Below are 113956 nucleotides of genomic sequence, written 5' to 3' on the forward strand. Positions count from 1 at the left end.
GCGGTCATGGCGGCTTCTTTACCGAAGTTGCGGGCCAGGTTGACCAAGGTAACGCGGGGGTCGCGAGCGATGGCCTGTTCGACCACCTCGCGGGTACGATCGCGGCTGCCATCGTTGACGAACACGATTTCAAGCTGGTCTTTGAGCGGGGCCAGTTCGTCATCTATCGCGCTAATGAAGGCGTCTATGCTCTCTTCCTCGTTATAAACGGGCACGACCAGAGAGAGTCGAAAATCGGCATGCGACATGGGAACTTCCTTATTAGAAAATCACGTTTAACGGCTGATTTTTAGATTTTTGTCTTCACTGTGCCACGGTCAGGCGCACGGACTGCACGTTGAGTGGCGTCGGGGCAGACAGAGCCAGGAAATTGGGGCGCTTGGGATCGGCGGTCAGGGAATCCCCCGGCAGGCTGAGCCGGATCTCGTTGATGCCCGCCTTGGCCAGTTTGACAGTGGTGGTGAAATCGTGGCCCAGGGCCACCTTGAGCAAGGCCCCCGCTTCCGGGCTGTTGATCCGCGCCTGGATGGTGAGTTGTTCTGGTTGCGCCTGCTGCTTGGGGAGGACGAAATAGAGGCCGCCCTGACCACTGAGTTCGGTCCCTTCGGCGCTCGGTTTCTTGGCCCAGCCTTCGCTTGAGAGGAAGCGGCTCGGCTTGGTCAGGTTGAGTTCGTTGCCCGGCTGGTAGGTCATGCTGGAATTGTGTTCCCAGAAGCGGGTCTTGCCTTCCAGGTAATAGAGCTTGTAAGCCAGGCTCACATTGGGGTGAGCGGCCAGATAGAGGGTATAAAGATAAAAGCCACTCAGTGCCATGATGGCTGCCAGAAAACCGAACTTTTTGTAGGTCATATTACTCACTCGACGCCTGACGGATGGGTAGGCAGATTTCGCGCATATGCTAATCCAATTGCAAAAAAAGCATAGTGGATCACAAAAATATATTTGCTCACATATTAACCCCGATAACCCTGCTCGCCAAATGCCATTAGGGAAACGGATGGCACCTCTCTCTTCACCTTCTGCTCATGTCATGCCGGAGGCTTACATGGCTGAGAGATTATCAGTCAACTGACTGATTTTGCTCATTGCTGTGGCAGGAACTGTCGTCATTTGACCGCCGCAGCGCTAAGATAGCGCGCTTCGTCGTCAAGGATGACTCATGAGACTGCCCCTCCTTTGTCTGCTCTGTTGTCTGCCGGTTTCATCCCCGTGGGCGCAATCCCTCTGTTCCTCCCCCCTGCGGGTCGGTTTCGATGACTGGCCCCCTTACCACTATTATCACCAGCAGGGTGGCAAGCGGCAGTTGCGCGGCTTTGCGGTGGACTATCTCAATGCCATCGCCACTAGGCTGGGCTGTCGCCTGACCTATGTGGAGCGTCCCTGGAAGCGGGTGTTGCAGGACCTGGAACAGGGCAGGCTGGACATCGCCATGGAGGCTTACTTCTATGAGGACAGGGCCCGCTATGCCTGGTTCTCCAAGGCTTACAACCCTGGGCGTACCCGGCTCTGGGTTCGCAGTGCCGACATGGATGACACGCCGGATCTGAGGCGCTGGCTGGCCAAGGGGCATCAGCTCGGGGTCACCAAGGAGTTCTACTACGGGAGCGGGGTGACCGCCCTGCTGCAGGATTACCGGCATCAGGTGAGCGCCGTTAATGATGCGCAAAACTATCGCAAGCTGCAGCTTCGGCGGATTGATGGGTTTCTCGGGGATAGCCTGGCGACCCCCTGGGGTCTGAAGAGAGAGGGGCTGGAGAAGGGCATCAGTCCTCACGGGATGTCGGTTTATGAGATGCCGACCTATTTCATGCTGAGCAAGCAGACTCTGTCGGCTGATTTTGTGGCGAGATTTGATCAGGCGCTTGGCGACGTCAGCCGGAGTGCGGAGCATGGGCAGATATGGCGCCGCTACGCCCTGGCCCGTTAGCATCAGGTTGTCGCCCGCTGGCAAAGTCATTGCCATTCACGCATCATGGGTGCCTGACCGCGGCGCCTGACAGGCCAAATTGAACCGATTTGAGGTAAGCATGGGGAAGAAGCATTGGCTGGCATTGGCAAATCTTATCTGGCTCGGCTGCTGGCCGGCGGGGATGGCCCATGCCAACACGGAACAGGTCGTGGTGGCCAGCCCCGGTATTCAGCACGACTGGTATCAGGATAGCGAGGCCGAGCAGGCACGTCAGGAGCTGGAGAGCCAGCTGCAGGAAGCGGTGCTTGCCCAGTTGCATCCGGATTTCTACCGGCTCTGGCAGCAGTTGCAGAAGACCCCGAGCGACAAGCGCGGTGCCCTCTACGATGAGATCTTTGCCAAGCTGGCTCGCTTCCAGCAGGCCTGGCGTGCCATGGATCTGGTCGCCCGTGAGCAGATGCAGACCCAGAAGCTCAATTTGAACAAGCCCCTGACCGACGTGCCTGAAGGTGACAATCTGCTGGACCGGGTCAAACAGCTCAGACCCCAGGTGGCCGAGTACGACGCGGTGCGCGAAGAGGTGCGCAAGTTGCTGGCCATGCCCATGGCCAGACAGTGGCCCAGCCTCGACATACCGACCCTGCGTGCGGGGGAGAGCTCGACCGAGCTTGGCCAGATCCGCGCCATCCTCAATGCGTTGGGGGATGGTGCCCCGAGCGATGATGAAGTCATCTACGACGACGCAACCGAAGCTGCCATCAAGCAGTTCCAGCGCCGCCACGGCCTGACCGCTGACGGCATCATCGGTCGCCAGACCCGCTCCTGGCTCAATACCGGGCCCCAGGTGCGCGCCAGCCTGCTGCTGCGCAACCTCTGGCGCCGGGATCTGGTGGATCACCTTGCCAACCGCTACGTGCTGGTCAATATCCCGGATTACCGCCTGAGCGTGGTGGAGTCCGGCAACGAGGTATTCACCAGCCGGGTCATCGTCGGCAAGGAGCAGCGGGCCACCCCCATTCTCGCGAGCGAGATCCGCTCCATCGTCCTCAATCCCGCCTGGCACGTGCCACGCTCCATTCTGAGCAAGGACATACTGCCAAAACTCGGACGGGATCCGGCTTATCTGGATCGGGAGCAGTTCGAGGTGATCGACGGTGACGGCAATCCGGTGCAGTTCAGCGAGGATGGCTGGCACCATGCGCTGGCCTCCGGCTTCCCCTATCGCTTGCGGCAAAAGCCGGGCGATCACAACGCCCTCGGTCGCTACAAGTTCTATCTGCCGAACAACGATGCCATCTACCTGCACTCGACGCCGCGCAAGTCCCTGTTCGAGCAGGGGGCGCGCGCTTTCAGCTCGGGTTGCATCCGGGTGGAGCATGCGGACGATCTGGCGGAGCTGCTGCTGACCGATTCCCGCTATCAGCCGGACAAGGTCGCCAATATCTTGAAGTATACCCAGACCAAATGGCTGCCCTTGACCACCCCGATCCCGGTGTTTACCGTCTACTGGAGCAGCTGGATCGACGACGAGGGGCGCCAGCAACTGCGCAACGACATCTACGGATTTGATCGAGTCAGCTTCCAGAGCCGGCTGTTGTGATCTCAGCCACAGAGTGAAAAGCCCGGCCAGTGCCGGGCTTTTTCATGGCCGATTGTGGTTTGACATGGGGAGGAGCGCTGGGTAATTTCAGGCGTCGACATCAAGATTACTCATCAAATCCACTTAAATATGCGATGGACGGACCACGGATGCTGGAACAAGAGATAAGCCGACGCCGTCTGCTGCTGGGGGCCGGTTGCCTGATGGGCACCAGCCTGTTGTCGTTCCCCGCCATGGCGAGCCGCAGTACCTCGGGGCGAGAGTTGAGCTTCTTCAACCTCAATACCGGCGAGCGGGTGCAGGCCAGCTATTGGGAGAACGGCCACTATCTGACCGATGGGTTGGCAGAACTTAATCATATCTTCCGCGATTACCGCAGAAATGAAGTGTTTAATATCGATAAGAAGCTGTTTGATCAACTGTTTCTGCTGCAGCACAAGCTGGGGCGAAAAGGGGAAATCCAGCTGATCTCCGGTTATCGCTCCCCTCAGACGAACAATCAGAAGCGTCGCAAGAGCCGGGGGGTAGCCAAGCACAGCTACCATACCCTGGGGCAGGCGGTGGACGTGCGCATTCCCGGGGTGCAACTGGCCCACCTGCGCAAGGCGGCCCTCAACCTCAAGGTGGGTGGCGTCGGCTACTACCCATCCGACAACTTCGTGCACCTGGATACCGGCCCCGTCCGCAGTTGGTGATAGTAAGCGAATGCGGTCGCGCTGAGCCGTGATGGTTTCGTGTTGGGCTTCATTCGAAATCCACCCATGCTGGCAATCAGGGGGCGTCAACTGCTAGGCTCTGGTCACTAGCCAGAGGAGAGAGAGATGAAGCAGATCCTGATCGGGGGAATGATCGCCCTGTTGTTGACCGGTTGCAGCAAGCTGAACCGGGAGAACTACGACAAGTTGAAAGTGGGCATGAGTTATGCCGAAGCCAGTACCGTGCTCGGCAAGGCGGATCGCTGCGACGATGCGCTCGGCACCACCAGCTGCCTCTGGGGCAAGGATGGCAAGAACATCCAGGTGCGTTTCATCGCCGACAAGGCCACCTTCTTCAGCTCGGAAGGGATCAACTGAGGCGCATTCGTGCCGTCCCCCCCAATAAAAAAAGCGCCTTCCGGCGCTTTTTTTATTGGTCGTTATCCGCCCATTCTGGCCAGAAGCTGGCGTGCTCAGTGGGTGGCGTACTGGTAATTGAAGGTAGGCAGTCCCCACTTGAAACGTACCGCCAGCAGCCGCATCACGAAGCCGATCCCCAGGGCACCGAAGGCGGCCCAATCATTGGGGAGCCCCTGATCCAGCGCGAGACAGTAGAGCCCGGCCGTGACCAGGGAGACGGCGGCATAGAGCTCGCGCCGAAACACCAGCGGGATGCGTTGGCACAGGAGATCCCGCAGTACGCCACCGAAGACCCCGGTCACTACCGCCATGATGCAGGCGATGCCGGCACCGTGCCCCATCTCCAGCGCCCGGGCCGCCCCGAAGATGGAGAAGACCACCAGTCCCAGCGCATCCAGCGCCATGAACAGCTTGCCGAGATAGCGCATCAGGGGGGCCGAGATGACCCCGACCATGGCGGCGCCCGCCACCAGCAGCACATATTCGGGATGTTCCACCCAGAGCAATGGGTAGTGCCCCAGCAGCACGTCCCGGATGGTGCCGCCACCGATGGCGGTGGCAGAGGCGATGATCACTACGCCAAACAGATCCATCCGTCGCCGACCCGCCGCCAGCGCGCCGGTCATCCCTTCGGCCACCAGGCCGAGCAAGAAGAGTGCATGTAACATGAGTAATACCAGGGGACGAGAAAGGACCGCATCCTAACAATCCAGCAATGGCGCGGCAAGCATAGTCGATATTGCATTAGATTAAGTAATGAGAAGGGGGCTTTCGCCCCCACTTTAGGTTATGCCTGAACCGGTTAACGGCGCAGTTGTTCGGCCCGGTATTGATCCACCCACATGGCGGTGGCGCCGCAGATGGCGACCGGCATCACGAACAGGTTCACCACCGGAATGGCGGAGAAGAGGGTCACCAGGGCACCGAAGCTCAGGCACTTGCCACGACGCTGCTTGAGGGCGTCGCGCATGGTGGTGAAGTCGATCTTGTGGTTGTCGAACGGGTAGTCCACGTACTGGATAGCCATCATCCAGGCACTAAACAGGAACCAGAGCACGGGAGCCAGGGTCTGGCCCACCACGGGGATGAGGAACAGGATCAGGCAGCCGATGGCCTTGGGCAGATAGTACTTGAGCTTGGTCCACTCGCGGCCGAAGGTGCGCGGCACATCTTTGACCACGTCCAGCATGCCGGTGTCGCTCATGGTTTCGCCGGTGAGGATCTGTTCCACCTTCTCCGCCAGCAGGCCATTGAAGGGGGCTGCTATCCAGTTCGTCACCGAGCTGAAGATAAAGGAGAACACCACCAGGATGGTGATGAGGGCGATGGGCCAAAGCAGGTAGTCGAGCCAGCTGAGCCAGGACGGGATCTGCTGATGCAGCCAGGCAAACAGGCCGTCCAGCTGCAGTAGCAGCGCGTAGAAGGCGCCGGCGAACAGCACCACGTTGACCAGCAACGGGATCATCACGAAGGTGCGGATCCCGGGCTGGCGGATGAGGGAAAAGCCGCGCAGGAAGTAGTCAGCACCGCTGACCGAGTCTTTGACCATCTTGGGGGATTGGCTCATCTGAGCTCCATCTGTTAATGGGAAACTGCCTGCATATTACAAACAAGCTTTTGATTTGGTAAAGTCGCCTGCCCGCCTCTTCGACATTTCGTTACCCAGATAGGCCCTCATGCGTCTGAAATTGATTAAACTCGCCGGTTTCAAGTCGTTTGTAGAGCCGACCCGCATCGAGCTTAGCGCCGACATGACCGCCGTGGTCGGGCCCAACGGCTGCGGCAAGTCCAACGTCATCGACGCGGTGCGCTGGGTATTGGGAGAGAGCTCGGCCCGCCATCTGCGGGGCGAGAACATGACGGACGTCATCTTCAACGGCTCCATCAACCGCAGTGCCCATGGCCGCGCCTCGGTGGAACTGGTATTCGACAACCCCCACAACCGGGTTCCCGGTGAATTTGGCCGCTTTACCGAGATCTCGGTGCGCCGCGAAGTGCTGCGCGACGGCTCGAATCATTACCAGATCAACGGCCAGAAGTGCCGCCGCAAGGACGTGACCGATCTCTTCCTCGGCACGGGTCTCGGGCCTCGCAGCTACGCCATCATCGAACAGGGCACCGTCAGCCGGCTGGTGGAGTCCCGCCCTGCCGATCTCAAGCTGTTCATGGAGGAGGCGGCCGGGGTCTCCCGCTACAAGGAGCGGCGCCGGGAAACCGAACAGCGCATCCGTCATACCCAGGAGAATCTGGAGCGGCTCGGCGACATCCGTGGCGAGCTGGGTTCCCGTCTCGAACATCTCAAGGCCCAGGCCGAGACTGCCGAACGCTACAAGCAGCTCAAACAACGCAGTCGCGCCGCCCGTGCCGAGCTCATTGGCTCCGAATTGTGGGCGCTGGAGACCCGTCTTGGCGATGCCAAGAGCGAGCTGGCCCAGGCCGAGCAGGCGCTGGCGGCCCTCGATGCCAAGCGTACCGCCGATGAAGGGCGCCACGTCACTCTGTCGGTGGCGCGTCAGGAGGCCCAGGCCGAGCAGGCGAGCCGCCAGCAACAGATCTTCCTCGGTGGTCAGGCCATCGCCCGCCTCGAACAGCAACAACTGCATCAGACCGAACTGGGCCGTGACTGGCAACAGAGACGGCAGGCTTTGGCTACGCGTATAGAGGAGATCAAGGTCCAGCTCGCGAGTCAGCAGGCACAGCTTGCCGAAGGTGTCCTCAAGGGGGAGCTGGCCTCGGCACGCCTCGAGCAGTGTGAGCAGTTGCTCACTGATCAGCAAGGGCTGCGACGGGCTGCCGGCGAAGGGCTGGAACAAGCGCGCCAGCAACAGCAGCAGTGGCAGCAGCGTATCGGCGAGTCGCAGGGACGGCTCAACCAGACCCGCGTCGAATTGAGTGGTCTGCAGGAGTTGCAAGCCAAGACCCGGTTGGCTCGTCTCAAACTGGAAGATGAGCAGGGTGGCCCCCTCGGTGGGGAGGACGAGACGTTGCAGCCCAGGCTGGATACGCTGACTGCCGAACTTGAGCTGAGCCGTGTGCGCTGCGCCGAGCAGGAGACACAGTGGCAGGAGGCGGTGGCCCGTCATGAGGAGTGCAAGGCCAGGCAGAGCGAGCAACAGGGCCAATTACGGGAGCTGGAGGCGCGCCTCACCACCCTCAGCCAGATCCTGGGAGAGCAGATGCAGGGAGATACCCTGGCGGATCGACTGCAGGTCTCCCCCGACTGGGCCCAGGCCCTGGACAAGGTACTCGGCCGCTGGCTCACCGCCCGGCCGGCGGATCTGTGCAACCTTGAGCAAAACGGACTCTGGATTGGTCCGGCTCAGGCCCCGGTACCGGGAACCCTGGCGGCCCGGATCGAAGGGATGCATATTCCCGCCTTCCTCAACGCGATCTGGCTGGTGGCAAACCGGGAGGAGGCGCAGACCCGCCTCGCCGGGCTTGGCGCCGGTGAGTCCGTGCTTACTCCCGAGGGAGATTGGTTTGGTTCTAACTGGGCCGATCTTGGGGAGGGCGGGGTCCTCGGTACCCTGGCGTTGCTCGGAGAACGTGAGCGGTTACACACCGAATTGAACACGAGCCGCCAGGCGCTGGCTCATCTCGATGATGAGTTGAGGACGAGGGATGGGACGCGCGCCAGCTTGCACAGCGCCCTCGAGCTAGATCAGCGCCGCCTGCGGGAACAAGAGCAAGAATGGCAGCAACTGCGAGAAACCTGGAGCCTGCAGGAAGGTCAGCGCCAGGCGCGCTTGCAGCGTTTGGGACAGCTCGGCGAAGAGCTGGCTCGGCTCGATAAGGAGCAGGCAGAGGAGGCGCAGCGCGCCGTCACCCTGTCCCAGCGTCTCGAACTGGAAGAGGCACAACTGGCCGAGCGGCAGGAGCAGGGGGAGGCGCTTGCCGAGGAACTGCAACTGGCCCAGGAGCGCGTCGGTACGGCGGAGCGAGGGCAGGAGGAGGCGCGACTACGGCGAGAGCAGCAGCAGGCCGACTGTCAGCGTCTGCAATTGGAGCAGCAAAACCTGTCGCAGCTCATCGCCTTGCGCGAGCAGGAGCTATCTCGCCTCGGGCTGGAACTGGCGGAGCTCAAGGGGCCGGATGCACAGGCGCTGCAGGATCTCTCCCCGCTGCTTGCCGAGCAGCAGCAACTTGAGGCGCAGCAGCTGGCTTGTCATCAGCGGCTCAGCGAACTGGAGCGGCAATTGAAGGAGCTGGATCAGGCGCGCAGTGTGGATCACAAGCAGCTGGTGACCCTGCAGGAGAAGCTGGCCCAGCTTCGGCTTGAGCGGGAGCGCAACCTGACCCGCCGTCAGGGACTGCACGAGCAGTTCGAGGAGCTCGGGGTGCGGCTGGTGGATCTCGATCAGGCCGTGCTGATCGCCGCCGATCGCGGCAAGCTGCGTCAGGAGATCCAGACCCTGGAGGCGCAAGTGGAAGCGCTTGGCGCCATCAACCTGGCGGCGCTCGAGGAATATGAAGAGGCGAAAACTCGCTCAACCTACCTGGAAAATCAGTGCCAGGATCTGGAGCAAGCGCTCGAAACCCTGAGCCAAGCCATTAAAAGAATTGATAAAGAAACACAAATACGCTTCCGCGACACTTTCGATAAGGTCAACGAAGATTTAAAATCCCTCTTTCCAAAAGTGTTCGGGGGAGGCAGTGCCTGGCTCGAGTTGATCTCGGACGATCTTTTGGAGGCCGGAGTGAGCATCATGGCAAGACCTCCGGGCAAGAAGAATGCTACCATTGCCCTGCTTTCCGGGGGGGAGAAGGCGTTGACGGCCCTTGCGCTGGTCTTTGCCATCTTCAGACTCAATCCAGCGCCCTTCTGTCTGCTGGATGAGGTGGATGCACCGCTCGACGAAGTGAACGTGGGTCGCTTCTGTTCTCTTGTCAAAGAGATGTCGAGCACAGTACAGTTCGTTTACATCAGTCATAATAAGGTCTCCATGGAGATGGCTGAGCAACTGATAGGCGTCACTATGCAAGAGCCCGGGGTTTCTCGCATAGTGTCGGTCGATATCGGTGAAGCCGTCGCTTTGGCTGAGCAAAACTAGAAAGAGAAGCAGCTAATGCAGGAATTGCGTTACATCTTGGTTGCCCTGGGCGGAATTGCCATTGCGGCATTGCTCATTCACGGGTTGTGGAGCAACAGAAAGAACCGTCAGGCACCGATCAAGGAAAAACCCCTTGGCCGGATGGAATCCAAGTCGCGGGAACGTGACAACGATGCGTTTGACAGCGATGGCATCGGTCAGGTGCGGGTGGTCAGTGGTGGCCGTCGTGCTGAACCCAAGCTGCGTGGCGATGAAGCCCGCCAGCCGGAAGCCATCCGCCGTGCTCCCGCCCCCGACTTCGACGACGAGGATGATGACGCCGACCTGCCGCCCCCTGTGGTTCGCAAGCCTGCTCCCCGTCCGGTCGCGCCAGCCCCTGCTCCCGCCTATGAGGAAGAGGAGTATGACGAGCCGAGCCCCGAGCCCGTCGAGGAGGCCCCTGCCGTGCCGGTACGCAAGCCTGCCCAGGTCATTCGTCGCACCCCGGTACACAGATCCCGTCCTCAGCGTGAGCCCATGATGCAGCCGCTGGACGAAGAGCCGCTGGTGGAGCCGGCCTATGCCCAGGCGCCGACTTTCGGTGCCCGTGCGCCAGCGCCCGAACCTCAGCCCCGTCAGGCCGCCCCCGCCCCTGTTTATGAAGAGCCGGAGTACGATGACGAGCCCGCCTACGAAGAGACCGAGTCTGCCCCCATGCGGGAACCGGTCGAGAAGATCTGGCAGGATGTCTATGTCATCAACCTGATGGCGCGTCCCGGTCAGGATCTGCAAGGGGCGACCCTGCTCTCTTCCCTGCTGGCGCTTGGCTTCAAGTTTGGCGAGATGGACATCTTCCACCGTCACGAAGACTTGGGCGGCAAGGGGGAAGTGCTCTTCTCCATGATCAACATGGTCAAACCGGGCACCTTCAACCCCTATCGCATGGAGCAGTTCAGCACACCGGGCGTGTCCCTCTTCATGCAACTGCCCCTGCGCAGCAATGCCGCCTTCGCGTTCGAGCACATGTTGCAGGCCGCTGACCAGCTGGCAAGCGATCTCGATGCCATGCTGACCGACGCGAGCCGCAGCCCGCTCAGCGACGATGACATCGCCCGCTATCGTCAGGAGCTGGCGGCTTACGAGGCCAGCCGCGACTGAGCCTCTGTTGTCTGAATTGAAAAATGCGGTACCTGGTACCGCATTTTTGTTTGTGCGGTTAACTTATTATTCCAACCACAGTCCGAGACTTCCTCATGAGCGACATCCTCTCCCGCCACCGTCAACTGTGTGATCTGCTGACCGAGTATGGCCATCAATACTATGTGCTGGACAACCCCACGGTACCGGATGCCGAATACGATCGCCTGATGCGCGAGCTGCTGAGCCTGGAGGCCGAGCATCCCGAGCTGAAGACGCCGACCTCTCCAAGCGCCCGGGTCGGGGGCCAGCCACTCTCGGCCTTTAGCCAGGTGCGCCACGAGATCCCCATGCTGAGCCTGGACAACGTGTTCAGCGACGAAGAGCTGCAGGCCTTTGAACAGCGCATGCGGGATCGCCTCAAGCGCGAGATACGCTTCCAGTTCTGCTGTGAGCCCAAGCTCGACGGCCTCGCGGTCAGCCTGCTCTATGTAGACGGTCAGCTGGTACAGGCCGCCACCCGGGGGGATGGTACCACGGGGGAGGAGATCACCGAGAACGTGCGTACCATCAAGGCGATCCCCCTGGCTCTGCGCGGCGCGGGCTGGCCTGCCCGGCTGGAGGTGAGGGGAGAGGTCTTCATGCCCAAGGCGGGCTTCGAGGCGATGAATGCCAAGGCGCTGGCCGCCGGCGAGAAGGTGTTCGTCAACCCGCGCAACGCGGCGGCGGGCAGCCTGCGCCAGCTCGATTCGCGCATCACGGCTAGCCGCCCTTTAAGCTTTTACGCCTACGGTGTCGGGGTCGGTGGGGACGAGCTGGGGAATTCCCACTTTGGCCGCCTGACGCAGCTCAAGGAGTGGGGACTGCCGCTGAGCCCGGAGGTGAAACTCAAAGAGGGGGCCGCCGGTTGCCAGGCTTTCCATGATGACATTCTGGCCCGCCGTGGGGATCTGCCCTACGAGATCGACGGTGTGGTATACAAGGTGGACGACATCACGTTGCAACTGGAGCTCGGTTTCGTCGCCCGGGCCCCGCGTTGGGCCACGGCCCACAAGTTCCCCGCCGAGGAGGAGATGACCCTGATCGAGAACGTGGAGTTTCAGGTCGGCCGTACCGGCGCCGTGACGCCGGTGGCCAAGCTCAAACCCGTGTTCGTCGGCGGCGTCACCGTCTCCAACGCCACTTTGCACAACGCCGACGAGATTGAGCGCCTCGGCGTCATGATCGGCGATACCGTGATCGTGCGCCGGGCGGGGGACGTGATCCCGCAGATCGTCGCCGTGGTGGAGGCCAGGCGTCCGGAGGATGCTCGCGAGATCCTCTTCCCCACCCAGTGCCCGGTGTGTGGCTCGGCGGTGGAGCGGCTGGAGGGGGAGGCGGTGACCCGCTGCTCCGGCGGTCTCTTCTGCGAGGCTCAGCGCAAGGAGGCGATCAAGCATTTCGCCGCCCGCCGTGCCATGGACGTGGACGGCCTCGGCGACAAGATAGTGGAGCAACTGGTGGACAAGGGGCTGGTGAAGACGCCGGCAGACTTGTTCGGTCTCACCGCCATTCAGCTCGCCGATCTCGATCGGATGGGGCCCAAATCAGCCCTCAATCTGGTGGCCGCCATCGACAAGGCGCGCAGTACCACCTTGCCCCGCTTCCTGTTTGCCCTCGGTATTCGTGAAGTGGGCGAGGCGACGGCGCTCAATCTCGCCAACCATTTCCTGACCCTGGATGCCCTGCGCGCAGCCAGCGTGGATCAGTTGCTGGCGGTGGCGGATGTGGGGGACGTGGTGGCCAAGCATGTCTACTACTTCCTGCGCCAGCCTCACAACATCGAGGTGCTGGATGCCCTGCTGGCGGCCGGCATCCACTGGCCGGCCATAGAGAAGAAGGAGGCAAGCGAGCAGCCGTTTGCGGGCAAGACCTTCGTGCTGACCGGCACCCTCACCCAGTTGTCGCGTAATGATGCCAAGGCGGCGTTGCAGGCGCTGGGGGCCAAGGTCGCGGGTTCCGTCTCCGCCAAGACGGATGTGCTGGTGGCTGGTGAAGCGGCGGGATCCAAGCTGGCGAAGGCGCAGGAGCTCGGTATTACCGTCTGGACGGAAGAGGAGTTGCAGGCAGCACTTCAGTCCTGAAACCTGGCGTTACAATACGACAAACCCGGCCGATGGCCGGGTTTGTCGTATTCAAGGGGCAATCGTTGCCAGAGTCAGTCGTGCCATTGGGTCTTGGCTTGCCATTTGTCGGGGAGTTGGAGATGCCAGCGGGCCAGTTCATCACGGCTGAATACATACTCCCCACGTATGGCGGCGCGGGGTGACAGGGCGCCGGGAGAGGTGCCCGCCAGGATGGCGTTGGTCAGTTCGGCGGCTCGCTCCCCCTGGGCGTGACCATTGAGTACCAGGCCGCCGATGGCCCGTCCCTTGCCCACGGAGAACTCCCAGAAGGAGAACAGGGGCACGGGGCTGTGCTGGCTGGTCCACTCCAGCACCTGTTGCTCGCTCACGTGCTCGCCCCGCTCATCCACCAGGGTATGGTAGAGACCGATGAAGAGGGCCCCGTAGCCCTTTTCCCGGCTGCTGAGCACGGCCTCTTGCCAGCGCCGGAAGTCATTGAGCTGCTGGTTGCTGACCCGGGTATGCCCCACCCGTGGTTTGGGTTGGTCATTGAACTCATCCGCGATGGCGGTGCGGGATACCTCGCTCTGATCAAACAGCACCAGGGCCTTGTCGATCCCCCCCATCAGCTGACTCATCTCGCTGATGTTGCGCTTGAGCAAGGGCCGCTCCAGCACGCCGGTGATCCTGGGGTGCCCCACCAATCCCTTGTGACGGGGATTCTCGTTCATGCCGAGGAAGACCACGGGGGTGCCTGCGGTGGCGATGCGTCGGGCGAGGGCGTTGATGGCGTTGTCGTCCCCAAGCACCACCAGATCCGGTTTGCGTTGTCGGTAAGCCGCCATCGCCTGTTCGGTGATAAGGGGCATCGCCGCAGTAGGCTGACGCTTGGTGTCCATGTAGAAGTAGTGGACGTGATGCCCTTCCTTGAGGTGTGCCTGCAGGCTGGCGCTGTAGGTTTGATCCCACAGGTTGTCCGGGTGATAGCTGCTGATCACCAGAACCTCGGCCGCCCGAAGCGGCAGCGACAGCAAGAGTGTGAACAGCAACATCACCTTGAACACTTGAATTTCCCTCTGGAGGAGACTGTTCCCAGTATGTGTGTTTTGTCCGGCGGATGCTTCGGTCAATTGTTGTCGGATGATGCCATTCTCACCCAGGGTCACCGGATCCGCCCCAGCCCGCCCCCCGTCTGGGGTTGGTTGTTGGGGGCTCTTTTGACGCTGGTTGTGAACTGCGCCACTCCTTCCAAAACCTGATGTGGATCAAGAAACAGGGGGCGGCTTTGGTGCCTAATAGACACCACATATAGGTATGAACTCTAATTTTAACCCTATATGTTGTGTTATTAAGCTGTGCATAAGTCGTTGTCTCCCCAGTGTCAGCCCAGGCGCCAAGCCTCGGCTGCCTTTATTTGCGCCGAGGACAGAGCGTGGGGGAGGGAGCCTATCAGGGTGAGCCAAGGGTGATAGCCTGGCCTTTAACGCGGGGAATAGAGATGAAACCGGTTGTGATAAAACGTGATGGATGTCGCGCGCCATTCAATGCCCAGTTGATCGCCGAGGCGGTGAGCCGGGCGGCGGCAGCAGTCAGTCAGGCCAATCCCGGGCTGGGTGAGCAGGTGGCGACCGCCGTCAGCCTGGAGCTGGAAGGGCGGGCCGAGGTGGACATCCACGAGATCCAGAACCGGGTCGAAAATCATCTGATGGCCTCCGACGACAAGGCCATCGCCCGTGCCTACATCGAATACCGTCATGACCGGGATCTGGCCCGCGAGGCCCGTGGTCGCCTCGCTCAGGATATCCGTGGTTTGGTGGAGCAGACCAATGCGGCCCTGCTCAACGAGAACGCCAACAAGGACTCCAAGGTGATCCCGACCCAGCGGGATCTGCTGGCGGGCATCGTCGCCAAGCACTACGCCACCAGCAACATGCTGCCCCGCGAGGTGGTGCAGGCCCACGAGAGCGGCGATCTGCATTTCCACGATCTCGACTATTCCCCTTTCTTCCCCATGTTCAACTGCATGTTGATCGATTTGCAGGGGATGCTGACCCACGGCTTCAAGATGGGCAACGCGGAGATCGATACTCCGAAATCCATCAGCACCGCCACTGCGGTGACGGCCCAGATCATCGCCCAGGTGGCGAGCCACATCTATGGCGGCACCACCATCAACCGTATCGACGAGGTGCTGGCTCCCTATGTGACCATCAGTTGGCAGAAGCATCGGGAAGTGGCCGAGGAGTGGGGCATTGCGGACGTGGATGCCTACGCCATGGCCCGCACCGAGAAGGAGTGTCACGACGCCTTCCAGTCCCTGGAATACGAAGTGAACACCCTGCACACCGCCAACGGTCAGACCCCCTTCGTCACCTTCGGCTTCGGCCTGGGGGACAGCTGGGAATCTCGCCTCATCCAGCGTGCCATCCTCGGCAACCGCATCGCCGGTCTTGGCAAGAACAGGAAGACGGCGGTGTTCCCGAAACTGGTGTTTGCCATCAAGGATGGCCTCAACCACAAGGTCGGGGATCCCAATTACGACATCAAGCAGCTGGCGCTGGAGTGCGCCTCCAAGCGGATGTATCCGGACATCCTCAACTACGACCAGGTGGTCAAGGTGACTGGCTCCTTCAAGACCCCCATGGGCTGCCGCTCCTTCCTCGGTGCCTACGAGGAAAATGGCGAGCTCATCCATGAGGGGCGCAACAACATCGGGGTGGTGAGCTTGAACTTGCCGCGCATCGCCCTGAAATCCCGGGACGAGGCGGACTTCTGGGACCGGCTGGACGCCGCCCTACGGGTCGCCAAGACGGCGCTCATGTATCGCATCAAGCGCCTCGACGGGGTCAAGGCCCGGGTCGCCCCCATCCTCTACATGGAAGGGGCCTGCGGGGTGCGCTTGAAAGCCGACGACAACGTTAGCGAGATCTTCAAGCACGGCCGCGCCTCCATTTCGCTGGGCTACATCGGGGTGCACGAGACCATCAATGCACTATTCGGTACCCAGACCCATCTGTTCGACAGCGAGGCGCTGCGCCAGAAGGCCGTCGACATCATCGCCCGGCTGCGGGCCGCGACCGACGAGTGGAAAGAGGAGACCGGTTACGGCTTCAGCCTCTACTCCACCCCGAGCGAAAACCTCTGTACCCGTTTCTGCCGCATCGATGCCAAGGAGTTCGGGGTGGTGGCCGGGGTGACCGACAAGGGGTACTACACCAACAGCTTCCATCTGGACGTTGAGAAACAGGTGAACCCCTACGACAAGCTGGACTTCGAGGCAGCTTATCCGCCCATCGCCAACGGCGGCTTCATCTGCTACGGCGAGTACCCCAACATCCAGCACAACCTAGAAGCGCTGGAGAACGTCTGGGACTACAGCTACGACAAGGTGCCCTACTACGGCACCAACACCCCCATCGACGAGTGCTACGACTGCGGCTTCACCGGCGAGTTCGAGTGCACCTCCAAGGGCTTCACCTGCCCGCGCTGCGGCAACCATGATCCGGCCAAGGTGTCGGTGACCCGTCGTGTCTGCGGCTACCTCGGCAGCCCGGATGCGCGTCCCTTCAACGCGGGCAAGCAGGAAGAGGTCAAGCGCCGCGTCAAGCACATGTAAGCAGGCGGCCAAGCAATGAGATGGCTCCTGATGATGAGGGAGCCATTTTTATTGGCGGACCCAGTGCCCGCGATGGGGGAGGAGAGAAGATGCATTACCACCAGTACTACCCGGTTGATGTGATCAACGGGCCCGGCACCCGTGCCACCCTGTTCGTGTCGGGCTGCGAGCACCAGTGCCCCGGCTGCTACAACCAGAGCACCTGGCGCCTCGACGGTGGCAAGCCGTTCGATGAAGCCATGAGCGATCGCATCATCCTGGATCTCAACGACACGCGCATCAAGCGGCGCGGGCTGTCGCTGTCGGGCGGCGATCCGCTTCACCCCGCCAACGTGCCCTTTGTGCTGGCACTGGTAAAACGGGTGCGGGCCGAGTGCCCGGGCAAGGACATCTGGTGCTGGACCGGTTATCTGCTTGGCGAGCTCAGCCCGGCCCAGCGGGAGCTGGTCGCCTTGCTGGATGTGCTGGTGGATGGCAAGTTCGAGAAGGGGCTGGCGGATCCGGGTCTGCTCTGGCGCGGCAGCAGCAATCAGCAGATCCATGATCTCAACGGCTGGCGAAAAAGCGGGGAGCGGATCCCATGCCTGGTTTGCAGTTGAGGCCAAGGCTGTTTATGGTTAGGCCAAGCCCGAATCATCTTTAACGAGGAACCCTGATGAACAATCTGCTCAAGATCCTGCTGGCCATCTTCCTGCCCCCGGTCTGCGCCTTTATCCAGGTCGGTTTCAGCCTGCATTTCTTAATCAACATAGTGCTGACTCTGCTTGGTGGTTTGCCCGGCATGGTGCATGCGCTCTGGCTGGTGGTGACCGACAAGCGCGCGTGATGGAGTCTTCGTCCTGAACAAAGGCCAGCCTCGGGGTTGGCCTTTTTGTTGCCCGCCAGATGGGGGCTTCCCGAATGGACTTCTCTACCTGACAATTCCGGGCAGGATAAGCGGCTGTTCAAGGCGTTGAACGGCCATGACACAGGGAGTTGTGAAATGCGTTTGCCTGTCTTGCTGCTGGGGGCCAGCCTCGCTCTGCTGGGCGGTTGTGCCAGCTCCAGCCCTACCGTGAAGCTGAATCAGCCACCACGAGAGATCCCCATTGATGAGCTTTGCAACTACTGGGTACAGGAAGGGGAGGTGACGCGATTCTCCGTCCCCGTCAAGAAACGGATGGCCAAGCCGGTGGAAGGCTATGTGGATATTCGCTACCTCATCGATTCCAACGGCAACCTGTTCAGCCCACAGATCCTCGCGGCAGAACCCGCTGGCGTGCTGGAGATAGCAGCGCTGACGGCACTCTCAAAGCTGCGCTACCGGGTGGCCGAGCAGAACCCGGATGCCATTCCGGTGCAGGTGGTGGGGCGCTTCAGTCTCAGGGCCGATCCGCCATGGGAAATGCGATAAGCAGCGCAAAAGCAAACACCCCGGCCTGGCCGGGGTGTTTGTTCAGGGAGGGGGGCCTCACTGCTCCTTGCAGCCGTTGTAGCGGCTCTGCCACTCGCCGGCCTGATCCCGCATCTCCACGAAGCCTTCCTTGCCCTTGTTCCACCAGACCACTTCATGATCATCGGTATAGCGGGCGCCGGAGGCGGACACCGCCTGGGGCAGGGTGTAATCCTTGCCATCCGGCAGGGCCAGTTTGATGAAGTTCAGGCTGTCGTCCGAGAGGGAGAAGTAGCGAACCTGGATTTTTTGGTTCTGTTCGCACAGATAGGTGACGGCATCACCGCCGGTCACTCCCAGCTTGCCGGCACCGAATTCGCAGCCGCTGAGCAGGGTCAATGACCCCATGGCCAGCAACCAGAGCTTGGCGTGTTTCATGTTGAATCCTTGATCGGTGTCATATGGGGTTGAGCCTAACAGGCTCGGGTACAACTGCAACCTTTGAGGGGCGCGGGTGCGTCTAGATGCGTCCGTCCGATGTCCGGTGCGAGGGATAAAAAAACGCCCCGGTAGGCATAGCGGGGCGAAAAGGTGCGCATCCATGAGCAGCAGAAAAAGGGGTCAGTGGCCGAAACGGGTCGCCTCGAAGTGATTCAACAGGCGGTGAAGCAGATAGCAGGCGAGCAGGGTGACGACGATGGAAAACATGATGCTGCTCACCCGATATAGGGCGCTGAACACCAGGTCATTGCCCGGGGTCAGGTACTGGCCAAACAGGATGCCGAGGGTGGTAAGGGCCCCGAAGCCGACGCCGGAGCCGTTGGCCTCTTTCACATGGGCATGGCTGAACAGCATGGCGCCAAGCCAGAGCAGGGGGGTCACCAGCAGCAGTTGACCTGACCAGTCATAGAGCAGCAGTTGGCCGATGAGGCCGAAGCTGACCCCCAGCAGGGTGCCCATGGCCCGCTTGCGGGCGTAGTCGAGGGCGCCGTTCCAGTGCATGGGAAACAGCAGCAGGAGGGTGGTGGCCTGGGCGGACATGGAGTCACGCAGGTCAAATAGCTGGAACACCATGAACGACAGGGTGGCGATGCTGGCGCCGAGCAGGGCCTCATGTCGCATGCGGTGCGGCGCTTTGGGGGAGGGAACCGGTTTGGGGCGCGGTTCGACATCCGGCAGCAGAGCCGTCATCAGGTAGGCGATGAGTACCGACAGCACGTTGGCCCAGAGATTGCCAAAGATGAGGTCGTTCAAATCGGTCCCCGGGTAGCTGGCAAAGTGCAGCATGATGCTGAGGCTGAGCACGCCGTTGGCGCCAAACAGAAACAGACTTCCCCTGGACATGGCGGCGAAGCGGTAGAGAAACAGCAGGAAGACGATGGGTAGCATCAGGCCGGGATGGCTGCCGAACAGGCCGCCAAGCAGCCCGACCTCCAGCCCGCACATCACCCCGGCGGCGATGAGCTGGCGGGCGGCGTGACCGTTCATCACCGGCACCATGCCGAGCAGCAGCATGGGGGTGACGGTAAAGAATACCCCGTTGTTCCAGCCGAAGGTCTTGCACAGCAGGAAGCCGAGCGAGCTGCCGAAGGCGATGCGCAGGCACTGGCGCAGCTCGTTGGTGGTGAGGGGCCTGTGCCAGAGGTTCACGGTTGCCATATCAGTAGATGTAGTGCAGCAGGCTGAGCAGGCGGATCTGGCCACGGGCGAACAGGGCGCTGAGGGCGTTGTCCGGCAACAGTTGGACGGTGGCGCGGGCACCAGCCGGCAGATGGGCAGGCAACTGTTCCAGTGCAAGATGCAGGCGCAGGCGCTGGGCATCACGCACCCAGCGATCCGACTCGACGGGGTTGGCCAGCAGACCGTTGGCATCGAACTGGCCGGCACTGACCCCGGCATCCAGGCTGGAGACCCGGGCGGGGTAGAGGCGACCCGGCTCGCCATCGAAGGCTATAAGGGCCCGGCTGCCGGTGCTGATGTTGCGCAGGCTCTTCTCGCGAAAATCGGCGATCACGTCCACCTGCTCCGATACTAGCGCCAGCAGTGGTGCTCCGGCGGCAGCCACGCTGCCGGGCTTGAGCTGCAGGTTGGTGATGATGCCATCCTGGCTCGCGTGCACCTGGCTGTAGGTCAGGTTCAACTCGGCCTGAGCCAGGCGATTGCGGGCCTGGCGCAGCAGCAGGTTGTCATCGCCGGTCAACCCCCGGTTGACGCGGGCTTGTTCCATGCGGGCCCGGCTGGCCAGCAGGTTGGCTTGGGCGGTGCGGGCGGCGCTGTCTGCATCATCTTTTTGCTGCTCGGAGACCATGCGACGGCCATAGAGGGTGTCGATACGGGCGGCTTCTCGCAGCTTCTGGGCAGTCTGGGTCTGCAGGGAGCTGTATTCCGCGCTGGCGGCGCTCAAGCTGGCATCCAGCTGGCGGTTTTGTTGCTCGGCCTGATCCAGCGCCAGGCGAGCTTGTTCCACCGCCAGTTCGAAGGGGACGGGGTCGAGGGCGAACAGCAGATCCCCCTGTTTGACATGCTGATTATTGGTGACCTTTACCTCGACCACCTTGCCACTGACCTGGGGCGCCATCTTGGTGACGACCCGGGTCGCCATGGCTTGCGGTGTCAGCGGCATCTTGATGTCGGCCAGCAGGAAGTAGCCAAATACCAGCACGAAGCAGGCGCTGGCCCATTTGATCCAGCGCTTGAATTGTTGATCCGGGGTCATCTTATTCTCTCTCGTGGTTCTGGCTGGCAATCTTGTCGAGGGCATTGGCGCTGATGCGGTGGACGATCTCTTCAAACTGCGCCAGCTCTTGCTGGCTGATGCCGGCAAGCAGTTCCTGGCGGATCGTCATGATGCGATCCTCGATATGGTCGAGCAGGGCCTTGCCGGCCGGGGTCAGGGTGACGATACGGGCCCGCTTGTCCTGGTTGCAGCAGTGGCGCTCGATCAGACCCTGCTCTTCGAGCTGGCCCAGGGTACGCATCAGGGAGGGCAGCTCTATCTCGAGGGCTTCCGCCAGCGCCTTCTGGCCGAGGTGGCCACCGAGACGACTGAGTTTCCACAGGGCCGTCCAGCGGGGATGGGTCAGGCCAAGGGGGGCGAGCTCGAGATCGGCCACGGTACGCCACAACCGATGCAATCGCCCCAATCGTTCGGCGAGAGAGAGCTCTCGCAGCATTTCCAGATCCTTTTCCATCTAACCGTCTCACTTACTTAGCCTGCTAAGTATTATATTTATTTCGCAGGCTAAGTAAATAGTGTGATACAGGTCACGTTAAGGTTTTTGGCGGCAAAACGTGGTAGGCGCCCCGAAATGAGCGCGCATGAGGGATAGAGAGCGGGAGGCACACCCGCGCCCAATGGTGCTTAAGGTTTCAATGTTTTTATATGGCTTTGCAGGCCTGCTAACCGACAGGGGAGGGAGGGGTCAGTAGAGTGGCGCCACACCACAACGCTGGAGCATAACAATGAAAAACCTCTCTACCCCTCAACTGCAAGCCAAGGCGGCCTGGAGCGATCAGCAGATCGCCGGCATGCCCATGATGATCTTCCTCGGGCTCGCCACCTGCGTGCTGTTCTCGGGCTGGAACGGCTCATTGCCGCTCGGCATGGTCGGGGCCCTGGCACTGATGTTCGTGCTCGGTACCCTGCTGACCGAGCTCGGCGAACGCATTCCCCCCATCCGTGAATACCTGGGGGGTGGCACCATACTCGCCATCTTCGGCGGCGCCGCCCTGTTCGAGTACGGGATCATGCCGGCGGCGGCGGGTCAGGTCATCACGGGTTTCATGAAGGAGGGGGGCTTTCTGAACTTCTTCATCGCGAGCCTGGTGACCGGCTCTGTGTTCGGCATGAGTGGCGCCCTGCTGAAAAACGCCGCCATGCGTTACCTGCCGGTGATCCTGGGGGGCGTGGTACTGGCGCTGGTCAGTGTCGGCCTGGTGGGTACTCTGCTGGGTTATGGTTTCAAGAATGCCGTGCTGCTCATCGGCCTGCCCATCATGGGCGGTGGCATGGGGGCCGGTGCCGTTCCCCTGGTGGAGATCCTCTCCGGTCCCTTGCAGATGTCTAGCGCCGATCTGCTGTCGCGCATGGTGCCGGCCGTGGTCATCGCCAATACCCTGGCCATCCTGGTCGGTTCCCTGCTGGCTCGCCTCGGTCGTCGCTATCCCGCCCTGACCGGCAACGGCAAGCTGATGGTGAATGAAAGCATCGACAACGTGGCCGAGGAGAAGGTCCAGGCGCCGACCCTGGAGAGCCTGGGGCTGGGTCTGTTCATCAGTTCCAGCATGTTTGTGCTGGGCTCCTTGCTCGGCAACTTCATCCCCATGCACCCCTTCGCCCTGATGATCCTGGCCGTGGCCATCATCAAGGTGAGCGGCCTGCTGCCACGCCGCTATGAGCAGGCGGCTGCCGACTGGTACCAGTTCGTGGTGAGCAACCTCACCCCCTCCCTGCTGGTGGGGATCGGGGTTGCCTACACCAGCATTCCCGAGCTCATTGGCGCCTTCTCCCTCAACTACTTCATCATGGTGCTGACCACTGTGGTGGGGGGCGCTCTGGGGGCGGCCATCGTGGGCCGGATGATCGGTTTCTATCCCATCGAGGCGGCCCTCACCGGCGGCCTGTGCATGGCCAACATGGGGGGCACGGGGGACGTCGCGGTGCTGTCGGCGGCCCAGCGCATGAAGCTGATGCCCTTTGCCCAGATCTCTTCCCGTCTCGGGGGCGCCTGCATGCTGATCCTGGCCACCCTTATCATCTCCCTGCTGGCTTGAGGAGCAGAACATGAACGACATCATGATGGGCACCAGCCTGCCCTATGCGGAGCGCAAGCGTCAGGGACTGATGGGGCGCATGCCCCACAAGGAGGAGTCTCTCTCCCAGCAGCGGCGCCGCATCTATCGTCTGGTCAGTGCCATGCAGAGCCCGTTCGATCAACACCTGCTGCTGCGCCAGTTGCAGGAGGACAACCCCGTGCTGTTTTACGATCTGGTACGCCACCACCTGCCGGAGCTCTTGCCCATCATCTACACCCCGGTGGTGGGGGAAGCCTGCCAGCGTCACAGCGATCTCTATCTGCGCAGCCACGGTCTCTATCTCTCCTGGCATGACAGGCACGATCTGGACGACATCTTCGCCGCGGTGGAGCAGGAGGTGGATGTCATCGTCATCTCCGACGGGGAGCGGGTGCTGGGGCTCGGGGATCTGGGCATCGGCGGCATGGGGATCTGCATCGGCAAGCTGGCGCTCTACAGCGCCGCCGGTGGCATCAACCCGGCGCGCACCCTGCCCCTGTGCGTGGATGTGGGGACCAACAACCCCGAGCTCTTGGAGGATGACTCCTACCTCGGCTGGCAGGCCCCCCGGATAGACGGGGAGCACTATTACCTCTTCATGGACAAGGTGGTGGCGGCAATACGCCAGCGCTGGCCGCAAGTGGTGCTGCAGTTCGAGGACTTCGCCGGCAAACATGCGGCCAACCTGCTGGCCCGCTACCGGGACGAGCTCTGCATGTTCAACGACGACATCCAGGGGACGGCGGCGGTGGCCTCCGCCTGTGTGCTGGCGGGGCTGCAGCAGTCGGGCAGCCAGCTTGCCGACACCCCGGTGCTGATCGTGGGGGCGGGCTCGGCGGGATGCGGCATCGCCGCCATGCTGGCCCAGCTGGCGGGCAGCTCGGAGCGGGTCTGGTTGTTCGATCAGTTCGGCCTGGTGTGCCGGGATCGCCCCAACCTGACCCCCACCCAGCAACCCTTCGCCCGCTCACCGGCCGAGGCGTGTGGATCCCTGCCTGAACTGATTCGCCAGTTCAGACCCGGGGTGCTCATTGGGGTGAGCGGTCAGGGGGGGCTGTTCGATGACGAGGTGCTGAGCGCCATGGGGGAGGTGTGCGAGCAGCCGGTGATCCTACCGCTCTCCAACCCGACCCGCAGCGCCGAGGCGACCCCGACCGAGGTGTGGCAGGCCACGGGGGGACGGGCGCTGCTCGCCACCGGTAGCCCCTTCTCGCCGGTCATGGTGGCGGGTGAGGCGCGGATCGTGTCCCAGTGCAACAACGTCTATGTGTTCCCCGGTATCGGCCTCGGCGCCTGCGCGGTCAAGGCGCGGCGGATCAGCGACGGCATGCTGCAGGCGGCGGTGCGGGCGGTGGGCGCCTATCCCCTGACGCCCGGTCGCCTGTTGCCCCCCATCGAGCAGGTGGGGGAGGTGGCCCGGGCCGTGGCCAGGGCGGTGGCACTCTGCGCCCGTGAGGAAGGGCTGGCAGATTTCACCGGCGATCCCGCTCCCATGATTGACCAGACCTGGTGGCGCCCGCACTATTGGTCCGCCTCCTGAGCTTGCAAGGTAACCAGATGAAACTGCGCCACCAATTCGTCGCCCTCTCCCTCGGCCTGTCGTTGCTGCTGATCCTGATCCTGGGAGGGCTGCTCGCCCTCTTCATCCGCCACCTGCTGGAGAACACCCTGCAGGAGAAGGGAGGGGATCTGGCCCGGGTGCTGGCGGCAGACAGCCGGGTGGTGCAAGCCCTGCAACTGGGGCGGGATCCGGGTCTTCGGGACTATGTGGAAGGGGTGCGGCTGCGCACCGATGCCGCCTACATGGTGGTGACCGACGAGCATGCCAAGCGCCTGAGTCACCCCTCACCCGAGCTCATCGGCCAGATTTTTCGCGGGGAGGACATCTGGCCGGCCATCCAGGATCTGCGCAGCTACTGCTCCAAGGATGTCGGCACCCTGGGTCCGGCCATCCGCTGCTTCTCCCCCGTCATCGGCGGGGATGGCCGCGCCATCGGTGCCGTGGCGGTGGGTTACCTGATGCAGACGGTGGAGGGCATCTACCTTGAGCGCATCGCCCTGCTCCTCAGCGCCATCGGCGCCGTGCTGGGCTGTGGTCTGCTGTTGGCGTTCTGGCTGCAACACCTGTTGCGGCGCACCCTGCTGGATCTGGAGCCGGAGACCATAGTCAACCGCTTTGCCCAGCAGGATCTGGTGCTGGAGGGGATCTCCGAGGGGATAGTGGCCCTGGATGGCCAGTTCAGGATCAAGATGCTCAACAGCGCCGCCTTCTATCAGTTGCGGCTGCCGGGCACCGGTCGTCATGCCCTGCTGGGGCAATCCCTGGCCGAGCTGGCGCCAGCCCTGCTGCCGACCCTCAACCAACAGGGGAGTGTGCAGTTTACCGTGCAGGGAGAGGATTTCGTCGGTCACTGGCAGGAGCTGAGCGGCCGCGAGCCCGGACGCATGCTCATCTTCAGTCGGCCGGACGGCACCGGCAGCCTGGGAGTGCAGGTGACCCATCTGCGCCAGTATGCGGAGATGCTGCGCATCCAGACCCACGAGTTTGCCAACAAGCTCAGCAGCCTGTCGGGTCTGCTGCAGCTCGGCCACGTGGAGCAGGCGGTGGAGCTCATCCAGCAGGAGAACGAGGCGTGCCAGAACATGCTGCAGGATCTGCTGCGAACGGTGGAGAACAAGCCGGTGGCCGGCCTCATCCTCGGCAAGTTCAGCCGGGCGCGGGAGCTCGGGGTCGAGCTGGTGCTGGACTCCGGCTCGGCCCTCGGGGAGTACCCGGCGGAGGTGTCGGCGGATCTCATCACCTGCATCGGCAACCTGCTGGACAACGGCATCCGCGCCGCCTGGGCCAACCGCCAGCAGCGGGAGGCCAGGGTGTTCCTCTCCCTCGATGACTTCGGCCGGCGGCTGGTGATCGAGGTGGAGGACAGCGGCGAGGGGGTGGATGAGGCGCTGGCGGATCACCTGTTCGACTACGGGGTGAGCCGCCAGACCGGCGATCATGGCGTGGGTCTCTTTCTGGTCAAGAAGACAGTGGCTCGTCGTGGGGGTGTGATAGAATGGCGGCGCACCGCCGAACAGACCACATTGTTTGGTATCTATTTGAATAAAAACCAATTGGTGTGAGTCATGAAGCCAATCTTCACGCTTATTATCGAGGACGACGAGCGGATCGGCGCCATCCTTGGCGAGCTGGTCGGATCGACCGCGGGTTACTCCTTGCTGGGACGGGCCGAGAGCCTGGCCCAGGCCGACCTCATGATGCGGGCCACCGAGCCCCAGTTGCTGATCGTCGACATCTCCCTGCCCGATGGCTCCGGGCTGGAGTGGGTCAACCGCTTGCGCAACCACAATCGGGAGGTGTTCGTGGTCATGGTCACCGCTTCCTGCGATGTGGAGACCATACAGCAGGCCCTGAACCTGGGTGTGCAGGACTACATCATCAAGCCGCTGCGGCTGTTTCGCATCCAGCAGAGTCTTGACGAAATCCTCACCCTGCATCGGCGCCTGTGCGAGCGCGGCCTGCTGGAACAGAGCGATCTGGACCGGCTGATGGGCAAGGGGCGGATCCAGCCGCGGGAGGTGCGCGACACCCCCAAGGGCATCGATGCCATCACCTTGCGTCAGGTGCTGGAATTGCTGGCGGGGGAGCCGGACACCTCTTTCTCCACCGATGCGGTGGCCCTGCGCCTCTCCCTCAGCCGTACCACGGCGCGCCGTTATCTGGAGTTTCTGGAGTCAGAGGACAAGCTGGACGTGGATCTTAACTACGGTCAGCGCGGCCGGCCGGAGCGCCGTTATCACTGGCGCCGCGCCGGTTAGGCGTACGGGGAACGCGCCGGGGTCGGGAGACCGGCTGGATGTGGATCTCAACGCTTGCAGCCAGCGTGGCCGACCGGAGCATCGTTATCACTGGCGCCGGGTGAGCCAGGAGGCGGGCGGGTTTGCCACCCTCAGCATGAGAAACAACAAGGGAGCCTCGGCTCCCTTGTTGTTTCTGATTTTTGGCAGCATCTTGCACTCCCTCACTTCAGTCTGGTGGCATTCGCCACTGCCTAGGCTTCTTCCAGCAGGGGAGTGCGTCTGCGAGGCTTGATCTGGGAGCACATAACCCCGCCGAGAATGAGGCCGCCGCCGAGCAGGTGGTAGCCGTGAATGGGTTCCCCCAGGCTGGTGACGGCGATCATGGCGGTGAACAGCGGGATCAGGTTCATGAACACCGAGGTGCGCTCGGCCCCGAGGCAGGCGAGCCCCCGCATCCAGCAGTAGGCCGCGAGCAGGGAGGAGGCGATGCCGGCGAACAGCACCATGCTCCAGCCTTCCCGTGGCACCACCAGGGAATCGGCGGACAGGGCGACCGGGATGAGCAGCAGCACCGCCAGCAGGATTTGCACATAGAGGTTGAGCCAGGGGCCGAATGGCAACTGCCAGCGGCGGATCAGGAGGCCATAGAGGGCATAGCTGGCGGCCCCCAGCAGCATCATGCCATCCCCCGGGTTGATGCCGTTGTGCAGCAGCGTCAGGGGCCGGCCCTGGCTCAGCAGCCAGAACACCCCGAACAGGGAGACGCTCATGCCCGCGATCGCCTGCTTGCCGGGCCTCTGGCCGAAGAAACAGGCACTGATCAGCAGGGTCAGCAGTGGCAGCAATGAGCCGATGACCCCCATGTTGGTGGCCGAGGTGCTGTGGGCGGCGTAGTAGGCCAGGCACTGATAGAGCACCATGCCGAGCAGGGAGAGCACCAGCAGCTTGCCGAGCCAGGGCCTGAATTCGGCCCGGCGACGCCAGAGCTGGGGCAGGCAGAAGGGCGACAGGGCCAGGGCGGCGAGCACCCAGCGATAGAAGGAGATGGCGGCGGGATCGACCACGCCGGCCGCGGCCTTGGAGACCACGGTATTGGTGGCCCAGATCAGCACCGCCATCAGCGGGAAGAGGAGGGGGGAGAAGAGTCGCATGGAAGGCTCCTTGGTATCAGGGGCCCAGTCTACCCTTGTCTTTATATTATCAAGTAACGTAAAACTGACATTCTATCCCGCAGAAAGGACAACCCGCCGTACCCGCCGATGTGGGGAGGTCATACGCGGGACGGCCGCCTTATCCAGCCAGGACGATGAATCATGGTGCACCACTACCACAGCCGGGATCTCGAGCTGCCCGAGCCCAACCCCCTCTATCTGCGCTACCAGCAGATCCAGGCCGACAGCGCCTGTGCCCCCCACAGCCACCCCTGGGGCCAGCTCAGCATGATCAGCCTCGGGGTGATGGAGATCGTGCTGGACGAGCAGCGACTGGTGGCCCCGGCGGACTACCTCATCTGGGTGCCTGCCAATCTGGAGCACGCCTCCTACAACCAGCAGGCGCTGGCCTACACCTCCATCTATGTCAATCAGCCCCTGGCCGCCCGCCTGCCCACTGAGCCCAGACTGCTGGAGATGACGCCGCTCATCCGGGCCCTGCTGGCGGATTTCTGCGAGCGAAAACTGGGCCACATGGAGAACGACTGGGACAGGCGCCAGGCCGAGCTGCTCATCGAGAAACTGGCCCACACCCGTTGCCAGGAGAGCTTCCTGCCCATGAGTCAGGACAAGCTGCTGGCCCCCATGCTGGCTGCCCTGCGCAGCGATCCCGCAGACGGGCGCACCCTGGCCCAGTGGGCGGAGCAGTTGCACAGCACCGAGCGCACCCTGGCCAGGCGCTGCGTGCGGGAGCTCGGCATGAACTTCGGCCAGTGGCGGGGGCGGCTGCGGCTGTTGAAGGCCCTGGCCTGGCTCAAGGGGGAGCTCCCCATCCAGGAGATCGGCTGGCGCCTCGGCTATGGCTCCACCTCCGCCTTCATCGCCATGTTCAACCGGGAATTGGGCTGCTCCCCCCAGCGTTACCGCCAGCAGCTGGGCATTGAGCGGTAAGGCATGAAGCGGGCAGCAGGGGGATCAAAAAGGGCGCCAGCGGCGCCCTTGTCGTGTCAGACAGGTTTCATCAGAAGAAGCCCAGCGGATTGATGTCGTGGCTCACCAGCAGGTTCTTGGTGTTCTGGTAGTGATCCAGCATCATCTTGTGGGTCTCGCGGCCGATGCCTGACTTCTTGTAGCCACCGAAGGCGGCGTGAGCCGGGTAGGCGTGGTAGCAGTTGATCCAGACCCGACCGGCCTGGATGCCTCGGCCCATGCGCCAGGCCAGGTTGCCGTCCCGGGTCCAGAGCCCGGCACCCAGCCCGTACTGGGTGTCGTTGGCGATGGCCAGGGCCTCGGCCTCATCCTTGAAGGTGGTGACCCCGAGGGCCGGCCCGAAGATCTCCTCCTGGAATACCCGCATCTTGTTCTGACCCTGGAAGATGGTGGGCTGGATGTAGAAGCCCCCCTCCAGCCCGCTCACCCGGGCGGCGTTGCCACCGATCAGCATTTTCGCCCCCTCGCCACGGCCGATCTCCATGTAACTCAGGATCTTGTCGTACTGCTCCCGGGAGACCTGGGCCCCCACCTGGGTCGCGGTGTCGAGGGGATTGCCCTGCACTATGGTGCGGGCGCGGGCCAGCACGCGGTCCATGAAGTCGTCGTAGATGCTCGCCTGCACCAGGGCGCGGGAGGGACAGGTGCACACCTCCCCCTGGTTGAAGAAGGTCATCAGCATGCCCTCCACCGCCTTGTCGATGTACTGGCTCTCGTGCTGCATCACATCGGCGAAGTAGATGTTAGGAGACTTGCCACCGAGCTCCACGGTGGAGGGGATCAGCTTCTCGGCGGCGCAGCGCAGGATATGGGCGCCAATTTCGGTTGAACCGGTGAAGGCGAGCTTCTGGATCCGGTCGCTGGTGGCCAGCGCCTGCCCCGCTTCGGGCCCGAAGCCGTTGACCACGTTGACCACGCCGGGGGGCAAGATGTCCTGGATGAGATCCATCAGCAGCATGATGGTGACCGGGGTCTGCTCGGCGGGTTTGAGTACGCTGCAGCAGCCCGCCGCCAGCACGGGAGCCAGCTTCCAGGCCGCCATCAGCAGGGGGAAGTTCCAGGGGATGATCTGGCCGACCACGCCGATGGGCTCCTTGAAGTGGTAGCTGACGGTGTTCTGATCCAGCTCGGCGGCGGAGCCCTCCTGGGCGCGGATGCAACCGGCGAAGTAGCGGAAATGATCCACCACCAGGGGCAGGTCGGCGGCCAGGGTCTCGCGCACCGCCTTGCCGTTCTCCCAGGTCTCGGCGACGGCGAGGCGTTCGATGTTCTGCTCGATGCGATCGGCGATGCGCAGCAGCAGGTTGCTGCGCTCGGTGACGCTGGTCTTGCTCCAGCTGGCAAAGGCCTTGTGGGCCGCATCCAGCGCCAGCTCGACGTCGGCGGCATCGGAGCGGGCCACCTCGCAGAACACCCGGCCATCGACGGGGGAGACATTCTCGAAGTAGCGCCCGGCGCGGGGGGCTACCCAGTCGCCACCGATGAAGTTGTCGTAACGGGACTTGAAGCTGACCAGGGCGCCTGCCTGGCCGGGGGCTGTGTAGATCATCGTGTTTTCCTTGATGTGTGTGGTCCTGACCGGCCCGTTCAGGAGCCGGTTGCCTGCCGACTGTCGCAAGGGACGTGCCAGTGGGTCTGACCAGCGGTGCAAAAGTTACAAAAACGTTACCAATCAGGGCGTGGCGGCGTATCTTGATTAACCGGAGATCCCGAACTTGCCGGGGTGGCTGTGCCGTTTCTGGACAGTTGACCCCGCCACCGTACCGTTTGTGAACAGGAGGCCAGATGCGCGAATCCCCCATGTCCAGCCCCATCCAACGCTCCTGGCAGCGCTGTCTGCACCAGGGGCTCAGCCGTCAGCAGAGTGCCGAGCTGGATCTCCTGCCCCAGGGGGAGTTGTCGGCCCGGCTGGAGGCGAGCCGGGAGCTGATCACCTGCTTCCAGCGCTTCGTGCTGCCCCTGTTTGCCCAGTTGCTGGCGGGGCGTCCCTGCCGCTTGCTGTTGTGCGACGCCGAGGGGGCCATACTGGCCGCCAGCGGGGATGAGGGGTTCGCCCGTCAGGCCGAGCGCATCTTCCTGCGCAGTGGCGCCCGCTGGGGGGAGGCGAGCAAGGGGACCAACGCCATCGGCACGGCGCTGGCCGAGCAGAGCGAGGTGCAGGTGCTGGGGGCCCAGCACTTCTTCGCCCAGCACAGCGGCCTCAGTTGCAGCGCCTGCCCCCTGCTCGGGCCGGACGGTACCCTGCTCGGGGTGCTGGACGTCTCCAGCGATGCGGCCCACCACGATGGCGACATGCTGGGCACGGTGCGGCTCTTGGCCATGACCCTCGAGAACGCCTTGCTGGCTCGCAAGGGGGGCTGGCTGGTGGATCTCGATCCCCAGAGTCTCTGGTCCGCCCGCCTGCTGCTGGGGGAGTCGGGGGAGTTGCTCGGTGCCAACCGGGCGGGGCGACTCTGGCTGGGCCAGCACCCCTTCGATGGCGCGCAACTGCTGCGGGAGGGACGCGGCCTGCGGCTCGAGGCCCCGGCCATGCCCAGGACGGTCGTGATCCCGCCCGCCGGGGGCGTGCCCCTCAAGATGCTGGAACGTGGCATCCCCCTGCTCGTGGAGGGGGAGACCGGCAGCGGCAAGGAGCACCTGGTGCGCGCGCTGCATGACCAGTCGAGTCGGCGAGATAGGCCTCTGGTGTGCGTCAACTGTGGCGCCCTGCCGGCGGATCTGGTGGAGGCCGAGTTGTTCGGGTATGTGGGGGGCGCCTTCAGCGGGGCGCGCAATCAGGGCAGCCAGGGGTATGTGCGGGCCGCCCACGGCGGCATCCTGATGCTGGACGAAATCGGGGAACTGCCCCTGCCGGCCCAGACCCGGCTGCTGCGGGTATTGCAGGAGCGCAGTGTGACGCCGGTTGGCAGCCACAGGCCCGAGCCGGTGGACTTCTGGCTGGTCTGCGCCAGCCACCGGGATCTGGCGGCCATGGTACAGATGGGGGACTTTCGGGAGGATCTCTATTACCGCATCAGCGGCTGGCGCCAAGAGGTGACGCCGCTGCGCGCACGCCCGCACGTTGAGCGCAGCGCCCTGATGAGTCAGCTGCTCGGTGAGATGGATGCCTCACTACGCCTGGATGATGCCGCGTTGCAGCAACTGCTCGCCCACCCGCTGCCCGGCAACGTGCGACAGCTCAAGCAGGTGTTGGAGGTGGCTTGCGTGCTGGCGGAGGGGCAGGGGGTGATCACCCCGGCTCATCTGCATCTGCCTGCAACCGATCCGGGGATGGGGGGCGCACCGGAGACGACGCTGCGCAGCCAGAGCCGGCGGCAGGCGCAGCAGATGCTGGCACTGTGCGGGGGCAATCTGAGCGCGGCGGCGCGGCGCCTCGGGGTCAGCCGTACTACCCTCTATCGGCTGCTGAAAGAGGAGGGCTGAGGGTGTTGTCACGCACGACCTGGCTTGTGTAGACTGGTGGGGTAAATTGATGTTTTCCCTTATTTTTCCATGACATGGAGTGTGCGTGGTGAATATGCCCCCAGACTGATGGCGTGCAAGAGCACTCTCTCCTGTGCCTGTTTCGGGCGCGTGTAATAACACTCTGGAAGGGGTTGGATCAATGTGTGATCCCTTGACCGAGTGTACTGTCGTGGTTCCAGCTAGGTGTGATGACGATGATCCCCTCCTACTTCCGCGTGACCAATCTGTTGTTCTGGTTCCTGTTGGCCCTCAGCGTGCTGGCGATCCTGTTGTTTGAATTTGGCCCCGAGCGGCGGTTGGATATCCTTGCCAACACCGAGTTCTCAGCCAAGGGGCAGGACGACCGCGCTCATGGCGGTCAATCCATCACTACTCTGACTCCTGATCACAGGCTCCCGACCATAGACTGCAAGTTGCGGCCGGGATATGAGTACCCCTTCTGTGAGCTGATCCTGACCCTGACCCAACCGGAGGCGGGGATCGACCTCTCCCTCTTCAGCGGGATGCGGGTCAAGCTGGCGGCCAGTGGGGAGCATCCCCAGGTCTGGCGCTTCTACCTTCGCAACTACGACCCCAGCTATTCGATTCCGGGAGACGACACTTCCCACAAGTTCAATGAGGTGATGTTCCGTCCCAACGACTATGGGGTCGTGCAGGATGTGCCGCTCGATGTGTTTGCTCCCAGCTCCTGGTGGGTGCAGCAGTATAATATCCCGCTGGCCCAGCAGGGGCCGGATCTGCAGCATGTCTATGCCATCGAGCTGGCCTCGGGGGATCGCATGTTGCCGGGAGACTATCGACTGAGCCTGGAACAGATGGAGTTCTATGGCCGTTGGGGCAAACCGGGGAACTTCTATCGCTATCTGCTGATGAGCTGGCTGGCCTACGGCATCTTGCTGTTTCTGATGCAGTACCTGCTGGTGGGGGACAAGCTGCGCAAGGCGAAGGCGGCGCGACTGGCGGCCGAGGCCCTCAGCCAGAGCCTCAGCGAGCAGAATCGGCGCACCGAAGAGGAGGCCCGCTACGATCCCCTGACCGGTGCCCTCAATCGCCTCGGCGGCGAGAAGCTGCTCGGGGAGCTTGGCGAGATGCCGCTCTCCTTCATCTATATCGACATCGACCATTTCAAGCACGTCAATGACGCTCACGGCCACCCCATGGGGGACGAGGTCCTCAAGCACATGGTGAGCGAGGTGCTGCGTCACTGTGACAACCTGTGCCGGTTGGTGCGCTGGGGCGGGGAGGAGTTCGTGCTGGTCTGCCTGCACTATGAACAAGCCCGTGCCGTGGCGCTGGCCGAGCGGATCCGGCAGGCCATCGAGGCCTATGGCGACTGGCCGCTCGGACTCAAGGTTACGGCCTCTTTCGGGGTGGCGGAGCGACGCGGCGATCCCCTGGAGAGGACCCTGAAGCGGGCCGACGAGGCGCTCTATCAGGCCAAGAAACGGGGGCGCAACCGGGTCGAAGTGGAATAGCGGGTGGAAAAACCGTTATGCTCCGCGGCCCGGGCCCTCGTGCCCACCCTTATCTGACGAGGAGTCTTCATGCCGCACTCTCTGGGGGCCTTGACCCTGCTGGTGGCCGATTACGACGAGGCGATCGCCTTCTTCACCCAGGGGCTGGATTTTGCCCTGCTGGAAGACAGCCGACTGGATGAGCCGGGCAAACCGGGCAAGCGTTGGGTGCGGGTCGCCCCCAAGGGGGCCCCCGGTTCGGCCCTGCTACTGGCTCGCGCCGCCACTCCCGAGCAAGAGGCCGCCATCGGTCGCCAGGGAGGAGGCCGGGTGTTCCTGTTCCTCGAGACCCATGACTTCTGGGCAGATTACCGCCGCATGCAGGAATATGGTGTCCAGTTTTGTGAAGAGCCGCGTCTCGAATCCTATGGCACCGTGGTGGTGTTCGAGGACATCAGCGGCAATCGCTGGGATCTGCTGCAACGGGCTGCTGCCACCTGAATCTGAAAACGTTTATTATCCCGCCTGTCATAAAGTCATAAAAGTGTCACAGAAAGTTCTAATAATTGGCGCACCCATCTTCACAGAGGAGAGAGAAGGGATATGGCTAAGCGAATTCTGGTGGTCGAGGACGAGGCACCCATCCGCGAAATGCTCTGCTTCGTGCTCGAGCAGAAAGGATATGAGACCGTTGAGGCGGAAGATTATGCCGATGGACTGGCGAAGGTGCGCGAACCCTACCCCGAACTCATCGTGCTGGACTGGATGATGCCAGGTGGCAGTGGCATCCAGTTCATCAAGCAGCTCAAGCAGGATGAGGTGACCCGCCAGATCCCGGTGGTGATGCTGACTGCCCGTGGCGAGGAAGAGGACAAGGTGCGGGGACTGGAGGCGGGGGCCGACGACTACATCACCAAGCCCTTCTCCCCCAAGGAGCTGACCGCCCGCCTGCATGCGGTGATGCGCCGGGTCTCCCCGACCTCGGTGGACGAGGTGATCGAGGTGCAGGGGCTCAAACTGGATCCGGTTTCCCATCGGGTCAGTGCCGAGGAGAAGGCGCTGGACATGGGCCCGACCGAGTTCAAGTTGCTGCACTTCTTCATGACGCACCCGGAGCGGGTCTACAGCCGCGAGCAGTTGCTCAACAACGTCTGGGGAACCAATGTCTATGTGGAAGACAGAACCGTGGACGTGCACATCCGCCGTCTGCGCAAGGCCATCGAAGAGACGGGACACGACAGACTGATCCAGACGGTGCGTGGGGCCGGATACCGCTTCTCCACCCGTCTCTAGGGACCCGATGTGGCAATCTCATTCGCTGTCATGGAAGGGATGAGGTTGCAACACTGCGCCAGCTGGCGCGGACCCTTGCTCTTTGCCGTCTCTAGGAGATCTTAATGTTGCAACCTTACGCCTGGCGGCGTCAGTTGTGGCGAATGGCGTTCTTCTACGCCCCCTTCGTCTTGGTAGGTTGGTTAATCGATCATCTTGCGCTCTGCCTGCTGGTGGCGACCCTGTTGCATCTGGGCTGGCACTATCGCTTCCAGAAGCGGCTGTCGGACTGGCTGTGGCACGATCGCAGCCTGGTGCCCCCCCATGGCAGCGGCAGCTGGGAATACATCTTCAACGGCATCTACAAACTCCAGCAGCGCCACCGTGCCCGTCGCCGGGAGCTGGCGGGGCTCATTCGTCGTTTCCGGGAAGGGGCCGAGGCGTTGCCCGACGCGGCCGTGGTGTTTCGCACCGACGGCAGCATTCTCTGGTGCAACCGGCTGGCGGAGCAGTTGCTCGGCTTTCGCTGGCCGGAGGATGCGGGACAGCATATCGGCAACCTGATCCGCAATCCCGCCTTCGTCGCGTATCTGGGCAAGGGGCAGTATGACGAGCCCTTCGAGATGCACTCCCCCATCAACGAGGAGAAGTTTCTCGAATTCCGGATCATGCCCTACGCCGAGGATCAGGCCATGCTGGTGGTGCGGGACGTGACCCGGCTGCGCAGCCTGGAGAAGACCCGCAAGCACTTCGTTTCCAACGTCTCCCACGAGCTGCGCACCCCGCTCACCGTGCTCAAGGGATATCTGGAGATGACCGAGGAGCCACCGCCCCCCGCCATGTGGGCCAAGGCTCACAAGGTCATGATGGAGCAGACGATCCGCATGGATAACCTGGTCAATCAGCTGCTCACCCTGTCGCGCATCGAGGCGGCGCCGACCGTGGATCTCTCTCATTTGGTGGACATGCCCGCCATGCTGGGCCTGCTGGAGCAGGAGGCGAGGGCGCTCTCGGGGGAGGCTGGGCACCGACTGGTGTTCAACGTGCAGCCGGATCTGTTCGTGCGAGGGGACAGGGATCAACTGCGCAGTGCCGTCTCCAACCTGGTTTACAACGCCATTCACTATACCCCGGCGGGTCGGCAGATCACCGTGGAGTGGCGCAAGCAGGGGGCCATGGCGCTGTTCGTGGTAGCGGACGAGGGGGAGGGGATAGCCCCCGAGCACCTGACCCGGCTCACCGAGCGGTTCTACCGGGTCGACAAGGCCCGCTCCCGTCATACCGGCGGCTCTGGGCTCGGCCTTGCCATCGTCAAGCATGCCTTGAGTCATCACGATGCCCAGCTCGAGATAGAGAGCCGGATTGGCAAGGGCAGCCGCTTCAGCTTCCTCATCCCTGCCCGCATGGTGGTGATAAAATAAGCTTGTTTTGCAATGAGTTAGCATCAATGAAAGGGCCGTGTTCACGGCCCTTTCTCATGGGATAAAATCCCTGCCATGTCATCAAAGTGTCACATTAAATCCATAAATTTGTCATTGCCAGCCCAGATACTGGCGCCGTCTTAAAGAACGGACCTTCTGCAACGTTGAAGAGGAGGGGACGGTTTGAAACTCAACAATCCGGCTGATGCAATCGGGTTGATCACGGCAAGACAGTGTTTATCGGCGCCATGTATTGGCAAAGCCTTGTGTAACTTTGGAGAGATTGGATGAAACTCAACAAACTGGCTGGTGTAATCGGATTTACCGCAGCAACCCTGTTTTCTGTCAGCGCATTGGCTGCCGGTGTGGATAAAGATCTGCCGGATTACACTCCGACCAGCGGCATCTCGGGCAACCTGTCCTCTGTCGGCTCTGACACCCTGGCCAACATGATGACCCTGTGGGCCGAAGAATTTAAGCGCATGTACCCGAACGTCAACGTGCAGATCCAGGCCGCCGGTTCCTCTACCGCGCCCACTGCCCTGACCGAAGGTGTTGCCCAGTTTGGCCCCATGAGCCGTGCCATGAAGGCCGGTGAAGAAGAGGCCTTCGAGAAGCGTTACGGTTACAAGCCCACCGCCATCCGCGTCGCCGTCGATGCCCTGGCCGTGTTCGTCAACAAGGACAACCCCATCAAGGGGCTGACCATGCCGCAGATCGACGCCATCTTCTCCAGCACCCTCAAGTGCGGCGAAGCCAAGGCCGCCACCAAGTGGGCAGACCTGGGTCTGGATGGCAGCTGGTCTTCCAAGGACTTGCAACTGTTCGGTCGCAACTCCGTCTCCGGTACCTACGGCTACTTCAAGGAGCACGCCCTGTGTAACGGCGACTTCAAGAGCGGCGTGAACGAGCAACCGGGTTCTGCCTCCGTGGTGCAGTCCGTCTCCTCCTCCCTGAACGGCATCGGCTACTCCGGTATCGGCTACGTCACCTCCGGTGTACGCGCCGTCCCGCTCTCCAAGGATGGCAAGACCTTCATCGAAGCCACCTCGGACAACGCCATCACCGGCAAATACCCGCTGTCGCGCTTCCTGTACGTCTACGTGAACAAGCACCCGAACAAACCCCTCGCCCCGATGGAGCAGGAGTTCGTGAAGATGATGCTGTCCAAGGCGGGTCAGACCATAGTGGCGAAAGACGGCTATGTGCCGGTACCGTCCAAGGTGGTGCAGGCCGACCTGAAGAAGCTGGGTATCATGTAATCCATACCCGCTGCGACCTTGCAGACAAACGAGCCCCAGGTGGGCTCGTTTTTATTTTGGCGTGACGAGATTTTTGGTCGCAACTCCTGATGAGCAGACTTGCACCCCGGGTCGGCATTTCCGAAAATAGGGGCAACTTCATGATCAAGGATCCCTTCATGCGTGCCTCTTCTCTCTCCCCGTTTGGCCTGGTGGCCCTGTGCAGCGCCCTGTTGGCCGGCTGTGCCCAGTCGCCGACCGGTCGCAACCAGATGCTGCTCTTCTCCCCCCAGCAGATGAATCAGCTGGGTGCCGACTCGTTCGAGGAAATGAAGAAGCAGGAGAAGGTGAGCACGGATGCCCGGATGAATGCTTACGTCTCCTGCGTGGCCAAGGCGGTGACCGCCCAGGTGCCCGCCAGTTACGGCATCACCAGCTGGGAGGTGGTGGTGTTTGACTCCAAAGAGGTGAATGCCTTCGCCCTGCCCGGCGGCAAGATAGGGGTCTACAGCGGCCTGCTCAAGGTAGCCAAGAATCAGGATCAGCTCGCCACCGTCATCGGCCACGAGTTGACCCACGTACTGGCCCAGCACTCCAACGAACGCCTCTCTCGGGATCAGCTGACCGGCATCGGGCTGGCGGCGGCCGATGTGGCGCTCGGCGCGAGTGGCAGCAGCTATGGCGGTGCCACCATGGCGGCCCTCGGGCTTGGCGTCCAGGTAGGCATTACCTTGCCGTACGGTCGCGAGCAGGAGAGCGAGGCGGATCGTCTCGGGCTGGCGCTGATGGCCAAGGCTGGCTTCGATCCAGCGCAGGCCATCCCCTTGTGGCAAAACATGAGTGCCGCCTCCGGTGGCAAGGCGCCTCCCCAACTGCTCTCCACCCACCCGAGCGATGCCAGCCGCATCGCCGAGCTGCAGGCCCAGCAGGCCGAAGTGCAGCCTTTGTATCAGCAGGCGAGAGCCTCCGGCCTGGCCCCCCAGTGCAAGGCATAAGCCTGCGCCTCGCACGGCCCGCCGATGCCGCCGCCATGACGGTGATGCAGCGGGCCAGCTGGTTGGCAGCCTATGGCGATATGCTGGGGGAAGATGCACTGGCCCGGCTGGCGGTTACCGATCATCTGCAGATCTGGCAGCATCGTTTGGCCGACACCGGCCCCCAGCCCATGCTGATCTGCCAACACGAGGTGGTCATCGGTCTGCTCTACTGGCAGCCCGTGCGGGAGGAGGTGATGACTGCCCGCATCTGCGCCCTCTATCTGCATCCTGCCCATTGGCGCCAGGGTTATGGCAAGCGGCTGTGGCAGGCGGTGGCGGTGCAAATGCGACGATCCGGCTGCGAATGCGTCAAACTGTGGCTGCTTGATGGCAACCGGATAGGCGAGGGCTTCTATCAGCGTCGCGGCTTCGTGTTCGACGGGCAGGAGCGCACCCTCACCAGCCTGGGTCAGCCCTGCCTGCAGCGGCAAATGTCCCGTTTGCTTTGAGCTGGCTCCCGTTTTTGACTTCCCATTGCTTTATTTTTTCTGCGAATTAATACAATGTCCCCCTCTGGAATGGCTGGTCCGGTTCGTCGGCAAGGGAGTGTGGGCATGTATTACGGTTTTGACATTGGTGGCACCAAGATAGCCTTCGCGGTGTATGACGGCGGGTTGAATCTCTGTCACGAGGAGCGCATGAGCACCCCGGGGGATGACTATCCGGGGTTGCAGCAGCTCATCCGCAGCCGGGTGCTGGAGGCGGATGCCCGCTTCGGCGCCAAGGGGGTTGTTGGAATAGGCTTTCCCGGCATCCTCAACCGGGACGACAAGAGCATAGTGGCGGCGAACCTGCCCGCCATCCATGGCCGTCACCTGGGGGCTGACTTGACCGAACTGCTGGGACGCACCGTCCGGGTGGATAACGATGCCAACTGCTTCCTCTGGTCCGAAGTGCATCAGGGGGCCGCGGCCGGTGCGCAGAGTGCACTGGGCATGACCATAGGCACCGGTATCGGGGGCGCCGTCTATCTGGCCGGCCAACTGATCCAGGGCCGCAACTGGCTGGCGGGGGAGATAGGCCACTACCCGCTGCCCGCCACCATTCTGATGAAGTATCCCGACCTGCCGCGCCCCCGCTGTGGCTGTGGTCGGTTGGTCTGTTTCGAAACCTATGCGTCCGGTACTGGCCTCGAGCGTCTCTACCACCACTTCCACGGGGAGCGCGCCAGCGGTCATCAGATCGTCGCCCGCTACGAGGCGCACGAGCCGAGCGCCCTGACCACCATCGACTGCTGGCTGGAGATCCTGGCGGCAGGGCTTGCCACCGCCATCTCGGTGCTCGACCCCGAAGTGGTGGTGCTGGGCGGCGGCCTCAGTGGTTTACCGGCGCTGTATGAACAACTGCCCCGGCGCCTGCCCGGTCACCTGCTGCCCGGTGTTGCCCTGCCAGCCATCCGTCAGGCCCGCTTCGGTGGGGCAGGCGGAGTACGCGGCGCGGCTTTGCTCAATTTATGAGATCAGACACAGGGTCTGATCTCCCCTGAACAAGGAGTCATCATGACCCGTCTTGAAATCTGTATCGACAATCTGGAATCCCTGTTTACCGCCCAGCAAGCCGGCGCGGATCGCATCGAGCTCTGCTCTGCGCTGGGTCTGGGTGGTCTGACGCCCTCTTACGGTTTCATGCAGCAGGTGGCGCGCCATGCCACCATCCCCGTCTACGCCATGATCCGCCCCCGTGCCGGAGATTTCTGCTTCAGTGCCTTTGAATTCGAGATCATGCTGCAGGACATCGCAGCCGCCCGTGCCGCCGGTTTGCAGGGCGTCGTTGTGGGTCTGCTGGATGAGATGGGGCGGGTGCCCGCAGACCTGCTCAAGCAGCTGGTGGACTCGTCCGGCCCCCTTGGCGTCACTTTCCATCGCGCGATTGACCTTTGCTCCGACTGGCGCGCCGACCTCGAAACCATCGTCGACGCAGGCTGTGAGCGGATCCTGAGTTCGGGCCATGCTCCCACTGCGCTCGCGGGGCTCGAGACCCTGCAGGCGATGCAGCAGGCCTTGGCCGGACGCGCCAGCCTGATGCCGGGAGCCGGGGTCAATGCCGACAATGTGCGCACCATTCTGGAGTTTACCGGCGTGGACGAGGTGCACATGTCCGGTATGGGCTGGCGTGGCGGTATGGTGCCCCACGGCGTCAACATGGGGACCTCGGACGATGGCCGGGTCAATATTACCGATGGCGCCAAGGTGGCGGCGGTGCGGGCTCTGCTGGATTTGGGTTGAGCCCGGGCATTGCCGGATCAGTCTGCCCCGCATGTGTGAGCGTTCTCCCACGGGCAGGGAAATCGCCGTGGTCGCTGGCAGCACCTCGGGAAAAAGTCTGATATCATCCCGTCTCTTTTATTACCTGGATCTGGAGCTACATCTCAATGTCCCAATACGACTCTATCGAACAGAAGGCCAGCTACGGCATCGGCCGCAACATGGGTGATCAGCTGGCGCAGCAAGCTTTCGCCGGTCTGGATATCCCGGCCCTGCAGCAAGGTCTGGCTGATGCCCTGAACGGTCTGGAGTTCGCGGTCAGCCGTGACGATATCAACGATGCCTTCCAGGTCATCACTACCCGCATGCAGGCCGAGCAGGAAGCTGCTGCCAAGGCCGCCGCCGCCGATGGCGAAGCCTTCCTGGCCGACAACGCCAAGCGTGCCGGTGTGAATGTGACCGACTCCGGTCTGCAGTACGAAGTCATGGTCGAAGGCAATGGTGCCGTCCCGGTTGCCGGTCAGTCCGTCCGTGTGCACTACCACGGCACCTTCACCCACGGTGGCGTGTTTGACAGCTCCGTCGCCCGTGGCGAACCGGCCGAATTCCCGGTCACTGGCGTCATCGCCGGCTGGGTTGAAGCACTGCAACTGATGCCGGTTGGTTCCAAGTGGAAGCTCTACATTCCGCAGGATCTGGCCTACGGTGCCCGCGGTGCCGGCTCCATCCCGCCGTACTCCGCTCTGGTATTCGAAGTGGAGCTGCTGGACATCCTGTGATCCGGTAACTCTGCACTGACAAACGGCGACCTCTGGGTCGCCGTTTGCTTTTGTGCTCTTCTCCCATGGTGGGCAGGCTGGGTCATGGGCAAGTGGATCCGTTTTGGATATATAGTCAGAGCGTCTTCAGGGAGATCCCCATGGCTGCCATCATCGAAGTCATCGACCTTATCAAGCACTTCCCCGGCGTCAAGGCGGTGGACGGGCTCAGCTTTGCCATCCCCGCCGGCAGTTGCTTCGGCCTGCTTGGGCCAAACGGCGCGGGCAAAACCACCACCATCGAGTTGCTGGAAGGGATCCTCACCCCGGACAGCGGTCAGATCCTGTTCCATGGCGCCCCTCGCGATGCCGATTATCGCTCCCGCATCGGTATCCAGTTTCAGCACACGGCGTTGCAGGATTTTTTGACGGTGCGTGACACTCTGCGCCTGTTTGCCAGCCTCTATCCGAACCCCTTGCCGCGCGACCTGCTCATCGAGCTGTGCGCCCTCGGCGAATTCATCGACCGGGATAGCCGCAAGCTCTCCGGTGGCCAGCGTCAACGACTGCTACTGGCCCTGGCGCTGCTCGGGGATCCCGAATTGCTGTTTCTCGATGAGCCAACGACCGGGCTGGATCCCCAGGCGCGTCACCACTTCTGGCAGCGTATCGAGGCCATCAAGGCTCAGGGCAAGACGGTGGTGCTCACCACCCACTACATGGACGAGGCTCAGCAACTGTGCGATCAGATAGCCATCGTCGATCACGGTCATCTGCTGAGCCTGGATACCCCGGCGGCCCTGCTGGCCCGCCACTTTGACGGGGTATTGGTGCGTCTCGCGGATCATCCGGCTCTGGCACAACTGGGGCATCCATTGCAACGGCGTGGGGAACAGGTTGAGTTGACCTGCCCGGATGTGGCGCTCCTGTTGCCCCAATTGCTAAGGCTTGGGGTACCGCTGACCGGCATGCAGGTGCGTTCCCCCAATCTGGAGGATCTCTTCTTGCAACTGACCGGACATAGCCTAAGGAGCGGCGCATGAGCGGATCCCTGAGGCGCATCGGGGCACTGCTCCATGCCCGCAACCTCGAGTTTGTGCGCGATCGGGCCGCACTGGTCTGGAATCTGGCGTTTCCCCTGCTGCTGGTGATTGGGTTTTCCCTCCTCTTTTCCGGCCCACCCAAGCCCCTGGTGCAGATGGGCGTGCTGGGGGCGCTGCCTGCCGCCTATCAGCCCCTGAACAAGATTCCGCTGCTCAAGCTCATCCCCTATGGGGACGCAGAGAAGGGGCAGCTCAAGGTGCGCCATCATCAGCTGGACCTGCTGCTCTCACCCACCCGAGGCCAGTATTGGGTCAACCCGGATGCCCCCCAGGGGGCCATGGCGGAGTATTTGCTGCGTCAGGCGATCGGCTTGCCGTTGCAAAAGGAGGTGCTGTCGGGGCGAGCCATCCGCTATGGTGACTGGCTGTTGCCCGGGGTGATCGGCATGAATCTGATGTTCTCCGGCCTGTTTGGGGTCGGCTTCGTCATCGTCCGCTATCGCAAGAACGGGGTGCTCAAGCGACTGAGAGCGACCCCCCTGTCGGCGGCCGAGTTTCTCGGTGCCCAGCTGCTGTCGCGGGTACTGATCACCCTGGTGGTGAGCTTGTTGGTGTTTCTGGTGGCCTATTGGCTGCTGGGGGTGCCTCTGTTGGGCTCGGGCTGGTTACTGCTGCTGATTGCGCTGGTCGGTGGTACCGCCATGGCCTCGCTGGGTCTGCTCATCGCCGCTCGCCTCCAGAATGAGGAACTGGCGAGCGGCTTGCTCAATCTCATCAGCCTGCCCATGATGTTCCTGTCCGGTGTCTGGTTTTCGCTGGAAGGTTCTCCCCCTTGGTTGCAGGCCATTGGAGCCCGCCTTCCCTTAAGCCAGATCATCGAGGCTGCCCGCGCCGTGATGCTGGAGGGGGCGGGCTGGCAAGCGGTCGCGGGTGCCTTGGCCCAGGTCGCGCTGTTTGCACTGAGCTGCCTCGTGCTGGGGTCCCTGCTTTTTAAATGGAGCGCAAAATGAAGCTTCTCTGGGGTGTGTTGTTGCTCGCGGCCCTGCCGGTGAATGCGGGCACCTTGCGCTGCAAGAGTGCGCACCTGACCGAGGGAGATACCACGGCCGAGCTATTGATCCGCTGTGGTCAGCCGATGCTCAAGGAGGACTTGACCCGGTATGAAGAAAATGGCTTTGGGGCCCGCATGACGGTGAAATACGCCGAACGTTGGACCTACAACTTCGGCAAGAACCAGTTCATGCAGTTTGTGACCGTCGAAAACGGCGTCATCACCGAGATTGAAGATGGTCCACGGGGTGGTTGAAGCGCCGCTCATGGGGCTGCTCTTCCCTCTTCCATTATGATCTGGGCCTGCTTTCTCAACCCTTGTCTTCTCTGAAAACTAATCGCTTTCCACCCCCTCAGGGCGTGACACCTCGGTCACCCAGCCTCTGCTTTTTTACCGCAACGTCAGCTGCTCGCCATTGACAAGATGCTCCTCCCATTGGGGCATGCCAGCAGAAACATGAGCCTAATGAGTTAGTTGGTCGCAGATCTTGCTGCCCCGTTGTGGTGCGGCCCGATTTTTTTGCAAAAATAATCCTCATGGTATGAAAGGGCTATGGCAGCAGGCTATTTCGGAAATAAGGGTCTATTTTTTATTCATAAGGTGTTTAGCCACCCATTCAAACATTTTGTGCTGCTGCACCACAATTGGGCTGGGTTGCACCGATTGACAGGTTTTTTGAGGGCTGGATAAGCTGCGAAAAGTCGGGAAAAAGAGGGCATCTTGCGAGGTTTTTGATGCCAACTCAGATCAAACCACAGGGAAGAGTGACATGAAGCAGATACACAAGGCAGGTATGGTGATAGTGCTGTCGCTGGCGGCAGCCAATGTTTGGGCCGACGGCACCCTGGATGCGGTCAAGAAGAAAGGGTTCGTACAGTGCGGGGTCGGCGATGGCCTGCCCGGCTTCTCCAACCCGGATGCGAAAGGGACCTGGACTGGTCTGGATGTGGACGTGTGCCGCGCAGTTGCGGCTGCGGTATTTGGCGACGCCAGCAAGGTCAAATATGTCTCCCTCACCGCCAAGGAGCGCTTCACCGCGCTGCAGTCCGGTGAAGTGGATCTGCTCTCTCGCAATACCACCTGGACATTGACCCGGGACGGTTCTTTGGGGTTGACCTTTGCCGGGGTGAACTACTACGACGGTCAGGGGTTCCTGGTCAAGCAGTCCCTCGGGGTCAAGAGTGCCAAGGAGCTGGATGGGGCCGCGGTCTGCATTCAGTCCGGTACCACCACCGAGCTGAACCTGGCGGACTACTTCCGCGCCAATGGCGGCATGAAATACACCCCGGTGGTGTTTGACACCTCGGATCAGACCGTGAAAGGGTTTGAAGCCGGTCGCTGCGACGTCCTGACCTCGGATCAGTCCCAGCTCTACTCCCTCAAGATCAAGCTGACCAAGCCGGAAGAGGCGCTGGTATTGCCGGAGGTCATCTCCAAGGAGCCTCTGGGCCCGGCGGTGCGTCAGGGGGATGATCAATGGTTCAAGGTGGTACGCTGGAGCCTCTACGCCATGCTCAACGCCGAAGAGGCTGGCGTGACCAGCGCCAACGTGGACGAGATGCTCAAGTCCACCAACCCGGACGTCCGCCGTCTGCTGGGGCTGGAAGAGCCCAAGGGCACGGTACTGGGGCTGGATGACAAGTGGGCCTACAACATCGTCAAGCAGGTCGGCAACTACGGCGAGTCGTTCGATCGCAATGTGGGTGCCGGTTCGCCCCTCAAAATTGACCGTGGCATCAACGCGCTCTGGAACAAGGGCGGCCTGATGTACGCACCGCCCATCCGCTGAGTCGATGATTGTTCGGGGGGCCTGGCCCCCCGTTTTCCCCTTGCCTTGGCTTTGTCGGAGTCATCCTTATGGCGTCACATGCATCAAACCATAGGAAGGAACAGGGCCGTTGGTGGTACGACGCCAAGGTGCGGGCACTGGTGTTCCAGTGCCTGGCCATCGTCGCCGTTCTCACGTTTCTGTTTTACATCGTCAACAATGCCCTGACCAATCTGGCCACCCGTGGCATCACCACCGGCTTCGATTTCCTGGGCAATACCGCCGGGTTCGGCATCTTGCAGAGCCTGATCCCCTACGACGAAACCTATACCTTTGGCCGTACTTTTGTCGTCGGCCTGCTCAACACCCTGCTGGTTTCTGTGCTCGGTATCCTGTTTGCGACCCTGCTGGGGTTTGTGCTCGGGGTGGCCCGGCTGTCCAGCAACTGGCTGGTGGCCAAGATAGCCACCGTTTATATAGAGACCTTTCGCAACATACCGTTGCTGCTGCAGATCTTCTTCTGGTACTTCTCGGTGTTGCGCACCCTGCCATCCCCGCGCCAGAGCGTGGAGCTGGGTGAGCTTGCCTTTCTCAATGTGCGGGGTCTCTATCTACCCAAGCCCCTGTTTGAAGAAGGATTTGGCTATGTACTCTGGGCCCTGCTGCTGGCATTTTTCATCAGCTGGGGCCTGCGTCGCTGGGCCAGGCGCCGCCAGGAGCTGACCGGCAGGATATTCCCGATCTGGAGCTGCACGCTGGGGCTCATCCTATTGTTGCCCTTCATCACTTTCCTGCTGGTGGGGAGCCCGCTTGGCTGGAGCATCCCTGTCTTGCAGGGCTTCAACTTCCGGGGTGGCCTGACGGTGTTGCCGGAGCTCGCGGCGCTGCTGCTGGCGCTCACCATCTATACGGCGGCCTTCATCGCCGAGATAGTGCGTTCCGGCATTCTCGCCATCAGCAAGGGCCAGACGGAGGCGGCTTCCGCTCTGGGGCTGTCGCCCACCAAGACCCTGCGATTGGTGGTCATTCCCCAGGCGATGCGGGTCATCATTCCGCCGCTCACCAGTCAGTATCTCAATCTCACCAAGAACTCGTCGCTGGCTACCGCCATCGGTTATCCGGATCTGGTCTCGGTATTCATGGGCACGACCCTCAACCAGACCGGGCAGGCAATCGAGGTGATTGCCATGACCATGGGGGTCTATCTCCTCATCAGCATCAGTACCTCAATCCTGATGAATATCTACAACCGCCGGATGATGCTGGTCGAACGCTAGGGAGGCGTTATGTTTGTCAATGAAATGCAAGAGGCACTGCCTCCCCCCAGCAACAGACGTGGTGTGTTGGCCTGGCTTAGGCAGAATCTGTTTCCCAATTGGTGGAGCAGCCTATTGACCCTGGTGTTGGCCTATCTGCTGCTGCCACTGCTCTGGTCGGCGCTGGACTGGGCGCTGTTTTCCGCCACCTGGCAGGGGAGCGGCCGCGCCGACTGCACTCAGGAAGGGGCCTGCTGGATCTTCATCGAGAGTCGGCTCGGGCAATACCTCTACGGTTTCTATCCGGTGGATCAATATTGGCGCATCAATGTGGCCTTCATCGGTCTGGCGGTGCTGCTGGCACTGCTCATCTGGCCACGTACCCCTCGCAAGGGTTGGCTTGCACTCTTTACCCTGCTGGTGTTCCCCGTCATCGCCTTCCTGCTGATCCACGGCGGTGCCGGCCTTGCGGTGGTGGAAACCAATCGCTGGGGCGGGCTGATGCTGACCCTGGTGCTGGCAGTGGTGGGGATTGCGGCGGCGCTGCCCCTCGGGATCCTGCTGGCCCTGGGGCGACGCTCCCACATGCCGGTGATCTCCAGCCTCTCCACCGTCTATATCGAGTTCTGGCGGGCGGTGCCGCTTATCACTGTGCTGTTCATGGCCTCCGTCATGTTGCCACTGTTCATGACAAGCCAAGTTGAGCTGGACAAGCTGCTGCGGGCGCTCATCGGCATCATTTTGTTCCAGTCAGCCTATGTGGCCGAGGTGGTGCGGGGCGGGTTGCAGGCGATCCCCAAGGGGCAGTATGAGGCGGGGGAAGCCCTCGGGCTCTCCTACTGGAAGGTGATGGGTCTCATCATCATGCCCCAGGCCCTCAAGATCACCATCCCTTCTCTGGTGAACACCTTCATCTCGTTGTTCAAGGACACCAGCCTGGTGCTGATCATCGGTCTGTTTGACTTGCTCGCCATCTCCAAGGTGGCGCTGGCCGATCCGGCCTGGCTGGGGTTCTCTACCGAGGCCTATGTGTTCATCGCCATGGTCTTCTGGATGTTCTGTTTTGGCATGTCCCGTTACTCCATCTATCTGGAACACAAACTCAACACGGGTCACAAGCATTAGGAGTGGTTTCAATATGACAACGGATACAGGGATAGCCCTTAACAGCCCCTCTCATAAAGCATATGGGGTGCAGGTATCAGGAGTAGCTTCAAAATGACAACAGACACCGTGGTCGCGCTCAAGGATGTCAACAAGTGGTATGGCGAGTTTCATGTGCTGCGAAACATCAACCTGCAGGTGGGGAAGGGGGAGAAGATCGTCATCTGCGGGCCATCGGGTTCCGGCAAGTCCACCATGATCCGCTGCATCAACCGGCTGGAGGAGCATCAGAGCGGCGACATCCTGGTCAAGGGGACGGCACTCACTTCGGATCTCAAGAACATCGAGACGGTACGCCGGGAAGTCGGCATGGTGTTCCAGCACTTCAACCTTTTCCCCCACCTGACGGTGCTGGAAAATTGCTGCCTGGCCCCAATCTGGGTCAAACAGCTGCCGCGCAAGGAGGCTGAGGAGATCGCCATGAACTTCCTGCGCCGGGTCAGGATCCCGGAGCAGGCCCTGAAGTACCCGGGGCAGCTCTCCGGCGGTCAGCAGCAGCGGGTGGCCATCGCCCGCAGCCTCTGCATGAATCCGCAGGTGATGCTGTTCGATGAACCCACTTCGGCACTGGATCCCGAGATGGTGCGCGAGGTGCTGGATGTGATGGTGGAACTGGCTCATGAAGGGATGACCATGCTCTGCGTCACCCACGAGATGGGCTTTGCCAAGCAGGTGGCGGACCGGGTGATCTTCATGGACCGCGGCCAGATCATCGAGGAGAACGTGCCGGATCAGTTCTTCGACAATCCCCAGTCGGATCGTACCAAGCTGTTCCTCTCCCAGATACTGCAGCACTGAGCCCGTTCCCCGTCATGAAAACGGCCCGCGCGCGATGAGCGGCGGGCCAAAATGTTCATGGAAGCAGACTACAGATGGAAAGGAGTATGTCAGCCAGGCAACAGGGCCGTGGTGCGCAGATCCCGCACCGCCAGGTTGATCTGCCGGGCCAGCCGCAAGGCCTGATGGCAGCTCAGCGTCTTCAAATCGATGGCTCCACCGCTGAATTCGAATCGCCCCAGCGCCTCTATCATGAAGCTACCGTGGTGGAAGCTCTTGATATAGCGGGCAATCTGGCGAGGAGACAACTGCTTGAACACCTTCATGGTAAAACACCCCGTTGCTTGGACAGGGCACACTATGCCGCCATCCCGTGACACTAATGTGACATCTTATGGAGTTTCGTATGAATTCGGTTTTCCCTGATCTCGATGATGGCAAACAAAGTGTCCGACTCATGTAAAAGTTGTGCTCGGGTGGGGGGCATGCCCGATATACTGCGGCTCACTGGATGATTGCAACAAGGTGTCTCGTGTGGAGTGGGTGGACATAGTAGATGAGCAGGACCGCGTGATCGGGGTTGCCGATCGGGCCAGGGTGCGGCGGGAGAACCTGCGCCACCGCGCCAGCTATATCCTGGTGCTGGACGATGAGGATCGCATCCTGGTGCAGCGGCGTACGCTCGGCAAGGATTTCTGTCCCGGCATGCTGGATGCCTGTGCCGGCGGCGTGGTGACCACGGGGGAGGCGATGGAGCCGAGCGCCCGGCGGGAGCTGGCGGAGGAGCTCGGGATCCTGGACGTACCGTTGCAAAGTTTTGGCACCTTCTATGCCGAGGGGGAAGGGCAGGACCATGGCTGTGCTTACCGGGTCTGGGGCGGGCTGTTCAGCTGCCGTTATCAGGGGCCCTTGCAACTGCAGGCGGAAGAGGTGAGCGCCGTCTACTGGATGAGCCTGGCCGAGATAGCGCTGCGGGCCGATGAGTTTACCCCGGATTCTCTACTGGCGGTGTCAACCTGGCAGGCGCGCCGTTAGCGCCGGGTTGCTACGAGAGCAAATTACACTCTCACGCTTCTTCCTGCCGCCATCCCTGCGGAGTGCGGGCTTGAACCCTGATCCGCAAGGATGGCGTCTCCCCGGCGCCACCTCTCACCGGGGCGGTATGCTGGCGTAACGACGTGTCACCCCGGGCCGCCTTGGAGTAGACTGAGGCTCCTCTTCAGCCCGTTAAGGACAAGTGCACATGATCACAGTCGGCCAATCCCTGCCCGCAGGGGAGTTCACCTTCATCACCGCCGAAGGCAAGCAGGTACAGGATACCCAGGCCCTGTTTGCGGGCAAGCGGGTGGTGCTGTTTGCGGTGCCCGGCGCCTTTACCCCGACCTGTTCCAACGCCCATCTGCCCGGCTACGTGGTGCTGGCCGATCAGTTCCAGGCCAAGGGAGTGGATGCCATCTATTGCCTCTCGGTGAACGATGCCTTCGTGATGCGGGCCTGGCAGGAGGCGCAGAATGCCTCGGCCATCACCATGCTGGCAGACGGTGACGGCAGCTGGACCCGGGCCCTCGGCCTTGCCAAGGAGACCGGTGCCTTCGGTGGCCTGCGTGCCCAGCGCTTCGCCCTGATTGCTGACAATGGCGTGGTAGAGCAGCTGTTTGTGGAGGCCCCCGGCAAGTTCGAGGTGTCCGATGCCGAGAGTCTGCTGGCAGCCCTGTGAAATGTTAATCATTGGTTGATTAACGCTTGAAATAGCAAGAGGGCCCGCTACACTGGGCCCGTTTTTGGATGGAGCCAGGCACAACGCCTGGCTCTCGTGTTTGCAGCCGATGAGATAGAAGAATATGACCCTGGCTTTTGTTGCCCTGATTGCCGGACTGGCGCTGCTGGTCTGGAGTGCGGATAAATTTGTGGATGGCGCCGCGGCGACCGCCCGTTATGCCGGCATGCCGCCGCTGCTGATCGGCATGGTGATCATCGGTTTTGGCACCTCGGCTCCCGAGATGGTGGTCTCCGCACTGGCGGCCTCCCAGGGCAACCCCGGCCTGGCCCTTGGCAACGCCTATGGCTCCAACATCACCAACATCGCGCTGATCCTGGGTCTGACTGCCCTTATCAGTCCCATCGCCGTCTCCTCTCAGGTGGTTCGCAAGGAGATCCCCATCCTGCTCGGCATCACCCTGCTCTCCGGTGCCCTGCTCATCGATGGCCATCTGGGCAGAGGAGATGCCCTGATCCTTGGGGCCGTGTTCCTGGTGCTGATGGGATGGTCCATCTGGGAAGGCATGCGCAGCAAGGGGGATGCCCTCGATGAGAACACCAGCGATGACATCGGCAGCGAGGGCATGTCCCTCAAGAACGCCATCTTCTGGCTGGTGCTCGGGCTGGTACTGCTCATCGTCGCCTCCCGTCTGCTGGTCTGGGGGGCGGTGACGATTGCCCAGGCGCTTGGCATCAGCGATCTGGTGATTGGCCTGACCATCGTAGCCGTGGGCACCTCGCTGCCGGAGCTGGCCTCGTCGCTCATCGCCATTCGCAAGAAGGAGCACGATCTGGCCCTTGGCAACGTGCTCGGCTCCAACCTGTTCAATACCCTGGCCGTGGTGGGCATCGCCGCGGGGATCGCCCCGCTGGATGTCGATCCGGCCGTGCTCTCTCGCGACTGGTCCGTGATGATGGGACTGACCCTGCTGCTGCTGGTGATGTGCCTGGGCCGCAAGGGGCAGGGGCGGATCAACCGGGTGGAAGGGGGGCTGCTGCTCGCCATCTTCGTGGCCTACACCGCCTGGCTGCTGGGCAGTCAGTTTGTCTGACGCCTTGGTGATGAAAAAAAGAGGGGGAAGCTGATGCTTCCCCCTCTTTTTATGGTGTGTTGTTTCGCTAAATCAGGCTACTGCTACCAGTTTCTGCTTCTGGGCGCTGTCCAGAATGAGGATGCTCGCCTTGGGGAAGAAGTTGAAGGTGGAGGCGGAGGCCCAGGTGTAGGCCCCCATCACCCGGCCGATGACCAGCTCGCCGATCTCCAGATCCGGCAGCATGATACCGTCCCGGATGACGTCCACGCTGTCGCAGGTGGGGCCGGAGAGCACGGCGTTGTGCAGCGCACCACTGGCATAGGGGGTGCTGACCGGGTAGGTGACGTGGTCGTAGAGCTGGCCGTTGTAGCTGCCGTAGAGACCGTCATCCAGGTAGTACCAGATCTTGTCGCCGCGGTGGGCCTTGCCCATCACGCTCGCCACCGAGGTCATGGCCGGTGCGCTGATGAAGCGGCCCGGCTCTGCAATCTTCTGTACGGTGGCAGGCAGCTTCGCCAGCGCCTCGCGAATGGGGGCGCAGAAGCCGTCGATGTCGAATTCACCGCCCTCGTAATCCACCGGGAAACCGCCACCGATATCCAGTACCCAGGGCTTGAGACCGAGTTCCCAGGCCTGCTCCATGATCTCGCGGCAGGCATCGATAGCCTGTACGTGGCGACGGGCGTGGGGTACCTGGGAGCCGACATGGAAGGAGAGCCCCATCACCTTGATGCCCTTGGCCTGGGCCAGTTGCAGCAGGGGCAGCGCCTGCTCCGGGGTGCAACCGAACTTCTTGGAGAGATCGACCTTGGTCTCCGGGTTCGGGAAACTGACGCGCAGCAGCAGCTTCACCTCATCCTTGTAGGGCAGGAACTTATCCAGCTCCAGCGGGTTGTCATAGACGAACACGGTGCAGCCGAACTCCAGCGCATATCGAATGTCGCTGTCGCGCTTGATGGGGTGGGTGTGGATGCAGCGGCCAGGACGAACCCCTTGGCTGCGCACCAGATCAACTTCGCCATTGGTGGCCAGATCGAAACAGGCCCCCTCTTCCTTCAAGACAGAGACCACCGCCTCGTGGGGCAGGGGTTTGAGTGCATAGTGCAAACGCACATCGGGCAGGGCGGCGGCCAGTGCCCGGTACTGTTTGCGGACGGCTGCCTTGTCGAGCAGCAGCAGGGGGGAGCCAAATTGTTCAACCAGCGAGCGGTAATCTTGTGCGACCAGGGTCTCGTTCATTCTCTTTTGAAAATCCTTAGGGGGCGTGAAATGCCCAAGCCATATGCGATTGAACCGGCGACGGCCGGCTCAGGCGAGTGGTCCGGAGGGACCAACCAGACACTGTGCATAACTTGAATGCAAAGTGCTTAGTTATGCGCGGGATTATCGGGCAATCGCGTTTATGTGCAAGCATTTTGATTGGATATGTTGGCGAGTTTTTCTGGTCGAGACGAAAGGCGCTATCAATATAAAAGCATCAATCTGGCATCGGAGAACGGTGAGCCCAATCTGGAGATATAACCTGTTGATAGTTAACAAACATTTAGCATTTCCCCCAACAAGGAAGTGAATGGGAAAAAAGCACTGGGGCAGGGGGGTGAATGGGAGACAGCTCACAATTTTTGGATTACCATGCCCGCTTCCTAATCCAAACTAGTTCGGATGAAGGTAGCAGGAGAGCGATGGGGGACCATCCACCGAAGAAGTGAATCTTTCAGGTACCGGGCAACCGGTGTGGACTGCTACTGGACGATACTCTGGAGAGACCCGTTAGATCGGGCGCCGAAGGAGCAAGGCACCGTGATTGCATCGCAATCCGGGGCCGGAAACTCTCAGGCAAAAGGACAGAGGGGATGGGATGGTTGTACCTGGGCTTGGCCCGCATCCGATCGCCTCTGGCCGATCGCGACACCTATGGGAAGATCATCCTTCTCCTCCTTAATCGTTGTTTTTAAGGAGGATGCATGTCATCAATTCAATCGGCGCTTAGCGCCATCGATAGCTTTGTCTGGGGTCCGCCCCTGCTTATTCTGCTGGTCGGTACCGGCATCTATCTCACCCTGCGATTGGGTCTGCTTCAGATCGTGCGTCTGCCCCTCGCCCTGCGACTGGTATTTGGTCGCGATCAGGGTCAGGGCAAGCAGGGGGATGTCTCCAGCTTCGGCGCACTCTGCACCGCGCTCTCCGCCACCATCGGCACCGGCAACATCGTCGGCGTTGCCACCGCCATCAAGCTCGGCGGCCCGGGTGCCCTGTTCTGGATGTGGATGGCGGCCCTGTTCGGCATGGCCACCAAGTACGCCGAGTGCCTGCTTGCGGTGAAATATCGCCAGCAGGATGCCAACGGCCAGATGGCGGGCGGCCCCATGTATTACCTGGAGAAGGGGCTCGGCTCCAAGCCGCTGGCCAAGCTGTTTGCCCTGTTTGGCATCGGCGTCGCCTTCTTCGGCATCGGTACCTTCCCCCAGGTCAACGCCATTTCGGATGCCATGAGCCTCTCGTTTTCGGTGCCCCGTGAAGCCACCGCCGTGGTGCTGACCCTGATCGTCGGCCTGGTGACGCTCGGGGGGATCCAGTCCATCTCCAGCGTGTCGAGCAAGGTGGTGCCCTTCATGGCCATCTTCTACATCTTCGCCTGTCTTGGGGTGCTGGTGAACAACGCCAGCGCCCTGCCGGATGCGGTATTGCTGGTCATCAACAGCGCCTTCACCGGCCATGCGGCCACCGGCGGTTTCGTCGGCGCCGGCATCATGCTGGCGATCCAGTCCGGGGTGGCGCGGGGGGTCTTCTCCAACGAATCGGGTCTGGGCTCGGCCCCCATTGCGGCGGCGGCGGCCAAGACCGACTCCTGCGTGGAGCAGGGGCTAGTCTCCATGACGGGGACCTTCATCGATACCCTGATCATCTGCACCATGACCGGGCTGACCCTGGTGGTGACCGGGGTCTGGAGCGGGGATCTCAGCGGCGCCGCCATGACCAGCGCGGCCTTCGCCCAAGGGCTGGATGCCCACATCGGCCAGTACCTGGTGAGCATCGGGCTGCTGTTTTTTGCCTTCACCACCATCCTCGGCTGGAACTACTACGGCGAGCGCTGCACCGAGTACCTGTTCGGGGTCAAGGCCATCAAGCCCTACCGCCTCGTCTATTTGGTGCTGGTGGCGAGCGGTGCCTTCCTCCATCTGGATCTGATTTGGCTCTTGGCTGACATCGTCAACGGCCTGATGGCGGTGCCGAATCTCATCGGCCTCATCGGCTTGCGCCACGTGGTGATCGCCGAGACCCGCGCCTATTTCAGCCGGGATCGGGACAGCGAAAGCGAGCCCGAGCCGCAGGCCGCCTGAGTCTGGTTGAGCCGGATACCAAGAAAAAGCCACGACCCGGGTCGTGGCTTTTTTTATGTGCTTCGCCATTGGCATGAGCGAGCGCTTTCCCCTCTTTCCGGGAAAGAGTCAGGGTAAGGAGCGTCGCCCTTCAGCCAACAGGCTCTCGAGACTTGATTGAACCTTGTTTACCAGCTCCTCGTCACTACCCTGCCAGCGGATGGCGTGGGCGAGGGTGGTCGAGGTGCCGGGCAAGAAGCGCAGTTCGCCCCCCGCCAGCTCGTAGAAGCGGCTCGCCATCCGGGTGCCTTCATCCACGTCGCCGGCCACCAGCAGCATGGCCTGGGCCAGCACGGCGCCCTGATGAGCCCGGCCCGGTGCCAGCCAGCGCTGGGCGGTGCCGGTGACCTTGCGGCCCCCGATCACCAGATTGTACTGACCGTCGCAAAAGGAGCCGGGCACGAAGTCATAGCTGCCCGCGAGGCCATGTTCTTCCAGCAGGGTCAGCAGCGGCTCCCCCAGTCGCTGGTAATAGTGGCCGAAATCCGTGGTGGTACGCGGCAGCAGCAGCGACAGGTTGAGGATGCCGGCACCGTGGGGCACGGCAGTGCCACCGCTGTCGCGCACGAACACGGGCCAGCCCTCGGCGGCGAGTTGCGCGCAGGCGCTTTCATAGTGCGGCAGGCGCATGTCCTTGCGAGTGACGATAAGGCATTGAGGCCCCTGCCAGAGGTGGGCGCGGGCCAGCCCGTCATGGGCACAATCCCGCAGCCACTGCTGCTCCTGGGCCAGGATCTGGGCAGGAGTATGGTGGACGGGCGGGGAGGGCAGCAGGGTATAGGGCATGAGGGGCATCCTGAAGCAGAGGCTGCCAAGCACAGTACCCGTGGCGGGCAGGGAGGTAAAGCCCCGCATGGCGGGGCCTCGCTGGAACGGATCAGGCGTGGGCCGGGCTGCGTTTTGGCAGCAGCAGATTCAAGATGATGGCGGTGAGGCCGCCGGTGGCGACGCCGTAGGAGAGCACGCTCTTGGCGAGCTCCGGCAGGTGCTGCAGCACCTCGGGCACCTGGGCGACCCCGAGACCCATGGCCAGCGATACCGCCAGTATCATCAGGGCGCGGCGATCCAGCTCCTCGCGGGAGATGATGCGCACCCCGGCGGCGGCGATGGTGCCGAACATGACGATGGTGGCACCGCCGAGCACGGGTTCGGGGATCTGTTGCACCAGGCTCGCCACCGCCGGGAACAGGCCAAGCAGGGCCAGCATGGCGGCGATGAAAAGGCCGACATGGCGACTGGCCACCCCGGTCAGCTGAATGACACCGTTGTTCTGGGCGAAGGTGGACATGGGGAAGGTGGAGAAGAGCGCTGCCAGCATGGAGTTGGCCCCGTCAGCAAGCACTCCGCCCTTGATCCGCGCCATGTAGACGGGTCCTTCCAATGGCTCGCCCGAGATGTCGGAGGTCGCCGTCATGTCGCCGATGGCCTCTAGCGCGGTCACCACGAAGATGATGGCCAGCGGCACGAACAGGTGCCAGTCAAAGCCGAGGCCGTAGTGCAGCGGGATGGGCACCATCACCAGGGGGCCATCGAAGCGGGGGGCACTCACCTTGCCCAGCATCAGCGCCACGGCGTAGCCCACCAGCATGGCGATCATGATGGCGGAGAGGCGCAACCAGGGGTTGCGGCTGCGCTGCAGCAGCACGATGAGGCCGAGCACCAGCAGGGAGAGGAAGAGGTTGGTGTGGCTCGCGAAGCTGCCATCGGCCAGTGCCCCGTAGCCGCCCCCCATGCTGATGAGACCCACCTTGATCAGGGTCAGGCCGATGAGCAGCACGACAATGCCGGTCACCAGCGGGGTGATGATCCGCTTGACCAGATGCAGAAAACGGCTCATCACGACGATGGTGAGGGCCGCCGCCAGCATGGTGCCGAACAGGGTGCCCAGCAGATCCTCGGTGGGCATGGCCGCCTGCTTGAGGGCGAGGCCGGAGGCGATGATGGGGCCGAGGAAGTTGAAGCTGGTGCCCTGTACCGACAGCAGGCCGGAGCCGATGGGGCCGAAGCGACGGGTCTGGATGAAGGAGGCGATGCCGGACATGACCAGGGACATGGAGACGATATAACGGGTGTCGGCGGCAGGGAGGCCGAGGGCATTGGCGATGATGAGGGGCGGGGTGATGATGGCGACAAACATGGCGAGCATATGCTGCAGGGCGGCAAACAGGGTCTGGGGCAGGGGCGGAACCTCCTCGATGCCGTAGACCAGTTCGCTGTGGGGGCGCCTGGGGGGATGTGGCTCAGCGACGGGAGCGCGCAAAACGGCTGCCTGTTCCATAAATACCTCAAATTTTGTGGGGGAGGGGGAGAAAAATTGGGCGCTATTGTAGTGGCTGAAATGGCGCTGACCAGCGCTAATTGAGCGGGAAAAGGTTTATTTTTGGATGGGTTGAAACGTTTGCGCGTGGTGATTATGATCTGCCGGTTTGCGTGATGCTCTCCGATGGATAAATCTGGCCCCTGCTGCTGTATCCGGGTGAGGACGGTGTAGAATGAGCGCTCAGTTGTCATGTGGAGACTCTGGATGCTGAAGTTGTCGGAGTTTTGGAGCGCCAACGCCCATTCTGAAGATTTTACCCTGACCCGAATGGGCTTCATGACGGCCCGTCTGCGGCTGTTGACCTGTCTGCTGATGATAGGGATCCCCAGCTGGGCGCTGGTGGATTGGCTGACCCTGCCTTCGGCCCAGTTCGATGCCCTGCTCCAGGCGCGGGTCTTCTGCCTGCTGGCACTCTCGCCGCTCATCCCCTTCTCCTACCTCATTCACTTCAAGCGCACTCGTATGAAACTGGCGCTCGGCTACCTGATGGCGGTGATGATGCTGTTCTCCCTCATCTGCCTGCGCACTTTCGGCTCGGAAGAGGAGTTGCAGGCGGGGTACATGGCGTTTCCCTATCTGCTCATCAGCCTGTTTGCCATCTTCCCCATTCCCCTCTCCCTCAGTTTGCAGCTGGCGGGGTGCATCCTGATCACCATGCTGGCGGGCAACTGGTGGCTGGTGGATCAGCCGCTCTGGAGCCTGCAGACCCTCAACCAGATCTGGTTGCTGGCCCTGTTCACCCTGGCGAGTGCCTGGGTGCAGTGCGGTCAGCTTCATATGCTGCTTCAGCTCTATCGGGAGTCCACTACGGACGAGCTGACCGGCATGATGAACCGGCGGCTGCTGATGAAGCAGATCGAGAAAGCCAGGGGGGATCTGCTCAGCAAGCAGAAGCCCTTCGCCGTCCTGTTGCTGGATTTGGATCGCTTCAAGCGCATCAACGACACCTATGGTCACCTGGCGGGAGATGCGGTGCTCAAGGAGGTGGCGAGCACCTTGGGCGAACAGCTGGAGACCGGCATGGTGCTCGGTCGTTACGGCGGCGAGGAGTTCTCCATCCTGCTGCCTGGCTGTGGCGATCTGGTGCAGGCCAAGCGGGTGGCCGAGCGACTGCGGGTGGCGGTGGAGGCCAGGCTGGTGAAGAGCCCCACTTCCGACGAGCTGCTGGAGGTGACGGTGAGCATCGGCCTGACCCTGGCCCGGCGTGGGGAGGGCATCGAGGCCCTGCTCAACCGGGCTGACGAGTGCCTCTATCTGGCCAAGATGGCGGGGCGCAACTGCGTGATGAGCGAGAGTGCCTTGTTGAACAAACCCTTCAATTCCAGCGTGGCTTGACGACCCCCTCCTCCCTGCGAGGGGTCCGTGTGAATATCCATTTCTCCCTGCCATCCCTGGCAGGGACGTCACGAACCCCATCCCTCGCCCCAAGATTATTCACAGTTTAATCATCTGCGCTCTGGCCGGCTTCTATCCTGTTACAGGATGAAATGATTGATGCCTCAAGGAGAGAGCCCATGATGACCACCACAGATTTTAGCGAGCATTATCGCAGCAGCGACAGGATCATGCTGGGCTTACTCTGGTTTGCGTTGCTTTGTTCTGCTGGATTGGCCTTCTGGCACCAGACCTGGCTGCAGACGGCGCTGATCGGGGCGCCGGTCTGCCTCGTGCTGACGGCGCTCTATCGGGGGATAGGGGGCAGCCGGCTGATGCGCTGTCTCATCGGGGTGGGGCTGATGGTGATGGCGGCGCTGCACATCAATCAGGCGCGGGGGGTCATCGAGATCCATTTCGGCATCTTCGTGTTGCTGGCGGTGCTGACCTTCTACCGGGACTGGCAGCCCATCGTGGTGGCGGCGGCGGTGATCGCGGTGCACCACGTGCTGTTTCATGTGTTGCAGCACGCGGGGTATCCGGTCTACGTGATGCAGTCCCACGGCGGTTGGGGGATGATCTTCCTGCACGCCTTCTACGTGGTGATAGAGAGCGGAATCCTCATCTACCTGGCCCGTCTGAGCCTGGCCGACGCCACCGAAAATCAGGAGGTGCTCGGCAAGGTGCTGATGGCGGCCAATCAGCTGAGCAAGGGGGCCGACGCCCACACCGACTCCGAGGGAGCCAGGCTCTCTTCCGGGCAGCGCTTCGATCACTTTCTTCTGCAGGTGTCCAACCTGGTGGATGGCGTGGTACGGGACAGCCGCAATCTGGGAGGGCTGAGCCAGGAGCTGGCCCGGACGGGGTCGACCCTGGAGGAGGGGGCCAGGGATCAGCTGGAGGAGGTGGCCCGCATGAGCGAGGACATGGCGCTCATGCTCTCGGCCATGACGGAGATCACCGCCCAGGTCGAGCAGACCCTGCAGTGCGCCGATGAGGCCAGCGATCAGGTGGGCAAGGGGAGGGCCAGCGTGGTGCAAACCGGACAGGACATCGAGGCGCTGGCGCTGTGCATGGATGAGACCGACAAGACGGTGACCTCCCTGGCCGAGCAGGCCACCCAGATAGGCAAGGTGCTGGAAGTCATTCACGACATCGCCCAGCAGACCAATCTGCTGGCGCTCAATGCCGCCATCGAGGCGGCCAGGGCCGGCGAGCAGGGGCGGGGCTTTGCGGTGGTGGCCGACGAGGTGCGCCATCTTTCCCAGAAGACCTCGGTCTCCACCCGCGAGATCCAGCAGATCATCGAGGGGCTCCAGCAGGGGAGCCGTCAGGCGGCGGGAGCCATGCAGCTGAGTCGGGAAGGAGTGAGCCGCTGCGTCCTCGCCAGCCAGTCGGCGGTGGCGATGCTGCAGGTGGTGGCCGATGATATCGACAACATCAACCGCTCCAATGGCCAGATAGCGGCCAGCACCCAGGCACAATCCAGGGTCTCGGGGGAGATAGGCGAGTGTCTTGGACGGGTCCAGCAGATTGCCGAGTGCAACGCCGGCAATATCACGGCCCTGACCCGCAGCAGCCAGTGCCTGACGCCGCTGGCACAGCGGCTGGAGCACCTCGGCCGCGCCTTTCACGAATGAGGATTCGCCCCGTGCCAGAAAAGCAAAATGCCACCCCGGGGGTGGCATTTTTGACGAGGACAGCCCGGGCTTATGCCAGACGATACTTGCCGGAGAGCTGCTGGGCCAGCAGCTTGAACATGTTGAACACCGCCATGGTCTTGCCGGTCGGGGTGCCATCTTCGCCGAGGAAGAACTCGCCCTTGAATACCAGGATCTCTCCCTTCTGCTCCACGGCATCGGCGCGCATGCCGTGGATGAAGTCTTCGTGTTCCCGGATGATCGTGTTGGCCATCTCCAGCAGGGCAGTCTCGGTGATCAGCTCTTTTTCGGGTTGCATGCTCGTCTCCTTAAACGACTACTGACGGGGCAGGGCACGCCCTGTCACTGATTGAAGAGGGCAAAGCATACTGCAAAAGGGGATTTTCTGTCATTGATATGACCCCGCATTTTGCCCCGATCATCCCATGACCAGATTCTTGAGCCAGCGGCGCTGACGAATGCGGCGCTGCACCAGCAGTACTTTGGCGAGCTCCTCCAGCAGCACCACGGCCACCACCCAGGCGAGGGGCCAGCCGAGCAGGCTGACGGCTACCCAGGCGAGGGGCAGGCCGATGCACCACATGCCCACCACGTCGATGAAGATGCTGTAGTTCACATCCCCGCCCGAGCGCAGCACCCCGACGATGCCCACCATGTTGAACACCTTGAGCAGCATGCCGATGCAGAGGATGCCGAGCACCTGGCCCGCTTCCCCCATCAGCTCGGCGGGCAGGTTGCCCACCCACTGCAGCAGATTGGTCTGCACCATCCAGACCGACAATCCGACCAGCAAGGCGCCCACCGGTGCAAGCAGCAGGAACAACTGGGAGTGCTGCCAGGCGGCTTCATATTCTTCTGCGCCGAGCCGGTGGCCGAGCAGGGTGGAGCAGGCTACCGCCAACCCGAAGAAGAGGGAGATGAGAATGCTCTCCAGTGTCCCCAGGGTGGTCATGATGGCCAAGGAGTCGGTGCCAAGATGGGCATAGAGGAAGCCGTAGAGCAGCATGCCGAAGGCCCAGAGCCCGTCGTGCAGCAGCAGCGGCAGGGCGATCAGGGTGAAGCGCACCACCTCCTTGCGCTTGAAGGCGGCGAGCCAGTCCGCCAGGCGCGGCACCAGCCTGGGCTCCTGGCGCAGCACATAGGTCAGCAGCAGCGCCGTTTGCAGCAGGCGAGAGATGGTCGTGCCCCAGGCAGACCCCGCGACCCCCATGGCCTCGAAGCCGAAATTACCGAAGATGAGGGCGTAGTTGAGGATGACGTTGGCGATGATGGCGATGATGCCGATGCGGGTCGGCGCCGCCGCGTTGCCCACCGAGCGCAGGGCCGCCTCCAGCGGCACCACCACGGCGGTGCAGAGGATGGTGGCCCCCGTGATCATCAGAAACTCGTCCGCCAGGGGGCGCAGCACGGGATCCTGGCTGGCAAAGCCCAGCACGCTGCCCGGCGCGAGCGCATAGACCAGCGCGAAAGGCAGGCTCACCAGCAGGGCCCCCACCAGCGCCAGCGCCAGGGAGCGGCGCACCCCGGCCAGATCCCCGCGACCGTAATATTGCGCCGCCAATACCGAGACCCCGCCCGAGAGCCCCGCTATCACCAGCAGGTTGAAGAAGAAAACCCGGTTACCCAAGCCGACAGCCGCCACGGCCGTGGTGCCAAGCTGGCTCACCATCATGATGTCGATGAGGCCGAGCAGGGAGAACATCATGGATTGCAGCGAGACCGGCAGCGCCAGCCGCCACAATCGGGTCATGAACTCGCGATCGGTGGTTTGTTTTAAAATCGCTTGCCAATAATTCATATCTGTTAACCGGGTTGGTAAAAGATGATATTCATCGGGGGTATGATAGGGGGAGTTGCGAGGCTTCTCACTGTGAGTGACTCTCTGCTTTATTGTGCAAAACTATCTTGTTGAGGTGCCATGAGCTTTGCGAGCGAATGCCTGGAAATCGCCCCGGGTTGTGACGAGCGGATGCTGGGGCGAGAGGGCTTGCCCCTGCTCGGGGAGGCGGGCATCTTTCTGACCGGCCTCTCCCATATCCGGGATCACTACCTCATCCGTCGCAATCGTCCCGAGTTTCACATCCTGATGGTGAGCCACGGGGAGGGTGGGGTGCTGCTCACCGATGCCGGAGAGCAGCCCATCCCGGCGGGGGCCCTGGTGTTTCTGCCCGCCGCCGTGCCGGGAGGGCTGCGCCTTGCGGGGGAGCAGTGGCAGACCAGCTGGATCCTGCTCGATGACGTGCCGCGCTGGCGTCACCTGCACCGGCTGGGCCATCGTATCTGGCTGGGGGAGGAGGGGGAGCAGTTTTATCATCTGCTCAGCCTGATGCAGGGTGAGGGGGTGAGATCCCCCCTGCAGCCCCAACTGCTGAGCCTGCTGCTGGCCTTGCTGGACAGGACCCTGCAGGGGGAGGTGCGCGGCACCCCCGAGCTGCGGTTGCAGGCGCTGTTCCGACGGGTGGAGGCGCGCCTGGACGAACCCTGGAGCGTGGCCCTGCTCGCCAGCGAGATGGCCTGCTCGGTGCCCCATCTTCACCGGCTCTGCCAGCAGGCCTTTGGCATGGGCCCCATGGCCTGGTTGACCAAGCTTCGCATGAACAAGGCGCGCCAGCTGCTACTCTACACCAACTGGCCCCTTGCCGAGCTCGCCAGCCGGGTCGGCTACAGCGACGGGGCCAACTTTGCGAATCGCTTTCGCCGCCTTACTGGTCAGACCCCCGGCGCCTTTCGTCGCCTGGGTCGCAAACCTTTTGCAACGGATGCGCAAACTCTTTGAAATTCGGGACGCAAGCCCATAGGATCGGCGGGCCACACAGTCAAGGTACCGATCCATGTTTGAAGATAATAATCAGAAACGTCCTCTCTACATTCCCTACGCCGGTCCGGCCCTGCTGGAGACCCCCTTGCTCAACAAGGGCAGCGCCTTCACCAGTGAAGAGCGCAGCAGCTTCAACCTCGAAGGTCTGTTGCCCCAGAATATCGAGACCATCGAAGAGCAGGCCGTGCGTGCTTATCGCCAGTTCATGGCATTTGGCAACGACATGGACAAGCACATCTACCTGCGCAACATCCAGGATACCAACGAGACCCTGTTCTACCGCCTGCTGACCAATCACCTGCCCGAGATGCTGCCGGTCATCTACACCCCGACCGTGGGTAAGGCGTGCGAGGAGTTCTCCAACATCTATCGTCGTGCGCGCGGCCTCTTCATCTCCTATCCGGACAAGGACAGGATCGATGACATGCTGCAAAACGCCACCAAGCAGAACGTCAAGGTCATCGTGGTCACCGATGGCGAACGGATCCTGGGTCTCGGCGATCAGGGCATCGGCGGCATGGGCATTCCCATCGGCAAGCTCTCCCTCTACACCGCCTGTGGCGGCATCTCCCCGGCCTACTGCCTGCCGGTGGTACTGGACGTGGGCACCAACAACCAGCAGTTGCTGAACGACCCCTTCTACATGGGCTGGCGTCATCCGCGCATCTCGGGGGAGGAGTACGACGAGTTCGTCGATGCCTTCATCCAGGCGGTCAAACGCCGCTGGCCCGAGATCCTGTTGCAGTTCGAGGACTTCGCCCAGGGCAACGCCACCCCGCTGCTCAACCGCTACAAGGATGAGCTCTGCTGCTTCAACGACGACATCCAGGGCACGGCCGCGGTCACCCTGGGCAGCCTCATCGCCGCCTGCAAGGCGTCCGGCGCCAAGCTCTCCGAGAAACGGGTCGCCTTCCTCGGGGCTGGCAGCGCCGGCTGCGGCATCGCCGAGCAGATAGTGGCACAGATGAAGGCCGAAGGGCTGACGGATGCCGAGGCCCGTGGCCGGGTCTTCATGGTGGACCGTTTTGGTCTCATCACCGACAAGATCCCGAACCAGCTGCCGTTCCAGCGCAAGCTCTCCCAGCCGGTGGAGCGCATCGCAGACTGGCCGGTGGGGGACAACATCTCCCTGCTGGAGGTGATGGAGCACGGTCGCCCTGACATCCTGATCGGGGTTTCCGGCCAGCCGGGGCTGTTCACCGAAGAGGTGGTCAAGACCATGCACAAGCACTGTGCCCGTCCCATCATCTTCCCGCTCTCCAACCCCACCTCCCGGGTGGAAGCGACGCCGGCGGATCTCATCCGCTGGACCGATGGCCAGGTGCTGGTCGCAACCGGCAGCCCGTTCGCACCGGTGGAGCACAAAGGCAAACGCTACGTCATCGCCCAGTGCAACAACTCCTTCATCTTCCCGGGGATTGGTCTCGGGGTCATCGCCTCCGGCGCCAACCGGGTGACCGATGCCATGCTGATGTCGGCCAGCCGGGCGCTTGCCGAGTGCTCCCCCATGGTGAAGGGGGAGGAGGGGTCACTGCTGCCGGATCTGGCGGACATCCATCAGGTCTCCCGCCACATCGCCAAGATGGTGGCCAAGACCGCCATGCTGCAAGGCAAGGCGGTGCAGACCCCGGACGAGGTGATCGATCAAGCCATCGAGGCGAACTTCTGGCGACCGGAATACCGTCGCTATCGCCGTACCTCCTTCTGACGAAGGTGATACAACAGCAAAACAGAAGGGATGCATCAGCATCCCTTTTTTGTGCACGGTTGCGGTGAAGAAGAGAGGGGCTGTTAGGCGGTGATCAGGCTGCCGGCGCCGTGGTTGCCGGTGCTTCCTGCACGCCGGTCACCCGTACCTCGACCCGGCGATCCGGGGCCAGGCAGTCGATGAGGGCGGCTCTGGTCTTGACGGCGTCGCACTGAGCGCCGGTGACCGGGTTGCTCTCCCCATGTCCTTCGATGCTGACCTTGTCGGCGGGCAGCCCCTTGCCGATCAGGAAGTCAGCCACGGTGCGAGCCCGGGCTTCGGACAGCGCCTGGTTGTTGGCATCCGAGCCGATACGATCGGTGTAACCCATCACCACGGCGTTGCCATCCTTGGGTTTGATATCGGCGATCTGCTGATACAGATCTTCGAGTGCACTCATGCCTTCAGGCTTGAGATCCGCCTTGCCAAAGGCGAACAGCACGTCCGAACTCAGGTTAAAGGTCTGATCCACCGGTTCGGGGGCGGGAGGCGGGGCGGCCACCAGGGGGGCGGCAACCGGCACGACGGCCACGGTGCGATTGGGGTGCAGCACCAGCTCTATGGTGGCGGTGCTGATGTTGCTGACCCAGCGCTGGGTGCCACTGCCGACCTTGTCGTTGTCCGGATCATCCCCGACCCGCACCAGGTAGCGATAGCGCGCCTGGATGTCGACCCAGTCGTGCAGCTTGGCGGTCAGCCCCAGACCAGCCAACGGGGCCAGGTTGTCATCTCCCCCGTTGACGGATTCGACGTGGTAGATGTAACCGCCACCCTCGGCAAATACCGAGAAGATATCCCCGAGGGGCAGGCGACCTATCACCGACAGGGTGGCGCCCTGACTGCTGAAGTCGTTGCCGGCGATGTCCCAGTCACCGGTCGACAGGTAGCCGAGCTCGGCCCCCAGGTTCTCGGTGAAGTTGTAGCCACCGAAGGCGGTGATGGCGGTGGCATCCTTGCTGACATCCTGGCTGAAGTCGTTGATGTCATGGGCGATGGCCCAGCCTCCCCCGGCCCCCAGATACCAGTCGTGGACGGGGGCCGCCTGAGCCGCTCCCGTCGCCAGTGCCAATGCAATCCATACGGGTTTCAGTCTTATGTTCATCGCGTTTCCTCGTCGATGTTGGGTGTTATAGGGCTCCCAGCCCTTTGTTATATAAGCCACCATTATGTATAGGCGATCATCGCACTTTAACCACTTAAGTGACGAATCTGTATGGAGAATTTGTGAGTGGATAGGCAGTAATAGCGATGGATTTGGTGAGAGTGGAGGAAAATCAGCATCAATAAAAAGGGGCCGAACGGCCCCTTTTTTGAGTGTTATGGCATCGCTTACTGCTGGACTTCCTGTACGCCGGTGACGCGGACTTCCACGCGACGGTCCGGTGCCAGGCAGGAGATCAGCTGGTTCTTGCCCTTGACCCCGTCACACTGGTTGCCAGTGACCGGATTGGCTTCGCCATGACCCTCGATGGAGACCTTGCCGGCCGGCAGGCCCTTGCCAACCAGGAAGTCGGCCACGGTGCGGGCACGGGCTTCAGACAGCTTCTGGTTGTAGGCATCGGAGCCGATGCGGTCGGTGTAACCGACGACCACGGCGCTGCCGTCCTTGGGTTGAACTTCAACGATCTGCTGATACAGGGTGTTGAGTGCGGCAGCCCCTTCCGGTTTCAGACTGGATTTGCCGAAGGCAAACAGCACGTCAGAGCTCAGGGAGAAGCTCTTGTCGACCACGACGGGCTCGGGAACGGGTTCCGGCGCCGGTGCGGCGACAGGCGCCACATAGGCCTTGCGGTTCGGGTGCATCACCAGTTCCAGCGTGGCGACGCTCATGTCGGTCCTCCAGGTCTTCTGCTCGTCACCCAGATCCCAGATGTAGCGATAACGGGCTTGCAGATCCAGCAGATCGGAGAGCTTGGCGCTCAGACCCAGACCCGCCAGCGGGGAGGTGCCGTTGTCGCTGTCACCGTTGCCGTTGACGTGGTTGAAGTAGGCACCGCCTTCGGCGAAGACGGAGAAGATGTCACCCATGGGCAGGCGAGCGATACCGGAGAGGGTCGCACCCTGAGTCTTGAAGTCGACGCCATCCACACCGGCCTTGCCAGCATAGAGGTAGCCCAGTTCGGCACCGAAGTTCTCGGTGAAGTTGTAACCACCGAACAGGGACAGGGCGGTAGCGTCCTTGTCCGCATCCAGACCGAAGCTGTCCAGGTCGTGTCCATAAGCCCAACCAGCACCCATACCGGTGTACCAGTCATCGGCCGCCTGGGCGGTGGACGTTCCCATGGCTGCGATAGCCAGAGCAATCAGGGTTGGTGCCATTTTCATTTTCATCATTTTATCCTCGTTGAGTTGCCGTGCTATGGGCGTACTGCGCACTCTTTTGTTATACCGATCGCAAATGACACTTCATGTTGCGACTCCGTGAGGTGATCACGGGCGGCCTGAATAAAAAATGGATGGTAACCAGGATTCTCATGAAGCCTTCACTCCATGGACAACTAACCGGGCTTTAAGCACTTTTAATAGTTCATCCAATGTCTTACAAGCCGAATAACTGTATTCTTTTGACTCGGGATGATCAAGTTTCTGAACAGATAAGCAACAAGTGATGGCGTGGTAAGGAAGGCAGGAGCGGGGGGCCGAGTGGCAGGAAAGCTGGCGCAATCATGGCGCTACGGAGATAAGACAGAAGCTGACGCCAGAGCAGGGCCAGACGCAGATAATGCAAAAAGGGGGATGCCGTGGCATCCCCCTTTTTGCATTATCTGAATGAAATCAGATTATTGCTGAACTTCTTGAACGCCGGAGACGCGCACTTCTACACGACGGTCCGGAGCCAGGCAGGAGATCAGCTCGTTCTTGCCCTTGACGCTGTTGCACTTGGTGCCAGTGACAGGGTTGGCTTCGCCACGACCTTCAACGGCAACCTTGCTGGCAGCCATACCTTTGCTGACCAGGAAGTTGGCAACGGTGCGGGCACGAGCTTCGGACAGCTTCTGGTTGTAAGCGTCAGAACCGATACGGTCGGAGTAACCAACAACAACGGCGCTGCCGTCTTTCGGCTGGAACTCAACGATCTGCTGGTACAGAGCGTTCAGGGCATCCTGACCTTCCGGCTTCAGGGTGTCTTTGCCAAAGGCAAACAGCACGTCGGAGTTCAGGGCGAAGTTCTTCTCGACAACTTGCGGAGCCGGAGCCGGAGCTTCTTCAACAACCGGAGCCGGAGCCGGCTCTACGTAGGAAGAACGGAACGGGTGGTATACGGCTTCCAGAGTCGCGATGCTTTGGTTGGCCTTGTAGCTCACGCCACCGGCTTCCAGGGCAGCCACGTCCCACATGTAACGGTAACGAGCTTGCAGATCCAGAGCGTCGTTGACCTTGTAGGTCACACCGGCGCCAGCCAGCGGGGATACTTTGGTATCGCTGGTGCCCATACCGTCGGTGTGGCCCCAGTAGGCGCCGCCTTCAGCGAACAGGGAGAAGTCGTTGCCCAGCGGCAGACGAGCGATACCGGACAGGGTGGCACCCTGGCTTTCGTAACGGTTGCCATCGGTGTTACCACGGCCGGTGTACTGGTAGCCCAGCTCGGAACCGAAGTACTCGTTGAAGTTGTAACCGGTGAATACGTTGACGGCAGTTGCGTCTTCTTCGCCGTTGGTCACGCCTTCGATCTTGTTCAGACCGTTGAAGTGGGTAGCACCAACACCGGCACCGAAGTAGAAATCATCAGCGGCGTGCGCTGCGGTTGCACCCATGGTAGCCATAGCGATGGCAATCAGGGAAGGAGCCATTTTCATCATAAAATTATCCTCGTTGAGATGGCACGTATGACGTGCTTCGCACTTTTTAATTTATGTAAGCTGCTGGCTCTGCCGACTAACAATGGTTGAATCGGGCAGGGATCCCGGTTCCTTCCAGGAGGCACGCATTTGGGTGCACATGTGAATGGTTCGCATTGTCACCAATGAGCGTTCCACCACAAACAGCCGTGTCATTCCGATGACGTGGCGCACTCTAAGCCCATTTCAAAACATGATCAAGCTCACAGATAATCGATAGGGCAGATTGTGTCGTAGGGATAACTGGCTGTTTATCAGAATTAATTAGTGATCCAAGTAGGCGCGGTGCAGTTTCTTTTCAAGCTTCAAATAGGCCTGAACCCAGCTGCTCTCGGAGGTTGTCCCCGATTCCCTCGCTGCAAATACCGCCAGATAGTCGGCCTCAGTTGCTTCGCACAGCAAGGGTGTGAAACTGAGCAAAAAATGACGGGCGAGATAGGGGTCGAGGGGCCAGATATTGAGAATGGCCCGTGCCACTGGTTGAATTGCAGCTGAACAGATGAAATGAAAATGCCCCGCTTCCAACCAGGCCGTCATCTCGCCAAGTGCCTGTTCGGGGACGATCCCCCCGTCCCCCATCTCGCAGGCGAGCGTCATGCGATGGTCATTGCCAAGCAGCAGGCTGCCATCTTCTTGCAAGACGCCATCGTGACTGCGCAGGGGCACGGCGGCGGGCTGCTCCAGATACAGGCTGCTCTTGTCTGAGAGGGCCGCCAGCACGGATGCTGCCTCGCTTTGCAAGGCGGCGGGCAGCCAGAAAGCCTCGGCCCGGCTCTGCTGGCCCTGATGGAGTTGGCGAGGCAGGCTGCTGGGGTCTGAATCGGGATGGAGACGGGAGATTATACCGGGGAAAACCATGCTGATTACTCTTAAAGGGATAACTGGCGGATTATACGGGGGATGACCATGGCAACCATAAAGGTTTCTCTTCGAGACTGTTTACCTGAGGCGGCACAGCGATTACCATCCCCGATGTTTGTTAGGGTTGTCGTCGAAAGACGCTGATTAAAGATAGAGGCTCGACCATAACGAGTCCGTTCAAAACTGATACACTTGACTACGAGTCGTCGCGAAAAATAAAGGTGGAGTCAATCCGCCAAACGGAGTATGGAACACATGAATTCAAACATCGTAACTGTTGGCAAGAAAATCCGTCAGATCCGCGAAGCGGTTGGCCTGAGCCGTCCCAAGTTTGCCGATCTGCTGGGTGTCCCCCCCACCACCCTGAAAAACTATGAACTGGGTTATCGTGAAGTTGGTGGCGCCTTCCTGGTCGCCCTGGCTCACCACCCGGATCTGCACAAGTTCACCCTCTGGCTGCTGGCCGACAAGAAAGTCGCCGAAATCGGTCAGATCGGTCCGGACGACATTGCCAAGGCTTGAGTGATTGAGCCGAGATGAAAGTGCCGCCTACGGGGCGGCATTTTTTTATCCATCATTTTCAATTTTGTATTAATTAAATCCTGTTTACTGTGCTCCAAGTAGTGATTTAAACCAAAACTCCTTGCTCGCTGGCGCTATTTTCAGAGAATTCCGACTCTTTGAACGGGGCCTTCCCGGGATGCATACAGCGAGACGAGCATGAGTCACATCACCCACCAGGCCAGAGATGGCTTTACCAGTACCTTCGGCGTTCTGGCCGCCACCCTGGGCTCGGCCGTCGGTCTTGGCAACATCTGGAAGTTTCCCTATCTGACCGGCGAGAATGGCGGTGCGGGTTTCCTGCTGGTCTATGTCATCGCCACCTTGCTGGTGGGGCTGCCGGTGATGATCTCCGAGATCATGCTGGGGCGTCAGGCAAAATCCGATGCGGTGACGGGGCTCATCAAGCTGGCGCCAAAGGGGCAACCCTGGTGGCTGATTGCGGCCATGGGGGTGACGGCGGCCTTCCTCATCATGTCCTTCTATTCCGAGGTGGCGGCCTGGGTGTTTGCCTACATCTTCAAGGCGATCGACGGCTCCATCCTCTCCACCGATCCCAAGGTTACCGGGGCGGCCTTCGGGGCATTGATCGCCAACCCGTTGCAGAGTCTGCTCTGGCAGTGGCTGGTACTGGCGCTGATGGGGGGCATCTTGCTGATGGGGGTCGCCAAGGGAATAGAGGCGGTGACCAAGCGGTTGATGCCGGTGCTTTTCATCCTTTTGTTGATCATCGGTCTGCGCAGCCTGACCCTGCCGGGGGCGAGCGAGGGGCTGCGTTTTCTGTTCTCCCCGGATTTTTCCAAGATCACCGCCGGCGTAGTCCTCACCGCCATGGGGCTGGCATTTTTCAAGCTCTCCATCGGCATGGGCTGCATGATGACCTATGGCAGCTATTTCCGGGATGATCAGCATATCCAGCTGACCACGATGCGGGTGATGTGCGCGGACTTGTTCGTCTCCATGCTGGCGGGGATCGCCATCTTCCCGGCGGTATTCGCCTTTGGCTTCGAGCCCTCGGCCGGACCCTCCCTCTTGTTCATCACCATTCCGGCGGTGTTTGCCAGCATTCCGTTTGGTCACCTGTTCATGGTGCTGTTCTTCGTGCTCTCCGCCATCGCGGCTACCGGCGCCATGCTCTCCATCCTGGAGGTGCCGGTCTCGGTGCTGTCGGAGCGATTCCACATGAGCCGCAAGAAGGCGACGCTTATCAACTTGCTGGTACTGGGCGCGGTGGGCTCGACCTGCGCCCTCTCCAACAGCACCCTGGCGGACGTGCAGATCGCCGGCAAGACCTTCTTCGATCTGTTCGATTACCTCTCCTCCAACGTGCTCATGCCCCTTGGCGGCATACTGCTCTGCCTGTTCGTCGGCTGGGTCTGGGGCTTCGAGCGCATGGAGATGGCCCTGACCAACGGCGGTCAGCTGGAGATAAGGATCCTCAAGCCCCTCTTCTTCATCATCCGTTACGTCTCCCCACTGCTGATCCTGGTGGTGATGCTCAAGGGGCTGGGTCTGTTCTGAGGCGAGTTGGAGAGATGACAAAAGAGCGCCTGCGGGCGCTCTTTGTCTTGGGGGATCAGAGGATCCTGAGGCGGGAGAGCTCTTCCTTCAACTGTTCCAGGTTACGCTCGACGCAGGCTTCCCCCTCGTTGATGGCATCGCTCGCCCGGTGGAAGTCCATGATGGAGAAGCTGCCAAGGCGCGGGCAGAGCTGGATCTCCGGGGGGTCACCGGCCATGCGGGCACGGGTGATGCGCTCCTGCATGATGTTGATGGAGCCCGTCATCACGCTCCACATGCCCGGGGTGCTGGGCTCGCGTTCTCCCCGGTTCAGCCACTGGCTGAGCAAGCCGCCCTGGGCGGGTTCGTCGGAGTCGTCAGCCCAGGGCTGGTGCATGTCGGCGTTGAGGTTGACGGCGATCACCACCTCGGCCCCCATGGCGCGGGCCAGGGAGATGGGCACCGGGTTGACCACGGCGCCATCCACCAGCCACTGATCATCGATGCGGGTGGGGGTGAGCACGCCAGGCATGCCGCAGGAGGCGCGCACGCACTGGCGCAGTGGCCCCTCTTGCAGCCAGATCTCCCGGCCGGTGTTGAGCTCGGTGGCGACGCAGGCGAAGGGGATGGGCAGGCTCTCGATGGGGGGATCGCCTAAGTGATTGGCGGCGATGCCAAACACCTTGTCACCGCGAAACAGGCCACCGGAGAGGGCGGGATCGAGCAGCCCCATCACCTGCAAACGGGTGAAGCCGCGGACCCAGCTCTCCAGCTTGTCCAGCTCGCCAGCGGCATAGGCGGCGCCCACGAAACTGCCGATGGAGCAGCCCGCCACCAGATCCGGTTTGACGCCGAGCCGCTCCAGCGCCCGTATGATGCCTATGTGTGCCCAGCCCCGGGCAGCGCCGCTGCCCAGAGCCAGTCCCAGACGGGGTTTTCGTGACACAGTGCGTCTCCTTGGATGAATGAAGGCTCCAGCTTACTCCTGCTTCTGCTGGTCGTCATCCTGCCAGGTTTCGCTGCGATTGCGGCCATTGGCTTTGGCGCGGTAGAGGGCGTGATCCGCCCGGCGTATGGATTCGTGCAGGCTGATGCCTGCGCGCTGGCGGTGATGGCCGAGGCTGACCGTCACGCTGAGCCCGCTGGCAATCTCCGCCCAGGGGTGATCGGCGATGGCGATCCTCAGCTGCTCCGCCAGATCTGCGAGGGAAGCGTGTTCGTCGCTCACCAGCAGCAGAAACTCCTCCCCGCCCCAACGGATGAGGGTATTGCCCACGTTCCTCAGGGATTGGGTGATGCGGACCAGCTGGATCAGCACCTGATCGCCGACCCCGTGGCCAAAGGTGTCGTTGACCCGCTTGAAATGGTCGCAATCAAACATGATGGCCCCCGTGGTGTGGGCGCCGCTTCGGGCCCATTTCTGCTCAAGGGCAGCGAAGTGGTGGCGATTGAAGGCCCCGGTGAGCGCATCGTGGCGTGAGAGGTAGTTGAGCCGCTGGTTGAGACGCCGGGAGTGCAGGCTGGAGAGAGTGGCTATCACCAGGCAGATCAGGGTGACGAGCGCTGTCATGGATTGCCAGATCAGGGTCTTCAAGAGGGCGATAAGGGGGATGCGGTGGATAAGTGTCAGCGGGGTATCCGGGATGGCGTGGACCAGCTGGAAGGCCCCTTGCTGCCAGTGGTAGTCACCTTGCTCATCGCCGTGACGCTGGGGAGGGGCGCTGCCCGGCTGGCTGCGGGCCAGGATCTGGCGATGCTGATTGATGAGAAACAGGGTGCCCAACTGGGGCGGCGGCTGTAGCAGAGCGCTTTCCAGATAGTCGAGTGAAATGTCGATACTGAGTAATCCCACGACTTTTTGTGCTTTTGTGATGGGTTGGGACAGGGTGATCATCATGCCTTGTCCGGCCAAATCTTGGTAAGGGCGTGACAGGCTGGCGTGGCTGGCTTGGGGCTGCTGGCTCAGCACGTCCTGCCAGTACGACTTCTGGTAGATGGCCGGGTCGAAATGAAACTGCTGGGAGGGCACCCAGGGGTAGAGGTAGATGAAGTTGTCCGTGCCGGTGAAATAGATCCAGGCCACCTCGCCGTTCAGCAGCTTGTTGGCGGTGGAGAGCAGGGGAGAGAGACTCAGCGCCAGATGAAGGATGTCTTCCCGTTCACTGCCCGGTGTCGGCAGTGGGCCAAAGCCCGTCAGGTTGCCGATGAGGGCGGGGGGCAAATCGGCAGGCACGCGGTCCAGGTTGATCCGCTGCGCCCCGTCCACCCGCAACGCATCGTAGAGATGACGGGAGAGAATGGATTGGGGATGGCTGCGCAGGCGCTCCTCGGCCTGGCCCCGCATGGCCTCCAGAAAGGCTTCCATCTCCTGAAACTGGGCTCGCAGCTCCCCGGCCGTGGCGATGGTGTCGCGCTTGTTCAGATCGGTGATGTGGAGAAAAGTATGCTGCAGGGAGAGGAATAGCAGCAGAGAGCTCAGCCCCAGCAGCACCCACTGCAAGGGGTATTTGGCGAAGGCAAGGCTCAATCTCGACATAAACGCACCGGAACTACTGAGTTTTGGCTCATCAGTGTAAGACAAAAAAAACCGGCGCATCTTTGTTGGATGTCATTTTGATGGCCGTTAGTCATCGCCGTTACGATTTGTCACATTTCTACATAGTCACGGCATATTCAGGGGGTAACATGGTGCCATCATTGATGAAGTCTCCCCTTTTTCTCAATTCATGGATCCTTTGATGAAAATGCGCATCTGGCTGTGGCTCTTTCCCCTTCTCCTGCTGCTAGCGGCAGCGGCCTGGTATGCACGGCAACCCGGGCCGGTCAGCGTGCATCAGCCAAAAGCCCTCAGCATCCGCGCCGAGACGGTCAAGCAGAGCCTGGCCGAACCCTCCATCAAGCTGGTGAGCAAGCTGGCGGCCAACCGCTCCGTGGTGGTGAGCCCCGAGGTAACCGGTCGTATCGTCAATATCGCGGTGCGCTCCGGCCAGCAGGTCAAGCAGGGGCAGACGCTGATCGCCCTGGATACGGGCAAGCAGGAGGCGGAGCTCGCCGAACAGAGCGCCAGCGTGCGCGACGAGAGCCGCAAGTTGCGGGACATGCGCAAGCTGGTGGCGCGCGGGGCCATCACCACCTCCGAGCTGGAGGGGCAGGAGGCCATCGTCGCCCAGGCCCAGGCCCGGGTCGATGCGGCCCGCTATGAGCTTTCCCTGCGCACCCTGACGGCGCCCTTTGACGGCACCGTCAGCCTCATCGACTTGAGCGAGGGGGCCCTGGTCAACAGCGGCGATGTCTTGCTGCACCTCGATGAACTGGCCAAGCTTCGCCTGGATTTGGCCGTGCCCGAGCGCTATCTCTCCCTGCTCAAGCCCGGCATGACGGTGACGGCGACCAGCTCCGCCTGGCCGGATCAATCCTTCTCCGGCGTGCTGGAAACCCTGGACAGCCGCATCTCCAGCGAGACCCAGAACATCAAGGCCCGGGTCATCCTTCCCAATGCCAGCGGGCAGTTGCGGCCCGGCATGCTGATGAACGTGGATCTCTCCCTGCCCGCCCAGAAGATGACCCTGATCCCGGCCCAGTCGGTGGAGTACGCCGGTGAGCTGCGCTATGTCTATCGCCTGGAGGCGGACGGCCATGTCAAACGCATCCCGGTGGAGCTTGGCGATACCCACGGCGAGGACGTGTGGGTGATCAAGGGGCTGAGCGTCGGGGATCGCATCGCGGTGGAGGGGCTGGTCAATTTGCGTGACGGTGCCCTGGTGCAGGATCTGGCTGAGGTGAAAGGCTGATGTGGCTCTCCGATATGTCAGTACGCCGCCCCTTGGTGGCGGTGGTCATCAGCGCCCTGCTCACGGTGTTTGGTCTGGTGGCGTTCAGCAAGTTGACGGTGCGGGAGATGCCGGACGTGCAGACGCCCTCCGTCTCCATCACCACCACCTATGACGGGGCCGCCCCCGAGGTCATGGAGAGCCAGGTCACCAAGCCCATCGAGGATCAGCTTTCCGGCATCAGCGGCATCAAGAACATCAACTCGGTGACCCGCAAGGGGCGCTCCATGATCACCGTGGAGTTCAATCTCGGCTGGAACATGCTGGAGGGTACCTCGGATGTGCGCGACGCCATCTCCCGTGCCCGGCCCAAGCTGCCGGATGAGGTGGACGAACCCATGGTCACCAAGGACAACGGCAACGGGGATGTGGCCATCTGGCTGAATTTCAGCAGCACCCAGATGGATCGCACCGCCATGACGGATTACGCAAATCGCATGCTGGTGGACTCCCTGAGCCTGGTGGACGGGGTGAGCGAGGTCTCCCTCTCCGGGGATCTGAGCCAGGTGATGTATGTGCGGCTGCGCCCCGCCGACATGGCGGCCCGTGGCATCACGGTGGCGGATGTGCAGGATGCCCTCAAGCGGGAGAACATCGAGCTGCCGGGGGGGGAAATTCGCAACAACAGCATGACCATGGCGGTGCAGATTGCCCGGCTCTATCACAGTGCCGAGGACTTCCGCTCATTGCCGGTGACCACCGCCAGCAACGGTCAGAGCATCTATCTGGCGGACATCGCCGACGTGGAAGTGGGGGCCAAGAACGAAGACAGCGCCTATCAGCGCAACGGCCGCGAGAGTCTGGGGATCGGCATCGTCGCCCAGTCCACCGCCAACCCCCTCGCGGTGGCCCAGGGGATAGAGCGGAAGATGACTGAAATGCAGCGTTTTCTGCCAGAAGGGGCCAGTCTGGAAGTGGATTATGACTCCACCATCTTTATCAAGCAGGCGATCCACGAGGTGTACGAGACCCTCGCCATCTGCGCCCTGCTGGTGGTGGCGGTGCTCTACCTGTTCCTCGGGCAGGGGCGCACCACCCTGATCCCCGCCATCACGGTGCCGGTCTCCCTCATCTCCGCCTTCATCGGCGCCTGGTACCTCGGTTTTTCCATCAACCTCATCACTCTGCTGGCGCTCATTCTCGCCATCGGTCTGGTGGTGGATGACGCCATCGTGGTGGTGGAGAACATCCATCACCACCTGCAGCGGGGGGAATCCCCCCTGATGGCCGCCTGGCATGGCACCCGGGAGGTGGGCTTCGCGGTCATCGCCACCACCGCCGTGCTGGTGATGGTGTTCGTGCCCATCGCCTTCATGGATGGCATGGTGGGGCGGCTCTTTACCGAGTTCGCCATCCTGCTATCGCTGGCCGTGCTCTTCTCCTCCCTCGTGGCGTTGACCCTGACCCCGGCCATGGGCTCCTGGCTGATGTGCGCCGTGGACAAGCCGAACCCCCTGACCGCCAGGCTGGACGCGGGCCTCGGCTGGGTGGAGTCGCACTACCGGCGCCTGCTGGGCTGGGTGCTGCGCCGATCCGTCTGGACGCCGCTGGTGCTGCTGCTCTGCCTTGGCGGCATCGGTGCCCTGTTTGGCAAGTTGCCGGCGAGCCTGACCCCGACCGAGGACAGGGGGGTGCTCTATGTGTTCGTGAAAGGGGCGGAAGGCACCAGTATCGAGCGGATGAAGCGCAACATGGAGCAGGTCGAAGCCGCCATCATGCCCCTGCTCGGCAAGGGCGTGGTGCAGGCCGTGAGCTTCAGCACCCCGGCCTTCGGGCGAGGCGGGGATCAGACCGGTCTTGCCATCATCCAGCTCACCGACTGGGCGATGCGGGACGAGACCGCCACCGAGTTCGGGCGCTCCCTGAGCGGTCGCCTCGCCGGCATTCCGGATGTGATGATCCGCACCTTCCAGCCCGGGTTCCGGGGGGGCTCCACCGCCGCCGTTCAGTTCGTGCTGCAGGGCTCGGATTATGCAGAAATTTACCAGCAGGGCCTGGCCCTGCAACAGGCGGCAAGCCAGAGCGGCCTGATGCTGGCACCGGATCTCGACTACGCCGAGAAGACCCCGGAGCTGCAGGTGACCATAGAGCGGGATCGGGCCAGCCAGCTCGGCATCCCGGTCTCCACGGTGGCGAGTTCGCTGCAGGCTCTGCTCGGCGGGGTCAGCCAGACCACCTATGTGGACAGGGGGGAGGAGTATGACGTCTACCTGCGTGCGAACCAGAACGACTTCAACGGCATCTCCGACATCAGCCGCATCTATCTGAAGGCGGCAAGCGGCGAGATGGTGAGCCTCTCGACGCTGGCCACCATCAAACAGGTGGCGAGCCCCCAGCGCCTGAACCACTACCAGCGCCAGAAGGCCATCGCCCTCACCGCGGATCTGGCCCCCGGCCACACCCTGGGGGAGGCGCTCGACTTCCTCGACGGCTGGGCCGCCGACCATCTGCCCACCGGCATGTCGGTGGACTACGCCGGCGAGTCCAAGGACTATCGTGACAACCAGGGCGAGATGGCGCTGGTGTTTGGCTTAGCCCTCCTGGTGGTCTATCTGGTGCTGGTGGCCCAGTTCGAGAGCCTGGTGACCCCGACCGTGGTGATGGTGACCGTGCCCCTTGGCATCTTCGGCGGCCTGCTGGGGCTCTGGCTCACCGGGCAGGAGCTCAGCATCTACAGCCAGATCGGCATGATCATGCTGATCGGCATGGTGACCAAGAACGGCATCCTCATCGTCGAGTTCATCAACCAGTTGCGCCAGCGGGGGGAGACGTTTGAGGAGGCGATCATCGCAGGCTCGGTGCGCCGTCTGCGCCCCATCCTGATGACCTCGCTCACCGCCATCATCGGCGCCGTGCCCCTGATGATCTCCATGGGCGCGGGGTACGAGAGCCGGATGGCCGTGGGCACAGTGGTGTTCTTCGGTTTGTCCCTGGCGACCCTGGTGACCCTGCTGATGGTGCCCGCCATCTACCACCTGCTGGCCAAGCGGGCGGGCATGACGGGAGCGCGGGATCAACAGGTGAACGCGGCGCTGGCGGGGGAGCTGGTGGTGATGGCGCAGGCGCCGTCGACTGCCGAGGCGGCCACGCAGCTCGACCAGACGGCAGCGTCGCCGACGACCAGAGACAAGCCGGCCGCCTAGTGCGCGCCCCCCATCTGGGGTCGGGATGGCGAAAGAGGGTGGCTCCCTGATGTGAGGTGGTTACTATGTGACCAGTTCAATATCGAGACCCCCATCATGTTGCCATCCGTGATCTACGAGCCGCTGCCTTTCCTGTATCTGGGCAGCGGTTTATGCTTGCTGGGATTCGCCGGGCAGCCAACCCTGCTGCTGGCGGGGCTGGCACTCTACCTTGCCGGCTCCCTCGTCTGGTTTCGGCGCGGTGCCCATCGCCGCCAGGACAAGCAGCGCCAGCCCCATCAGCGCAGTTGGCCTCACTGGCTCTACGAGAGCCGCCCCTTCGCCCTGATCCTGCTCGGTGTGCTGATGCTGCGCCTCTCGACTCATCCAGTCTTTCTGATCCCAGCCCTCATCTGGTGTTTGCTGGGGGGTTATCAGCTGCTGCTGCGCCACCATCACCGATTCGCACTCGCCCGCCCGCTGGGGTAGGTTCTCGCGGCTCGTGAGGAGGGGCAGACTGCGAGAGACGCCCTGCTTCCCGGGCTGACCCTGCGAATGGTGGGGGCAAAAAGCCATCGATCCGGGCTGATGTGCCCGGTATAATGCGCGACCCGAATTGTTCCAGGTGTTCAAAATGCAGCCGGTTACCCCTCTCTTCTCCTATCCCCGCTACTGGGCCGAGTGCTACGGCACGGCGCCCTTCTTGCCCATGTCTCGCAAGGAGATGGACAAGCTCGGCTGGGACAGCTGCGACATCGTGCTGGTGACCGGCGACGCCTATGTGGATCACCCGAGCTTCGGCATGGCGGTCATCGGCCGCATGCTGGAGTCCCAGGGCTTTCGGGTCGGCATCATCGCCCAGCCGGACTGGTCATCGAAAGATGACTTCATGCGTCTGGGCAAGCCGAACCTCTTCTACGGGGTGACCGCGGGCAACATGGACTCCATGATCAACCGCTATACCTCCGACAAGAAGCTGCGCCACGATGACGCCTACACCCCCGGCGACGTGGGCGGCAAGCGGCCGGATCGCGCCACTCTGGTCTATACCCAGCGCTGCAAGGAGGCCTATAAAGAGGTCCCCGTGGTCATCGGCGGCATAGAGGCTTCCTTGCGCCGCATCGCCCACTACGACTACTGGTCTGAGACCATACGCCGCTCCATCCTGATCGACGCCAAGGCCGATATCCTCATCTATGGCAACGCCGAGCGGCCGCTGATCGAGGTGGCGCACCGCATCGCAGGCGGCGAGACCATGGAGACCATGCAGGACATCCGTGGCACCGCGGTGATCCGCAAGGAGCCGCTGCCGGAGTGGCGCGGGGTGGATTCCAGCAAGCTGGATCAGATCGGTCGCATCGATCCCATCATGAATCCCTATATGGAAGGGGCACCTTGCTCGGACGATGAGGGCACCGCGCCGGTGGAGCAGGAGGCCAAGCCCGTGCTGGTGCAGCCCCCCAAGCAGAAACCCTGGGAGAAGACCTACGTCAAGCTGCCGGCGTTCGAGCGGGTGAAGGAAGACAAGGTGCTCTACGCCCATGCGTCGCGCATCCTGCACCACGAGACCAACCCCGGCTGCGCCCGCGCCCTGGCCCAGGCCCACGGCGATCGCATCATCTGGGTCAACCCGCCCGCCTTCCCGCTCGAGACCGACGAGATGGACGGGGTGTTCGGTCTGCCGTACCAGAGGGTGCCGCACCCGGCCTATGGCAACGAGAAGATACCGGCCTACGAGATGATCAAGACCTCGGTCAACATCATGCGCGGCTGCTTCGGCGGCTGCTCCTTCTGCTCCATCACGGAGCACGAGGGGCGCATCATCCAGAGCCGCTCGGAAGAGTCGATCATCAAAGAAATCGAAGAGATCCGCGACAAGGTGCCGGGTTTTACCGGCGTCATCTCGGATCTCGGCGGCCCCACCGCCAACATGTACAAGCTGCGCTGCAAGAGCCCCAAGGCCGAGCAGACCTGCCGCCGCGCCTCCTGTGTCTGGCCGACCATCTGCCCGCACATGGACACCGACCATACCCCGACCATCGACCTCTATCGCAAAGCGCGGGATGTGAAGGGGATCAAGAAGATACTGATCGCCTCCGGGGTGCGCTACGACATCGCAGTGGAAGATCCGCGCTACATCAAGGAGCTGGCCAAGTACCACGTCGGCGGCTACCTCAAGATCGCGCCGGAACACACCGAAGAGGGCCCGCTCTCCAAGATGATGAAACCGGGCATGGGCAGCTACTACAGCTTCAAGGAACTGTTCGACAAGTATTCCAAAGAGGCGGGCAAGCAGCAGTACCTGATCCCCTACTTCATCTCGGCCCACCCGGGCACCACGGATGAGGACATGGTGAACATGGCGCTCTGGGTAAAAACGAACCGCTTCAAGCTCGATCAGGTGCAGAACTTCTACCCGTCGCCACTCGCGAACGCCACCACCATGTATTACACCGAGAAAAACCCCCTCAACAAGGTGAGCCGCCAGGGTGGGGACGTGTTCGTGGTGAAAGGGGAGCGCCGCCGTCGCCTGCACAAGGCGCTGCTGCGCTACCACGATCCCGCCGGCTGGCCCATGATCCGCGAGGCGTTGCAGGAGATGGGCAAGGGTCACCTCATCGGCAACGGCCCCGACTGCCTGGTGCCGCCAGAAGGTCGCGGTGAAGCCAAGGCCGAACGCAGCCGCAGCAAGGGCCTGAAACCGGCCCTGACCCGCCACAGTGCCATCACCCATCAGCGCAGCAACGGGGCGGGCAAGGCTGCTGGCGGAAAAGGTGCTCCTGTTGCGGGTAAAGGCGCCGCACAGGGCGCCTCGGCTGCCGCATCGCAAGGCAATAAGGGCGCTCGTAGCGAAGCATCTTCTGCCAACAAGGGAGGCAAAGCGGGCAATGGCAAACCGGTTGGTAGCCAGTTTGGTAAAGGAACAGGCGCCAGCAGCGGCAAGCCTGTTTCGCAAGGTACAGGTCAGGGTGCAGGTCAGGGTAAACCGGCTGGCAAACCCGCTCACAAGGGCAAGGCCCCGACCCGCGCAGGCACAGCTAAGCCGGGTGCCAAACCTGCCGCTCAGGGTGGCAAGCCCGCAGCAAAAGCCGGGGCCGCCAAGCGACCGGCTCGGTGACATTTGCTGATTGGGAAAGTGATATAAATAAAAAGGCGACCAGATGGTCGCCTTTTTATAATTTTATTGGTGTCTAAATGCACCTTGGGATTCTAAATGGAGCTGCTTTCCCACCAATTTCGTAGTAGCGAAGGTGTCATTTCATTCAATCCATGGTCATTAAAATTATCGACATTCATTATAAATATGATATTTGAAATGCTCAAAGGAAGCTTTGGTCTTGTTGAAAGGTGCTTCAGTATACTATCCCTATCATATCTGAAAATTTGCTTGATGAGTTTTTCATTAACCTTTAAGTATTCAAGAACCTCATCGTCTTTATTTGATGGCTTTAATCTTAATCTAAGTTTGTTTATGAGCATAGCTTTTACATTCTTATTTTTATAGTGAGTGTAAGATAGCTCTTCAAATAATTTTAATAGTGTCCACTCACTTGTTTCTAGTGTGGCATACACACCATTAAAAGCTCTATTTTCCTTGTCTAGACCAGTCCAGTCCCCTTTGCATTTAAAACGAAGGTCATGGTCTACTTCATGCCATCCTTCGGATAAAATAGTTCTTAATTGTAGTTCAAAAGTATTATCAATTATTGCTTGGTGTTGTGCCTCTACTATTTCAGATATAGAAAAAGAATCTGGAAGACGAAATACTAAATTACAACGAGTTGCAGAAAAAGTTTCTGCAGTTGGATTATCAATCTGAGAGTCTTCTGGTATAAATTGAAATTTTTCTTGTAAAGCATTTCTGACTACATCGATATCATCTACAAAATATAGCGCCACCCTGACCCCTATGAGGTCTTGAATTTTTTTATTTGCATTGTATTTTCCTGGGTGTTTATTTATTTTTTCACTTAGTGAATGTGAAGATTTTTCTCGGTAAAATATACGATACATTACACCAAGCGAGTCAATGCAGCGCTCTATATCGCTAATAAGGTTTGAAAGTTGATTGTTATTCATATTAACGACCTAAAATATCTTTTATTAATTGCATTTTTTGACCTGAGAAATCTAAACCTATCCAGTTTTTGCGTTTGGCTGATATAATAAAACCTTCTTTTCTTAATTCATCAATAGTTTTAGTGATCTCTGATACTGGATGGTTGCTGCTACGATAAAAAATGAATAATGGACGATGTGCATATGCAATGGTTTCTCGGCCTATTGGCCAAAACTTTTCCAACACAAAAGCTTTTAATTGGTCATCTTCATTGTCTAGGTCTAGAATTTTCACACTTGGCGCGTTTTCTTTTATTGATGGCGCTAATGCTTGTGAAGATAAATCGTCAAATATTGGAGAAATAATATTGTTAGATGTGTTGATGCCAGAGACATCACAGTTATAAAAAGAACAAGATATGAATGAATTGTTTTTCAATCGGTCAAAATCAATTAGGCAGTTATTAAATGTACATTCGTAGAATAGACAAGATGACGCACTTCCATTTTTAAATAGCTCACGAGTTTCAAAGGTGATTTCTTTAAACTGAGAGTCTTGATAATTTCCAGAAACTTGCTCTAACAGTGTTTGTTCAAACCGAACTTTTTCATCATCATTTAAAAAAATCAAGCTATCGCTCAACCTTCTCCAAACCTCAATGCGCTTATGTTTTGTTCTGGAAGAAAAAGAGTTTACTACTGCATCAATAAATATACTATCTGCCAGCCATTCTTCATCAGTTTCAAGCAGATCGATACCTACGAAATGCCCTAAAACAAAATTATTAACAAATCCAATTTTTTCTTCAAAACCAGTTCTATCCAGAAGTGCATGATTTGATAATTTTTCTATCATCTCCTCGAATGTAGGGCGAAATTCATGTTCATATCGACTTCTACATTCTTCAATTAATTCTAATTCTTGATACGAAATATAATCAATAATCGATTCTTTTGATGCTTTAGTGTAATTGTTTAAAACCATGTCTTTAGCTAGCCGAGTAAGTAATGCTGACTGTTCAGCAACATCTAGCTTTAATGTCTGGCGTTCAATTTCTCTTTTTAAAATTAAATGAAAATATTTATCAACAATATTGTCTGGTCTTTTTATTACATCATGAAATTCCTCGTCTGGAATGAATTTTAAAAATGTTAAAAGAACAGGGTTGGATAAGTTTTTAATGTTAACATTATATTCTGCCAGCTTGCTAGCTCTATCATTACTTAACCAGCTCCTTGCTGAAGGCTCTTTTAAAGTGTAACGCATAAATTCAAACTTATTAGCATTCTCACTTGTCCACTCATCAAAATCATCTCCCTGAAGTATTGCTGTTTTACGAGTGGTAAGTATGATTTTTGCGTTAACCTCAAGCATCTTTCCAATAGTCTCAAGCATAGCTTGAGACTTTTCAAATTGAAATTTTTCCTCTTCTCTATCATTTAATAGTTCATCGAATCCATCAAGAATAACTACAATCTTGCCAGTCTTTATTTCTTTATTTACCAACGATGCTGATACCGCTGGAAATGATCTGGCTAATTCTCTTTGGATGACATGGTTGAAAATTTTTGCATGACGGTCTCGTGAGAGTTCAGCAAATAAAACCAAGTGGTCATCATCTTGTTCTGATATGATTTTCCCAATCTCATATGCAGTGCAAGTTTTTCCAAATCCTGCTGGCGCTTCTATCAGTAGTAGTTTTGGCCCATGTGTGTTTATTTCAGATTGAATGTCTCCAATGATATCTCTTTGACTATCATAATAATTTCCATTTTTATGATATGAGGAATGTATGTATTTGTAAGATATATCTGAAGTCGGAAATGATTTAGTTATATTTTTTATGTGATTTTCATAGTCTGTTGAAAATAATAGTTTCGTTCTTCTTAAGGAAAAGAAACCTCTAAATAGTTTCTTTTCAAGATCCTTAATGCATGTAAATTTCTCGGTGTTAACATGAAAACCTAGATCTGTTAGGTCATCTTCTAATTTACTGTATTTTGATGTGTTGTTTTTTATGATGATTGCGTTATCAAAAACTCCCTGTGTAATCGTGAAGACAGTATCTTCTTTATTTGAAAGCTCCTCTCTATAATCAAATCCATAATCGGTATAGAGTTTAATTAAGTCAGTTATATCGCTCATTATATAGCCTGTTATTTTAGATATATTGATGTTCTGTTTAATAAACAACGAGTTTACAATTAACACATTAACCAAATACGTTATCTGTGTATGTTTACATTTTTCAGTTGGGCTTCGCTATTTTTGCTCCTATCTATAAAAGACACGCTACCGCCCGTGGATGACAGCTTCCAATATGCTCCCTTGACCCGCGCTAGCAGCAACCCATCGCAGCTCAACTCAACAGGTTCCAGATAGCCACTGTAAGCCAAACGAAGCCGCCTGTGCGAGCATCAGCAGCGATATCACCAGCAGAACGTTGCGGTTTTTTGAACCCTGTCATCAAAGTGCCAGCAGGCTGCCGATAAAGGCAGCCAGGCGGGGGCGGTTTTGCTATCTTGACGGCCGATTAATTTGGCGTGGGGGGCCATGGCGCACCCCGAGCGAGCACCGACAAAGGAGCAGTGAGATGGCAGTCAAAAGCAAGTCCAGAAACGAGAAGATCGGCAGCGGGCTCGGGCTGGTATTCGGGATCATCGGCTTCAATATGCTGGTGCCCGTGCTGTTCGGGCCCCAGGCGGGGTTTGAGCTGGCGCCGATGATCCTGGCCATGGTGAGCGCCGTGGTCGGATCCGAGCTGGGGGCCCGAATTGGCAAGTGGGTCGATGCCAGGGCGCAGGCCGACTCCCCGGAGTAAAGGGCGACATCCGCCGCCCGCGCATGGCGGGATCAGCCGCCCCGTCGCCCGGATTCGCTGCGATGCAGGAAGGTGGTCAGGGTGTCGCGGGGCGGCGTGATGCCGCACTGCACCAGAATCCGCCCGATCGCCCCCCTGTGATAGCCGCCGTGGGTCACCAGGTGCAGCAGCATCTCGGCACGGCTCATCTGCCCCCTGTCGCCATCCACGAAGTGGAGCGAGAGCCGGGCCTCGCCATCTGCCTGGCTCAGGCCGGCGACGTAATCCAGATACCAGGCGTCCAGTGCGCCGATGGCGGTGCGAAGCATCGCCAGGGTGGGTGTATCCGGGGTATTGGTGGCACCGAAGCCGTGGGGCTCCCCCAGCAGATTGCCCTTGAAGATGGCATCGACCACATGGATATGGTTGAAGATGCGGAGGGCCGTGTGGTGAGCCTCGACATATTGCTGCGGGTCCAGGGTGGCGAGGGCATCCAGCAGCTCGCCGTCGGCCCAGGCCTTGTAGCGAAACAGAGAGTGAAGGGTCGAGTTGCTCATGGTCTTCCTTGATGAGGTATCGCGTGAAGCGCTCATCTTAGCCAGCCATCGGCGGCTTGGGAATCTCGGCCCCTGAGGCCCGATTCAGCGCTTCGTCCATTTTCCCTTGTAGATCAGGGTGCTGTGAAGCATCTCCCATCCGGGCTCTTGCCCGGTTCGCCAAGGGGCGGGGACGTGTTACCTTGCCGATATAGTCCCCAGACAAGGAGTTCCCATGCGCATTGCCCTCGTAGGTCTCGGCGATATCGCCCAGAAGGCTTATCTGCCGCTGCTCGCGAGCGACGAGCGAGTCACCCCGCTGCTCTGCACCCGCAGCCCGGAGGTGCTCGGCAAACTGGCCCGCCAGTATCGCATCGCCGAGTGCTTCACCGAGGTGGATACGCTGCTCGCGAGCAGCCCGGACGCCGTGATGATCCACGCCGCCACTTCGGTGCACTTCGCGCTGGCCCGCCAATGCCTGCAAGCGGGTATCCCCACCTTCGTGGACAAGCCGCTCTGCTTTGATTACGCCGAGGTGGAGGCGCTCGCCGACCTCGCCATTGCGAAGGATTGCCCGCTGTTTGTCGGCTTCAACCGCCGCTACTTACCCGCCATGAGCGCCACCCGGGCAGATAATCAGCCGCTTACCGAGATCCATTGGCAAAAACACAGGTATGCCCTGCCTGGGCTGCCGCGTCAGTTCCTGTTTGATGACTGTATCCATGTGCTCGACAGCCTCTGCTTCTATGGCGGCGCGCCTGACGGGGATCTCCATGCTGTGCTTCGGCGAAGCCCCCAGCAGCCCGAGCAGCTGGCCGGGGTGAGCGTCGCCTGGCAGAGCGGACAGACGGCGGTGAGCGGCAGCATGAACCGCAGCGCCGGCCTCACCGAGGAGCGCATCGATGCCTATGGCGACAACCTCTCCCTGCATATCGAGAACTGCACCCGGGGTACCTTGGCGCGAGACAAGATCCTGCAGACCTTGGCCCCCGACGACTGGCAGCCGACGCTGGCGAGCCGGGGCTTCGTTGCGATGCTCGCTCACTGGTATGGGCAGATTGAGAAGGGCCGCGCCGATGGGCGGCTTGTCGAGAGCTATCTGCAGAGCCATTACTTGGCCGAGCGACTGGTGGTGATGGCGGGCAAGTGACCCGCTCCGGGTCTGCCGTGCCGGTTAGTGCGGGTCGAATGGCGAAATAATCGCCACAGCACTGTATGGGATGGCGGTTCCCTGCGCAGTCGGCGGCGGAGGGGGGCCGCCGTGCGAGCCAAGCGCCGGCTTGTTTGCTATCTTGGCGACCAGAGACGGCCTTCAGAGCGACAGCGAATCTATGAGCATTATTTTGGGGATAGACCCGGGTTCCCGGATCACCGGTTACGGGGTCATCCGCATCGTGGCCGGCAAGGCGGAGTACCTGGGATCGGGGTGCATTCGCACCGATCTGGGCGAGTTGCCGTCTCGCTTGAAGCAAGTCTACGACGGGGTGAGCGAGATCATCACCCAGTTCAAGCCAAACGAGTTTGCCATCGAGCGGGTCTTTATGGCGCGTAACGCGGACTCTGCCCTCAAACTCGGTCAGGCCCGTGGTAGCGCCATCGTCGCGGCGGTCAACGCCTTGCTGCCGGTGAGCGAATACTCGGCGACCCAGATCAAGCAGGCGGTGGTGGGCACCGGTGGCGCCGCCAAGGAGCAGGTGCAGCACATGGTTACTCATCTGCTCAAGCTCTCGGCCACTCCCCAGGCGGATGCGGCGGATGCCCTCGGGGTGGCGCTCTGCCACTTCCATACCCAGCAGAGCCTGATCCGGATGGCGGGGCGGGCGACGGGGTCGGTGCGCGGTCGCTATCGCTAAGCAGGATGCCGGAGCCAGCCCTTGGTGGATGGCTCCGCTCTGTCAGACTCATCCCGATTGAGTCATTATCTGTCGCACCCAATCCAAAATTTCTTTGTGAACAAGACCTTGGCTTGACGACAATCATCTCAATTAATCAATAACTTGTGACACTAATCACGATTTGTCTCTCAAACCACCCATTTCGCCTTCCCCTGTCACACTCCCATAATATGGCGCCTGTTGAATAACAGTGTCCGTATGAGCCTTGCGCTCATATCAACGTCCATCGCGGGAGAGATAAGAGTGAAACCTTTTGCAGCTGAGTTTATGGGTACCTTCTGGCTGGTACTGGGGGGTTGTGGCAGCGCCGTGCTGGCCGCCGCTTTCCCGAACGTGGGGATCGGTCTGCTGGGCGTGGCCCTGGCTTTCGGTCTGACCGTGCTGACCATGGCCTATGCCATCGGCCACATTTCAGGTTGCCACCTGAACCCGGCCGTTACCGTGGGTCTGTGGGCGGGTGGCCGCTTCCCGGCCTCCAGCGTGCTACCCTATATCGTCTCCCAGGTCCTGGGTGGTATCGCCGCCGCAGCCGTGCTCTATGTGATCGCAAGCGGCCAGGCCGGCTTCGATCTGGCGGGTGGCTTTGCCTCCAACGGCTATGGCGAGCACTCCCCGGGCGGTTACAGCCTGCTGGCGGCCCTGGTGTGTGAAGTGGTGATGACCGGCTTCTTCCTGTTCGTCATCATGGGTGCCACCGACAGCCGTGCTCCGGCCGGTTTTGCCCCCATCGCCATCGGCCTGTGCCTGACCCTGATCCACCTCATCAGCATCCCGGTGACCAACACCTCGGTCAACCCGGCGCGCAGCACAGGGGTTGCCCTCTTTGTTGGCGACTGGGCCATCGGCCAGCTGTGGTTGTTCTGGGTGGCGCCGATTGTCGGTGGCATTCTGGGTGCTTTGGCCTATCGCGTGGTCGCCACGAAAGAGTAAGCCGTTGCCAGTCAACGTGTGCTATCGACACGCCCTCGGGCGTGTTTTGTTTTTTCTGGGGCAGTGAAAATATGGGCTGGCCGCGACAGACCACGGAGATCACAAACGGTGCGGGGCAGTGAGGGTACCCGCCCCACATAGGAGCGGGTCTCTGCTGATGGAAGGGATGACGCCGTGCTTTTGTCTTGCTAAGGGCTTACAACCCGCGCGCATTCAGCATATCCCGATAGCGCTGGTGCAGCAGCTTGACTCGCTCTACATAGGCGCGGGTTTCTGCATAGGGCGGAATGCCGCCGTGTTTTTGTCTTGCTAAGGGCTTACAGGCCCTGGGCGTGCAGCATATCCCGATAGCGCTGGTGCAGCATCTTGACCCGCTCCACATAGGCGCGGGTTTCAGCATAGGGCGGAATGCCACCGTGTTTTTGCACGGCACCGGCGCCGGCGTTGTAGGCGGCGGTGGCCAGGGAGATATTGCCGTCGTACTGCTTGAGCAGCCCCGCCAGGTACTTCACCCCGCCGAAGATGTTCTGCTCCGCCAGCAGGGCGTTGCCGACCCCGAGCTCGCGGGCGGTGGCGGGCATCAGCTGGGTCAGCCCCATGGCCCCCTTGCGGGAGACCGCCAAAGGGTTGAAGGCGGACTCGGCGTGAATGAGCGCCCGGATGAGGGCGGGATCCACACTGTAAGTCTTGGCCGCCGCCTTGATGGTGCTGGCGTAGTCGTAGAGGAAGAGGCCAGTGGTGCGCCAGTTGACCTTGGAGGCGGGATCGCAGGCATAGCAATCATTGAACAGCAGTAGTTCGTAGTGACCCTGATCCGGCATGATGTCGGAGTAGCGGATCACCCCGTTCTTTTGCACCGACTTGTAGACCTGGATCTGGCGCTGCGCCGGGGCCGATGCCTTGGCCAGTTCAGGGCCGGGCTCAGGGGCTGAGACGGCGGCGGGTGCTGGTTTAACCGTAGCCACGGGTTTCACCGTGATGGTCGGGGGGGTCTCGGTCGTCAGGATCACCACCTCGGCCGGTGATGGCATCTGGCCCCAGACAGAGAGGGAAATCAGGGGAAGGGCTCCCAGCAAGATCCATGCTTTCAACGGCTTGCTCCTTAAGCCTTGGTCGCCCGTTGAGTAAAGCATCAGGGGATGGGCAGAACAAGCCCGCGGTGTGGCGCGGTGCGAGAAAAACCCAAAAATGAGGTCGCGCAGTGGCGGCCTCGGACAAGGCGCTTGTCTGCTTATTCCTGCAGCCAGAGGCGGGCGCTGCGCGCCGGGATGGCGACCCTCACCTACTGGCTCTGCACATTGATGACGGCGCTCTGATCCAGCACGTCCTTGTAGTTACGATACCAGTTCAGCTCGAACTTGGCGGTGTCGAGCCAATACTCCTGCTCGTAGTCACACTTGTTGACGCCAACCAGCCCCTGCTTGCCGCGCTTGAACAGCACGAAACAGTCGCCACTGCCGATGAGCTGCATGGGCTGACCCTGCACGGCGTTGTGGAAGCGGATCATCCCCTTGAGGTCACTGCGCAGGTAGTAGTCCTGCCAGCGCAGGCCGTCCTTGTCCTGGGTCTCGCCATGATCCGAATAGATCAGGGGGGAGCCGCCATCCCGACCGAGCAGATAGGCATAGGCCAGCTTCTCGTCGGTCGGGTTTAGGATCTGGTAGCGGAAGCCATCGTTGGTGGGGATGTCGTGGGTGATGGCGAAGGTGACCGCCCGACTGCCCGGCAGAGCCTGACCGTAGGCGCCGGGATCCGCCAGTTGGTTCATGCTGCCACCAAAGCCGAGCGCCCCGCGCAGGGAGGCGAACAGCGGGAAGTCATAGGCGCCCTGGCCGCTGTTGTCGAGATAGGGCTTGAGGAAGCGCTCGTAATCCGTGCTGCCGGCCCCTCCGGAGGTTATCACCTCCCCAAACACGTGCATGCCCTGCTTGATCTCGGGGGTGAACACGGCGTTGATCTGGTAATCGCTCATGTGTTTGACCGCATCGACCCGAAAGCCCTTGATTCCCATCCCCTTGAGCGCCTGGAGATAGGCCTGCTGCTGGCTCACCACCCAGTTGTTGGGATCGAGATCCGGCAGCCCCTTGTCGCCGGCGCCGCCACACAGCCGCCAGTACTGGACATGGCCGGGATCGCTCCAATCGGTGATGCAGCCCTCGGGGTGGAAGTCGGAGGCCGACAGCAAGTTCTGCCCCAGGTCGCCAAACAGTCGTTGTCTGCCGTAGTAATCAGGGTTGGCAGCATATTGCCCTAGCAATTCCGCGCCCGGATAGTTGAGGTCGCTGCGCTTCCAGCTCTCGTTGGCCATGTGGTTGAGCACCACATCCGCATAGACGGCGATGCCGCGGGCCTGCATGGCGGCGATCAGCTGCTCGAGATCCTGCTTGTTGCCGAGCGGACTGTCGACGAGTCGCAGATCCTGAGGCTGGTAACGGGCCCACCACTCGTTGCCCGAGGACTTGAGGGGCGGCGAGATGAGCACCTGCCTGTAGCCCGCATCCTTGATGAGATCGGCCTTGGCGGTGACCTCGCTGTATTGCCAATTGAAGGCGTGCAGTATGACATCGGCTTGCGCCAGTGGGGCGATCAGCATGCCTGCGATCACCATGATTCCCGCTGTGTTTTTCATTATTGTCTGTCCTTGTCTGGATACCCGAATGGGCACCCAAAGCCTCCCATCCAGACCGATCGGCAGCAATTTTGCGATGGTTGTTTTGTGAGCAGGGTCAAGGCGTAGCCGCGGGAGTTGTGACGGCCTGCATGAAACCGCCGGGGCCTTGTCATTACTGTGTTTGTTGTCATCCGGGGAGGGCCGTTCAGGTCATGGTCGCCTCATCCTGAGCGACATGAGCCGCGTCCAGCGGCGCTGGGAAAGCCTGGATGGTTATGTTCAGACTGCTCTGCCTAATGCCTGGAGTCATTGTGAGCGGTTCAATGGGGTGCAATCAGGGAGAAGCAGTGGTGGGGGAGGTTCATGGAGATCCTTTCCTTTTCATATCCGCGCCTTGTGACCTGGGTTATGGTATGCCTCCCTGAAATGGGTAGGATGGGAAGGGGGTCAGGCCGACTCGGTCAGGACGCGGTTTCATGAACAAATACAACCCATTGTCAGCAGGATACTGGCTTCTTTGTAAGTTAAAGCCATGTTATCTTGCTGTTGCGCTGGTCTGATCTGTTGACCGGGGCAGGACGATGAATGAAAGGAGCGGGCCTGGGTGGCCAAGGGTGACATGGGTGTGATCAGCAAGCGAGCGATGGAGCTTCGCTTCGAAGAGTACTGTGATGCGGATCTCTCCCTCATCAGAGACTACTACGAGACGACATTCTCCCACTATGTGCCGGACTTGGCCGAGCGGATCTTCGTGGTACGCGACGCTCACTGGCTGGTGGGAGCCGTGCGCCTGCGCGATGAGCAGGAGTACTACCACCTGTGTGGCTTCCGCTTGCTGCCCCACTATCAATCCCTGGGGCTGGGGTCCCGCCTGTTGCAACTGGCCTGTGCGGATCTGCAGGACAAGCCGGTGATCTGCCATGCCCTGCCGTTCGAGAAGCCCTTCTATCTCAAGGCCGGTTTCGCCCACCTGCCTCTGCATGAGCTGGAAGGGCCCCTTCATACCCTCTATCACCAGCAGCGCGAACAGGGTTACCAGATCGATCTGCTGGTGCGCGAGGCCATGCCCACTATCTACAACTGAGGGTCATTGGGACTTGGTCAGCAGGTGGATCTTGCCCGGTGACAGCTCCAGCCCCAGCAGATTGTCTTTGAGCCAGGCCTGATTGGGATCCTTGTCATCCAGCTTGTAGACGGGCTGGGTCTCCAGCCGTTTCTCCATGCTCTGCAGCAGCATCCTCAGCATGAAACCGAACTTCTGCTCCGCCGCCGCCGGCTCCAGCTTGTAGTCAATCAACTTCATGTTGTCGAGAAAGAGAGCGCTCTGGGCCTTGTCATAGCGGGGCCTGGCTTCATAGGTCATGTTCAGCAGCGCATCGTATTCGGTGTTGTCCGGCAGGGCTATCTTCAGCTTGCCCTTGCCAAATACCCTGGCGGTGTCCGGCGCCTGGCGACCTATCTGCACATCGCTCTGCTCGAGCTTGACGTGCGCCTTGATGATGCCGGGCAGCTCCAGCTGTTTGTCCACTTGTACCTGGGATTGCAGGTATTGATTTATTTGCTGCTCACTGATGTCATATGAGCCTTGGCCTAACATGGCCAGACTCAACAGCATTGATTGCAGGATCATGCTAACGACCTGATAGAATGGGTTTGTTCTACAGCATACCATTCTGGCCTCGTGGGATCTGCCCACCCCCTTTGCTCACAGTTTCAAGGAGTCGCCTTGCTCGACGGTCTGGAATACGACATCCAGTTGTTGTTCACCCGCTTTCTCGGTTGGTTGCTGCTGTTCTTTCACACCGTGATCGTCGCTGGGGTCTCGCTGCGGGTCGTGATGAAGCGGCGCCCCATCGGCGTCTCCCTGGCCTGGCTGGCACTCATCTATGCCATCCCCTTCGCGGGGGTCGGTTTCTACGTGCTGTTTGGGGAGGTCAGACTGGGCCGCAAACGGGCTGAGCGGGCCCAGGCCATGTATCGTCCTTATGCCATCTGGATCCGCCAGCTGGCACGCCTCTTCCCCGAGCACTGCAGCGAGGTGAGCCGCAAGGCGCAGCCGCTGCACGATCTCATCCAGGGGCGGCTGGCCATGCCCATGCTCTCCGGCAACCAGATGACGCTGCTGCACAAACCCGGCGACATCTTGCAGGAGATAGTGCGCGATATTCGCGGCTCTTCCCAATCCTGCTACCTGGAGTTCTACATCTGGCACCCGGGCGGGGATGCGGACGCCGTGTGCGAGGCCCTGATCGAGGTGGCGCAGCGCGGCGTGGACTGTCGCGTCTTGCTCGATTCCGTCGGCAGCAAGGGCTTTTTCCGCTCCGCCTGGCCAAAGCAGTTGCGCAAGGCCGGGGTCAAGCTGGTCGAGGTACTGCCGGTCGGTGCCTGGCGCATCCCGTTCCAGCGCCAGGACTTGCGCATGCACCGCAAGCTGGTGGTGATCGATGACAAAGTCGGTTATACCGGCTCCATGAACATGGTGGATCCCCGCTTCTTCAAACAGAACGCGGGGGTCGGTCAGTGGGTGGACATCATGATCCGGGTGCAGGGCCCCGTGGTGCCCCTGATGTGGTCCACGTTTGTATCTGATTGGGAGATGGAAACCGGTGAGCGGCTGCTCGACAGCCTGCAACACGAGCCCGAAGCCTGGCCACAGACCGACTATCGTGCCCAGCTCATTCCTTCCGGCCCCTTCGTCGGTGGCGACTGCATCCAGCAGAGTCTGCTGCTGGCCATCTATCAGGCGCGACATCATCTGGTGCTGACCACCCCCTATTTCGTGCCGGACGATCCGCTGGCGGCGGCGCTCTCTTCGGCGGCAGCTCGTGGCGTACTGGTGCAGCTGGTGCTGCCGGCGCGCAATGATTCCCTCATGGCCAATCACGCCTGCAACGCCTTCATGGAAGAGCTGCTGGAGGCGGGGGTCGAGATCTACCGCTATGACGCCGGCCTGCTGCACACCAAGAGCGTGCTGGTGGACGATGATTTCGCCCTGGTGGGGACGGTCAACCTCGACAGGCGCAGCCTCTGGCTCAACTTCGAGATCACCCTGCTCGTCGACAACCCGGTGTTTGTGGCCGAGATGACTCAGCTGGTGCAAGGCTATATGCGGGAGGCGACGCCCATGTCACTGACCCAGTGGCGGGCCCGCCCCTGGTACAAGAAGCTGCTGGAGAACATCTTCTACCTGTTCAGCCCCTTGCTTTGATCTGACACCTGCAAAACATGGACCTGGGCCGGGAAGCCCCTTGCTTCTTGCCCCGTTCGCCCCGTAGAGTTGCGCCCATGCGCCTTTGGAGAAGAAAACAGACATGAAGAAAAGAGTGGCCCTGGCCGTGGGTGCGGCAGTGGTGGCGGGTGGGCTGGGTGCCTGCTGGTATACCGGACAGACCTTCGATCGCATGCTGGCCGAGGAGATCGCCAAGGCGACCCAGGAGACCGGGGTCGAGCTGACCTGGTTGCCGAGCAGCGAGAACCTGTTCAGCCGTGACGGTGTGTTGAAAGTGGTGGTGACGCCGCAGGCACTGGCCACCCTCGATCCTCAATTGGCGGGGAGCGATCCCATCGAGATGCAGCTCAATTTCGATAACCGTATCCTGCCGCTCTATATCAAGAGTCAGTTGCTGCTGGATACCGCCAAGGGGACCCTGGCGCCCGTCTTCACAGCGCTCGGCATGCAGCAATGGCAACTGGGGGCGGAATCCGCCAGCAGCCTCTGGACCATGAGCAACAGCAGCCGCTTCTGGATCGGGGAGTTCAAGGTGAAAGAGGGGCTCAACGAGATCAGCGTCTTGCCCCTCAACGGCACTTACAGCGGCGATCTTGAAGGTAACGGTCACATGACCTTCCAGTGGCAGGGGATGACCTTCCACGAGGCCCAGAGCAAGATGGACATGGTGCTGGCGGATCTCAAGGGCAGTGCCGATCTGGCCGAGATCCAGGGGCTCTGGCTCTCCCCCCGCAGCGATGCGACCCTGTCCGCCTTCTCGTTGTCCATGCCCGAGAGCGTCAAGATCAGCCTGAAAGGACTGACCACGGCGACCCAGATTGCTGGCGATGATGCCCAGACCCTGTCCAGCAACTATCAGATGAAGGTGGCGACCCTCAATCTGGAGAACGAGAGCGACAGCCTGGTCCTGACCGAGGGCAAGCTGGATCTGGATTTGAAGGGGCTGGATCTGGAAGGTTATCAGGCATTGCAGGCGGTGAGCGGCCAACGGGCGGATGACGCCGCCATCGGGCAGGCGCTGGACAAGCTGTTGCAACGGGGTGCCACTTTGCAACTGACCGATCTCAGCGCCAAGCTCAACGGCGAGCCCGTCTCTGTGCAGGGAGAGGCCAAACTGGCATCGACCTCCTTGCAACAGTTGATGGAGAGCGAAGCCGGGATGCATGCCCTCTCCGGCCAGCTGCACGCCAGACTCAGCGACAAGTTGGGCAAGGCCGTTCCGCAACTGGCCCCCATGCTGGCCCAGTTCACCGGCGTTGGCTATCTGAAGGCAGATCAGGATGGGCTCAGTGCCGAGTTCAAACTCGACAAGGGCATGATGAGCATCAACGGCCTGCCGTTGCATCAGTGAATGCCAGCGACGAAAAAGGCTCCCTCGGGAGCCTTTTTGTTGTCGGCGGATCTTATGACTTGAAGACCACCGTCTTGTTGCCGTAGACGAACACCCGTTCATCCAGCATCAGCTCCAGCGCCCGGCTCAGCACGGATTTCTCCACATCCCGTCCGGCCTTGGCCATGTCGTCGGCACTGAAGGTGTGGCCGACGTGGATCACGTCCTGCTCGATGATCGGGCCTTCATCCAGATCGTCGGTGACGAAGTGGGCGGTGGCACCGATGAGTTTGACTCCGCGATCGAACGCCTGACGGTAGGGGCGGGCGCCGATGAAGGCGGGCAGGAAGGAGTGGTGGATGTTGATGAGTTTGCGCGGATAGGCCTCCACGAAACTCGGCGTCAACACCCGCATGTACTTGGCGAGGATCACGTAGTCTGGCTCATAACCGTCGATGAGGGCCCGGACCTTGGCCTCGTGTTCGGTGCGGCTCAGGTCATCGTGGCTGACGGTGTGGAAGGGAATGCCAAACTTGCCGGTGAGCTCGGCTAGGGTGTCGTAGTTGCCGATGACCGCCACTATGTCCATGTCCAGGGCGCCGGCGTAGTTCTTCATCAGGATGTCGCCGAGGCAGTGGGTCTCCTTGGTCACCAGGATGACGATCCGCTTCTTGCCCGCCTTGACCAGTCGACGCTGGGCCCCTTCGGGCAGGGCATCGTCGAGATCCGCCAGCAGGGTCTCGTCATTGAAGCGCCCCTCCAGCTCGGTACGCATGAAGAAGCGGCTGTTCTCGCGATCGACGAATTCGTCGTTCTTGTTGATGTTGAGCTGATGTTTGTAGCAGATGTTGGTGATCTTGGCGATGAGCCCCTTGGCGTCGGGGCAGTCGGTCAGCAGTATTTTCTTTTCCATCTCTGTCATGATTCCGTTTGTGGTGTCGGCGCCTGAGTCTGCGCAGGCGGCACATTCTTGTTGGTACTCTTTTTTCGCACTATGCCACAAATAAAATCCGAAAAGACAGCGTGCTCTGAGCCCTTGCCACGCCTTGCTCTGGCGATGGGGCCTTTGAGGCATCCTTGATCTTTGATGGGTTTTTGGCTGGCATCCCGCGCTTTTTTTCTTTACGCTGTCTGCGCTTATTCTCAGGGCGGGGTGAAATTCCCCACCGGCGGTATCCCGATTTGACTCGGGGAGCCCGCGAGCGCCCGAGCCAGGTTTCCACCTGGTTCGGGGTCAGCAGATCCGGTGAGATGCCGGAGCCGACGGTCACAGTCCGGATGAAAGAGGATAAGACAGATATTGCTGGTTATGCCCTTGGGCTGGCCGCTGCATGCCTATCTCTGTCTGCCTTTCCATGCCCTGATTCTGGTCCTTGTCTTATTTAGGAGTCTTACCATGAATCAGTCTCTACTCAGTGAATTTGGTGGTCCCATCGATCGCGTCGAAGCGGCGCTCGCAGCCTTGCGTGCCGGTCGCGGCGTGCTGGTGGCCGATGACGAAGATCGGGAGAACGAAGGGGATCTCATCTTCGCCGCCGAGTCCATGACCAATGAACAGATGGCCATGATGATCCGCGAGTGTTCCGGCATCGTCTGCCTCTGCCTGACCGACGAGCGGGTACGCCAGCTCGAATTGCCCATGATGGTGGAGGCGAACTCCAGCCACTACCAGACCGCCTTCACCGTGACCATAGAGGCGGCGCAAGGGGTGACGACCGGGGTCTCTGCCGCCGATCGCATCACCACCATCCGTGCCGCCATCGCCGATGGCGCGCGTCCGTCCGATCTGCACCGTCCGGGCCACGTCTTCCCCCTGCGAGCCCGCACCGGCGGCGTGCTGACCCGCCGTGGCCACACCGAGGCCACCGTGGATCTGATGCAGTTGGCCGGACTCAAACCGTTCGGGGTGCTGTGCGAGCTGACCAAGGCCGATGGCTCCATGGCCAGGCTGCCGGATCTGGTTGAATTTGGTCGTCTGCACCAGATGCCGGTACTGACCATCGAGGATCTGGTGCAATACCGTCAGTTATTGGCCGAGCGTTCGGCTTGAGCTTCATACGAAATTGAAATAAGTACATTTTTTGGTTACGCTTTGTCCGAACCTCATCCAGGGCACTCATTTTTGACTTAAATTTGCGCAGAAAGTGTACGTTTGAAAAAAAATGAGGGTTTTAATGTATTTATCTGTGATGGGGCCTATCCAAACTCTGATTTTTTTATGCCATAATCACGCCGCTTGCTAAACGTCTGGCGAGTTAAAGGGAGCTTTAAAAATGAAAAAAATGTTGTTGGTAGGTGTTGTTGGTCTGTCCGCTCTGCTGGGCGGTTGTGCAAACACCAGCGAACTGGAAACTTCCGTTCAGAATCTGTCTAACAAAGTTGACCAACTGGCTCAAGATGTTAGCGCTGTTCGTGCTGATCAGTCCAAGATCGCTGCTGATGTTGCAGAAGCCAAGCAAGAAGCTATGCGTGCTAACCAGCGCATCGACAACATGGCTACTTCCTACAAGAAGTAATCCATGCGAAAAAATGGCGCATGTTAATGCGCCATTTTTTTTGCCTGAAATTCGTGATTTTCCCGCTTTTTCCATGTCTTTCGGCCGTTCTGGCCAGCATTTTCCCCTGTTGAGCAGGCAATGCCGATGGCTCGGCATCACCTTCATCTCTTTGGTTGCACGATCTCAATACAGCAGGCTGTAGAGCTTGCGACGATACTGCTGCGCCGCCGGATGGGTTCCCATGGTGGTCAGAATGTCGAGAAATGTCTTCTTGGCATCGCCAAAGGCCATGTCGCGCTTGAGAATGTCAAACAGCAGCGCCAGTGCCTCTTCCTGCCGGCCAACCTGGCTGTAGAGCACCGCCAGCTCCTGGCTGAGGGTATCATCCCCCGGGTTTTCACTGTGACGCAGCTCCAGGGCGCGCAGCTCCGGGCTGTCACTGGCTTGCAGCGCCAGCGCCAGACGGGAGGAGAGGGTCTGGAAATGATCGTCCTGAGCCACCATGGGGACAGTGGCAAGCAGGGCCTGCGCCTCTTCCAGCAGATTCAATTCCAGTGACGCCTGTGCCAGCCACAGGCTGATGTCGTGGCGGCTGGGGGCAAGCTGGTGCGCCTTGCTCAGCCGGGCATGGGCCGTCTTCGCATCATCTGCCGCCAGCGCCTCTTTCCCCTGTTCAAGCAGCAGCTCTTCTTCCTTGGGGGCAAAGGCTGAGAAATATTGGCGCAGCGTGGCCTCATCCTGCGGACCCTCCAGGATGGCCTGCTCGTCCGGGCGGCCCTGATGGAACAGCACGAGGGCGGGCAGGGCGCGCAGGGCGAGCTGGCTGGCCAGGGGCTGCAGCTGGGGGTCGTTCATGTCGACCTTGGCCAGGGTGACTTCGGCATTGGCCGGGCCGACCAGGGACTCGATCAGCGGGGTCATACCCTGGCACTCGGGCATCTGGGGGGCGTGGAAATAGATGACGACCGGCTTCTTCATGGACGCATCGATCAGCTCGGCGTGGAAATTCTGGGGATTGATGTCGACGATCATGAGGCTGACTCTCGGAAAATGGTGTGAGTTAACATGGGGTTCAGGGACGTGGATTTCAAGCACGCATCCAGCAGGTAGGCACGGGTCTGTAAGGTGGGGGCGGCGAGGCTGAGCCAGCCGCCGTCAAGGGCCCAGTCCTGCACCTGATAGGCGTTGTCATCGAGCCGGTTATCGAGGCGCCACTCCTCCTCTGGCAGGAAACACACCTTGTCGAGCCCGGCGGCGATGCCGCTGCCCTGGGCTTTGAGCACCGCCTCCTTGCGTGACCAGAGCCGATAGAAGGCCGTATCCCGCTCCTCTTCTGGCAGGGCGAGCAGCCACTCATACTCGCTTCTCGCGTAGAAACGCTCGGCCAGAGGGAGCGTGGCGCGTCGGCGTGATCCCATCTCTATATCCACCCCGAGTGGCCCCTGCTGGCAGAGGGCCAGCACCAGCCATTCCCCGCTGTGGCTGAGATTGAACTGCCACTGCTGGTCGAGCAGGGCGGGCTTGCCGTGATCCTGGGTGAAAAACTGCAAGTCGGCCGCCGGGCACCCGAGTCGATCGGCCAGCAGGCGGCGCAACAAGACCCGGCCGAGCAGATACTCCCGCTGGCGCCCGGGTTGCCGGATCCCTTGCCAGTGACTGGCCTCTTCGGGCGAGAGTTCTGCCGGCAATATATTCAGTTGCCTGGTGTCGACAAACGCGGGTTTTAACAAATAGAGATCCACAGATAACATAATTTTTCACTTAAAAAAGAGGGCGAAGCAGCGATAAAAGTCAGTTTTCCAGGGCCCCCATAGGCTCTTTCGGGATTGTATATTGTTTGGGCATGATCACATTAATTATGAAAAACCGTGCATTTACTTGCAAAAATGTGAGGTTGATTAGGATTTTCGCTTGCCTCGATAGGATTCTTGGATATAGTCGGGTGCTGTTGCCTTATAAATTACCGTCCACGGTCGAATTTTAACAATGTTCTTTACTTTTTGTGGGGATAAGGGATTGCGCCACCTGATGCTACTGTTGGTCGCGCTCGGTATGGTGGGATGTGCGTCAGCACCCCAGCCCGAGGTCGCGAGCAAGATTGAAGTTTCCATGATGGAACCCGTGGTTGAGCCGGAACCTTCGCAAACACCGGACGTCAACGAAATTCTGACCGTATACAAAGAGTGGCGTGGGGTACCCTACCGCATGGGGGGCAGCAGCCAGCGTGGCATCGATTGTTCCGCCTTCGCCCGTGAAGTATTCCGCAATGCAGTGGGTATCGAACTGCCGCGAGATACCCGCTCCCAGGTCCACGAAGGCACACGCGTCGCCAAGCAGGATCTGATGGAAGGGGACCTGGTCTTCTTCAAGATCAACAAGCGTCTGAATCATGTAGGCATCTACGTGGGCAACGGTGAATTCATCCATGCTTCCACCCGTGCCGGTGTAACCCGCTCCAAACTGGACAATTCCTACTGGCGCGGCAAGTTCTGGCAAGCACGCCGGATCGAAATCTGAGTCAGGCTGGACAAACGGCTCGCAGTACGGACTGTTTTTCCAACCTCACTTGAACCGGGCTCAGCGAGCCCGGTTTTTTATGGCCCTCTTTTAGACTTTCGGCGGCCAACTCTCTATAGTGTGGCCCCCTTGATCCTCGGCGCTCCAGCATGAAGACCCAGCACAAGAGCGGACTGCATCCGCGCAATCGCCATCAGGCCCCCTACGATTTCGATGCGCTCTGCCAGCGTACCCCTTCACTGCTTCCCTTCGTGTTCGTCAACGAACATGGCAACCAGACCCTGGATTTTGCCGATCCCGCCGCCGTCAAGGCGCTCAATCGGGCCCTGCTGGCACTGCACTACGGCATCCATCACTGGGATCTGCCGCCGGGCTATCTCTGCCCCCCCATCCCCGGGCGGGTGGATTACCTGCATCGGGTGGCGGATCTGCTGGCGGAGAGCGCAGGGCAGGTGCCCACGGGGAAGAAGGTACGGGTACTGGATATCGGTGTCGGCGCCAACTGCATCTATCCCCTGCTGGGGGCTCGCGAATATGGCTGGCGTTTCGTGGGGTCGGACATCGATCCCGTGTCGGTCAAGGCGGCAACCTTGCTGGCGACCAGCAATGGTCTCGGCAACCAGATAGAGTGTCGGCATCAACCGGACGCCAAGCAGATATTTCGCGGTATTCTGGGCTCCAAGGAGCGTTTTATGCTGACGCTGTGCAATCCTCCTTTCCATGCCTCCCTTGCCGAGGCCAGCAAGGGGACGGAACGCAAGCTGCGTAACCTCGGCAAGGCGCAGGCAGGGGCGCCTGTGCTCAACTTCGGCGGCCAGAAGGCGGAACTCTGGTGTGAAGGGGGTGAGGCCGCATTTCTCGCAACCATGATTGCCCAGAGCCAGGTCTTCGGGGCCCAGTGTCTCTGGTTCAGCTCCCTGGTCTCCAAGAAAGAGAACCTGCCGGCTGCCAACAAGGCATTGGCCAGGGTGGGGGCAAAGGAGGTGCGGGTGCTCGAGATGACGCAAGGGAACAAGATCAGCCGGATCCTCGCCTGGAGCTTCCTGGATGAGGCGAGTCGGGTCGCCTGGTGGTCAGCGTCGGGCCGCTAGATAAAAACGGGGCGCTGGCGGGAAAACCTGGCCAAACGGCGCCCTTTCATCACTCTGCTTTCCTTCCGATATTGCCATCTGGTCAATCGTTTTCCCGCCTGTTCCGCGCGAGATCTTCGACACAAGTTAGTGGGCACTTTCGGCCCCGGTACAGTTGTACGCCGAGATTTTTTTGCACTTACGGGTGAAACTTTCATAAAATAGGACTGGTTAGACCTCTTCACAGGCATTGAATCGAATAGGGATCGCACATGAAAGTTGTCGATTTTCTGAAGCACAAGCGCGAAATTCTGGCGCAACACCCCTTTGAGCTCAAGGATTGGCTCTCTCCGGCGATCCGCGACTATTGGCGTGAGTTTCAGCAAAAGGCACACCTGCATCCCCTGTTGGGCCGGGTGCTCGACTTTCAGGCTGATCAGCAACTGCAGCAACAGGCCGCCAATCAGGCACAGGCGGTCAACAGCCAACCCGTGCTCAAAGAGAACGCCATCGAGCTGAGCGGCGAGGCGGCGGCCCTCTATGTGGAACTGCAGAGCAAGATCGGGGAAGAGACTCATGTCGGTGAATGGCTGCAGGTCAGCCAGTCACTGATCGACCAGTTTGCGGCGGTAACCGGTGATCACCAGTGGATCCACACCGATCCCGAGCGGGCGGCCGCCGAGTCGCCGTTCAAGACCACCATCGCCCACGGTTTCCTGACCCTGGCGCTGCTGCCCCAGTTGACCGGTTCGGTGGATGAGGCGACCCCCGAGTTCCCAACTGCCCGCATGGTGGTGAATTTCGGACTGGAGCAGGTGCGTTTCCCGTATCCTATCAAGGTGGACAGCAATATCCGCGCCCGTACCAAGCTGGCGCGCGTGACCCCCATCAAGGGCGGCCTCGAGCTGCTCAAAGAGATCAAGATAGAGATCGAGGGCATCCGCCGCCCCGGCTGCGTCATCGAGTCCCTCACCCGCATCTACTTCTGATGCCCCGCTTCGCTTGACGCGAAAGCAAACAGGCCCACTTCGGTGGGCCTGTTTCGTTTTGGGGAGGTATCGATCCGCTCCGGGCTAGAAGCTGGCGCCCAGGGTGATGGTATGGCGCCACTCCTTGTCCCCCAGACCCTCCCGCATCCCGCCGTAGTCGAGCCAGCTGTCATCCCAGCTCAGCTCGCTCGACCAGGAGAGACGCAGGTGATCGTTGAAGTAATACCTCAGCCCCAGGTTGCCGTTGACGGTCTGGTTGCGGGTGAGATAGGGGGAGGGCTGATCGATGAACTTCTCGTAGTGACCCTTGCTGAACAGCTCGAAACGCTGCTGCCACAGGGAGAGCGGCTGGCGATAGTCCCATCCCAGGTTGATCACGGGGTAGTTGATGATGCGATCGTCGAACAAGTCTGAATAGACCCACTCATCCGGGGTGAAGTAGGCCCGTTGCAGACCGAGCTGGGCGATCAGCTCCAATCGCCGTCGTTTGTCATTCCAGAAGCGATAGCCGGGCCCGGTGGCGTAGCTCAGGTTCAGGTAGTTGGTATCGAGCATGTCATACTCGGCCTCGACGGAGGATCGCAGGAACCAGTTGGCATCGAAGAAGAAGTCCAGCTTGGGGCTGAGCCTGTACTCGTGGCTGTCGGTGACGCTGTTCGAGGTCTCGTAGATGTACTCCCCATCCAGGGTGTAACGCCAATCCAGGTTGGCCACCTCGGTGGAGGCCTTGAGATTGATGTTGTTGGTCTTCTTGTCGCTCTCCTTCAGCTTGACGTTCAGATCCGCCGTGCCGGTCCATAGCCAGGCGTTCAGCTCGTCCGGTGAGTCCAGCAGAGGGATCCCCGTCTTGGTCAGGGGCTTGGGTTGCTCCTGCTTGTCCAGCCGCCAGCGCTTGATGGCATCGCGCCGGACACTCAATACCTGGCTGTAGGGCAACTTGATGCTCACCTCGTCATCGGTGATCTCTTCGATGGTGCCGGTCAGCCGATCCCCGTTGTGCATCCAGAGGATATCAGCCATTGCGCTGCTGCTTGCCAGCAAGCAGAGCAGGGCGGTCAGGAGCCTCGTCATCACCGTGTCAGCCGCTGACGGGCTGAGGCAGCCCGTTCTTCTCATCGAGCAGTGCCATGACCCGTGTGCTGTCCACCTCGGGAGCGGCGACGAACTGTTCGGCTTCGGCCGAGAGCACCAGGGGGGCGCCGTCGTTCAACTCCTGCTCGGTACGGGACAGAGGGGCGTGGACCTCCAGCCAGCGCCGGCCATCCGGTTCCACCGCGATCTTGACCGGCTGGTTGATCACCCGCACCGGCGTACCGATGGGGACCTGCTTGAACAGAAACTCGATATCGTCGGGACGCAGGCGAATGCAACCTGCACTGACCCGCAGGCCGACCCCGAAGTCCTTGTTGGTACCGTGGATCAGATAGTCCTTGTTGCCATAGCCAAGGCGCATGGCAAATTTGCCGAGGGGATTGTCCGGGCCGGGTGGCACCACGGCGGGCAGGTCGATGCCCTTTTGCTCCAGCCAGGACTTGCGCACCATGGGGCCGGGCACCCAGGTCGGGTTCGGGTTCTTGGCGATGACGGTGGTCGTCATCTCCGGGGTCTCGCGGCCGATGTCACCGATGCCGATGGGCAGTACCATGACCTCCTGCTTGCCCTTGGGGAAGTAATAGAGGCGCAGCTCCGGCAAGTTGATGACGATGCCCTCTCGTGGCACGTCGGGCAGCAGCATCTGGGTTGGCAGCGTCAGTCGGCTGCCCGGGGTGGGCAAGTAGGGGTCGACCCCGGGGTTGGCTTCGAGCAGTGCCAGAAAGCCTATCTGGGTGTGCTTGCCGATGAGCTCCAGATGGTCGCCTTCTTGCACGATGTAATCTTCCAGCTCACCGATGAGGCGGCTGTCAGCCGGTGGGAGGGGATAGGTTTTGGACCAGGCCGGCGCGGCCCAGAGGCTGGCTGCGACCAGCAACAGTGAGGCGATACGTGTGTACAACATGGTTTTTCCTATCTGTGTGTCTTGAGGGATCTTTCCCTCCCCGAAAATGAGCGGGGATTGTTAACCAATCGACAGGGGATTACCAGCCTTGCTGCCGTGCAGCGGCCGCCGCCTGGCCTTGGCCTTTGCACTCTCCCGGGCCCCAGCCATGGGGGCGTGGGTCATCTCCCCGGCTCTTCTTGGCGAAGGGAGGGTCAAGATGGTGACGGGAAAGAGAGAAGACAACTCCTGACAAGGTTCTGCGTGGCAATTTTTGGGGTGACCACTGTCGTTTAAATCGCCAGTTGTCTGATCTGCAACGATATTTACATTGATTTCTCGCCCCGGATTGGGCCACTATGAGGGCCCGCGGAGAGATGCCGGAGTGGCCGAACGGGATTGACTCGAAATCAATTGTGGCAGCAATGCCACCCAGGGTTCGAATCCCTGTCTCTCCGCCATTTATCAAACCCAGCCCCAGGCTGGGTTTTTTATTGCTGGGCCTCTGGCCGTTCGGCAATCCGCCTGGCCGTGCTGGCATCCTGAATCGTCAGGAAGCCAGCCAGGAGAAGGCTCCTATTGAAGTCCTCTACTGAAGCGGTCAGCTGCGATCGGTCATGACGCCGCCACCCAAACCCCAAACCCCAAACCCCAAACCCCAAACCCCAAACCCCAAACCCCAAACCCCAAACCCCAAACCCCAAACCCCAAACCCCAAACCCCAAACCCCAAACCCCAAACCCCAAACCCCAAACCCCAAACCCCAAACCCCAAACCCCAAACCCCAAACCCCACCGGTGACCTTGCCTCCTTGGTCAGATAGACAGGCCGTGGCCGCACTTGCCCAAACTGGTGATCTTTCGGGGCTGGCTGCTTGCCGAAACCTAGGAATACGCAATGTGCGCATAAGGGGTCAGGACTCTCGATTACTCATTGTTACTTGTGATCAATCCTGCTGAAGGTGCGGGGCCCATGGCTCACGATAAGTCGCGCTTGCATTGAGGTTTTTATCAGCCAGGAGGGGGCAGGTGAAGAATTTGTGAACCTATAGAGAAGTATGTTACTTACGGCTTGACCCAATCCCTTATAGATTATTAAGTTATCATTGCACTGAAACCCACCCCAATGGATATGGAGTCACTGCAATGCTGAATAAAATTCCATCAAAAAGGACGTTGATTGCCAGCATGTTGACGCTGGCCTTCGGCGCGACGGCGGCCTCGGCGCAGGCCGCGACCACGGCGGCAGAACAAGACAAGGGCAAGCCGAACATAGTGGTCATCTTCGGCGATGATATCGGTTACTGGAACCTGAGTACCTACAACCAGGGCATGATGGGCTACCAGACCCCGAACATCGACAAGATCGCCGCAGAAGGGGCCAAGTTTACCTCCTACTACGCCGAGCAAAGCTCCACTGCGGGTCGCTCCTCCTTCATCACCGGTCAGATGCCGTTTCGTACCGGTATGAGCAAGGTGGGCATGCCGGGGGCACCGCAAGGTCTGCAAAAAGAAGATCCCACCATCGCCGAGATGCTGAAAAACCTGGGCTATGCCACCGGCCAGTTCGGCAAGAACCACCTGGGGGACAGGGACGAGTTCCTGCCCACCGCCCACGGCTTTGATGAGTTCTTTGGCAACCTTTATCACCTGAACGCGGAAGAGGAGCCGGAGAATCCTGACTATCCGAAGGATCCCGCTTACCGCAAGCAGTTCGGCCCGCGCGGCGTCATCAAGAGCAGCGCCGACGGCAAGATTGAAGACACCGGCCCGCTGACCAAGAAGCGGATGGAGACCGTCGATGAGGAGACGCTGGCGGCCAACAACGACTTCATGGAGCGTCAGGTCAAGGCCAAGAAACCCTTCTTCACCTGGTTCAACACCACCCGCATGCACAACAAGACCCACATCAAGCCGGATCACCAGGGCAAGACGGGCCTCGGGGATTATGCGGACGGCATGGTCGAACATGACGCCATCGTCGGCGAAGTGATGAAGAAGATCAAAGATCTGGGGATCGAAGACAACACCATCGTCGTCTACACCACGGACAACGGCCCCATGACCGCCACCTGGCCGGATGCAGGTATTACCCCGTTCCGCGGTGAGAAGAACACCGGTTGGGAAGGGGGCTTCCGGGTACCCGCCATGGTCAAGTGGCCGGGTCATATCAAGCCGGGGACGGTGATCAGCGACATCTTCGGCAGCAACGACTGGTTCCCGACCCTGGTGGCGGCGGCCGGTGAGCCCGAGATCAAAGAAAAACTGCTCAAGGGCTACAAGACGGCCAAGATGACCTACAAGGTGCATCTGGATGGCTACAACCAGCTCGACTTCCTGCAAGGGAAGGGGGAAGGTCAGCGCAAGGAGTTCTTCTACTGGAGCGATGACGGCGACTTGCTGGCCATGCGTTACGGTCGCTGGAAGGCTCACTTCATGATCCAGGAGCATACTGGTCTGGATCTGTGGAAGTACCCCTTCACCAAACTGCGTACGCCGCTTATCTTCGATCTGGAAGTGGATCCGCTGGAGAAAGGCTCGGACGGCATGGGCTACAACGCCTGGTTCTACGACCGTCTCTACCTACTGGGCGGGGCGCAGAAATACGCCGCGCAGATGATCCAGAGCTTCAAGGAGTTCCCGCCACGTCAGAAACCGGGCAGCTTCACCGTTTCCGATGTGAGTGCCATGATCGAGAAGGGCAACAATCAGAACAATTGATGCTCGACGTATTCGGGCGGGGAGTTCCCCGCCCGTCTTTAAGGATTATATGAAACACAGCACCACACTGCCTATCAAAGCGCTGGCATCAGCAGAGAAATACGCCGGCAAGGGGCCTGCCTGGGTGCGCCGCTTCCATGTGATGGCCAAGCCCACGGGGTCTACCTGCAACATCGACTGCACCTACTGTTTCTACCTGCACAAGGAGGGGCTGCTGCACCAGGATCGCCATACCCACATGAGCGATGAGGTGCTGGAAAACTTTATCCGCCAGTACATCGACAGCCAGGACGGGGAGCAGGTGGTCTTCTCGTGGCAGGGGGGAGAGCCCACCCTGATGGGACTGGATTTCTTCCATAAAGTGGTCAAGTTACAGCAGCAGTACAAAAAGGCGGGTCAACGCATCGAAAACGACCTGCAAACCAATGGCATCCTCATCGATGACAAATGGGCTGCGTTCCTGAAGGAACATCAATTTTTAGTGGGGCTGTCCATCGACGGCCCGCGCGAACTGCACGACAGATACCGTTTGACCCGCAGCGGCAAGCCCACCTTCGACAAGGTGATGGAAGGGGTGGCCGCGCTCAAGAAATTCCTGGTGCCCTTCAATGCCCTGGTCACGGTCAATCGCACCAACGCTCGCTTTCCCCTCGAGGTCTATCGCTTTCTCACCCGCGAGCTCGGTGCCACCTATATCCAGTTCAACCCCTGTGTTGAGCCGGTGGATTTCACCAAGACGGCGCCCCAGTTCTGGCACGATGACAGCATCCCGGTGACGGGGAGCCGCCGGGCCAAGCCTGGGGATCTGGACTCCATCGTGACGGACTGGTCGGTGGATCCCGATGACTGGGGGCGCTTCCTCATCGCGGTGTTCGAGGAGTGGGTGAACAACGATCTGGGCCGGGTGCAGGTCAACCTGTTCGAGACCGCGGTGGCCCAGACCCTGGGGATGCCCGCCCAGATCTGCATCACCTCCGAGTTTTGCGGCAAGGGATTGGCGGTGGAGAAGAACGGCGATATCTATTCCTGCGATCACTATGTCTACCCCGAATATCAGCTGGGCAATATCGCGACCACCAAGCTGGCCCACATGGCCTTCTCCGAGCGCCAGCAGGCCTTCGGGTTTGGCAAGAAAGAGACCTTGCCCGCCTATTGCAAGGCCTGCCCCTATCTCAAGTTGTGCTGGGGGGAGTGCCCGAAGAACCGGATAGTGCGCGCGCCGGACGGCGAGCTCGGCCTCAACTATCTGTGTCCAGGCATCAAGGCCTTCTTTGATTATGCCCAGCCCATGGTGGTGGGGATAGCGACCCTCTTGCAGGAGCCGTCTCCCAGATAAACAGGCGGCGCTGAGCACAGGAGCAATGAGCAAACGGGGGCCGGGCAGGCCCCCGTGATGTTTCACTCAGCCTGTCAGCTGCTGCTGCCGCTCTCTGATTGATACATGGTGAATCTTCCTTGCCCCATCAACCGGGCTGTGCCAGGGCCCTTTCCACATAGAGATAACCAATCCCCATCACTTGCTGGGCTCGCTTGAGCGAGCCCAGGCGGATGCGCGTCTCATTGACAGCATCACTGCAATCGAACGGGTCACCCAGGCTTGCGACTGCTGGCCCGTGGCGATCGCATGAGCATCGGCATGACCATCAGCGTCGAGACGCATGATTAGTCGATGCCAACAGCCCGCTGGCCAGGATGCCCAGGCCTCGCGCTTTAGTGATCCTGCGTGGTGACCGGCGAGAGGGCGCCATCGCCCTGAGTCTGCCGAACGAACTGGTTTGGCGAGAAACCAAACAGTTTTCGAAACGCCGTGATGAAATTTGCGACATGGGCATAACCCGCGAGCTCGGCGGCGTCTTGCAGGGAGAGGCTGCGCTCCTCGAGTTTTGCCCTGGCCTCCTGCAACTTGCGCTCGCGCAGGTAGCGCTGCAGGCTCATCCCCAGCTCCTTTCTGGCCGCCCGCTGCAGGGTGGAGACGCTCATGCCGAGGGCATCGGCGATGTCGGCGAGGGTCATCTCGTCCACCTTCTCATCCATCAGCAACATCTTCAGCCGAGTCGGCTGCTCGCTGTGCCTGAGGCCCGAGATCAGGGCCGCCTGCACAAGGTTGGTCATCAGACTCTCCCACAGGGTGAGGGCGAACGCCTCTCGCATCAGCATCTCGGGGGCATTCTGACTGCTGGTGAGGTTCAGGGCCTCCGCGATCTGGCCAAGGTGCGGTGACAGGGACCAGTCGAAACGGCTCAGGTGATGGCTGAAGATGCGCTCGAAGGAGGCGCGCTGCTTGCCATCCAGATGATGTTCAAGCCAGGGCAGGCTGAGGGAGAGCACTATGCTGCGGCTGCGCACATGGGCTTTGGCCGCGCCCTGCACCTTGTCGGGCCGGGTATAGAGGATGGCCGTGGCGACGATGGGGTCTGACTTGTGAAAGCGGCAGCTTCGTAGGCGATGGGTGGCGCCATAGGTCATCAGGGCCTTGCTCTCGAGGGGGAGGGCGATGATGAGTTGCGGCGGCAGCTCCCGCTCGGTGGCGAAGTCGGCCTTGTGTACGATGTCTTTGTTGTGAAAGAGGATACCATCCTGGATCATCAGGTTTTCCACTCTTCCGGTAAACAGACCCCGTTTTCTAACCTTGGTATCTCTGACCACTGAGTCAGCCATGTGCACGTCGACCATCTGAAACTTTGACCATTTCGAAGTATTAAATGACCACACCGCAAAACTACGGCGGATGATTGGGTGCTATATTAGCCCCCGCAAAATCAAATGAAAATGATTATCATCTCTGTTTGGGGGTCGCTCTTACTATGGTTGTCTTTAAGGATAAAGCGCTCAGTCCACTGGCTCTGGCCGTCTCTGCCGCTCTGGCTGTCACTGTGGCTTCCCCCGCGAGGGCGGAAACCGCGAATATCGCACCGGATGAAACCGTCGTCGTCTATGGCAACCCGCTCTACGGGATGGCGTCATCGGAAGAGACGGGGGGCTACAGCGTCGACTCGGCCACGGTCGGGACCAAGACCCCGGCCGCCCTCAAAGACATTCCCCAGTCGATCACCGTATTGACCAACGACTATATCGAGGAGCGCAACTTCGTCGCGGTGGACGATCTGGCGAAGTACACGCCGGGCCTGCGCACCATGGTCAACGACAGCGGCCGCTCCTCCATCTTCTCCCGCGGCTATGAGTACGATGAGGTGAACCTCAACGGCCTGCCGTCTCCCCTGCAAAGCAAGTACGGTACCCTGCCGTCGCTGGCGGCGGTGGATCGGGTGGAGATCATGCGCGGCCCCTCCGGTCTGTTCAACAGCACCAGCGAGCTGGGTGGCGTCATCAACATGGTGCTCAAGCGCCCGACCGACGAGTTCAACGGCTCGGTCACGGCCCGTTATGGCAGCTGGGATCGGCACTATCTGGAGGCGGATCTGGGGGGCGCCCTCAACGAGGAGGGCTCCCTGCGCGGTCGCGCCGTGGTGGCCAACGCCGACATCAAGAACCAGGTCGACTACAACAACAACGACAACGGCACCTACTACGGCACCCTGGAGTTCGATCTGTCGGATCGCACCCTGCTCTCCGTCTATGCCCTGCATCAGACCAAGGACATCCTGCCCACCAACGGGCTGCCGGCCTATAAAGACGGCACCATGCTCGACATCAGCCGCAGCACCTACCTGGGGTCGGATGAGGACTTCTTCGACGCCGATACCACGGATGTGGGAGGGACCCTCCAGCATGCCTTCGCCAACGGCGGGGTGGGCCAGATCTCGGCCCGCTACATGGATCACGACATGCACCTGGAGCAGACCTTCACCAATGGTCCGGTGGATGCCGCCGGCAATACCGGCCTGATGTTCAATGGTCAGGCAAACCAGCAGAAAAATATGGCATTTGATGCCAGCTACAGCCAGATGTTTGGTCTGCTTGGTCACAAGAGTGAGTTTGTGCTGGGTTCTGACTACAAACGCTATGAGTCCGACACCCAGACTTACACCAATCGCAACATCGGCAAGATCAACGTGTTCGACTTCGACCCGACCACGGTGGCCAAGCCGACCTACAGCTACACCAAGAACGACCATGAAGAGCAGTCCGAGCTTGGCCTCTATGGCAAGGTCACCTGGCGTCTGCTGGAACCGCTGGCAGTGATCACCGGGGCCCGCGTCTCCTGGTACGATCTGGACACCGTCAGTACCACCCTGAGCTCAGGCGCTGCAAGCAGCGAGTCCGGCGAGTTCAACGGCAAGTTCACCCCCTATGCCGGGGCCGTCTATGACCTGACCGACGAGCATGCGCTCTACGCCAGCTACTCCCAGGTGTTCAAGCCCCAGACCAGTCAGGATGAGAGCGGCAACATGCTCAAACCGCGGGAAGGGAGCCAGTGGGAAACGGGCATCAAGTCCTCCTTGCGAGATGGCCTGCTCAACACCCGGGCGACCGCCTTCCTGATGAAGGACAGCAATATCGCCGCCCAGGCCTATGACGATCAGGGCATCGCCATCACCAACACCTATTGGGCCACCGGCAAGGTGGATACCCAGGGGGTGGAGCTGGAGGCGACCGGTTACCTCAGCCAGAACTGGATGGTGATGACCGGCTACACCTTCACCGACATCGAGGAGAAGTCCGGCGATCACAACCCGAAATTCGATGCCATCCCGCGTCACTCCCTCTCGCTGTGGACCGACTACCACCTGGCGGACTGGGTGCAGGGGCTGCATCTGGGGGCGGGGATGACGGCGGTGAGCGATTACTCCTTCAACCAGAAGGGGGTCGAGACCCATCAGGGAGGCTATGCCCTGTTCGATGCGGCGGTGCGTTACGACATCAACGACAGGATGCAGGCGACCCTGAACGTCTACAACATCTTTGACCGTGAGTACTTCTACCGGGTCGGATCCACCAATACCTTCAACATGTATGGCGAACCGGCCAACCTGATGGCAGGTTTCACCTACAAGCTGTGATGACAGACGGCAGCAGGGCCCACAAGCCCTGTTGCCGTTTCCCTGTATCGTCCGGCGCCGGATCGCCAAGGCTGGCCGACCATGACCCATCCCATGACAAGACTCATTACTCTACTACTCACTATGCTCAGTCTCTCTTCTGCCAAGGCAGACCTGCTTCACTACGCCGAAGGCTTCAGCCATCACTCGGCCCTGCTCAACGAAACCCGGCAATACAGCGTCTATCTGCCGGATGACTATGCGCAAAAGCCGGATCAGCACTTCCCGGTGCTCTATCTCCTGGACGGGGAGAAGTTCCTGCTGGAGGTGGCGGGCATCACCCAGGCGCTGCGGGCCGGGCTCAATCCGGCGATCCCGTCCCTCATCATAGTGGCGGTGCACAACACCGACCGGATGCGGGACTACACCCCGAGCCACACCATGGCGCTGCCCAACGGGGCGCCGGCGGGGGCCGGCTACGTCAAGACCGGGGGCGGTCCGCGCTTCATGCAGTATCTGACCAGGGAGCTGCGCCCGCTCATCGACGGCCGTTATCGCACCGCCTCACCCGCCCTGTTGGTGGGTCACTCCTTGGGCGGTCTGCTGACCCTGGATGCAGTGGCAAAAGACGAAGGCCAGTTTCAGGGCTATCTCTCCATCGATGCCAGCCTCTGGTTCGATTATCCCCACAACTATCAGCGTATCGAGCGGGCCCTGACCCGGCCCCTCAAGCACCCGGCCTCCCTGTTTATCGCGGTGGCCAACAACCCCTTCACCCCTGGCTTTGGGCGTTCCGAGTTTCATCGGGATCACTTGCAGACCTTTGCCCAGCGGGTGACGGCGCAGAGCGCCACGAATCTGCACGTTACCAGCCGCTATTTCGAGGAGGAGGATCACCACAGCGTCTATCACCCGGCGCTCTACCAGGGGTTGCAGTGGCTGTTCAAGGGTTACCGGCTGGATCTCGCGCCTGGTCATTTCACCCGGCAGGCGGTCATCGCCCGCTATGAGGCCCTGAATCGGCAGCTCGGCAGTCAGCTTCGCCCGGAGAAGGGGGGGCTGGAGGATATCCGGGACAAGGCGAGCCGCTGGCCGCAGATGGAAATCTCACCGACGGAGGCCAGCGCCCTGCTCGAGCACTACTACGGTCATCAAGAGGGCCACTGAGAGGGAGACTGGATCAGATTGAAGAAGGCGCGCCCAGACAGGCGCGCTTTTTCATTGAGGGGGAAAAAGATGGGGCGAAGGACTCACCCCTTGCGACATGCGAGCTGACGCAGCAGCTGGGTGCTCTGGTGCAGACTCTGGCGCTGGGTCTCGTTCAGGGGGCACTGCTTGAGCACGTATTCGGCGCTCGCCACCACCGTCTTCCAGCGCGGTGCCTTGGGCAGGGTGTCCAGGCTCAGGTATTTGTCGAGGGTGCGGGTCTGGGGACTGGATCTGTCCATGTAGACGCGCCACAGCTTGCTCTTCTCCGCCAGCACTATCTTGCCCTTGCCGGTGCTCTGCTGCCAGGCATC

100 protein-coding genes, 1 tRNA gene and 2 riboswitches (2 of these 103 cut by a window edge) are annotated in these 113956 nt (G+C 60.7%); of the genes, 65 read left to right on the forward strand and 36 right to left on the reverse strand.

Annotated elements, in window-relative coordinates:
- A protein-coding gene (locus VZC39_RS05315; RefSeq protein ID WP_349921398.1) for a glycosyltransferase family 2 protein crosses the window boundary here: on the reverse strand, positions 1-248 show its beginning. 778 nt of this gene lie to the left of the window's left edge; 248 of the gene's 1026 nt are visible here — the first part of the coding sequence; the start codon lies at positions 246-248; its stop codon lies beyond the left edge, outside the window.
- Between the two features lie 55 nt (positions 249-303).
- Positions 304-849, reverse strand: a complete 546-nt coding sequence (locus VZC39_RS05320) for a hypothetical protein (RefSeq protein ID WP_349921399.1) — start codon at positions 847-849, stop codon at positions 304-306.
- A 310-nt stretch (positions 850-1159) separates the two neighbouring features.
- Between VZC39_RS05320 and VZC39_RS05325 the strand changes: the two genes are divergently transcribed.
- The 4 genes from VZC39_RS05325 (at position 1160) to VZC39_RS05340 (ending at position 4582) form a co-directional block, all read left to right on the forward strand.
- On the forward strand, positions 1160-1927 hold the full coding sequence (locus VZC39_RS05325; protein WP_349921400.1) for a substrate-binding periplasmic protein: 768 nt from the start codon (positions 1160-1162) through the stop codon (positions 1925-1927).
- A gap of 100 nt (positions 1928-2027) precedes the next feature.
- Entirely contained in the window at positions 2028-3509 is a 1482-nt protein-coding gene (locus VZC39_RS05330) for a L,D-transpeptidase family protein (protein WP_349921401.1), read from the forward strand.
- A 149-nt stretch (positions 3510-3658) separates the two neighbouring features.
- The gene (locus VZC39_RS05335; RefSeq protein WP_349921402.1) at positions 3659-4204 is read left to right on the forward strand and encodes a DUF882 domain-containing protein; all 546 of its coding nucleotides are present in this window, start codon (positions 3659-3661) and stop codon (positions 4202-4204) included.
- Between the two features lie 126 nt (positions 4205-4330).
- Positions 4331-4582 carry a DUF3862 domain-containing protein gene (locus VZC39_RS05340; RefSeq protein ID WP_349921403.1) on the forward strand — a complete coding sequence of 84 codons (252 nt, stop codon included), beginning with the start codon at positions 4331-4333 and terminating at the stop codon, positions 4580-4582.
- A 95-nt stretch (positions 4583-4677) separates the two neighbouring features.
- On the opposite strand, the gene VZC39_RS05345 is transcribed toward VZC39_RS05340, so the two are convergent.
- Positions 4678-5292 (reverse strand): trimeric intracellular cation channel family protein, encoded by a 615-nt coding sequence (locus VZC39_RS05345; protein ID WP_042639652.1) that lies wholly within the window; start codon positions 5290-5292, stop codon positions 4678-4680.
- Positions 5293-5426: 134 nt separating this feature from the next.
- Entirely contained in the window at positions 5427-6191 is a 765-nt protein-coding gene (gene cysZ, locus VZC39_RS05350; protein WP_349921404.1) for a sulfate transporter CysZ, read from the reverse strand.
- Positions 6192-6300: 109 nt separating this feature from the next.
- Here cysZ and VZC39_RS05355 point away from each other — a divergent pair, with 109 nt between their 5' ends.
- The 3 genes from VZC39_RS05355 to ligA all read left to right on the forward strand — a co-directional run bounded on the left by VZC39_RS05355 (position 6301) and on the right by ligA (position 12914).
- Complete coding sequence (locus VZC39_RS05355) at positions 6301-9675, forward strand: AAA family ATPase (protein ID WP_434666364.1); 3375 nt, start codon at positions 6301-6303, stop codon at positions 9673-9675.
- Positions 9676-9690: 15 nt separating this feature from the next.
- Positions 9691-10812, forward strand: a complete 1122-nt coding sequence (zipA, locus tag VZC39_RS05360; protein WP_434666367.1) for a cell division protein ZipA — start codon at positions 9691-9693, stop codon at positions 10810-10812.
- 95 nt (positions 10813-10907) lie between these two features.
- A complete protein-coding gene (gene ligA, locus VZC39_RS05365; RefSeq protein ID WP_434666369.1) occupies positions 10908-12914 on the forward strand; it encodes an NAD-dependent DNA ligase LigA in 2007 nt (668 codons plus the stop codon).
- 74 nt (positions 12915-12988) lie between these two features.
- Here ligA and VZC39_RS05370 read toward each other — a convergent pair whose 3' ends face one another.
- Positions 12989-13948 (reverse strand): ABC transporter substrate-binding protein, encoded by a 960-nt coding sequence (locus VZC39_RS05370; RefSeq protein ID WP_349922389.1) that lies wholly within the window; start codon positions 13946-13948, stop codon positions 12989-12991.
- Between the two features lie 446 nt (positions 13949-14394).
- Between VZC39_RS05370 and nrdD the strand changes: the two genes are divergently transcribed.
- The 4 genes from nrdD to VZC39_RS05390 all read left to right on the forward strand — a co-directional run bounded on the left by nrdD (position 14395) and on the right by VZC39_RS05390 (position 17905).
- Positions 14395-16512: an anaerobic ribonucleoside-triphosphate reductase gene (nrdD, locus tag VZC39_RS05375; protein WP_349921408.1), complete on the forward strand. Its 2118-nt coding sequence runs from the start codon at positions 14395-14397 to the stop codon at positions 16510-16512.
- Positions 16513-16601: 89 nt separating this feature from the next.
- Positions 16602-17111, forward strand: coding sequence for an anaerobic ribonucleoside-triphosphate reductase-activating protein (nrdG, locus tag VZC39_RS05380; protein ID WP_349921409.1), 510 nt, complete (start codon positions 16602-16604; stop codon positions 17109-17111).
- Positions 17112-17167: 56 nt separating this feature from the next.
- Positions 17168-17338, forward strand: coding sequence for a YqaE/Pmp3 family membrane protein (locus VZC39_RS05385; protein ID WP_041993510.1), 171 nt, complete (start codon positions 17168-17170; stop codon positions 17336-17338).
- Positions 17339-17494: 156 nt separating this feature from the next.
- Positions 17495-17905: an energy transducer TonB gene (locus VZC39_RS05390; protein ID WP_349921410.1), complete on the forward strand. Its 411-nt coding sequence runs from the start codon at positions 17495-17497 to the stop codon at positions 17903-17905.
- 57 nt (positions 17906-17962) lie between these two features.
- Here the strand turns inward: VZC39_RS05390 and VZC39_RS05395 are convergent, their stop codons facing one another.
- The 4 genes from VZC39_RS05395 to slyA all read right to left on the reverse strand — a co-directional run bounded on the left by VZC39_RS05395 (position 17963) and on the right by slyA (position 21075).
- Complete coding sequence (locus VZC39_RS05395) at positions 17963-18322, reverse strand: MliC family protein (RefSeq protein WP_349921411.1); 360 nt, start codon at positions 18320-18322, stop codon at positions 17963-17965.
- Positions 18323-18505: 183 nt separating this feature from the next.
- Positions 18506-19534 carry a DUF2955 domain-containing protein gene (locus VZC39_RS05400; protein WP_434668361.1) on the reverse strand — a complete coding sequence of 343 codons (1029 nt, stop codon included), beginning with the start codon at positions 19532-19534 and terminating at the stop codon, positions 18506-18508.
- Positions 19535-19544: 10 nt separating this feature from the next.
- Entirely contained in the window at positions 19545-20600 is a 1056-nt protein-coding gene (locus VZC39_RS05405) for an HlyD family secretion protein (protein WP_434666375.1), read from the reverse strand.
- A 1-nt stretch (position 20601) separates the two neighbouring features.
- Complete coding sequence (gene slyA, locus VZC39_RS05410; RefSeq protein WP_434666378.1) at positions 20602-21075, reverse strand: transcriptional regulator SlyA; 474 nt, start codon at positions 21073-21075, stop codon at positions 20602-20604.
- Positions 21076-21346: 271 nt separating this feature from the next.
- On the opposite strand from slyA, the gene VZC39_RS05415 reads away from it, so the two are divergent.
- From VZC39_RS05415 to VZC39_RS05430, 4 genes are read left to right on the forward strand one after another with little or no spacing between them, the layout of a single operon-like run.
- Complete coding sequence (locus VZC39_RS05415) at positions 21347-22657, forward strand: 2-hydroxycarboxylate transporter family protein (protein ID WP_349921414.1); 1311 nt, start codon at positions 21347-21349, stop codon at positions 22655-22657.
- Between the two features lie 10 nt (positions 22658-22667).
- Complete coding sequence (locus tag VZC39_RS05420) at positions 22668-24218, forward strand: NAD-dependent malic enzyme (protein WP_434666382.1); 1551 nt, start codon at positions 22668-22670, stop codon at positions 24216-24218.
- Positions 24219-24235: 17 nt separating this feature from the next.
- Complete coding sequence (locus VZC39_RS05425; protein WP_434666384.1) at positions 24236-25801, forward strand: ATP-binding protein; 1566 nt, start codon at positions 24236-24238, stop codon at positions 25799-25801.
- Between the two features lie 3 nt (positions 25802-25804).
- Positions 25805-26497: a response regulator gene (locus VZC39_RS05430; protein ID WP_349921417.1), complete on the forward strand. Its 693-nt coding sequence runs from the start codon at positions 25805-25807 to the stop codon at positions 26495-26497.
- A 233-nt stretch (positions 26498-26730) separates the two neighbouring features.
- Here VZC39_RS05430 and VZC39_RS05435 read toward each other — a convergent pair whose 3' ends face one another.
- Positions 26731-27630, reverse strand: coding sequence for a DMT family transporter (locus VZC39_RS05435; protein WP_434666386.1), 900 nt, complete (start codon positions 27628-27630; stop codon positions 26731-26733).
- A 162-nt stretch (positions 27631-27792) separates the two neighbouring features.
- On the opposite strand from VZC39_RS05435, the gene VZC39_RS05440 reads away from it, so the two are divergent.
- The gene (locus VZC39_RS05440) at positions 27793-28581 is read left to right on the forward strand and encodes an AraC family transcriptional regulator (protein WP_434666389.1); all 789 of its coding nucleotides are present in this window, start codon (positions 27793-27795) and stop codon (positions 28579-28581) included.
- A 70-nt stretch (positions 28582-28651) separates the two neighbouring features.
- Here the strand turns inward: VZC39_RS05440 and exaC are convergent, their stop codons facing one another.
- Positions 28652-30169 (reverse strand): acetaldehyde dehydrogenase ExaC, encoded by a 1518-nt coding sequence (gene exaC, locus VZC39_RS05445; protein ID WP_434666391.1) that lies wholly within the window; start codon positions 30167-30169, stop codon positions 28652-28654.
- 236 nt (positions 30170-30405) lie between these two features.
- Between exaC and VZC39_RS05450 the strand changes: the two genes are divergently transcribed.
- From VZC39_RS05450 to VZC39_RS05535, 18 genes are all read left to right on the forward strand, one after another.
- Positions 30406-32043 (forward strand): sigma-54-dependent Fis family transcriptional regulator, encoded by a 1638-nt coding sequence (locus VZC39_RS05450; RefSeq protein ID WP_434666394.1) that lies wholly within the window; start codon positions 30406-30408, stop codon positions 32041-32043.
- Between the two features lie 236 nt (positions 32044-32279).
- On the forward strand, positions 32280-33560 hold the full coding sequence (locus VZC39_RS05455) for a GGDEF domain-containing protein (protein WP_434666397.1): 1281 nt from the start codon (positions 32280-32282) through the stop codon (positions 33558-33560).
- 69 nt (positions 33561-33629) lie between these two features.
- Positions 33630-34040 carry a VOC family protein gene (locus VZC39_RS05460; protein WP_349921422.1) on the forward strand — a complete coding sequence of 137 codons (411 nt, stop codon included), beginning with the start codon at positions 33630-33632 and terminating at the stop codon, positions 34038-34040.
- 102 nt (positions 34041-34142) lie between these two features.
- Positions 34143-34832, forward strand: a complete 690-nt coding sequence (phoB, locus tag VZC39_RS05465) for a phosphate regulon transcriptional regulator PhoB (RefSeq protein ID WP_041206225.1) — start codon at positions 34143-34145, stop codon at positions 34830-34832.
- 104 nt (positions 34833-34936) lie between these two features.
- A complete protein-coding gene (gene phoR, locus VZC39_RS05470; protein ID WP_349921423.1) occupies positions 34937-36232 on the forward strand; it encodes a phosphate regulon sensor histidine kinase PhoR in 1296 nt (431 codons plus the stop codon).
- A gap of 287 nt (positions 36233-36519) precedes the next feature.
- Complete coding sequence (locus VZC39_RS05475) at positions 36520-37494, forward strand: PstS family phosphate ABC transporter substrate-binding protein (protein WP_349921424.1); 975 nt, start codon at positions 36520-36522, stop codon at positions 37492-37494.
- A gap of 158 nt (positions 37495-37652) precedes the next feature.
- Positions 37653-38468: a M48 family metallopeptidase gene (locus tag VZC39_RS05480; RefSeq protein ID WP_349921425.1), complete on the forward strand. Its 816-nt coding sequence runs from the start codon at positions 37653-37655 to the stop codon at positions 38466-38468.
- On the forward strand, positions 38456-38959 hold the full coding sequence (locus VZC39_RS05485) for a GNAT family N-acetyltransferase (protein ID WP_434666405.1): 504 nt from the start codon (positions 38456-38458) through the stop codon (positions 38957-38959). The genes VZC39_RS05480 and VZC39_RS05485 overlap by 13 nt, the downstream gene beginning before the upstream one ends.
- A 105-nt stretch (positions 38960-39064) precedes the next feature.
- The gene (locus VZC39_RS05490) at positions 39065-39967 is read left to right on the forward strand and encodes an ROK family protein (RefSeq protein ID WP_349921427.1); all 903 of its coding nucleotides are present in this window, start codon (positions 39065-39067) and stop codon (positions 39965-39967) included.
- Between the two features lie 42 nt (positions 39968-40009).
- Entirely contained in the window at positions 40010-40735 is a 726-nt protein-coding gene (locus VZC39_RS05495) for a copper homeostasis protein CutC (RefSeq protein WP_434666408.1), read from the forward strand.
- 146 nt (positions 40736-40881) lie between these two features.
- The gene (locus tag VZC39_RS05500; protein ID WP_349921429.1) at positions 40882-41493 is read left to right on the forward strand and encodes an FKBP-type peptidyl-prolyl cis-trans isomerase; all 612 of its coding nucleotides are present in this window, start codon (positions 40882-40884) and stop codon (positions 41491-41493) included.
- A gap of 140 nt (positions 41494-41633) precedes the next feature.
- Positions 41634-42515 (forward strand): ABC transporter ATP-binding protein, encoded by an 882-nt coding sequence (locus VZC39_RS05505; protein ID WP_349921430.1) that lies wholly within the window; start codon positions 41634-41636, stop codon positions 42513-42515.
- Positions 42512-43525 (forward strand): ABC transporter permease, encoded by a 1014-nt coding sequence (locus VZC39_RS05510; protein ID WP_434666413.1) that lies wholly within the window; start codon positions 42512-42514, stop codon positions 43523-43525. Before VZC39_RS05505 ends, VZC39_RS05510 begins: the two co-directional genes overlap by 4 nt.
- On the forward strand, positions 43510-43821 hold the full coding sequence (locus VZC39_RS05515; protein ID WP_434666415.1) for a DUF2845 domain-containing protein: 312 nt from the start codon (positions 43510-43512) through the stop codon (positions 43819-43821). The genes VZC39_RS05510 and VZC39_RS05515 overlap by 16 nt, the downstream gene beginning before the upstream one ends.
- 514 nt (positions 43822-44335) lie before the next feature.
- Entirely contained in the window at positions 44336-45355 is a 1020-nt protein-coding gene (locus tag VZC39_RS05520; protein ID WP_349921433.1) for an amino acid ABC transporter substrate-binding protein, read from the forward strand.
- Between the two features lie 68 nt (positions 45356-45423).
- Positions 45424-46611 (forward strand): amino acid ABC transporter permease, encoded by a 1188-nt coding sequence (locus VZC39_RS05525; protein ID WP_349921434.1) that lies wholly within the window; start codon positions 45424-45426, stop codon positions 46609-46611.
- Between the two features lie 9 nt (positions 46612-46620).
- The gene (locus tag VZC39_RS05530; RefSeq protein WP_349921435.1) at positions 46621-47715 is read left to right on the forward strand and encodes an amino acid ABC transporter permease; all 1095 of its coding nucleotides are present in this window, start codon (positions 46621-46623) and stop codon (positions 47713-47715) included.
- 93 nt (positions 47716-47808) lie between these two features.
- On the forward strand, positions 47809-48552 hold the full coding sequence (locus VZC39_RS05535; RefSeq protein ID WP_349921437.1) for an amino acid ABC transporter ATP-binding protein: 744 nt from the start codon (positions 47809-47811) through the stop codon (positions 48550-48552).
- 89 nt (positions 48553-48641) lie between these two features.
- On the opposite strand, the gene VZC39_RS05540 is transcribed toward VZC39_RS05535, so the two are convergent.
- Positions 48642-48857, reverse strand: a complete 216-nt coding sequence (locus VZC39_RS05540) for a DUF1107 family protein (protein ID WP_349921438.1) — start codon at positions 48855-48857, stop codon at positions 48642-48644.
- A 208-nt stretch (positions 48858-49065) separates the two neighbouring features.
- Here VZC39_RS05540 and yfcD point away from each other — a divergent pair, with 208 nt between their 5' ends.
- The 3 genes from yfcD (at position 49066) to VZC39_RS05555 (ending at position 51341) form a co-directional block, all read left to right on the forward strand.
- Positions 49066-49566: an NUDIX hydrolase YfcD gene (gene yfcD, locus VZC39_RS05545; RefSeq protein ID WP_349922395.1), complete on the forward strand. Its 501-nt coding sequence runs from the start codon at positions 49066-49068 to the stop codon at positions 49564-49566.
- A gap of 208 nt (positions 49567-49774) precedes the next feature.
- Positions 49775-50248, forward strand: a complete 474-nt coding sequence (locus tag VZC39_RS05550) for a peroxiredoxin (RefSeq protein WP_349921439.1) — start codon at positions 49775-49777, stop codon at positions 50246-50248.
- Between the two features lie 124 nt (positions 50249-50372).
- On the forward strand, positions 50373-51341 hold the full coding sequence (locus VZC39_RS05555; RefSeq protein WP_434666422.1) for a calcium/sodium antiporter: 969 nt from the start codon (positions 50373-50375) through the stop codon (positions 51339-51341).
- A gap of 72 nt (positions 51342-51413) precedes the next feature.
- Here the strand turns inward: VZC39_RS05555 and VZC39_RS05560 are convergent, their stop codons facing one another.
- Positions 51414-52562, reverse strand: coding sequence for a type III PLP-dependent enzyme (locus VZC39_RS05560; RefSeq protein ID WP_349921441.1), 1149 nt, complete (start codon positions 52560-52562; stop codon positions 51414-51416).
- Positions 52563-53070: 508 nt separating this feature from the next.
- Positions 53071-53181, forward strand: a riboswitch (glycine riboswitch).
- Between the two features lie 106 nt (positions 53182-53287).
- Between VZC39_RS05560 and VZC39_RS05565 the strand changes: the two genes are divergently transcribed.
- Complete coding sequence (locus VZC39_RS05565) at positions 53288-54664, forward strand: alanine/glycine:cation symporter family protein (RefSeq protein ID WP_434666424.1); 1377 nt, start codon at positions 53288-53290, stop codon at positions 54662-54664.
- Positions 54665-54772: 108 nt separating this feature from the next.
- Here the strand turns inward: VZC39_RS05565 and VZC39_RS05570 are convergent, their stop codons facing one another.
- Together VZC39_RS05570 and VZC39_RS05575 are read right to left on the reverse strand one after the other, a co-directional pair.
- Complete coding sequence (locus VZC39_RS05570; protein ID WP_434668364.1) at positions 54773-55489, reverse strand: lipoyl protein ligase domain-containing protein; 717 nt, start codon at positions 55487-55489, stop codon at positions 54773-54775.
- Between the two features lie 91 nt (positions 55490-55580).
- Positions 55581-56981, reverse strand: a complete 1401-nt coding sequence (locus VZC39_RS05575) for a nucleobase:cation symporter-2 family protein (RefSeq protein WP_434666426.1) — start codon at positions 56979-56981, stop codon at positions 55581-55583.
- A 246-nt stretch (positions 56982-57227) separates the two neighbouring features.
- On the opposite strand from VZC39_RS05575, the gene VZC39_RS05580 reads away from it, so the two are divergent.
- Positions 57228-58358, forward strand: a complete 1131-nt coding sequence (locus VZC39_RS05580) for a GGDEF domain-containing protein (RefSeq protein ID WP_349921445.1) — start codon at positions 57228-57230, stop codon at positions 58356-58358.
- A 179-nt stretch (positions 58359-58537) separates the two neighbouring features.
- Positions 58538-60037, forward strand: coding sequence for a methyl-accepting chemotaxis protein (locus tag VZC39_RS05585; RefSeq protein ID WP_434666430.1), 1500 nt, complete (start codon positions 58538-58540; stop codon positions 60035-60037).
- 70 nt (positions 60038-60107) lie between these two features.
- On the opposite strand, the gene VZC39_RS05590 is transcribed toward VZC39_RS05585, so the two are convergent.
- Positions 60108-60356: a DUF2498 family protein gene (locus VZC39_RS05590; RefSeq protein ID WP_349921447.1), complete on the reverse strand. Its 249-nt coding sequence runs from the start codon at positions 60354-60356 to the stop codon at positions 60108-60110.
- 120 nt (positions 60357-60476) lie between these two features.
- Positions 60477-61856 (reverse strand): MATE family efflux transporter, encoded by a 1380-nt coding sequence (locus VZC39_RS05595; protein WP_434666433.1) that lies wholly within the window; start codon positions 61854-61856, stop codon positions 60477-60479.
- A 120-nt stretch (positions 61857-61976) separates the two neighbouring features.
- On the opposite strand from VZC39_RS05595, the gene VZC39_RS05600 reads away from it, so the two are divergent.
- Positions 61977-62834 carry an AraC family transcriptional regulator gene (locus VZC39_RS05600; RefSeq protein ID WP_434666436.1) on the forward strand — a complete coding sequence of 286 codons (858 nt, stop codon included), beginning with the start codon at positions 61977-61979 and terminating at the stop codon, positions 62832-62834.
- Positions 62835-62889: 55 nt separating this feature from the next.
- Positions 62890-64584: an NAD-dependent malic enzyme gene (locus VZC39_RS05605; RefSeq protein ID WP_349921450.1), complete on the forward strand. Its 1695-nt coding sequence runs from the start codon at positions 62890-62892 to the stop codon at positions 64582-64584.
- Positions 64585-64678: 94 nt separating this feature from the next.
- Here the strand turns inward: VZC39_RS05605 and VZC39_RS05610 are convergent, their stop codons facing one another.
- The 4 genes from VZC39_RS05610 to VZC39_RS05625 form a co-directional block, all read right to left on the reverse strand.
- A complete protein-coding gene (locus VZC39_RS05610; protein WP_434666440.1) occupies positions 64679-65725 on the reverse strand; it encodes an OmpA family protein in 1047 nt (348 codons plus the stop codon).
- Positions 65726-65952: 227 nt separating this feature from the next.
- The gene (gene ompA, locus VZC39_RS05615) at positions 65953-66954 is read right to left on the reverse strand and encodes a porin OmpA (protein ID WP_434668367.1); all 1002 of its coding nucleotides are present in this window, start codon (positions 66952-66954) and stop codon (positions 65953-65955) included.
- A 449-nt stretch (positions 66955-67403) separates the two neighbouring features.
- Positions 67404-68423, reverse strand: a complete 1020-nt coding sequence (ompA, locus tag VZC39_RS05620; RefSeq protein WP_349921453.1) for a porin OmpA — start codon at positions 68421-68423, stop codon at positions 67404-67406.
- 303 nt (positions 68424-68726) lie between these two features.
- The gene (locus VZC39_RS05625) at positions 68727-69320 is read right to left on the reverse strand and encodes a hypothetical protein (protein ID WP_434666443.1); all 594 of its coding nucleotides are present in this window, start codon (positions 69318-69320) and stop codon (positions 68727-68729) included.
- A gap of 258 nt (positions 69321-69578) precedes the next feature.
- Between VZC39_RS05625 and VZC39_RS05630 the strand changes: the two genes are divergently transcribed.
- Positions 69579-69845, forward strand: coding sequence for a helix-turn-helix domain-containing protein (locus VZC39_RS05630; RefSeq protein ID WP_010673503.1), 267 nt, complete (start codon positions 69579-69581; stop codon positions 69843-69845).
- A gap of 198 nt (positions 69846-70043) precedes the next feature.
- Positions 70044-71405, forward strand: a complete 1362-nt coding sequence (locus VZC39_RS05635) for a sodium-dependent transporter (protein ID WP_434666448.1) — start codon at positions 70044-70046, stop codon at positions 71403-71405.
- Positions 71406-71460: 55 nt separating this feature from the next.
- On the opposite strand, the gene rssA is transcribed toward VZC39_RS05635, so the two are convergent.
- Both rssA and VZC39_RS05645 read right to left on the reverse strand, forming a co-directional pair.
- Positions 71461-72330: a patatin-like phospholipase RssA gene (gene rssA, locus VZC39_RS05640; protein ID WP_349921456.1), complete on the reverse strand. Its 870-nt coding sequence runs from the start codon at positions 72328-72330 to the stop codon at positions 71461-71463.
- Between the two features lie 33 nt (positions 72331-72363).
- Positions 72364-73920: a sensor domain-containing diguanylate cyclase gene (locus VZC39_RS05645; protein ID WP_434666451.1), complete on the reverse strand. Its 1557-nt coding sequence runs from the start codon at positions 73918-73920 to the stop codon at positions 72364-72366.
- Between the two features lie 190 nt (positions 73921-74110).
- On the opposite strand from VZC39_RS05645, the gene VZC39_RS05650 reads away from it, so the two are divergent.
- The 4 genes from VZC39_RS05650 to VZC39_RS05665 all read left to right on the forward strand — a co-directional run bounded on the left by VZC39_RS05650 (position 74111) and on the right by VZC39_RS05665 (position 81454).
- Entirely contained in the window at positions 74111-75175 is a 1065-nt protein-coding gene (locus tag VZC39_RS05650) for an efflux RND transporter periplasmic adaptor subunit (RefSeq protein ID WP_434666453.1), read from the forward strand.
- Entirely contained in the window at positions 75175-78357 is a 3183-nt protein-coding gene (locus VZC39_RS05655) for an efflux RND transporter permease subunit (protein WP_434666456.1), read from the forward strand. Before VZC39_RS05650 ends, VZC39_RS05655 begins: the two co-directional genes overlap by 1 nt.
- Positions 78358-78453: 96 nt before the next feature.
- Positions 78454-78825: a hypothetical protein gene (locus VZC39_RS05660; RefSeq protein ID WP_434666458.1), complete on the forward strand. Its 372-nt coding sequence runs from the start codon at positions 78454-78456 to the stop codon at positions 78823-78825.
- Positions 78826-78970: 145 nt separating this feature from the next.
- A complete protein-coding gene (locus tag VZC39_RS05665) occupies positions 78971-81454 on the forward strand; it encodes a YgiQ family radical SAM protein (RefSeq protein ID WP_434666461.1) in 2484 nt (827 codons plus the stop codon).
- Positions 81455-81546: 92 nt separating this feature from the next.
- Here VZC39_RS05665 and VZC39_RS05670 read toward each other — a convergent pair whose 3' ends face one another.
- Together VZC39_RS05670 and VZC39_RS05675 are read right to left on the reverse strand one after the other, a co-directional pair.
- Entirely contained in the window at positions 81547-82416 is an 870-nt protein-coding gene (locus tag VZC39_RS05670) for a hypothetical protein (protein WP_434666464.1), read from the reverse strand.
- 1 nt (position 82417) lies between these two features.
- Positions 82418-84541: a hypothetical protein gene (locus VZC39_RS05675; RefSeq protein WP_434666467.1), complete on the reverse strand. Its 2124-nt coding sequence runs from the start codon at positions 84539-84541 to the stop codon at positions 82418-82420.
- A gap of 448 nt (positions 84542-84989) precedes the next feature.
- On the opposite strand from VZC39_RS05675, the gene VZC39_RS05680 reads away from it, so the two are divergent.
- Positions 84990-85217 carry a hypothetical protein gene (locus tag VZC39_RS05680; RefSeq protein ID WP_434666469.1) on the forward strand — a complete coding sequence of 76 codons (228 nt, stop codon included), beginning with the start codon at positions 84990-84992 and terminating at the stop codon, positions 85215-85217.
- 32 nt (positions 85218-85249) lie between these two features.
- Here VZC39_RS05680 and VZC39_RS05685 read toward each other — a convergent pair whose 3' ends face one another.
- Positions 85250-85753 (reverse strand): DinB family protein, encoded by a 504-nt coding sequence (locus tag VZC39_RS05685; protein WP_434666472.1) that lies wholly within the window; start codon positions 85751-85753, stop codon positions 85250-85252.
- Positions 85754-85967: 214 nt separating this feature from the next.
- Here VZC39_RS05685 and VZC39_RS05690 point away from each other — a divergent pair, with 214 nt between their 5' ends.
- From VZC39_RS05690 to aqpZ, 3 genes are all read left to right on the forward strand, one after another.
- Positions 85968-86882, forward strand: a complete 915-nt coding sequence (locus VZC39_RS05690; protein WP_434666475.1) for a Gfo/Idh/MocA family protein — start codon at positions 85968-85970, stop codon at positions 86880-86882.
- 181 nt (positions 86883-87063) lie between these two features.
- Entirely contained in the window at positions 87064-87585 is a 522-nt protein-coding gene (gene ruvC, locus VZC39_RS05695) for a crossover junction endodeoxyribonuclease RuvC (RefSeq protein ID WP_349921467.1), read from the forward strand.
- Positions 87586-87870: 285 nt separating this feature from the next.
- A complete protein-coding gene (gene aqpZ, locus VZC39_RS05700; protein WP_434666478.1) occupies positions 87871-88557 on the forward strand; it encodes an aquaporin Z in 687 nt (228 codons plus the stop codon).
- Positions 88558-88874: 317 nt separating this feature from the next.
- Here aqpZ and VZC39_RS05705 read toward each other — a convergent pair whose 3' ends face one another.
- Positions 88875-89636, reverse strand: a complete 762-nt coding sequence (locus VZC39_RS05705) for a transglycosylase SLT domain-containing protein (RefSeq protein ID WP_434668370.1) — start codon at positions 89634-89636, stop codon at positions 88875-88877.
- A 203-nt stretch (positions 89637-89839) separates the two neighbouring features.
- Positions 89840-91186, reverse strand: a complete 1347-nt coding sequence (locus VZC39_RS05710; RefSeq protein ID WP_434666480.1) for an alpha-amylase family protein — start codon at positions 91184-91186, stop codon at positions 89840-89842.
- A 625-nt stretch (positions 91187-91811) separates the two neighbouring features.
- On the opposite strand from VZC39_RS05710, the gene VZC39_RS05715 reads away from it, so the two are divergent.
- Positions 91812-92252 carry a GNAT family N-acetyltransferase gene (locus VZC39_RS05715; protein ID WP_349922398.1) on the forward strand — a complete coding sequence of 147 codons (441 nt, stop codon included), beginning with the start codon at positions 91812-91814 and terminating at the stop codon, positions 92250-92252.
- Positions 92253-92255: 3 nt separating this feature from the next.
- On the opposite strand, the gene VZC39_RS05720 is transcribed toward VZC39_RS05715, so the two are convergent.
- Positions 92256-92798, reverse strand: coding sequence for a DUF1439 domain-containing protein (locus tag VZC39_RS05720; RefSeq protein WP_349921470.1), 543 nt, complete (start codon positions 92796-92798; stop codon positions 92256-92258).
- Positions 92799-92894: 96 nt separating this feature from the next.
- On the opposite strand from VZC39_RS05720, the gene cls reads away from it, so the two are divergent.
- Together cls and VZC39_RS05730 are read left to right on the forward strand one after the other, a co-directional pair.
- Complete coding sequence (gene cls, locus VZC39_RS05725) at positions 92895-94376, forward strand: cardiolipin synthase (RefSeq protein WP_349921471.1); 1482 nt, start codon at positions 92895-92897, stop codon at positions 94374-94376.
- Between the two features lie 103 nt (positions 94377-94479).
- On the forward strand, positions 94480-95748 hold the full coding sequence (locus VZC39_RS05730) for a DUF945 family protein (protein WP_434666484.1): 1269 nt from the start codon (positions 94480-94482) through the stop codon (positions 95746-95748).
- A 52-nt stretch (positions 95749-95800) separates the two neighbouring features.
- Here VZC39_RS05730 and purU read toward each other — a convergent pair whose 3' ends face one another.
- Complete coding sequence (gene purU, locus VZC39_RS05735; protein WP_434666487.1) at positions 95801-96640, reverse strand: formyltetrahydrofolate deformylase; 840 nt, start codon at positions 96638-96640, stop codon at positions 95801-95803.
- A gap of 222 nt (positions 96641-96862) precedes the next feature.
- Positions 96863-97021, forward strand: a riboswitch (FMN riboswitch).
- 102 nt (positions 97022-97123) lie between these two features.
- Here purU and ribB point away from each other — a divergent pair.
- Both ribB and VZC39_RS05745 read left to right on the forward strand, forming a co-directional pair.
- Complete coding sequence (ribB, locus tag VZC39_RS05740) at positions 97124-97777, forward strand: 3,4-dihydroxy-2-butanone-4-phosphate synthase (protein ID WP_349921474.1); 654 nt, start codon at positions 97124-97126, stop codon at positions 97775-97777.
- Between the two features lie 223 nt (positions 97778-98000).
- Positions 98001-98243, forward strand: coding sequence for an Lpp/OprI family alanine-zipper lipoprotein (locus VZC39_RS05745; RefSeq protein WP_010634682.1), 243 nt, complete (start codon positions 98001-98003; stop codon positions 98241-98243).
- A 165-nt stretch (positions 98244-98408) separates the two neighbouring features.
- Here VZC39_RS05745 and VZC39_RS05750 read toward each other — a convergent pair whose 3' ends face one another.
- Together VZC39_RS05750 and VZC39_RS05755 are read right to left on the reverse strand one after the other, a co-directional pair.
- Positions 98409-99257: a tetratricopeptide repeat protein gene (locus VZC39_RS05750; RefSeq protein WP_434666493.1), complete on the reverse strand. Its 849-nt coding sequence runs from the start codon at positions 99255-99257 to the stop codon at positions 98409-98411.
- On the reverse strand, positions 99254-99976 hold the full coding sequence (locus tag VZC39_RS05755) for a 4'-phosphopantetheinyl transferase family protein (RefSeq protein WP_434666495.1): 723 nt from the start codon (positions 99974-99976) through the stop codon (positions 99254-99256). The genes VZC39_RS05750 and VZC39_RS05755 overlap by 4 nt, the downstream gene beginning before the upstream one ends.
- Before the next feature lie 277 nt (positions 99977-100253).
- On the opposite strand from VZC39_RS05755, the gene VZC39_RS05760 reads away from it, so the two are divergent.
- The 3 genes from VZC39_RS05760 to VZC39_RS05770 all read left to right on the forward strand — a co-directional run bounded on the left by VZC39_RS05760 (position 100254) and on the right by VZC39_RS05770 (position 102801).
- Positions 100254-100742 carry a C40 family peptidase gene (locus VZC39_RS05760; RefSeq protein ID WP_349921477.1) on the forward strand — a complete coding sequence of 163 codons (489 nt, stop codon included), beginning with the start codon at positions 100254-100256 and terminating at the stop codon, positions 100740-100742.
- A 149-nt stretch (positions 100743-100891) separates the two neighbouring features.
- Complete coding sequence (gene rlmF / locus VZC39_RS05765; RefSeq protein WP_434666498.1) at positions 100892-101833, forward strand: 23S rRNA (adenine(1618)-N(6))-methyltransferase RlmF; 942 nt, start codon at positions 100892-100894, stop codon at positions 101831-101833.
- 251 nt (positions 101834-102084) lie between these two features.
- Positions 102085-102801: a MaoC family dehydratase gene (locus VZC39_RS05770; RefSeq protein ID WP_349921479.1), complete on the forward strand. Its 717-nt coding sequence runs from the start codon at positions 102085-102087 to the stop codon at positions 102799-102801.
- Between the two features lie 84 nt (positions 102802-102885).
- Here VZC39_RS05770 and VZC39_RS05775 read toward each other — a convergent pair whose 3' ends face one another.
- Both VZC39_RS05775 and VZC39_RS05780 read right to left on the reverse strand, forming a co-directional pair.
- Positions 102886-103872 (reverse strand): DUF481 domain-containing protein, encoded by a 987-nt coding sequence (locus VZC39_RS05775; RefSeq protein ID WP_434666501.1) that lies wholly within the window; start codon positions 103870-103872, stop codon positions 102886-102888.
- A gap of 7 nt (positions 103873-103879) precedes the next feature.
- Positions 103880-104797 (reverse strand): L,D-transpeptidase family protein, encoded by a 918-nt coding sequence (locus VZC39_RS05780; protein ID WP_434666503.1) that lies wholly within the window; start codon positions 104795-104797, stop codon positions 103880-103882.
- A 350-nt stretch (positions 104798-105147) separates the two neighbouring features.
- Here VZC39_RS05780 and VZC39_RS05785 point away from each other — a divergent pair.
- The 3 genes from VZC39_RS05785 (at position 105148) to VZC39_RS05795 (ending at position 108832) form a co-directional block, all read left to right on the forward strand.
- Positions 105148-105237 (forward strand) — tRNA-Ser (locus tag VZC39_RS05785).
- A gap of 726 nt (positions 105238-105963) precedes the next feature.
- Complete coding sequence (locus VZC39_RS05790) at positions 105964-107496, forward strand: arylsulfatase (RefSeq protein ID WP_349921482.1); 1533 nt, start codon at positions 105964-105966, stop codon at positions 107494-107496.
- A 49-nt stretch (positions 107497-107545) separates the two neighbouring features.
- A complete protein-coding gene (locus VZC39_RS05795) occupies positions 107546-108832 on the forward strand; it encodes an anaerobic sulfatase maturase (protein ID WP_434666505.1) in 1287 nt (428 codons plus the stop codon).
- 374 nt (positions 108833-109206) lie between these two features.
- On the opposite strand, the gene VZC39_RS05800 is transcribed toward VZC39_RS05795, so the two are convergent.
- Positions 109207-110082 (reverse strand): helix-turn-helix transcriptional regulator, encoded by an 876-nt coding sequence (locus VZC39_RS05800; RefSeq protein ID WP_434666507.1) that lies wholly within the window; start codon positions 110080-110082, stop codon positions 109207-109209.
- A gap of 218 nt (positions 110083-110300) precedes the next feature.
- On the opposite strand from VZC39_RS05800, the gene VZC39_RS05805 reads away from it, so the two are divergent.
- A complete protein-coding gene (locus VZC39_RS05805; RefSeq protein WP_434666509.1) occupies positions 110301-112457 on the forward strand; it encodes a TonB-dependent siderophore receptor in 2157 nt (718 codons plus the stop codon).
- A 93-nt stretch (positions 112458-112550) separates the two neighbouring features.
- Positions 112551-113603 (forward strand): alpha/beta hydrolase, encoded by a 1053-nt coding sequence (locus VZC39_RS05810; RefSeq protein WP_434666511.1) that lies wholly within the window; start codon positions 112551-112553, stop codon positions 113601-113603.
- A gap of 83 nt (positions 113604-113686) precedes the next feature.
- Here the strand turns inward: VZC39_RS05810 and VZC39_RS05815 are convergent, their stop codons facing one another.
- A protein-coding gene (locus VZC39_RS05815; RefSeq protein WP_434666513.1) for an ATP-binding protein crosses the window boundary here: on the reverse strand, positions 113687-113956 show its final stretch. Its footprint extends 3168 nt past the window's final position; only the last 270 of its 3438 coding nucleotides appear in the window; its start codon lies off the right edge, out of view; its stop codon occupies positions 113687-113689.

The organism is Aeromonas sp. NJAU223 (assembly GCF_051125555.1).
Classification (GTDB): domain Bacteria; phylum Pseudomonadota; class Gammaproteobacteria; order Enterobacterales; family Aeromonadaceae; genus Aeromonas; species Aeromonas veronii_G.

What these genes read in the sequence shown, in the direction of transcription:
- VZC39_RS05810 (WP_434666511.1), top strand. Translation starts at nt 112,551, where the DNA reads ATGACAAGACTCATTACTCTACTACTCACTATGCTCAGTCTCTCTTCT.
- VZC39_RS05335 (WP_349921402.1), top strand. Translation starts at nt 3,659, where the DNA reads ATGCTGGAACAAGAGATAAGCCGACGCCGTCTGCTGCTGGGGGCCGGT.
- VZC39_RS05510 (WP_434666413.1), top strand. Translation starts at nt 42,512, where the DNA reads ATGAGCGGATCCCTGAGGCGCATCGGGGCACTGCTCCATGCCCGCAAC.
- VZC39_RS05780 (WP_434666503.1), bottom strand. Translation starts at nt 104,797, where the DNA reads ATGTTGTACACACGTATCGCCTCACTGTTGCTGGTCGCAGCCAGCCTC.
- VZC39_RS05565 (WP_434666424.1), top strand. Translation starts at nt 53,288, where the DNA reads ATGTCATCAATTCAATCGGCGCTTAGCGCCATCGATAGCTTTGTCTGG.
- phoB (WP_041206225.1), top strand. Translation starts at nt 34,143, where the DNA reads ATGGCTAAGCGAATTCTGGTGGTCGAGGACGAGGCACCCATCCGCGAA.
- VZC39_RS05390 (WP_349921410.1), top strand. Translation starts at nt 17,495, where the DNA reads ATGCGTTTGCCTGTCTTGCTGCTGGGGGCCAGCCTCGCTCTGCTGGGC.
- VZC39_RS05675 (WP_434666467.1), bottom strand. Translation starts at nt 84,541, where the DNA reads ATGAGCGATATAACTGACTTAATTAAACTCTATACCGATTATGGATTT.
- VZC39_RS05690 (WP_434666475.1), top strand. Translation starts at nt 85,968, where the DNA reads ATGCGCATTGCCCTCGTAGGTCTCGGCGATATCGCCCAGAAGGCTTAT.
- ompA (WP_349921453.1), bottom strand. Translation starts at nt 68,423, where the DNA reads ATGATGAAAATGGCTCCTTCCCTGATTGCCATCGCTATGGCTACCATG.
- VZC39_RS05645 (WP_434666451.1), bottom strand. Translation starts at nt 73,920, where the DNA reads ATGTCGAGATTGAGCCTTGCCTTCGCCAAATACCCCTTGCAGTGGGTG.
- VZC39_RS05405 (WP_434666375.1), bottom strand. Translation starts at nt 20,600, where the DNA reads ATGACCCCGGATCAACAATTCAAGCGCTGGATCAAATGGGCCAGCGCC.
- phoR (WP_349921423.1), top strand. Translation starts at nt 34,937, where the DNA reads ATGTTGCAACCTTACGCCTGGCGGCGTCAGTTGTGGCGAATGGCGTTC.
- VZC39_RS05775 (WP_434666501.1), bottom strand. Translation starts at nt 103,872, where the DNA reads ATGACGAGGCTCCTGACCGCCCTGCTCTGCTTGCTGGCAAGCAGCAGC.
- VZC39_RS05490 (WP_349921427.1), top strand. Translation starts at nt 39,065, where the DNA reads ATGTATTACGGTTTTGACATTGGTGGCACCAAGATAGCCTTCGCGGTG.
- ompA (WP_434668367.1), bottom strand. Translation starts at nt 66,954, where the DNA reads ATGAAAATGAAAATGGCACCAACCCTGATTGCTCTGGCTATCGCAGCC.
- VZC39_RS05435 (WP_434666386.1), bottom strand. Translation starts at nt 27,630, where the DNA reads ATGCGACTCTTCTCCCCCCTCCTCTTCCCGCTGATGGCGGTGCTGATC.
- VZC39_RS05680 (WP_434666469.1), top strand. Translation starts at nt 84,990, where the DNA reads ATGGCAGTCAAAAGCAAGTCCAGAAACGAGAAGATCGGCAGCGGGCTC.
- VZC39_RS05525 (WP_349921434.1), top strand. Translation starts at nt 45,424, where the DNA reads ATGGCGTCACATGCATCAAACCATAGGAAGGAACAGGGCCGTTGGTGG.
- nrdD (WP_349921408.1), top strand. Translation starts at nt 14,395, where the DNA reads ATGAAACCGGTTGTGATAAAACGTGATGGATGTCGCGCGCCATTCAAT.
- VZC39_RS05425 (WP_434666384.1), top strand. Translation starts at nt 24,236, where the DNA reads ATGAAACTGCGCCACCAATTCGTCGCCCTCTCCCTCGGCCTGTCGTTG.
- VZC39_RS05455 (WP_434666397.1), top strand. Translation starts at nt 32,280, where the DNA reads ATGATCCCCTCCTACTTCCGCGTGACCAATCTGTTGTTCTGGTTCCTG.
- VZC39_RS05475 (WP_349921424.1), top strand. Translation starts at nt 36,520, where the DNA reads ATGAAACTCAACAAACTGGCTGGTGTAATCGGATTTACCGCAGCAACC.
- VZC39_RS05515 (WP_434666415.1), top strand. Translation starts at nt 43,510, where the DNA reads ATGGAGCGCAAAATGAAGCTTCTCTGGGGTGTGTTGTTGCTCGCGGCC.
- VZC39_RS05720 (WP_349921470.1), bottom strand. Translation starts at nt 92,798, where the DNA reads ATGATCCTGCAATCAATGCTGTTGAGTCTGGCCATGTTAGGCCAAGGC.
- ribB (WP_349921474.1), top strand. Translation starts at nt 97,124, where the DNA reads ATGAATCAGTCTCTACTCAGTGAATTTGGTGGTCCCATCGATCGCGTC.
- rlmF (WP_434666498.1), top strand. Translation starts at nt 100,892, where the DNA reads ATGAAGACCCAGCACAAGAGCGGACTGCATCCGCGCAATCGCCATCAG.
- purU (WP_434666487.1), bottom strand. Translation starts at nt 96,640, where the DNA reads ATGGAAAAGAAAATACTGCTGACCGACTGCCCCGACGCCAAGGGGCTC.
- VZC39_RS05340 (WP_349921403.1), top strand. Translation starts at nt 4,331, where the DNA reads ATGAAGCAGATCCTGATCGGGGGAATGATCGCCCTGTTGTTGACCGGT.
- VZC39_RS05590 (WP_349921447.1), bottom strand. Translation starts at nt 60,356, where the DNA reads ATGCAACCCGAAAAAGAGCTGATCACCGAGACTGCCCTGCTGGAGATG.
- VZC39_RS05345 (WP_042639652.1), bottom strand. Translation starts at nt 5,292, where the DNA reads ATGTTACATGCACTCTTCTTGCTCGGCCTGGTGGCCGAAGGGATGACC.
- VZC39_RS05320 (WP_349921399.1), bottom strand. Translation starts at nt 849, where the DNA reads ATGACCTACAAAAAGTTCGGTTTTCTGGCAGCCATCATGGCACTGAGT.
- VZC39_RS05715 (WP_349922398.1), top strand. Translation starts at nt 91,812, where the DNA reads ATGGAGCTTCGCTTCGAAGAGTACTGTGATGCGGATCTCTCCCTCATC.
- VZC39_RS05595 (WP_434666433.1), bottom strand. Translation starts at nt 61,856, where the DNA reads ATGAATTATTGGCAAGCGATTTTAAAACAAACCACCGATCGCGAGTTC.
- ligA (WP_434666369.1), top strand. Translation starts at nt 10,908, where the DNA reads ATGAGCGACATCCTCTCCCGCCACCGTCAACTGTGTGATCTGCTGACC.
- VZC39_RS05550 (WP_349921439.1), top strand. Translation starts at nt 49,775, where the DNA reads ATGATCACAGTCGGCCAATCCCTGCCCGCAGGGGAGTTCACCTTCATC.
- VZC39_RS05530 (WP_349921435.1), top strand. Translation starts at nt 46,621, where the DNA reads ATGTTTGTCAATGAAATGCAAGAGGCACTGCCTCCCCCCAGCAACAGA.
- VZC39_RS05500 (WP_349921429.1), top strand. Translation starts at nt 40,882, where the DNA reads ATGTCCCAATACGACTCTATCGAACAGAAGGCCAGCTACGGCATCGGC.
- VZC39_RS05795 (WP_434666505.1), top strand. Translation starts at nt 107,546, where the DNA reads ATGAAACACAGCACCACACTGCCTATCAAAGCGCTGGCATCAGCAGAG.
- VZC39_RS05745 (WP_010634682.1), top strand. Translation starts at nt 98,001, where the DNA reads ATGAAAAAAATGTTGTTGGTAGGTGTTGTTGGTCTGTCCGCTCTGCTG.
- VZC39_RS05630 (WP_010673503.1), top strand. Translation starts at nt 69,579, where the DNA reads ATGAATTCAAACATCGTAACTGTTGGCAAGAAAATCCGTCAGATCCGC.
- VZC39_RS05800 (WP_434666507.1), bottom strand. Translation starts at nt 110,082, where the DNA reads ATGATCCAGGATGGTATCCTCTTTCACAACAAAGACATCGTACACAAG.
- VZC39_RS05660 (WP_434666458.1), top strand. Translation starts at nt 78,454, where the DNA reads ATGTTGCCATCCGTGATCTACGAGCCGCTGCCTTTCCTGTATCTGGGC.
- nrdG (WP_349921409.1), top strand. Translation starts at nt 16,602, where the DNA reads ATGCATTACCACCAGTACTACCCGGTTGATGTGATCAACGGGCCCGGC.
- VZC39_RS05790 (WP_349921482.1), top strand. Translation starts at nt 105,964, where the DNA reads ATGTTGACGCTGGCCTTCGGCGCGACGGCGGCCTCGGCGCAGGCCGCG.
- VZC39_RS05585 (WP_434666430.1), top strand. Translation starts at nt 58,538, where the DNA reads ATGATGACCACCACAGATTTTAGCGAGCATTATCGCAGCAGCGACAGG.
- VZC39_RS05710 (WP_434666480.1), bottom strand. Translation starts at nt 91,186, where the DNA reads ATGAAAAACACAGCGGGAATCATGGTGATCGCAGGCATGCTGATCGCC.
- VZC39_RS05395 (WP_349921411.1), bottom strand. Translation starts at nt 18,322, where the DNA reads ATGAAACACGCCAAGCTCTGGTTGCTGGCCATGGGGTCATTGACCCTG.
- VZC39_RS05440 (WP_434666389.1), top strand. Translation starts at nt 27,793, where the DNA reads ATGGTGCACCACTACCACAGCCGGGATCTCGAGCTGCCCGAGCCCAAC.
- ruvC (WP_349921467.1), top strand. Translation starts at nt 87,064, where the DNA reads ATGAGCATTATTTTGGGGATAGACCCGGGTTCCCGGATCACCGGTTAC.
- VZC39_RS05495 (WP_434666408.1), top strand. Translation starts at nt 40,010, where the DNA reads ATGACCCGTCTTGAAATCTGTATCGACAATCTGGAATCCCTGTTTACC.
- VZC39_RS05540 (WP_349921438.1), bottom strand. Translation starts at nt 48,857, where the DNA reads ATGAAGGTGTTCAAGCAGTTGTCTCCTCGCCAGATTGCCCGCTATATC.
- VZC39_RS05625 (WP_434666443.1), bottom strand. Translation starts at nt 69,320, where the DNA reads ATGGTTTTCCCCGGTATAATCTCCCGTCTCCATCCCGATTCAGACCCC.
- exaC (WP_434666391.1), bottom strand. Translation starts at nt 30,169, where the DNA reads ATGATCTACACAGCCCCCGGCCAGGCAGGCGCCCTGGTCAGCTTCAAG.
- VZC39_RS05430 (WP_349921417.1), top strand. Translation starts at nt 25,805, where the DNA reads ATGAAGCCAATCTTCACGCTTATTATCGAGGACGACGAGCGGATCGGC.
- VZC39_RS05685 (WP_434666472.1), bottom strand. Translation starts at nt 85,753, where the DNA reads ATGAGCAACTCGACCCTTCACTCTCTGTTTCGCTACAAGGCCTGGGCC.
- VZC39_RS05750 (WP_434666493.1), bottom strand. Translation starts at nt 99,257, where the DNA reads ATGATCGTCGACATCAATCCCCAGAATTTCCACGCCGAGCTGATCGAT.
- VZC39_RS05415 (WP_349921414.1), top strand. Translation starts at nt 21,347, where the DNA reads ATGAAAAACCTCTCTACCCCTCAACTGCAAGCCAAGGCGGCCTGGAGC.
- VZC39_RS05535 (WP_349921437.1), top strand. Translation starts at nt 47,809, where the DNA reads ATGACAACAGACACCGTGGTCGCGCTCAAGGATGTCAACAAGTGGTAT.
- zipA (WP_434666367.1), top strand. Translation starts at nt 9,691, where the DNA reads ATGCAGGAATTGCGTTACATCTTGGTTGCCCTGGGCGGAATTGCCATT.
- VZC39_RS05570 (WP_434668364.1), bottom strand. Translation starts at nt 55,489, where the DNA reads ATGCCCTATACCCTGCTGCCCTCCCCGCCCGTCCACCATACTCCTGCC.
- VZC39_RS05770 (WP_349921479.1), top strand. Translation starts at nt 102,085, where the DNA reads ATGAAAGTTGTCGATTTTCTGAAGCACAAGCGCGAAATTCTGGCGCAA.
- VZC39_RS05605 (WP_349921450.1), top strand. Translation starts at nt 62,890, where the DNA reads ATGTTTGAAGATAATAATCAGAAACGTCCTCTCTACATTCCCTACGCC.
- VZC39_RS05355 (WP_434666364.1), top strand. Translation starts at nt 6,301, where the DNA reads ATGCGTCTGAAATTGATTAAACTCGCCGGTTTCAAGTCGTTTGTAGAG.
- VZC39_RS05555 (WP_434666422.1), top strand. Translation starts at nt 50,373, where the DNA reads ATGACCCTGGCTTTTGTTGCCCTGATTGCCGGACTGGCGCTGCTGGTC.
- cysZ (WP_349921404.1), bottom strand. Translation starts at nt 6,191, where the DNA reads ATGAGCCAATCCCCCAAGATGGTCAAAGACTCGGTCAGCGGTGCTGAC.
- VZC39_RS05755 (WP_434666495.1), bottom strand. Translation starts at nt 99,976, where the DNA reads ATGTTATCTGTGGATCTCTATTTGTTAAAACCCGCGTTTGTCGACACC.
- VZC39_RS05760 (WP_349921477.1), top strand. Translation starts at nt 100,254, where the DNA reads ATGCTACTGTTGGTCGCGCTCGGTATGGTGGGATGTGCGTCAGCACCC.
- VZC39_RS05635 (WP_434666448.1), top strand. Translation starts at nt 70,044, where the DNA reads ATGAGTCACATCACCCACCAGGCCAGAGATGGCTTTACCAGTACCTTC.
- VZC39_RS05460 (WP_349921422.1), top strand. Translation starts at nt 33,630, where the DNA reads ATGCCGCACTCTCTGGGGGCCTTGACCCTGCTGGTGGCCGATTACGAC.
- VZC39_RS05730 (WP_434666484.1), top strand. Translation starts at nt 94,480, where the DNA reads ATGAAGAAAAGAGTGGCCCTGGCCGTGGGTGCGGCAGTGGTGGCGGGT.
- VZC39_RS05370 (WP_349922389.1), bottom strand. Translation starts at nt 13,948, where the DNA reads ATGTTGCTGTTCACACTCTTGCTGTCGCTGCCGCTTCGGGCGGCCGAG.
- VZC39_RS05325 (WP_349921400.1), top strand. Translation starts at nt 1,160, where the DNA reads ATGAGACTGCCCCTCCTTTGTCTGCTCTGTTGTCTGCCGGTTTCATCC.
- VZC39_RS05450 (WP_434666394.1), top strand. Translation starts at nt 30,406, where the DNA reads ATGCGCGAATCCCCCATGTCCAGCCCCATCCAACGCTCCTGGCAGCGC.
- VZC39_RS05610 (WP_434666440.1), bottom strand. Translation starts at nt 65,725, where the DNA reads ATGAACATAAGACTGAAACCCGTATGGATTGCATTGGCACTGGCGACG.
- VZC39_RS05480 (WP_349921425.1), top strand. Translation starts at nt 37,653, where the DNA reads ATGCGTGCCTCTTCTCTCTCCCCGTTTGGCCTGGTGGCCCTGTGCAGC.
- VZC39_RS05505 (WP_349921430.1), top strand. Translation starts at nt 41,634, where the DNA reads ATGGCTGCCATCATCGAAGTCATCGACCTTATCAAGCACTTCCCCGGC.
- VZC39_RS05575 (WP_434666426.1), bottom strand. Translation starts at nt 56,981, where the DNA reads ATGGAACAGGCAGCCGTTTTGCGCGCTCCCGTCGCTGAGCCACATCCC.
- VZC39_RS05805 (WP_434666509.1), top strand. Translation starts at nt 110,301, where the DNA reads ATGGTTGTCTTTAAGGATAAAGCGCTCAGTCCACTGGCTCTGGCCGTC.
- VZC39_RS05330 (WP_349921401.1), top strand. Translation starts at nt 2,028, where the DNA reads ATGGGGAAGAAGCATTGGCTGGCATTGGCAAATCTTATCTGGCTCGGC.
- VZC39_RS05580 (WP_349921445.1), top strand. Translation starts at nt 57,228, where the DNA reads ATGCTGAAGTTGTCGGAGTTTTGGAGCGCCAACGCCCATTCTGAAGAT.
- VZC39_RS05420 (WP_434666382.1), top strand. Translation starts at nt 22,668, where the DNA reads ATGAACGACATCATGATGGGCACCAGCCTGCCCTATGCGGAGCGCAAG.
- VZC39_RS05650 (WP_434666453.1), top strand. Translation starts at nt 74,111, where the DNA reads ATGGATCCTTTGATGAAAATGCGCATCTGGCTGTGGCTCTTTCCCCTT.
- VZC39_RS05600 (WP_434666436.1), top strand. Translation starts at nt 61,977, where the DNA reads ATGAGCTTTGCGAGCGAATGCCTGGAAATCGCCCCGGGTTGTGACGAG.
- VZC39_RS05560 (WP_349921441.1), bottom strand. Translation starts at nt 52,562, where the DNA reads ATGAACGAGACCCTGGTCGCACAAGATTACCGCTCGCTGGTTGAACAA.
- VZC39_RS05655 (WP_434666456.1), top strand. Translation starts at nt 75,175, where the DNA reads ATGTGGCTCTCCGATATGTCAGTACGCCGCCCCTTGGTGGCGGTGGTC.
- VZC39_RS05665 (WP_434666461.1), top strand. Translation starts at nt 78,971, where the DNA reads ATGCAGCCGGTTACCCCTCTCTTCTCCTATCCCCGCTACTGGGCCGAG.
- VZC39_RS05670 (WP_434666464.1), bottom strand. Translation starts at nt 82,416, where the DNA reads ATGAATAACAATCAACTTTCAAACCTTATTAGCGATATAGAGCGCTGC.
- slyA (WP_434666378.1), bottom strand. Translation starts at nt 21,075, where the DNA reads ATGGAAAAGGATCTGGAAATGCTGCGAGAGCTCTCTCTCGCCGAACGA.
- VZC39_RS05520 (WP_349921433.1), top strand. Translation starts at nt 44,336, where the DNA reads ATGAAGCAGATACACAAGGCAGGTATGGTGATAGTGCTGTCGCTGGCG.
- VZC39_RS05385 (WP_041993510.1), top strand. Translation starts at nt 17,168, where the DNA reads ATGAACAATCTGCTCAAGATCCTGCTGGCCATCTTCCTGCCCCCGGTC.